The organism is Alteromonas sp. Cnat2-8 (assembly GCF_022348355.1).
Lineage (GTDB): Bacteria > Pseudomonadota > Gammaproteobacteria > Enterobacterales > Alteromonadaceae > Alteromonas > Alteromonas macleodii.
In genome coordinates this window covers 519,045-634,387 of the sequence record NZ_JAKREX010000003.1, presented here as the reverse complement: position 1 = coordinate 634,387, position 115,343 = coordinate 519,045, and the positions used below count along the sequence as shown (strand labels likewise).

General features: G+C 45.7%; 93 protein-coding genes (2 of these 93 cut by a window edge). 49 read left to right on the top strand and 44 right to left on the bottom strand.

What is annotated here, in order from left to right; genetic code table 11:
* A protein-coding gene (locus MHN00_RS10540) for a tandem-95 repeat protein (protein WP_239301120.1) crosses the window boundary here: on the bottom strand, positions 1-13,420 show its 5' portion. 3,842 nt of this gene lie to the left of the window's left edge; 13,420 of the gene's 17,262 nt are visible here — the first part of the coding sequence; it begins with the start codon at positions 13,418-13,420; the stop codon falls past the left edge of the window.
* A gap of 485 nt (positions 13,421-13,905) precedes the next feature.
* On the opposite strand from MHN00_RS10540, the gene MHN00_RS10535 reads away from it, so the two are divergent.
* The 4 genes from MHN00_RS10535 to MHN00_RS10520 all read left to right on the top strand — a co-directional run bounded on the left by MHN00_RS10535 (position 13,906) and on the right by MHN00_RS10520 (position 17,424).
* Complete coding sequence (locus tag MHN00_RS10535; RefSeq protein ID WP_014999724.1) at positions 13,906-14,463, top strand: MarR family transcriptional regulator; 558 nt, start codon at positions 13,906-13,908, stop codon at positions 14,461-14,463.
* Positions 14,464-14,474: 11 nt separating this feature from the next.
* The gene (locus MHN00_RS10530; protein ID WP_014980453.1) at positions 14,475-15,848 is read left to right on the top strand and encodes a cytochrome ubiquinol oxidase subunit I; all 1,374 of its coding nucleotides are present in this window, start codon (positions 14,475-14,477) and stop codon (positions 15,846-15,848) included.
* Between the two features lie 11 nt (positions 15,849-15,859).
* Positions 15,860-16,867, top strand: a complete 1,008-nt coding sequence (locus MHN00_RS10525; protein WP_101566066.1) for a cytochrome d ubiquinol oxidase subunit II — start codon at positions 15,860-15,862, stop codon at positions 16,865-16,867.
* Between the two features lie 392 nt (positions 16,868-17,259).
* A complete protein-coding gene (locus tag MHN00_RS10520; protein ID WP_014950935.1) occupies positions 17,260-17,424 on the top strand; it encodes a hypothetical protein in 165 nt (54 codons plus the stop codon).
* Positions 17,425-17,458: 34 nt separating this feature from the next.
* Here the strand turns inward: MHN00_RS10520 and MHN00_RS10515 are convergent, their stop codons facing one another.
* The 3 genes from MHN00_RS10515 to MHN00_RS10505 all read right to left on the bottom strand — a co-directional run bounded on the left by MHN00_RS10515 (position 17,459) and on the right by MHN00_RS10505 (position 20,506).
* The gene (locus MHN00_RS10515) at positions 17,459-19,054 is read right to left on the bottom strand and encodes a methyl-accepting chemotaxis protein (protein WP_101566068.1); all 1,596 of its coding nucleotides are present in this window, start codon (positions 19,052-19,054) and stop codon (positions 17,459-17,461) included.
* Between the two features lie 245 nt (positions 19,055-19,299).
* Positions 19,300-19,782 carry an Lrp/AsnC family transcriptional regulator gene (locus tag MHN00_RS10510; RefSeq protein ID WP_014950937.1) on the bottom strand — a complete coding sequence of 161 codons (483 nt, stop codon included), beginning with the start codon at positions 19,780-19,782 and terminating at the stop codon, positions 19,300-19,302.
* 79 nt (positions 19,783-19,861) lie between these two features.
* Positions 19,862-20,506 (bottom strand): hypothetical protein, encoded by a 645-nt coding sequence (locus MHN00_RS10505; protein WP_101566070.1) that lies wholly within the window; start codon positions 20,504-20,506, stop codon positions 19,862-19,864.
* Between the two features lie 106 nt (positions 20,507-20,612).
* Between MHN00_RS10505 and MHN00_RS10500 the strand changes: the two genes are divergently transcribed.
* A complete protein-coding gene (locus MHN00_RS10500) occupies positions 20,613-20,753 on the top strand; it encodes a hypothetical protein (RefSeq protein WP_156086993.1) in 141 nt (46 codons plus the stop codon).
* Positions 20,754-20,903: 150 nt separating this feature from the next.
* On the opposite strand, the gene MHN00_RS10495 is transcribed toward MHN00_RS10500, so the two are convergent.
* The 6 genes from MHN00_RS10495 to prlC form a co-directional block, all read right to left on the bottom strand.
* Positions 20,904-21,113 carry a cold-shock protein gene (locus MHN00_RS10495; protein ID WP_012519905.1) on the bottom strand — a complete coding sequence of 70 codons (210 nt, stop codon included), beginning with the start codon at positions 21,111-21,113 and terminating at the stop codon, positions 20,904-20,906.
* Positions 21,114-21,406: 293 nt separating this feature from the next.
* The gene (gene ubiB / locus MHN00_RS10490; protein WP_014950939.1) at positions 21,407-23,035 is read right to left on the bottom strand and encodes a ubiquinone biosynthesis regulatory protein kinase UbiB; all 1,629 of its coding nucleotides are present in this window, start codon (positions 23,033-23,035) and stop codon (positions 21,407-21,409) included.
* Positions 23,036-23,058: 23 nt separating this feature from the next.
* Positions 23,059-23,694 carry an SCP2 sterol-binding domain-containing protein gene (locus MHN00_RS10485; RefSeq protein ID WP_101566073.1) on the bottom strand — a complete coding sequence of 212 codons (636 nt, stop codon included), beginning with the start codon at positions 23,692-23,694 and terminating at the stop codon, positions 23,059-23,061.
* Entirely contained in the window at positions 23,694-24,491 is a 798-nt protein-coding gene (ubiE, locus tag MHN00_RS10480) for a bifunctional demethylmenaquinone methyltransferase/2-methoxy-6-polyprenyl-1,4-benzoquinol methylase UbiE (RefSeq protein ID WP_014950941.1), read from the bottom strand. Before ubiE ends, MHN00_RS10485 begins: the two co-directional genes overlap by 1 nt.
* 172 nt (positions 24,492-24,663) lie before the next feature.
* Positions 24,664-25,365 (bottom strand): DNA-3-methyladenine glycosylase I, encoded by a 702-nt coding sequence (locus MHN00_RS10475; RefSeq protein ID WP_101566075.1) that lies wholly within the window; start codon positions 25,363-25,365, stop codon positions 24,664-24,666.
* Positions 25,366-25,371: 6 nt separating this feature from the next.
* Positions 25,372-27,408, bottom strand: a complete 2,037-nt coding sequence (gene prlC, locus MHN00_RS10470) for an oligopeptidase A (protein WP_239301119.1) — start codon at positions 27,406-27,408, stop codon at positions 25,372-25,374.
* Between the two features lie 316 nt (positions 27,409-27,724).
* Between prlC and MHN00_RS10465 the strand changes: the two genes are divergently transcribed.
* The 5 genes from MHN00_RS10465 (at position 27,725) to gorA (ending at position 33,783) form a co-directional block, all read left to right on the top strand.
* On the top strand, positions 27,725-28,285 hold the full coding sequence (locus tag MHN00_RS10465) for a response regulator (RefSeq protein ID WP_014977552.1): 561 nt from the start codon (positions 27,725-27,727) through the stop codon (positions 28,283-28,285).
* Between the two features lie 23 nt (positions 28,286-28,308).
* Positions 28,309-29,133, top strand: coding sequence for a phosphate/phosphite/phosphonate ABC transporter substrate-binding protein (locus MHN00_RS10460; protein WP_239301118.1), 825 nt, complete (start codon positions 28,309-28,311; stop codon positions 29,131-29,133).
* 10 nt (positions 29,134-29,143) lie between these two features.
* A complete protein-coding gene (locus tag MHN00_RS10455; protein ID WP_014950946.1) occupies positions 29,144-30,811 on the top strand; it encodes an ATP-binding protein in 1,668 nt (555 codons plus the stop codon).
* 70 nt (positions 30,812-30,881) lie between these two features.
* Positions 30,882-32,189: a response regulator gene (locus MHN00_RS10450; protein WP_014977555.1), complete on the top strand. Its 1,308-nt coding sequence runs from the start codon at positions 30,882-30,884 to the stop codon at positions 32,187-32,189.
* Positions 32,190-32,433: 244 nt separating this feature from the next.
* Complete coding sequence (gene gorA, locus MHN00_RS10445) at positions 32,434-33,783, top strand: glutathione-disulfide reductase (protein ID WP_239301117.1); 1,350 nt, start codon at positions 32,434-32,436, stop codon at positions 33,781-33,783.
* Positions 33,784-33,859: 76 nt separating this feature from the next.
* On the opposite strand, the gene MHN00_RS10440 is transcribed toward gorA, so the two are convergent.
* From MHN00_RS10440 to MHN00_RS10430, 3 genes are all read right to left on the bottom strand, one after another.
* Complete coding sequence (locus MHN00_RS10440; protein ID WP_239301116.1) at positions 33,860-36,076, bottom strand: molybdopterin oxidoreductase family protein; 2,217 nt, start codon at positions 36,074-36,076, stop codon at positions 33,860-33,862.
* Positions 36,077-36,206: 130 nt separating this feature from the next.
* Positions 36,207-38,324 carry a TonB-dependent receptor gene (locus MHN00_RS10435; protein WP_239301115.1) on the bottom strand — a complete coding sequence of 706 codons (2,118 nt, stop codon included), beginning with the start codon at positions 38,322-38,324 and terminating at the stop codon, positions 36,207-36,209.
* Between the two features lie 177 nt (positions 38,325-38,501).
* Entirely contained in the window at positions 38,502-39,632 is a 1,131-nt protein-coding gene (locus tag MHN00_RS10430; protein WP_239301114.1) for a PepSY-associated TM helix domain-containing protein, read from the bottom strand.
* Between the two features lie 170 nt (positions 39,633-39,802).
* Between MHN00_RS10430 and MHN00_RS10425 the strand changes: the two genes are divergently transcribed.
* The 8 genes from MHN00_RS10425 (at position 39,803) to MHN00_RS10390 (ending at position 51,640) form a co-directional block, all read left to right on the top strand.
* Entirely contained in the window at positions 39,803-43,138 is a 3,336-nt protein-coding gene (locus MHN00_RS10425) for an amidohydrolase family protein (RefSeq protein WP_239301112.1), read from the top strand.
* Between the two features lie 237 nt (positions 43,139-43,375).
* Positions 43,376-43,921, top strand: a complete 546-nt coding sequence (locus MHN00_RS10420; RefSeq protein ID WP_039233996.1) for a hypothetical protein — start codon at positions 43,376-43,378, stop codon at positions 43,919-43,921.
* Positions 43,922-43,943: 22 nt separating this feature from the next.
* Positions 43,944-45,200 carry a hypothetical protein gene (locus MHN00_RS10415; RefSeq protein ID WP_239301111.1) on the top strand — a complete coding sequence of 419 codons (1,257 nt, stop codon included), beginning with the start codon at positions 43,944-43,946 and terminating at the stop codon, positions 45,198-45,200.
* A gap of 77 nt (positions 45,201-45,277) precedes the next feature.
* Complete coding sequence (locus MHN00_RS10410) at positions 45,278-46,726, top strand: hypothetical protein (protein WP_239301110.1); 1,449 nt, start codon at positions 45,278-45,280, stop codon at positions 46,724-46,726.
* An 11-nt stretch (positions 46,727-46,737) separates the two neighbouring features.
* Positions 46,738-48,720 carry an SUMF1/EgtB/PvdO family nonheme iron enzyme gene (locus MHN00_RS10405; RefSeq protein ID WP_239301109.1) on the top strand — a complete coding sequence of 661 codons (1,983 nt, stop codon included), beginning with the start codon at positions 46,738-46,740 and terminating at the stop codon, positions 48,718-48,720.
* 125 nt (positions 48,721-48,845) lie between these two features.
* Complete coding sequence (locus MHN00_RS10400; RefSeq protein ID WP_239301108.1) at positions 48,846-49,616, top strand: MotA/TolQ/ExbB proton channel family protein; 771 nt, start codon at positions 48,846-48,848, stop codon at positions 49,614-49,616.
* Positions 49,617-49,631: 15 nt separating this feature from the next.
* On the top strand, positions 49,632-50,690 hold the full coding sequence (locus MHN00_RS10395) for a vWA domain-containing protein (RefSeq protein WP_014950958.1): 1,059 nt from the start codon (positions 49,632-49,634) through the stop codon (positions 50,688-50,690).
* The gene (locus MHN00_RS10390; protein WP_014950959.1) at positions 50,690-51,640 is read left to right on the top strand and encodes a VWA domain-containing protein; all 951 of its coding nucleotides are present in this window, start codon (positions 50,690-50,692) and stop codon (positions 51,638-51,640) included. Before MHN00_RS10395 ends, MHN00_RS10390 begins: the two co-directional genes overlap by 1 nt.
* A 38-nt stretch (positions 51,641-51,678) precedes the next feature.
* Here the strand turns inward: MHN00_RS10390 and MHN00_RS10385 are convergent, their stop codons facing one another.
* The gene (locus MHN00_RS10385; protein WP_239301107.1) at positions 51,679-53,223 is read right to left on the bottom strand and encodes a hydroxymethylglutaryl-CoA reductase; all 1,545 of its coding nucleotides are present in this window, start codon (positions 53,221-53,223) and stop codon (positions 51,679-51,681) included.
* Positions 53,224-53,641: 418 nt separating this feature from the next.
* Between MHN00_RS10385 and MHN00_RS10380 the strand changes: the two genes are divergently transcribed.
* From MHN00_RS10380 to MHN00_RS10350, 7 genes are all read left to right on the top strand, one after another.
* Complete coding sequence (locus tag MHN00_RS10380; RefSeq protein WP_239301106.1) at positions 53,642-54,895, top strand: HlyD family efflux transporter periplasmic adaptor subunit; 1,254 nt, start codon at positions 53,642-53,644, stop codon at positions 54,893-54,895.
* A gap of 2 nt (positions 54,896-54,897) precedes the next feature.
* Positions 54,898-57,165: a peptidase domain-containing ABC transporter gene (locus tag MHN00_RS10375; protein WP_239301105.1), complete on the top strand. Its 2,268-nt coding sequence runs from the start codon at positions 54,898-54,900 to the stop codon at positions 57,163-57,165.
* The gene (locus MHN00_RS10370) at positions 57,162-57,473 is read left to right on the top strand and encodes a helix-turn-helix transcriptional regulator (RefSeq protein ID WP_014950963.1); all 312 of its coding nucleotides are present in this window, start codon (positions 57,162-57,164) and stop codon (positions 57,471-57,473) included. Before MHN00_RS10375 ends, MHN00_RS10370 begins: the two co-directional genes overlap by 4 nt.
* Positions 57,474-57,520: 47 nt before the next feature.
* Positions 57,521-57,727, top strand: coding sequence for a hypothetical protein (locus MHN00_RS10365; RefSeq protein ID WP_239301104.1), 207 nt, complete (start codon positions 57,521-57,523; stop codon positions 57,725-57,727).
* Positions 57,728-57,837: 110 nt separating this feature from the next.
* Positions 57,838-58,839 carry a hypothetical protein gene (locus MHN00_RS10360; protein WP_239301102.1) on the top strand — a complete coding sequence of 334 codons (1,002 nt, stop codon included), beginning with the start codon at positions 57,838-57,840 and terminating at the stop codon, positions 58,837-58,839.
* 131 nt (positions 58,840-58,970) lie between these two features.
* Positions 58,971-59,312, top strand: coding sequence for a DUF4258 domain-containing protein (locus tag MHN00_RS10355; RefSeq protein WP_061096005.1), 342 nt, complete (start codon positions 58,971-58,973; stop codon positions 59,310-59,312).
* Between the two features lie 9 nt (positions 59,313-59,321).
* Positions 59,322-59,765 carry a helix-turn-helix domain-containing protein gene (locus MHN00_RS10350; protein ID WP_014950967.1) on the top strand — a complete coding sequence of 148 codons (444 nt, stop codon included), beginning with the start codon at positions 59,322-59,324 and terminating at the stop codon, positions 59,763-59,765.
* Between the two features lie 95 nt (positions 59,766-59,860).
* On the opposite strand, the gene hslU is transcribed toward MHN00_RS10350, so the two are convergent.
* Both hslU and hslV read right to left on the bottom strand, forming a co-directional pair.
* A complete protein-coding gene (hslU, locus tag MHN00_RS10345) occupies positions 59,861-61,189 on the bottom strand; it encodes an HslU--HslV peptidase ATPase subunit (protein WP_014950968.1) in 1,329 nt (442 codons plus the stop codon).
* 82 nt (positions 61,190-61,271) lie between these two features.
* Entirely contained in the window at positions 61,272-61,796 is a 525-nt protein-coding gene (hslV, locus tag MHN00_RS10340; protein WP_014950969.1) for an ATP-dependent protease subunit HslV, read from the bottom strand.
* A 303-nt stretch (positions 61,797-62,099) separates the two neighbouring features.
* Between hslV and MHN00_RS10335 the strand changes: the two genes are divergently transcribed.
* Positions 62,100-62,720: a DUF1294 domain-containing protein gene (locus tag MHN00_RS10335; protein ID WP_239301100.1), complete on the top strand. Its 621-nt coding sequence runs from the start codon at positions 62,100-62,102 to the stop codon at positions 62,718-62,720.
* Here the strand turns inward: MHN00_RS10335 and MHN00_RS10330 are convergent.
* From MHN00_RS10330 to priA, 3 genes are all read right to left on the bottom strand, one after another.
* Positions 62,717-63,457, bottom strand: a complete 741-nt coding sequence (locus MHN00_RS10330) for a hypothetical protein (RefSeq protein ID WP_069945070.1) — start codon at positions 63,455-63,457, stop codon at positions 62,717-62,719. The genes MHN00_RS10335 and MHN00_RS10330 overlap by 4 nt on opposite strands.
* 85 nt (positions 63,458-63,542) lie before the next feature.
* On the bottom strand, positions 63,543-64,133 hold the full coding sequence (locus tag MHN00_RS10325) for a cbb3-type cytochrome oxidase assembly protein (RefSeq protein ID WP_014977575.1): 591 nt from the start codon (positions 64,131-64,133) through the stop codon (positions 63,543-63,545).
* A gap of 131 nt (positions 64,134-64,264) precedes the next feature.
* Entirely contained in the window at positions 64,265-66,454 is a 2,190-nt protein-coding gene (priA, locus tag MHN00_RS10320) for a primosomal protein N' (protein WP_239301097.1), read from the bottom strand.
* 451 nt (positions 66,455-66,905) lie between these two features.
* Here priA and rpmE point away from each other — a divergent pair, with 451 nt between their 5' ends.
* A complete protein-coding gene (gene rpmE, locus MHN00_RS10315) occupies positions 66,906-67,118 on the top strand; it encodes a 50S ribosomal protein L31 (protein ID WP_014977577.1) in 213 nt (70 codons plus the stop codon).
* A 205-nt stretch (positions 67,119-67,323) separates the two neighbouring features.
* Here rpmE and MHN00_RS10310 read toward each other — a convergent pair whose 3' ends face one another.
* The gene (locus MHN00_RS10310; RefSeq protein ID WP_039226843.1) at positions 67,324-67,641 is read right to left on the bottom strand and encodes a hypothetical protein; all 318 of its coding nucleotides are present in this window, start codon (positions 67,639-67,641) and stop codon (positions 67,324-67,326) included.
* 679 nt (positions 67,642-68,320) lie between these two features.
* Between MHN00_RS10310 and MHN00_RS10305 the strand changes: the two genes are divergently transcribed.
* The gene (locus MHN00_RS10305; protein ID WP_239301096.1) at positions 68,321-69,556 is read left to right on the top strand and encodes a malic enzyme-like NAD(P)-binding protein; all 1,236 of its coding nucleotides are present in this window, start codon (positions 68,321-68,323) and stop codon (positions 69,554-69,556) included.
* Between the two features lie 163 nt (positions 69,557-69,719).
* On the opposite strand, the gene metJ is transcribed toward MHN00_RS10305, so the two are convergent.
* Positions 69,720-70,052, bottom strand: coding sequence for a met regulon transcriptional regulator MetJ (gene metJ / locus MHN00_RS10300; protein WP_014950979.1), 333 nt, complete (start codon positions 70,050-70,052; stop codon positions 69,720-69,722).
* A 161-nt stretch (positions 70,053-70,213) separates the two neighbouring features.
* On the opposite strand from metJ, the gene metF reads away from it, so the two are divergent.
* On the top strand, positions 70,214-71,101 hold the full coding sequence (gene metF / locus MHN00_RS10295; RefSeq protein ID WP_014950980.1) for a methylenetetrahydrofolate reductase: 888 nt from the start codon (positions 70,214-70,216) through the stop codon (positions 71,099-71,101).
* A gap of 225 nt (positions 71,102-71,326) precedes the next feature.
* Entirely contained in the window at positions 71,327-72,211 is an 885-nt protein-coding gene (locus tag MHN00_RS10290; protein ID WP_014950981.1) for a virulence factor BrkB family protein, read from the top strand.
* 68 nt (positions 72,212-72,279) lie between these two features.
* Here the strand turns inward: MHN00_RS10290 and MHN00_RS10285 are convergent, their stop codons facing one another.
* Both MHN00_RS10285 and MHN00_RS10280 read right to left on the bottom strand, forming a co-directional pair.
* The gene (locus MHN00_RS10285) at positions 72,280-72,918 is read right to left on the bottom strand and encodes a DUF2959 domain-containing protein (RefSeq protein ID WP_014950982.1); all 639 of its coding nucleotides are present in this window, start codon (positions 72,916-72,918) and stop codon (positions 72,280-72,282) included.
* Positions 72,915-73,157, bottom strand: coding sequence for a hypothetical protein (locus MHN00_RS10280; RefSeq protein WP_014950983.1), 243 nt, complete (start codon positions 73,155-73,157; stop codon positions 72,915-72,917). The genes MHN00_RS10285 and MHN00_RS10280 overlap by 4 nt, the downstream gene beginning before the upstream one ends.
* 188 nt (positions 73,158-73,345) lie before the next feature.
* Between MHN00_RS10280 and pip the strand changes: the two genes are divergently transcribed.
* From pip to MHN00_RS10265, 3 genes are all read left to right on the top strand, one after another.
* Positions 73,346-74,323, top strand: a complete 978-nt coding sequence (gene pip / locus MHN00_RS10275) for a prolyl aminopeptidase (RefSeq protein ID WP_039226790.1) — start codon at positions 73,346-73,348, stop codon at positions 74,321-74,323.
* Positions 74,320-74,757 (top strand): D-aminoacyl-tRNA deacylase, encoded by a 438-nt coding sequence (gene dtd, locus MHN00_RS10270; protein ID WP_239301095.1) that lies wholly within the window; start codon positions 74,320-74,322, stop codon positions 74,755-74,757. The genes pip and dtd overlap by 4 nt, the downstream gene beginning before the upstream one ends.
* Positions 74,758-74,872: 115 nt before the next feature.
* Positions 74,873-75,787 carry a bifunctional GNAT family N-acetyltransferase/hotdog fold thioesterase gene (locus tag MHN00_RS10265; RefSeq protein ID WP_014950986.1) on the top strand — a complete coding sequence of 305 codons (915 nt, stop codon included), beginning with the start codon at positions 74,873-74,875 and terminating at the stop codon, positions 75,785-75,787.
* Between the two features lie 129 nt (positions 75,788-75,916).
* On the opposite strand, the gene rpoH is transcribed toward MHN00_RS10265, so the two are convergent.
* Positions 75,917-76,771: an RNA polymerase sigma factor RpoH gene (gene rpoH, locus MHN00_RS10260; RefSeq protein WP_014950987.1), complete on the bottom strand. Its 855-nt coding sequence runs from the start codon at positions 76,769-76,771 to the stop codon at positions 75,917-75,919.
* Between the two features lie 604 nt (positions 76,772-77,375).
* Here rpoH and MHN00_RS10255 point away from each other — a divergent pair.
* Positions 77,376-78,602: an EAL domain-containing protein gene (locus MHN00_RS10255; protein WP_014950988.1), complete on the top strand. Its 1,227-nt coding sequence runs from the start codon at positions 77,376-77,378 to the stop codon at positions 78,600-78,602.
* A gap of 196 nt (positions 78,603-78,798) precedes the next feature.
* Positions 78,799-80,034: an EAL domain-containing protein gene (locus MHN00_RS10250; protein WP_039226795.1), complete on the top strand. Its 1,236-nt coding sequence runs from the start codon at positions 78,799-78,801 to the stop codon at positions 80,032-80,034.
* Between the two features lie 97 nt (positions 80,035-80,131).
* Here the strand turns inward: MHN00_RS10250 and ftsX are convergent, their stop codons facing one another.
* From ftsX to ftsY, 3 genes are read right to left on the bottom strand one after another with little or no spacing between them, the layout of a single operon-like run.
* Positions 80,132-81,112, bottom strand: a complete 981-nt coding sequence (gene ftsX / locus MHN00_RS10245; RefSeq protein ID WP_014950990.1) for a permease-like cell division protein FtsX — start codon at positions 81,110-81,112, stop codon at positions 80,132-80,134.
* Positions 81,109-81,822 carry a cell division ATP-binding protein FtsE gene (ftsE, locus tag MHN00_RS10240; RefSeq protein ID WP_049589056.1) on the bottom strand — a complete coding sequence of 238 codons (714 nt, stop codon included), beginning with the start codon at positions 81,820-81,822 and terminating at the stop codon, positions 81,109-81,111. The genes ftsX and ftsE overlap by 4 nt, the downstream gene beginning before the upstream one ends.
* 26 nt (positions 81,823-81,848) lie before the next feature.
* Positions 81,849-83,360 carry a signal recognition particle-docking protein FtsY gene (gene ftsY, locus MHN00_RS10235; protein ID WP_239301094.1) on the bottom strand — a complete coding sequence of 504 codons (1,512 nt, stop codon included), beginning with the start codon at positions 83,358-83,360 and terminating at the stop codon, positions 81,849-81,851.
* Between the two features lie 66 nt (positions 83,361-83,426).
* On the opposite strand from ftsY, the gene rsmD reads away from it, so the two are divergent.
* Positions 83,427-84,110, top strand: a complete 684-nt coding sequence (gene rsmD / locus MHN00_RS10230; protein ID WP_156087021.1) for a 16S rRNA (guanine(966)-N(2))-methyltransferase RsmD — start codon at positions 83,427-83,429, stop codon at positions 84,108-84,110.
* 133 nt (positions 84,111-84,243) lie between these two features.
* On the opposite strand, the gene MHN00_RS10225 is transcribed toward rsmD, so the two are convergent.
* Together MHN00_RS10225 and MHN00_RS10220 are read right to left on the bottom strand one after the other, a co-directional pair.
* Entirely contained in the window at positions 84,244-84,822 is a 579-nt protein-coding gene (locus tag MHN00_RS10225; RefSeq protein ID WP_014977586.1) for a YjaG family protein, read from the bottom strand.
* The gene (locus tag MHN00_RS10220; RefSeq protein ID WP_239301093.1) at positions 84,823-85,425 is read right to left on the bottom strand and encodes a YhgN family NAAT transporter; all 603 of its coding nucleotides are present in this window, start codon (positions 85,423-85,425) and stop codon (positions 84,823-84,825) included.
* A gap of 437 nt (positions 85,426-85,862) precedes the next feature.
* Here MHN00_RS10220 and MHN00_RS10215 point away from each other — a divergent pair, with 437 nt between their 5' ends.
* Positions 85,863-86,045: a hypothetical protein gene (locus MHN00_RS10215; RefSeq protein ID WP_014950994.1), complete on the top strand. Its 183-nt coding sequence runs from the start codon at positions 85,863-85,865 to the stop codon at positions 86,043-86,045.
* A gap of 179 nt (positions 86,046-86,224) precedes the next feature.
* On the opposite strand, the gene pepB is transcribed toward MHN00_RS10215, so the two are convergent.
* Entirely contained in the window at positions 86,225-87,508 is a 1,284-nt protein-coding gene (gene pepB, locus MHN00_RS10210; RefSeq protein ID WP_110289375.1) for an aminopeptidase PepB, read from the bottom strand.
* Positions 87,509-87,732: 224 nt separating this feature from the next.
* Here pepB and sfsA point away from each other — a divergent pair, with 224 nt between their 5' ends.
* The 7 genes from sfsA (at position 87,733) to panC (ending at position 93,760) form a co-directional block, all read left to right on the top strand.
* On the top strand, positions 87,733-88,449 hold the full coding sequence (gene sfsA, locus MHN00_RS10205; protein WP_239301092.1) for a DNA/RNA nuclease SfsA: 717 nt from the start codon (positions 87,733-87,735) through the stop codon (positions 88,447-88,449).
* 241 nt (positions 88,450-88,690) lie between these two features.
* Positions 88,691-89,140 (top strand): RNA polymerase-binding protein DksA, encoded by a 450-nt coding sequence (gene dksA, locus MHN00_RS10200; RefSeq protein ID WP_014950997.1) that lies wholly within the window; start codon positions 88,691-88,693, stop codon positions 89,138-89,140.
* A 73-nt stretch (positions 89,141-89,213) separates the two neighbouring features.
* Positions 89,214-90,137 carry a tRNA glutamyl-Q(34) synthetase GluQRS gene (gene gluQRS / locus MHN00_RS10195; RefSeq protein WP_239301091.1) on the top strand — a complete coding sequence of 308 codons (924 nt, stop codon included), beginning with the start codon at positions 89,214-89,216 and terminating at the stop codon, positions 90,135-90,137.
* A gap of 98 nt (positions 90,138-90,235) precedes the next feature.
* The gene (gene pcnB / locus MHN00_RS10190; RefSeq protein WP_014950999.1) at positions 90,236-91,555 is read left to right on the top strand and encodes a polynucleotide adenylyltransferase PcnB; all 1,320 of its coding nucleotides are present in this window, start codon (positions 90,236-90,238) and stop codon (positions 91,553-91,555) included.
* The gene (gene folK / locus MHN00_RS10185; protein ID WP_239301090.1) at positions 91,548-92,045 is read left to right on the top strand and encodes a 2-amino-4-hydroxy-6-hydroxymethyldihydropteridine diphosphokinase; all 498 of its coding nucleotides are present in this window, start codon (positions 91,548-91,550) and stop codon (positions 92,043-92,045) included. Before pcnB ends, folK begins: the two co-directional genes overlap by 8 nt.
* A 57-nt stretch (positions 92,046-92,102) precedes the next feature.
* Positions 92,103-92,897, top strand: a complete 795-nt coding sequence (panB, locus tag MHN00_RS10180; protein ID WP_239301089.1) for a 3-methyl-2-oxobutanoate hydroxymethyltransferase — start codon at positions 92,103-92,105, stop codon at positions 92,895-92,897.
* Positions 92,898-92,908: 11 nt separating this feature from the next.
* Positions 92,909-93,760 carry a pantoate--beta-alanine ligase gene (panC, locus tag MHN00_RS10175; protein WP_110289378.1) on the top strand — a complete coding sequence of 284 codons (852 nt, stop codon included), beginning with the start codon at positions 92,909-92,911 and terminating at the stop codon, positions 93,758-93,760.
* A 112-nt stretch (positions 93,761-93,872) separates the two neighbouring features.
* Here panC and panP read toward each other — a convergent pair whose 3' ends face one another.
* Positions 93,873-95,507 carry a pyridoxal-dependent aspartate 1-decarboxylase PanP gene (gene panP / locus MHN00_RS10170; protein WP_014977595.1) on the bottom strand — a complete coding sequence of 545 codons (1,635 nt, stop codon included), beginning with the start codon at positions 95,505-95,507 and terminating at the stop codon, positions 93,873-93,875.
* Positions 95,508-96,070: 563 nt separating this feature from the next.
* Between panP and MHN00_RS10165 the strand changes: the two genes are divergently transcribed.
* Complete coding sequence (locus tag MHN00_RS10165) at positions 96,071-96,802, top strand: EAL domain-containing protein (RefSeq protein WP_014951004.1); 732 nt, start codon at positions 96,071-96,073, stop codon at positions 96,800-96,802.
* 96 nt (positions 96,803-96,898) lie between these two features.
* Here the strand turns inward: MHN00_RS10165 and MHN00_RS10160 are convergent, their stop codons facing one another.
* The 3 genes from MHN00_RS10160 to MHN00_RS10150 are packed head-to-tail and all read right to left on the bottom strand — an operon-like array spanning position 96,899 to position 99,341.
* Positions 96,899-97,567, bottom strand: coding sequence for a methyltransferase domain-containing protein (locus tag MHN00_RS10160; protein WP_014951005.1), 669 nt, complete (start codon positions 97,565-97,567; stop codon positions 96,899-96,901).
* Positions 97,567-98,382 (bottom strand): ABC transporter permease, encoded by an 816-nt coding sequence (locus MHN00_RS10155; RefSeq protein ID WP_014951006.1) that lies wholly within the window; start codon positions 98,380-98,382, stop codon positions 97,567-97,569. The genes MHN00_RS10160 and MHN00_RS10155 overlap by 1 nt, the downstream gene beginning before the upstream one ends.
* Before the next feature lie 26 nt (positions 98,383-98,408).
* Positions 98,409-99,341 carry an ABC transporter ATP-binding protein gene (locus MHN00_RS10150; protein ID WP_239301088.1) on the bottom strand — a complete coding sequence of 311 codons (933 nt, stop codon included), beginning with the start codon at positions 99,339-99,341 and terminating at the stop codon, positions 98,409-98,411.
* 741 nt (positions 99,342-100,082) lie between these two features.
* Between MHN00_RS10150 and pdsR the strand changes: the two genes are divergently transcribed.
* The 4 genes from pdsR to MHN00_RS10130 all read left to right on the top strand — a co-directional run bounded on the left by pdsR (position 100,083) and on the right by MHN00_RS10130 (position 105,226).
* Entirely contained in the window at positions 100,083-100,772 is a 690-nt protein-coding gene (pdsR, locus tag MHN00_RS10145) for a proteobacterial dedicated sortase system response regulator (protein WP_014951008.1), read from the top strand.
* Positions 100,773-100,833: 61 nt separating this feature from the next.
* Positions 100,834-103,002, top strand: coding sequence for a proteobacterial dedicated sortase system histidine kinase (gene pdsS, locus MHN00_RS10140; RefSeq protein WP_239301087.1), 2,169 nt, complete (start codon positions 100,834-100,836; stop codon positions 103,000-103,002).
* A 227-nt stretch (positions 103,003-103,229) separates the two neighbouring features.
* The gene (locus tag MHN00_RS10135; RefSeq protein ID WP_239301085.1) at positions 103,230-103,997 is read left to right on the top strand and encodes a methylamine utilization protein; all 768 of its coding nucleotides are present in this window, start codon (positions 103,230-103,232) and stop codon (positions 103,995-103,997) included.
* 95 nt (positions 103,998-104,092) lie between these two features.
* Positions 104,093-105,226 (top strand): outer membrane beta-barrel protein, encoded by a 1,134-nt coding sequence (locus tag MHN00_RS10130; protein ID WP_239219324.1) that lies wholly within the window; start codon positions 104,093-104,095, stop codon positions 105,224-105,226.
* Positions 105,227-105,246: 20 nt separating this feature from the next.
* Here the strand turns inward: MHN00_RS10130 and MHN00_RS10125 are convergent, their stop codons facing one another.
* The 10 genes from MHN00_RS10125 to MHN00_RS10080 all read right to left on the bottom strand — a co-directional run.
* On the bottom strand, positions 105,247-106,425 hold the full coding sequence (locus tag MHN00_RS10125) for an energy transducer TonB (protein ID WP_239301083.1): 1,179 nt from the start codon (positions 106,423-106,425) through the stop codon (positions 105,247-105,249).
* A 51-nt stretch (positions 106,426-106,476) separates the two neighbouring features.
* Positions 106,477-107,556: a CNNM domain-containing protein gene (locus tag MHN00_RS10120; protein WP_014951013.1), complete on the bottom strand. Its 1,080-nt coding sequence runs from the start codon at positions 107,554-107,556 to the stop codon at positions 106,477-106,479.
* Positions 107,557-107,703: 147 nt separating this feature from the next.
* Entirely contained in the window at positions 107,704-108,873 is a 1,170-nt protein-coding gene (locus MHN00_RS10115; RefSeq protein ID WP_239301081.1) for an SO_0444 family Cu/Zn efflux transporter, read from the bottom strand.
* Between the two features lie 271 nt (positions 108,874-109,144).
* On the bottom strand, positions 109,145-110,836 hold the full coding sequence (locus tag MHN00_RS10110) for a carbon starvation protein A (protein WP_014951015.1): 1,692 nt from the start codon (positions 110,834-110,836) through the stop codon (positions 109,145-109,147).
* A gap of 370 nt (positions 110,837-111,206) precedes the next feature.
* Positions 111,207-112,604, bottom strand: coding sequence for a flavodoxin domain-containing protein (locus MHN00_RS10105; protein ID WP_239301079.1), 1,398 nt, complete (start codon positions 112,602-112,604; stop codon positions 111,207-111,209).
* A gap of 112 nt (positions 112,605-112,716) precedes the next feature.
* Positions 112,717-113,550 (bottom strand): DUF4198 domain-containing protein, encoded by an 834-nt coding sequence (locus tag MHN00_RS10100; protein WP_239301077.1) that lies wholly within the window; start codon positions 113,548-113,550, stop codon positions 112,717-112,719.
* Between the two features lie 55 nt (positions 113,551-113,605).
* Complete coding sequence (locus tag MHN00_RS10095) at positions 113,606-114,136, bottom strand: DUF2271 domain-containing protein (protein ID WP_014977604.1); 531 nt, start codon at positions 114,134-114,136, stop codon at positions 113,606-113,608.
* Positions 114,137-114,182: 46 nt separating this feature from the next.
* A complete protein-coding gene (locus tag MHN00_RS10090) occupies positions 114,183-114,782 on the bottom strand; it encodes a PepSY-associated TM helix domain-containing protein (RefSeq protein ID WP_039227019.1) in 600 nt (199 codons plus the stop codon).
* A 144-nt stretch (positions 114,783-114,926) separates the two neighbouring features.
* Entirely contained in the window at positions 114,927-115,277 is a 351-nt protein-coding gene (locus tag MHN00_RS10085) for a DUF3325 domain-containing protein (RefSeq protein ID WP_014951019.1), read from the bottom strand.
* A protein-coding gene (locus MHN00_RS10080; RefSeq protein WP_239301075.1) for a PepSY-associated TM helix domain-containing protein crosses the window boundary here: on the bottom strand, positions 115,274-115,343 show its 3' end. It continues 1,547 nt past the right edge of the window; only the last 70 of its 1,617 coding nucleotides appear in the window; its start codon lies off the right edge, out of view; the stop codon is at positions 115,274-115,276. The genes MHN00_RS10085 and MHN00_RS10080 overlap by 4 nt, the downstream gene beginning before the upstream one ends.

The following is a 115,343-nucleotide window of genomic DNA, read 5'->3' as shown; positions in this document are numbered from 1 at the left end:
CACCCATACCGTCTGACACGGTATAGGTAACCGTTACTGTGCCTACGAAACCTTCCGGTGGCGTGTATGACACTAATCCATCAACAATAGTCGCAGTTCCAAAATCAGCCGATACTGAAATAAGCGTAAGTGCATCGCCATCTGCATCTGTGTCATTAGCCAGTACGTCAACCTCTACCGCTTCGTTAAGCTTAATAGCCAGCTGATCGTCTTGAACGTCAGGAAGTGTATTGCCATTAACAAATGTGCCTACTCCACCAACAAAGCTAACCGCTCCATTGGTTGTAGCGTCAGCATCGTAACTTCCGCCATCAATGAGCGTCAGCTTCACACACCAGCTACCTGCAACCAGACCTTCTTGCCATTCGCTACTATTAACGACAGGACAGAAACCTGGTGCGCCTGGTGCTGAGTAAATCACTGCGTCGCCGTCTGCAATAACGTCGAACCAACCTAGCTCAGCAGTCCAGCTACGCATAAATGCGTCTTCTGGTACGGCATTGCGCTGCGGAATAACCACATCAAACTGTGCTTGATTAGACTGACTATTAACAACGTCGAAGTTAAACAACCCACCAACATTGTTAGCTTCCGTATCTGTCGGAATGCGACTTGTTACTGCGCTGTCATCAGCAAGTAGCAATACGCCAGCATTTGAAGTGCCACGGGTGTACTCACCCGCACTTACACATGTACCAGCGTTTGACTCAACAAGATATTGTGCGCTTTCACCTGCAATTTCTGGTGCTAGGGAACATAGCGCAATGCTATCTAAGTAGTTTGGCACACCGTCTAAGTCGGCATCACCTGCGCCTTCAATATTATCTGGCAGGCCGTCACCGTCGGTGTCTGCACCTGTAAGCTCGGGTAAGGTTTGTACCACTTCAATATAAATTGTGCGTGAACTTACAAGCGTGGGGTTTTCACTGTCTGCCACAAGTAGCGTAACCGCATAAACACCTGGCGCTACTAGAGCAGGGTCGAAAGTAAATACGCCATCATCACCTGAAACATTAGTAAGCTCTGATGATGAATTACTCCAGTCGTAGATAAAGTCAGCGGCTGGATTGGTGTGACTGATAGCCGCTAGAACGTCGACTAAACCCTCATTTTGGCCAACAGTTAACGTTGTCGTGTTACCTTGCTCAACTGACAGCGCTACAACTGGGGCCACTGGTGCTTCTGCAATTGTTGTGGTCTGCGACGCTTTTTCTCCGACATTTACGTTCTCGTTTAGCGTTACGATTACCGTTTCGCCGTCATCGATAATCGTGTCGGGGATAATATTGAATTTAACTGTGGCCTGTGTACCGCTCTCAATAGTGACAGTGCCAGAGATAAGGTCGTGATCACTCGTATCTGCAGTACCTGAAACCGTGTAGCTCACTGTTACTGGGTAACTAGGTGCATCGCCGCTTAACAGTACATCAAAACTTGCTGCACCACCCTCGGTTACAACCACATCATCACTTAATGACACTTGAGGGTTTACGCGGATAGTTTGACTAACCGTTGTCGTATTGCCTTCATCGTCAGTTGCCTGCCAGTAAACAGTATGTAGCCCTGGCGTAAAGCGGGTTTGACCGTTCAATAAGGTCACTGGTAATGATTGACCGCGAGATGTGGTAGCCGTTGCAACGCCCAAGTCTACAAGCGTAAGGTATCCGTTCGCGTCAACTTCAATATCAGCTGGCGCAATTACTCTCGGGTTTGCATCGTTGCGGGTTACGGTGCGCACTACGTTCACCACAACATAGGATGTTGATGTTGCACCTGAAGGATCGACAATCGTGTACTCTATCTGTACCTCTCCTGAAGTGCCTTCACCTGGCGTAAACACCAATGCATTATCGATAATTTCTACGCTACCAAAATCAGAGTTTGCACCAACGATACTTAGCAGGTCGCCTTCGATATCGCTATCGTTTGCTAGTACATCAATAGTTACACTGTTCTGATCTGTCGCTTCAGCTAAATCAGCAACGGCGACAGGCGCGTCGTTCACGGCCACCACATTCACTGTGATATTGGCAGTGTTCGAATCTTCTTGACCGTCGTTCGCTTTATAGCTGAACAGTACCGTACCGTTGTAATCTTCTGGAGTAACGTACAGCAAAGAAGGAGCAGAACCTAACACTTCACCTGTTGGCAACGTTACCAATTCAAACGTTAAAACGTCTTCGTCTGCGTCGGTACCCGTTAGCGTGATGGGTAGGCTATCCCCTTCGTAAATGGTGAACTCGAGATCTTCAACGACTGGACCAATGTTTGTATACACCACTGTAGCGGTAATACGCGCACAAGCCTCTTCGCCCTCAGCATCTTGAATACAAACATCGATGGTTACTTCACCGGAATAATCTTCAGACGGCGTATAAACCAGTTTGCCGTCAACAATTTCAACCGTGCCGTCTGAAGATGTGGCGCTAACGATAGTATGCGTATCATCTGTATCTACATCTTCAACATTGGCGATAACATCGATCGTTAATGCTTCATTTTGGTTTGTTGCAGCAGTGAAATCAGCAAGTGTAGGTGCATCGTTAACTGCGGTAACCGTTACAACAAGCGTACCTGTTGCTGTTGCTCCATTGCCATCAGAAACCGTGTAGGTAATGGTTGCTGTACCATTGAAGTTCTCATCTGGTGTGTAGTTTACTTGGCCACCTTGAATAGCTACTGAACCTTCGTCAACGGTTACGTCTGAAATAGTCAGTACGTCTTCGTCAATGTCAGAGTCATTCGCGAGCACGTCGGTAACAACAGAGCCATCTTCCTCGACTGTGGCCGTATCATCCACCGTTACCGGTGTATCATTAACCGGGTTAACAGTAACAGTGATCGTTGCTGTATCAGTGGCACCATTACCATCGCTTACCGTATATGACACTGTCGCTTCGCCATTAAAATCAGCATTTGGCGAGAAAGTAACCTGGCTATCTGCCGTGATCACTGCACTACCCTGCGCTGACGAGGCCACCGAGACTGAAAGCACATCTTCATCTATATCAGAGTCATTGGCGAGAACAGCTACTGTTACTGAAGCGTCCTCATCAACAATAGCGGTGTCGTCCAAAGCGATAGGAGCATCGTTCACCCCTTCTACCGTAAAGCTAATGCTGGCAGTGGCGGTTCCACCATTTCCGTCTGAAACAGTGTAGGTGGCCGTTGCTGCCCCATCAAAATCAGCAGGTGGTGTATACGTCACACTGTTATTTGCATTAACTGTAATAGTCCCCTCAGATGCGCTAGCAGATGACACGCTTAATTCATCGTTGTCAACATCTGTATCATTGTCTAATACAGCAAGCGTAGTGCTTGAATCTTCGGTAACTCTTCCAGCGTCATCATTGGCTACTGGTGCGTCGTTAACAGGCGCCACCGTAACGGTGACTGTCGATGAGGCGCTACCACCAGCGCCATCAGATACACTGTAAGTAATCGCGGCTGTACCGTTGAAGTCGGCACTTGGCGTAAAGCTAAGCGTATTATCGCCGGTAATAGTTGCAGTGCCTTGACTGCTGCTTGCAGCCGACAGTTGCAACGTGTCGCCGTCAATATCACTGTCGTTCGAAAGCGCATTAATAATTACCGTTTCGTCTTCCTGTACACTCGCCGTATCTGCCACAGCCACCGGATTGTCATTTACTGGGTTTACCGTAATTGACACTGTTGCTGAATCAGAGCCGCTGTTTCCATCAGAAACGGTATACGTCACTGTTGCAGCACCGTTATAGTCGGCATCCGGCGTATACAAAAGATTACCATCGCTATTAATGGTTGCCGTACCAGTACTAGCATTAACCGCAGTTAACTCAAGGGTATCGTTGTCTACATCTGTATCGTTAGCAATAACGTTAACCACAACGCTGCTGTCTTCATCAACGCTAGCTGTATCATTATTCGCAACGGGGGCATCGTTAACGTTTACAACCGTCACTGCCACCGTTGAATTAGCGCTGCCGCCCGCACCATCTTCGATGGTGTAAGTAATAGTGGCGCTGCCGTTGAAGTCAGCGTCTGGCGTGTAGTTCACCTGGTTACCTACAACCTGCACACTACCTGTTGTCACAGAGGCGCTCGCCACACTTAAGGTGTCGCCGTCAACATCGGTATCGTTAGCAAGTACATTAATGCTAACCGACTCGTCTTCATTGACACTTGCGGTATCTGGATTAGCGATTGGGTTGTCGTTAACCGCTGCAATAGCTACAGACACCGACGCATTGTCACTGCCGCCGTTACCGTCTGTTACCGTATAGGCTACTGTGGCACTGCCGTTGTAATCTGCCGCAGGCGTAAACACCACATTGCCATCGCCATTAACTACTGCACTACCATTGGTTGCCGATACACTTGATACGCTTAATGCATCGTTATCAATGTCGGTGTCGTTAGCCAATACATTAATAACTACCGCTGTGTCTTCGTTCGTGCTGGCCGTGTCGTCGCTTGCCACTGGTGCATCGTTGACGTTAGTAACATTAATAGTCACCGTACCTGATGCCGTTCCACCTGCACCGTCACTAATGGTATAAGTTACGGTTGTTGCGCCATTAAAGTCGGCCGTAGGTGTAAAGGTAATATTGTTTCCGCTAAAGGTTACTGAACCATTTGGCGATGCTGCATTGGTGATCGACAACGCATCGCCATCTACGTCAGTATCGTTAGTCAAAACATCAATAATTACGCTGCTGTCTTCGTTCACCGTCTCTGAATCAGGGTTAGCTATTGGCGCGTCATTTACCGCATTAACCGTTACCGATACAGAAGCTGAATCGGTTCCGCCATTTCCATCAGAAACCGTGTAATTAAGTGTAACAGGGCCATTGAAATCGGCCGGCGGCGTATAAAGAACATCGCCATTTGAATTTACGGAGGCCGCACCAGCGCCTGCCGACACCGCAGTAACACTTAGGGCATCGCCATCTACGTCACTGTCGTTAGCTAACACATCAATAATTACGTCATTATCTTCGTTAGTATTCGCACTGTCGTTTGTGGCAACCGGTGCATCGTTATCTGCTTGCACGTCTACCGTTAGATTCGCGCTATCAATGTTCCCATTTCCATCAGAAATGGTATAGGTCACGAGTGCTGGACCGTTAAAGTCTTGTGCAGGCGTGAAGGTGATGTTGCTTCCCGCAAACGAAACCGCACCGTTGCTAGAATTAGCCGCTGTGATAGACAGTGTATCGCCATCCACATCGGAATCATTTGCCAAGACATTTACTACCACTTGTGTGTCTTCAGTGGTATTGGCTGAGTCGGCCTGTGCTACAGGCGCATCTTGAACATTGTTTACCGTAAATGTTGCTGTGGCGGTGTCGCTACCGCCTGCGCTATCGGTAAGGGTGTATTGCACGGTTTCGGTGCCGAAGAAATCAGCTGCCGGCGTATAAATCAAGTTCGCGCCATCTGTAGTTACCGTACCGCCGTTACTTGGCGTAGCTACAGAGGTAATGATGATACTTTGACCGCTGTCTGCGTCGCTATCATTGCTACGGGCCGCTAACGTATTGCTGGTTGTATCTTCATCTACAGTGAAACTATCATCATTCGCTGATGGTATACGGTTAAGTAAGGTTACCGTCACGTCGTTAGCATTTAATGACTGAGGCTGAGCTGCGCCATCAACGTAGCTAAGCGCAGAAGAAATAGTTAAATCTTGGGTAGCCGCACTGGGCACTAGGGCGCTGGTGTCTAGCTCAACGCTAAACACATAGGTTTCAGTGTCACCATCATTATCGCTATTTACAATACTGCCTAAATCAAGCGTTAGCGTATTGTTAGACACACTAATATTGCCGTTCACGTTAACCGCTGTGCCGCTAGCAGCACTGTTAATACTTGCTGGATTGACACCTGAAGAAAGGCCAGTATTAAAGGTACGAGCAAGTTCCCCCGCCCCTGCGAGCAATGAAACATTAGCAGGTAAGGTAACGCTTAAGCTTAAATCGTCTGTTGTCCCCTTTGGCACAGTAACAGTTTGTGTAAGGGTTAGTGTTTCGCCCTGCACAAAATTGTTACCAGATGTACCACCATCACTGGTATCGGTAAGGGTAAAGGTTGGCGCAGATACGGTTTGCGCTTGTGAAGTAACCGGAATAAGCAGAGCATTCTCGCCATCAGAAGCGTTACTGTCGTTGTCGCTTAACTGGTTGGCACCGAGGTTGTCACCGCTAAACAGCGCTTGAACTGAAAATACGGTGTTGTCAGCTGCATTAGCATCTAGCGTTAGCACCACAGAAGCGGTTACCGTTTCACTTGGGGCAATTCCGCCCACGTTTACGTCAAATGGCGTTTCGCTTACTACAACACCTTGGCTGGTAACAGCTGTATTAGCTACCACGCTTAAGCCTGCATTGACCGGCTGAGTAAATGAAACGTTTTCTGCAGTCGCTGAACCTTGATTGGTTGCCACGGTGTAAATGCGTACGCTGTCACCTGGGTCAACAACCCCATCACCGTCTACATCGTTAACAAGTTCATAGTATTGAATAATCTCTAGTTCTGGCGTGCCCGCGCCCGTCGATGCACTGAACGTGAGCGGCTGGAAACCATCGCTATCTGCACGGTTATTATCTGCATAGATAGTATTAGTTTCGTCACTGGTTGCTTCACCTTGTAGCGAGAAGCTTTCGTTTGCGGCATTGCCATTGAAATCAACCAGCGGTGAATCGATGGTGACATCAAAAGAAACCGTTTCACTGGCGCCAGCTGCTAGCGTGATAAAATCTGCGCTTAGTGAACTACCTATTACACTAACCGTATGTCCACCGCTTACCTGCGCCGAATTAGCGACGTAAGTAAGACCTGCGGGTATAGCGTCACTTAGGGCAATGTTTGATAGCGCTTGGCTACCCGTATTTTCAAGTAAATACGTAATGGTTAACGTATCATTAGGGCTAATGACGTCATTGGTATCAGCATCGGTTGATAGACGTACCAGTTGAGTAATATCTAAATCTGCTGTGTTTGCTGGTGTGCCCACTCTGAAGGTGTTTGCCTGGTCGCCGTTTACATCGTTACCATCGGCGTCAGTTGGCTCTGCTACTGTGTCAGATGAATCCACGCTACCTTGTAGCGAGACTAACGTGTTGTTAGCCACATTGGCATCAACAAGCAACTCGAATGTAATGGTTTCAGATTCACCAAATGCCATATCGCCAACATTTACCGTGATGCCGGCACTATCATCAAGGGTACCTTTCGTCGTTGTCGCGGACCCTGCTACATAGTTTGTATTTGCAGGAATCCCATGAGTAAATACAACGTCAGTGGCTGTGGCACTATCGCTTTCATTAGTTAGCGTTGCAGTGACTAATACGGTGTCACCAGCATCAATGAACCCATTACCATTGACATCATCAGATAGCACAACTGATTGCGTTGCGCCGATGAATGCGGCGATATCACCTGTTACGTTAATTGAATCGGCAAAGCTGTAGTCTCGCTCGTCAGCAGTGTCGCCGCTCATTGAGCTATATGCACCATTAGTCAACCCAATAGATAGCGCATTACCCACATCAGCATCACTATCTACAGTGAACTGCATTGTCACTTGTTTGCTGCCTTCGACCAGCGTGATACTGCCCATATCTACGACAAGTAGCGTAGGCGACGTGTCATCAATCGTACCTTGCCCCATGAAGCTATTTGCTACATAAGTTAGACCGCTAGGAACTGAAACGTTAAACGTGGTTTCAAACGCGTCGGCAAAACTAGAGTTGTGGCCTACGTTAATAGTTAGGGTAAAGGTATCCTCCAACGATACCGAGGTTTTATCGAGCGTCATTGTTGAGTCTAAATTTGGCTCAACGATATCGATCTCGAGAGTAGATGGACCTGCGCTTTCGCCGCCACCTGATGCATTCACACTATTAGTAAGTGTTGTACCCTGCGCGTTGCCTACTTCGTTTTCTACAACACCGGTAAACGTAACCGTTATGTAATCATTTGCGCTATTGCCATCTGCGGTGTTGCTCACAGTTCCAAAGTCAACCGTGACATCATTGCCAGACACCGAAGCGGTTGCAGCGCCGTCATAGCTAATTTGCGCTGGGCTGTTAATACTAATACTGTCAAAGCGAATGTCCGCTGGCAGCGTATTTACAATAGAAACACCGCTAATTGTGCCTTCCACTAAATCGATACGCGCATCAATAGAAACCGACTCACCCACTGCGAAATCATTATCGCTATGTGTAGCATTAAGTGCAGATTGAATAGCCAGTGTGTTATCTACCGTTACATTACTACTAGCTGTTTCACGGTAGTTATTTAACGTAGCGTTATTGTCGTCATCTCCACCATCGGCGCTGCTACGTCCGCTGCCGTCTAGCTGACTGTTATAGATTGCTTCAACTGAATTAGTTAGCGTTTCACCAGCGCTTGCTTCGTTGGCCATTATAACGCTGTATTCGACGGTAACGCTTGCAAGTGCTGGTAGGTCGAATGCTGCAACCGACAGCGTATCGCCAGTGTTAGTCGTAGTAGTCTCACTGACATCACTTGCGGTCAGTGCTGTGTTCGTGCCGGTTAGTACTGCCTCATCACTCGGGTTAGTTAGCGTTATTGCTGAGAAGGTAACACCAGAACCGCTGCCGTCAGGCCCTCCAAGTAATTCTGCAGGCATCACATCTTCAAAGGTAACGGCGTACGCGGTTGCAGTATTCCCCGTGTTGGTTACCACTGTGCGATACGTTACCGTATCACCGCTATCACTTGATGTCGCACCTGCAATGATGGTTTGCGTAATAGATAAATTCGGTTCGATAACATCCACGTCAACATTCGCAGAAGGTGCTGGCGTGCTCACGTCTTGGTAGCTAAGTGAACCGGCACTAGTTAGCGTTGTTCCAGCTTGGTTACTTAAAATATTGGCGACTTCAACAGGCACAGCAATGGTAACTTGTTGAGACGTTGAAGCGCTGTTGGTGATGGTACCAAAATCTAATATTACTGGGTCGGTTCCTTCACCAGGAGTGGTATTAGGTGTATTTGTGCTGGTGAAATCTGACACTGGTGTTGTAATGGTAATGGCGTCGCCGGTATACGTTAAGCCTGAAGGAAGATCTAACGTATAAACAAAGTTGTCTGTTGTACCCGTTGGTATAGAGAAACTTGCCGTTAAATCAACCACAGTTCCGATTGCAGCATCTGATGCAGTAGTCGTTAACGTAAGCGTGGGCGCATTGGCGGTCACTGATGCCATAGCAGAATCAGCGATATCGTTAACGTTTTGGCCTGAGTCGTTATTCGCGCCGCTACCAGTACGTTCACCGGTATCTGAACCGGCTGCGCCTGGCGTCGCATTTCCAGTACCTGATGCGCCTGGCAAAGACGTTGCCGAAGTTGAAACGGTATTGGTTACGGTTTCTTCAAATGCGATATCAAAATTGACGTTAGCAGTGTACACAACGGTGACGCTTTCACCCGCTGCTAGGTAATCAATATTGCTGGCCGGGCAACTAACGTTATTTGACTCAACCGTTAGCTCGTTACCACTGATGCTTGCACAGGCTGATACATCAATGCCTGCCCCTCGTGAATGTATTGCGCTAACCAGTGCCACACTGTTAAAACGCGCTGGCACGTTGTCGTTGATGTACCAGTCATGCGCACGCGATACGGCAGTTCCCGACGTATTTGTTAACGTAACGGTGAATGTTACTTCGCTGCCACCATCTACAGTTGATGGCGAAGCTGTTTTTGTAACAGTTAGGTTTGGCTCAGCAATACGAATATTCTGAGTCGTGTTGTTACTTTGATTTGTGCTGCTTTGGTTAAGGTAGTTTACTTCCCCCGTTACCGTCTTGTTGTTAGTACGGTTGTTGTCACTCGTGTTTTGGGTAAGTACATCAAGGGTTACCGTAATACTTTCATCACCCGCATCGTTGTCATTATTTGTAACATCACCTAAATCGAAAACAACCGACTGCCCATTGATAACAGGGGTAACGGAAGTATTTGAAGCAGTGATCGACACGCCGTTTGCAGTCGTAAAGCCCGTATCAAATGTTCCGCGAATTAAGGCAGTGCCCGCTTGATAGGCCATTCCAGCAGGCAGAATAACTTCGATAATGTCCTGATTAGCAGTTTCTAGCGTCTGTCCCTCTGGTACGACAGTTGTAAACGCGTAGGTAAGCACTTCCCCTATAGCCGATTCACGAGTACCTGAATCACTCGTAAAAGTTTCTGAAGAAGCTATCAACGTAATATTGTCAGCTGAGATTGCTCTTGTGGCCGTGGTACCTGTGCTACTGGACTGAGAGTCACGCTCAACGGCTTGATCGCCTGTTTGGCTATCACCTGTAGCTTGCGCGGTAATATCAAAAGAGGAACCAGTCTGTGCACCTGCTTTTACTTCAGCAGTATAAGTGAACTGCACGCTATCACCAGCGGCTAGCTCCGTACCTGAATACGTTACTCTTTCTGGTGTATTTTGAAGTGCATAAGTAAATCCAATTGGGGTTGTCCCTTCGGTTACATTTGTGAAAATATCAGTATTAACATTGCTGACCACTTCAACATCATAAGCGGTAGCTGTACCTGTATTTTCAACGTTAATGGTTACAGTTACCGTATCACCTGCTTCTACGCCAGAGCTAGGCGACACGCTTGTTGTTGCACTTAACACATGTTCAGCAAACTGATTAGTTGACGTAGCTGACGCATTGTTGGTGGTATTGTTGGTTCCCGCATTTACCTGCAGCTGCTTGCTTTGCGTTGACGTTGTAGCTGCATTTTGCGCGATATCTTGCACCAAGGCTTCAAGCGTGATTGAAAATGTATTATCGCTTGGATCGTTATCATTATTAGTGGTTGTACTGCCGTTAAACACGGCTCTAACCGTTTGCCCACTAGCGACAGTGCCAGACGATGTCACGGTTGGGCTGGCACTTACGGTTCCGTCAAAACCTGTTGAATTTACCGTTAACGTATTGCTGTATTCAAAGCCAGCAGGGAGCGTCATATCTACCGTTAAGTCATTCGTTGTGCCCTCTGGCAAAGTCACGTCTACCCGATAATGTACGGTATCACCTACCACAACATTCCCCGTGGGGCTTACTATTGTTGAAGCAATAGCAATATCTGAAACGGTGACAAATGCGTCATCTGACTGCGGATCAAAGGTCGCAGCCTGCCCCTGTGCAGAAGCCCAATCAATCGTCGCTTCAGACGTGATGACATCGTTAGGCTCTGCAGTTTGTGCAATATCTTGAGTGAAAGTAAGCACGTAAACTTCACCTGCGGCGAGGTTCTGTATGCTGTAAGTACCATCTGCTAGTGAGCCGCTGCCCAAGGCTACACCATTCCCATCGACTGTTGCAGATACAAGGCTCTGCGAAGCCACGCCAGAAACGATAGGAACACTGGCGGTGGTGTCAAATGATGTAGCACCACCTTCGTTAGTTACTGTTAAGGTGTACTGAATCGTATCTCCGGCATCTACATTTCCTGCAGAAGTAGCAAGTGAAACGGTCAATTCTGGAGCACGAACAAGAATTTTAGCTGACTTAAGATCGGCAGTGATTGCATCAGGCGTATTGGTCGAAGTACCTTGGAATAAGTTCGCCAATTCCAACCCATCAGCATAGGGCTTATCGGTTACCTCAACGGTAAAATCAACTTCTAGTACTTCAGCTTGGGTTGTTGAGATACTGCCCCAGTCTATTGTTACGCTGTTTTCAGCAGATGATACCGTGATTGTAGGTGTGAGGGTTGTTACCGTATTTTCAGCGGTATAAGAAAAGCTGGTGTTGCTCGCAATATTTGAATTTGTATCGACAGTCGTTTCTGGGATTAAGAAAACGGGCAAAGGAAGAAAATCTACAAATACAATGTCGTTAGTATCGCCAGAAGGAATATCCATGCGCAAACGATAGGTAACGCTTTCACCCGGTGCGTACTGTAATAGTTGTGTGGTTGTATCGCCGTTACCGTCAACAAGAAATTTAAAGGTACGAATACCCTCAATAGAGACCGAAGCACTTGAGCCTTCCAAGCAGCTCGACGCACCACTTGCTACGTTATATTGTGCACTTTGAGAAAACGACAGTGAATCGTTAGCAACGACAGGGGCATTACTATCAACCCCTGTGTAACCACCAACGTAATTTTGCTGAATATCTACGGTGTAAGAAACCGTCAAAACGCTTCCCCCCGGAAGCGTGCCTGTTGCGTTAGTAACGTTGTAAGTGATGGCCTCATTTTGACTGGCATCAGTACTTGAAGCAGGCCTCGTTATGTTAAACGTACTTCCACCATAGTTAACCGTGATATCAGATGAAAAATCGACGCCATCGGCTATGGTGTCGTTAAGAATTAAAGAGTCTACCGATACGTAATCAGAAATTTGGATTGAGTTAGTAACGGTAAGTGTGTTGCCGGGACTTGACTCTCCTGTATTTACACCTTGCTGTATTGCAACATGCTTTGCCGTAACCGTGTCACTGCTAGAAACCTGGGTAAGCCCATTGCCGTTAAAACTCGCATTAAAGTCAAGCGGATGCACAATACTTGACGCACTGCACTGCTGCGCATTCAGGACATTAATAAAATGCATGGGGTAGCTCACGCGCACATCATTTGCACTGCTTGTTCCCGTAGCAGAAGCACACGAAACATCTAAAATGCCACCAGTACTGGATGTAGAAGGTTCACTATCTATAGCGCACCCAGTTCCACCAGTTATCGTAGCTTGAGCGCTATACTGAACACCATTGTCTAAAACATCTGTGAACTGCAAGCTGTCTATCGTTGGGCCATTTGCAACATCTACCGTATGTGTAACGGTTGCTGAAAAACTAGGGCCCGCAGCAAGCTCGTTTTCCGCAGCAGAGCTTTGCGTAGTTACTTGGTAGAGGGCTGCCTCAACCGACGCACTTTGCGTTGTTCCTACTATTGGGCCGTTATCACCTGTTGCTGTGTCACCAAACTCATAAACAGGCGTTACCTCGATAGCAAACGCTTCCGCTGGCGTTGCATTGCTGTCTATAGTGAAACAAACATTTGTAGTTAAATCAGGGCCATTGGTTACAACCGAGCCCACTGGGATATCTACCGTTGAAAAACTGAACCCTTCGGTGCCCGCAACGGTTTGCGCAATGATAGGATCTTCGAGCTCATTGTTGTTCGCAACGGTGTCAAACGTGCCTACATTAACCGTAGCGCTGTTACTTCCTATAAACGTCGCACCGTTAAATGTTAAGTCAGCATCATGAATAACGCGAAGATAAGGGCCATACCCTGTTGTACCTGAGTTAATTAACGGTATGTCGTAACAAAATGACTCCCCTATAAACGCACTTTGCGGCGGTGAGTTTGTGATAATCGGTGTTGCAGCAAAGACAACTTGAGCTGTGCTTAGAAATAGCGATGCGGTAATGAGGGCTTTGGACAATGTGCGGATCATGTCTTTCCTTTCATTCAATTTATTGAGGCCGAGCAAAACCTCTACTCACTGTTACTTTTCCAATTACCTCTGCTAGAAACGTTAAAATAATGTAAACAACTTCCAAACAAAGACTTTGAAACCTAGTTCATGAAATTCAAATTCGCCAACTAACAAAACGATTTTTTGAATAATAAAAACCTAATATCTTTTTATAAGTTAGTAGGTTACGAACGTATTTCGAAGGACAGTACAGGCTCTGTTATAAGAAAAATAGTAGACATAAGGTTAAGGAAAGGTAATGAGGGTAAACCCCTATTTCATTTTCAAAACGCTTTAAATTTGCAGGCTAGCGACACGTTTTGTGCGAAAAACAAGCTCGCAGTCTGGGTATAGAGAAACATTAAATTTTCAAAAATTCGTACGTGATATCACGAATAAAACTTGTGTTTCTTGATCCTACGCAATAAACTTTCAGTAATTTCTGAAACTTCTGGAAGGTAAAAATGAAAATGACGCCTTTAATTACATCTGCGGTTATGCACTTTGGCGAAATGGGAAGTCGTTGGGGTTTCAACAGAACAGTTGGGCAAATTCTAGCGCTTATTGTTTTAAACGAAGAGCCCATTTCAGCGCAGGAAATTGCGGATGCGCTCAACATATCCAGAGGCAATACCAGCATGGGTTTAAAAGAGCTTCAGTCATGGCGCTTAGTCAAACAGCATCTTGTTCCTGGTGAGAGAAAAGAGTTCTTTATTCCGGCTGGCGATATTTGGACATTGGCCAATAGAGTATTTGAAGAACGAAGAAAGCGCGAGATAGACCCAACCATGAGCCTACTGCGTGATTTGTTGCTTGACGCACCTGCCAATGAAAAAGAGGCAAATGCACAACATAAACTGAACGAAATTCACGATTTACTCGAATCAATTACGGCATGGTCTGAAGAGCTTCAAAATCTTGGGCCTGAAAAGTTAAACACGTTGATGAAGTTGGGTTCTGGCGTGGGCCGTATGCTTGAGCTTAAGGACAAGCTACTTCCGGGGAAAAACAGCGTTAACTAAGGGGGCCTTCTGTGGATGCATTCTTGCTGTCTCGTTTACAATTTGCGTTAAATATTAGTTTTCATATTTTGTTTCCAACCATCACCATGGCGATGGGCTGGTTTCTATTTTACTTCAAGCTGCGCTCTAATATTTCAGGTCACCCTGTGTGGATGCGTATGTATCGCTTTTGGGTACGTGTCTTTGCCCTAAGCTTCGCCTTGGGTGTAGTAAGCGGCGTCACCATGTCATTTCAGTTTGGTACTAACTGGCCTGGATTTATGGAGAAAGTAGGTAATGTGGCGGGGCCACTGTTAGGTTATGAGGTACTTACCGCCTTTTTCTTAGAAGCCACGTTTTTAGGCATCATGCTGTTTGGCATACGCCGTGTTCCGAACTGGCTGCATACGGCTTCAACCCTTATTGTTGCACTTGGCACCACTACTTCTGCGTTCTGGATACTAGCTTTAAATAGCTGGATGCAAACCCCACAGGGTTTTGAAGTGGTCGACGGCGTTGTGTATGCCACAAACTGGAAAGAAATTATCTTTAACCCATCTTTCCCTTACCGCTTTGTACATATGATGTTAGCGTCTGGACTGACGGCCAGCTTCCTGATAGCTGGGCTTTCGGCCTACCGCATGCTTAAAGGCGACGACAAGCTTGCGCCTAAGCTCGCGCTTAAAACCGCCACCTATACGGCGGCAGTGTTAATACCGCTACAAATTTTTGCTGGCGACATGCATGGTTTAAATACGCTTGAGCATCAGCCTCAGAAAGTAGCGGCGATGGAAGGACTTTGGGAGACCACTGAAGGTGCACCTTTGTTACTTTTTGCAATTCCTGACGAAGAAAGCAAAGAGAATCATTTTGAAATTCCCATTCCCTATGGTGCAAGTTTAATTCTTACTCACGAACTTAAGGGCGAGATTAAGGGGTTAAATGAGTTTGAAGGAGAGCATCCGCCCGTTGCTCCTGTTTTCTTCGGTTTTAGGGTTATGGTGGGTATGGGCATGTTGATGCTCGCTGTGTCATGGCTTGGCAGTCTTTATCTTATGCGTAACAAAGACTTCCCAATTTGGCTTAAACGCACGTTTGCAGGCATGGCGTTTAGCGGCTGGATTGCTACGTTAGCAGGCTGGTACGTAACGGAAATAGGCCGTCAGCCCTATTTGGTAAGTGGTGTATTAAGAACCGCTGATGCCGTTACCCAGTTACCACCGGCGAATATTGCTCTGTCGTTCACGCTCTATCTTGTTATCTATACGGTGCTTCTAATCGCATACATGGGAACACTTATGTTGATGTGCAGAAGAGCCGTTGAAATTGAAGAGATAACGACGGAAGAGCGCGAAGTTGCCAAGGCAAAAATGCAACCTACTGACCCAGACCCAAGCACGGTTTAAGGAGAGCAAACATGTTTGAAAGTGTATCAGCAGAAATGCTCGGAAATATTTATGTGGGTTTACTTGGTTTATCTGTATTGCTGTACGCCATTTTAGATGGCTACGACTTGGGTGTGGGTGTACTTATTCCGCCAAGAACAGAAGCGTTTCGCGATGACATGATAGCCTCCATAGGCCCTTACTGGGATGCTAATGAGACGTGGCTTGTGCTCGCCATAGGTCTACTGCTTATTGCTTTCCCTGAAGCCCATAGTGAGTTTTTACAAACCTTGTACTTGCCTGCAACCTTCATGTTATTAGGGCTTATTTTGCGCGGCGTAGCGTTCGATTTTCGCGCCAAGGTTGTGCAGGTGAAAAAGCGTAAGTGGGACATGGTATTCAAATACGGTTCGCTTTTAACCACATTAGCTCAAGGGTATATGTTAGGTATATACGTGACGGGGCTTCGCACAGATATTTGGGCGCAAGGCTTTGCACTTCTCGCTGCATTTGGTGTTACGGCTGCTTATGCGTTTATTGGCTCGTGCTGGTTAATACTTAAAGGCGAAGGTGAGCTTCAACAAAAAGCGTATTACTGGGCCAGAAGAGGTTTAGGGGTACTGGCAGTAGGGATTGTCGCGGTAAGTATCGCAAACCTAACCTTACACGATGACGTGCGAGATTTATGGTTGTCTGCTCCTTGGGGCTATGTGCTTTTCGCTATTCCAGTAGCGTGTTTTGCGCTCTTAGCACTATGTGGTGTGTTGCTTAAAAAACTGCCTGATGCACAAGGGAAAGGCGAATGGCTTCCGTTCTTTATTGCCCTTCTAGTATTTTTACTTTGTTTCACCGCATTTGGCATAAGCTACTATCCGTTTATCATCCCTGGACAGATGACGGTGATGGATGCGCTTAGTGATGCAAGCTCTCTGCGCTTCTTGCTTGTTGGCGTAGTTATTGTAGTACCTATTATTTTGGCTTATACGGCCATGGTATATAAGATATTCTCCGGTAAATCAGAGAAGCTTTCTTACTACTAGCCTTTGTTAATGGGATCGCAGCAGATCCCAATTACTTGAAACAATAGTGAACATCATTGAAATTCAATGGTGTTCACTTTCTATTCAGCGCTATACTAAACGCTGTACATTGCGAGTTTCTTGCGGTTCCCGACGCCTTTCCTGTGCTTGGGGCATTTGCGGCGACCAGTATCCCCAATCCACGAACTCGATCTGAAAACCTGCGATCAAAATATGATCCTTTCCCTCGAACAATGTATACCAATGACTAGAGGATGTTTAGCGTTAGCTAGTCTACCCTTAAGGTGTGATCAAAATTTAAACGTTACTTACCGTTAAATATTTTGTTGACATCAAACTGTAATATTACTATATTTTATTTGGGGCAATTTTTAATAGAAGGAGCCAATACCATGGAAAATGTATTCCATTCGTTCTCACGGTTCTTCAAGCGCGCGCACCCCTACACAGTCGCTCACTATATCGGCCGTAAAAATGCGCAGCGTATCTTAGGATGTAAAATCAAAAAGAAATCCAAGATATTTGCCGACCAGCACGTTGAAGACCAAAATCATTAATTTATATGGGGCCCGTCAAACCGGCCCCATTTTTTTAGCTCAATTTAAATCTATTAACGTTTTCCTGAAGGTTCTCAGCCAGGCTGAATAAGCTTTTCGCTTCACTATTCACATTGGTATTCGCGGCTTTTACTTGATCGCCCAGCATTTGAAAATCTAGTGCCCCTTCGCGTGCAACTTGCACCTGATCTTTAGCGAGTTGTACAAGAGCAGAAGCCTCATTGCTCACCTCAACTAACGATAAAACACTTTTGCGTCCGTCTTCCAACGTAATCACCAGCTCATTGGCAAGCCCCAATGCGTTGTGTGCCTTGTCTTTATTCGAAGTCATAGTTTGTACAGAATCACGAATTGACTGCACTATTTTTTCTAACATGGCATTAATTTCAACTGTCGATTGATGAGTTCTTGATGCTAGCGTACGCACTTCATCCGCCACCACCGCGAAACCTCTACCCGACTCTCCTGCTCTTGCCGCTTCTATTGCAGCATTAAGTGCCAATAAGTTAGTTTGATCAGCAATCTCAGCAATGGTTTTCACCACACTCGATACGTTTTTTCCATCGCTTTGCAGCTTATCTAACGTAGTAGCAGTTTTATCAATGTTCAGGGTTAAATCAGAGATGGCGCGCGCTGTGGTTTCCACATCCACCTTACCTTGCGCTATCTGGTGGGCACTACCTTTCGCTTGTTCCGCAGCTTTTATAGATAGAGTAAGGCTTTGTTCCATTTCATCAGACAGATTATCCATGACTGACACTAGCTGCTTGATGTCTCCTTGAAAGCTTAGAATAGCGGTTGAAGAGTGTGATGTTGCACTGTTAAGTGTTTGTGATGAGTGGTTCAGGTCATTCACTGCATGTTGAAGGTCAGTCATTCCCTTGTGAAATACGGCTAGTAGACCTTGAACGCTATGCGTTATCGCGTGGAGTTCTTGTAAATTTTGAGTAGGTAGACGTGACTGTAAATTGCGTGTTTTTGCAATATCGTCAAGCCTCTTAGCCATCTCTTCGATAGGACTTGCGATATTCCGCTTAGCAAGTATGTAGCCCATTATGGATACAGCCAGTAGCAATATGATTAGGCTGTAGATAGTGAACTGGCTCACACTGAGTTCAGCAGAAATAGCCATGGTTCGAGAGTTCGCAGCACGCTCAACACCCGAGCGTACCCCAGTTAAAAGTGCATTTAGTTCAGATGCTGCTTGGGTAATAACTTGAAGATTTTCCCGTGCAATATCCCAATCTATAGATGTTGCTGACATCGTTTGCTGTAAAGACGCAGCTGACGCAACCAGTACATCAAATTTTTCTTGAGCGGCGTCGCTTCCCATATAGCTGAATTGGGAAAATTTGGCGTTGGTCTCGTCGACGAGCCGGTCTTTCTGTCCGTTATATTCGCGACTATTTATTGTGGTTCCGTATAAGGAATACGCGATAAGCACCAACTCTTTGCTTTGAGTTTGTATATCATCGATAGCGCTTAACGAGGGTAATGTTTCATCCACGTAGGCTTCTACTAAGTTTTCGACATTGGCGTTGTTCTTTGTCAATACAATTGCCGCGATGAGCGACACAATTACAACGAGAAGATAACCGAGCAAGATTCTTTGCTTGATGGTTTTAAACATATAACCCCCATATTATTTAGGGGCACGCCTATACTTGTCGCACGTCTCTGCACCCTTTTCTATTCGTGGTAGGACAAAATATATACTTCTCCTACAATTGAACAAAAATAGACCGCTACGGTTGCTTTTTTCTTTCAGATTTTTAATCGTGAAGTTATCGAATTTATGTTATTTGGTGTCTTCAACTGCAAGTTGCCTCATCTATCACCGAAGGTATTGAGAAAACCAACGCTAATTATGAGGGGTTAAATATGGTTAAGCGGTACCGAGGTTGTGTACTTAATCTGCTCCATTGCAAAGCTTGAAGTGACGTCGGAAAACTCTATACCGTTAACCAATCGCTTATAAAAATGATCAAAGCAATCCATATCGGTAACGAGGACTTTTAGCAGGTAATCGTATTCGCCAGACATACGATAGCATTCAACAACTTCATCAAACGACGCGGCGTGCTTGGCGAAACTTGCCAGCCACTTTCCATCATGTCTGCCCGCTTTTACTTGCACGAAAACGGTCATGGCCAGCCCCAGGTGTTTTGCTTGCAACAGCGCTACTCGCCTAGAGATTATGCCCTTCTCTTCTAGCTTTTGAATACGCCGCCAGCAGGGCGTTACCGTAAGCCCAACTTGCTCAGCGATTTCTGCGACAGGCGTGTCAGCGTTATTCTGTAGCATGGCCAAAATGGCTTTATCTATTGTGTCTATACCGCTTGTTTTTTCACTACGCATAGTGAGATGTTGCCCTTTATTTCCATGTTCTCAGTTTTTCAGCGAATTACGTCAGGCGCTTTACTTTTATGGAGGCTATTTACAGCCACCAAGGCTGACTAAAGTCGACATTTTCTGGTGCAATTTCGTATTGAAAGGGGGGCGTAAATACATCCCAAAATGCATCCCGCAAGTCCTCGTCTATTATGCTAAGTTTACCTGCATCGCGATAGCGAGATAGCAGCGTATTGTAAGCGTCAATCGGCATTTGCGGGTTAGACTGGCGAAAGATAACACGCCCTCCAAACTCTTCATACATCGCTTTTTCTGTTTGAAACTGTATAACCTGCTTGGCCGCTATCTCTTTAATGGGTTTCGCGGCCGTTTCACTTGAAACCTGACCTTCAAACTTCTCGATAAACTTGCTTACCAGTGTTTGATTAACAGTTATGCCTTTTTGTTTTGCATAGTCCTCTAAAACAAGCTCATAAATTCTGTTAGACGCATTTACACGGACCACATAATCAAGCATACCTGCGTAATTGTCTTTCGCTTGCTGCTTCAAGTTTTTACGTTCTTCTTCACTAGGCACGACGTCTGCCATACGGATTTCGGTATTAAGCACCATTGCTAAAACACCCTGTTCATCGACTTGTCCATTTGCCTGAGCAACATAGGCAAGGTTTGAACTGAGAATAAGTAGCGCGGTGGCCAATGAAGATCGAATAGTTGATGTCATGCGCATTAAGCACTCCCTGTAGACGTATTTATCGCCGCGATTATGAACACTTTGAGTCTCGCTGAATGGGTAATTAACTGTGCGGACTGGTATTACCCAAATGGGCGTTGTAATGAGTAAAGCATTAAACGCTATGACTACGCAATACCGTGGCGTACTGATATTAGGAATATGCTGCGAGCTTCAAATTTATTGGGGTGAACGAGTGCTTATGTGGTGTAGCCGAGAGAGGATGGCGATAGCGACGCAGTAGACTAGCTATTGATGAAAAACGTTATTCGTTAGAAATGATATATACCAAAAGCGGTATGGACTAAAAGCTTTGTCGCGCGTTTAGCGTGAGTGTGGAAATGCAGACAATAGAAAGAAAAACGGCGGTCAAATGACCGCCGTTTTTGAATTCTTAGATAGCTTGCACGTTAGCAGCTTGAAGACCTTTTTGACCTTCTTCAACTTCAAATTCTACTCGCTGACCTTCTGGAAGCGTTTTGTAACCGTCAGAGATGATCGCACGGAAATGAACGAATACGTCCTTACCGCCGTTATCTTGAGTTAGAAAACCGTAACCTTTATCAGCGTTGAACCACTTAACTGTGCCTGTAACTTTAGACATGTCGTATAGACCTCAAATATCGTATTAAATTGCGCATAAGCGCGTGTAACTAAGTTCTTTAGAGTCTTTAAATTGGCGGAGTATTGGGTCTTACTTACGAATGGACAAACAACTTACAACAAATTACCGGGTAACTCGAGTGGTTTAACATATAGCAAATAATACAAAATCGCGTCTCTTTAAAGACTTTGGCTTAAAGCCAAAGCCACTATAACACTCTTCGGGACGATTAATATACAAATTAATTGATAAACTACGGATTTCATAAATATTTCACCGCAGCGTAACAAAAATTAATGCCCTTTCCGCCAGGCTAAATACCAGCAAATTGCGCCAATTACGCCTGTACTTGCAGGGAAATACCATGATAAATCGTACATTGGCAGTATTGCTGTCATTAACACAAAAGTGGCGCCCACTACGCTTAAATGAGTGGTCTGAGTTGTTTTCTTTTGCTCTTGGAGCAGTGCCAAATGGGCCCTTTGTTGTTGCAATGGCAAGCGCTTCATTTGCTGTAAACTGTCGTACAGCAGGTCTGGCATTTCAGGTAGTTTTTCAGACCAGAAAGGTAAATTGTCTTTCACCTTCCCCATCATGGCGGTAAAGCCAATCTGCTCTTTCATCCAATTTTCAAGAAACGGCTTAGCGGTTTTCCAAAGGTCGAGCTGAGGATACAACTGACGGCCTAAGCCTTCGATATACAGCAATGTTTTTTGCAGTAGCACAAGCTGTGGCTGCACAACCATATTGAAACGTCGTGCCGTATTAAATAGCTGCAGCAGCACGTTACCAAAGGATATTTCAGCTAGTGGCTTTTGGAATATAGGTTCACATACCGTGCGGATGGCCATCTCGAACTCATCGATATTGGTATCCTGCGGTACCCAGCCTGAGTCGGCGTGAAGCTGCGCGACTTTGCGATAGTCGCGGTTGAAGAAGGCAATAAAGTTCTCAGCCAAATAGCGCTTGTCTTCACGGTTGAGCGTACCCACAATGCCAAAATCGATGGCGATATATTTGGGGTTTTCAGGGTGTTCGGTAGATACAAAGATATTGCCCGGGTGCATGTCTGCATGGAAAAAACTGTCGCGAAATACCTGAGTGAAGAATACTTCCACACCGCGCTCGGCCAATTTTTTCATATTGGTATTTTGGGTAAGTAATGCGTCTATATTTGAGATTGGAAGACCGTAAATACGCTCCATAACCAACACATTACTGCGGCAATAGTCACTGTAAATTTTAGGTACATAAAGCGCGTCTGAACCTTCAAAATTACGCCCTAACTGAATACCGTTTGCAGATTCACGCAGTAAATCAAGTTCATCAACAATGGTCTTGCGGTATTCCACAACCACTTCGACAGGACGCAGCCGTTTGCCATCAGGAAGCCAGCGTTGAAGCACGTTAGCCAAGCTAAACAATAGCTCCATGTCTGCCACGATGGTATCGCGAATATCTGGGCGCAACACCTTTACCACAACGTCTTCATTGTTATGCTTTAACTTTGCCGCATGAACTTGGGCGATAGAGGCAGACGCCAGTGGCGCCTTTTCAAATTCACTGAATAATTCGCTTAAGTCAGAAAGCCCCAACGCTTGCTTGATAATGTCTTGTGCAGCGTCAGATGAAAACGGCGGAACTTTGTCTTGTAAACGGGCAAGTTCGTTAGCAATGGCAGGGGGAAGCAAGTCTCGGCGGGTAGAGAGCATCTGGCCGAATTTAATAAAAACAGGCCCAAGGTTTTGTAGTGCAAGGGTAATACGCTCGCCGGCTGACTTGCCCTTGTGCTTGTTTCGCACCCAAAAAATGGTATGACGCATAGCCCGCGCGTACCAGGGTAACCACTTTGCTGGAATAAGTTCGTCTAAGCCGTGTTCCAACAATACCTTGTTAATTCGGTATAACCTAACAATACGCATTTATGAGCCTGTTTCTCTCAATCTTACTTAAATTTTTCTTCTAGGCGGCGCAGTCTCGCATCGGCACTTTCTGCTCGATCGCGAAGCGCATTAACTTCGTCACTAAAGTGCATAACCGCCAGCTTGTGTGCAGCAAGCTGCTTTTCTTCTACTACGGCGTTGCCGAATACCTTCGCCATGGACGCTAGCGCTGACATCGACTTCTCATGCACGGTTTTCACCGTTTTCACGGTCTGATGGGCAATAACATCGTTGGTCTTTTGTGCCAGCAACTCTTCAATGTCGATATCGAGTTGCTGAAACAAGGCACTGACCTGCTGAGCAACATTGAGCTCTCCTTCCAAAAAGAGGGCTTTTTGCTGAATAAGTCGAGTCAACTGGCTGGTTTCTTTTAACTCTGGCAAGGTTTGTAGCGACGTTTTAATACAACAGTCTTTCGGCCCAAGAGACGCGACGGCGTCTTCAAACGAGCCTTGTTCGCTGAGTACGTCAATACGGTCAGAAAACGAAAGCGTAATACCATAAGGAAGCGGCGAAATGAACGCGGTAAGCCTGGCGCCAGCAAGCGCTTTTAGCCTTACTTCGCTGTCTTCGTCTAAAGACAGCAACTTGTTTAAAACCGATTCAGCCGTTGCGGTAACCAGCGCAGAAGTAGGCATTAAAACTTATAACCTCTATGTAACGCTACAATACCGCCAGTCAGGTTTTGGTAATCACATTGCTCAAAGCCAGCCTGCTCGAACATCCCCTTCAAGGTTTCTTGATCTGGGTGCATACGTATGCTTTCCGCAAGGTATTGGTAGCTTTCTGCATCGTTCGCCACTAGCTGACCCATTTTTGGCAAAATGTGAAACGAGTACATATCGTAAAGTTTGCTGAGCTGCTCTGACGTAGGCTTAGAAAATTCTAATACCAGTAAACGGCCGCCTGGTTTTAACACGCGAAAAATAGAATTAAGCGCGTTTTGCTTTTCCGTTACGTTGCGAAGGCCGAATGCCATGGTCACCACATCAAAATGGTTGTCGGGGAAAGGCAGTGCTTCCGCGTCAGCTTGCACATAATCGATGTTGCTTACCAAGCCGCGATCGCGAAGCTTATCACGGCCTACTTTCAGCATAGACAAGTTGATATCGGCAAGGGTTACGCGCCCTGTAGGACCTACCAAGCGAGAGAACTTAGCGGTTAGATCGCCAGTACCACCGGCAATATCCAATACTTTATTGCCAGCGCGAACACCGCTGCAGTCTATTGTGAAACGCTTCCATAAACGATGCACTCCCATCGACATAAGATCGTTCATTACGTCGTACTTTGCTGCAACAGAGTCAAAAACATTAGCAACTAAAGAGGCTTTTTGCCCTTTATCCACCTGTTTGAAACCAAAGTGCGTTGTATGCTCAGTAGCATTGTCGATTGCAGAGTCTGCTTGCGTAGCGGGAGTTTGATTGTCGCTCATGACAGTCCTGTAATTTGAATATTTTTATTAATGCCGAAGTGTATAGGATTGTGTGCTCAAGCAAAAGCTTTATGCCTGACTGTCTCCTGATGTAAATCAAGCCTTTGACCTTTACAAAAGCGGAGCCTGCAAGGCACAAGCTCGCTTGTTTAGAAGACTAGATCAGCTTGCTCTACGCTACCTGATTGTTTGTGCCCCAACTATAGGCAACAATGGCACTGATCTCTTGCAAAGAACGGCCGCTTTCCTCATGCCATTGCGCAAATGCCGCATTGGCCGCCGACAGCGACTTTTTCGAGGTTAAGCCACCGTCGATAATTTCATTCTTTCGCAAGTAATCTTCCACGTCACGTGAGAATAAAAACGTGTCTATGCCTAGTGCACGAAGCATGTAGGGGCCGGTGTTACCGCCTAATCGCGCACCGCGTTTTTTCAAAAACGCCCAAAGCTCAGTGATATTGTCTTTTTCAAAGCCTGCTACGAACTTACCAAAGCTGCCGTGCTCCAGGGCTACGTCTTTGATCATCATGGCATTGTCACGCACTGTCATCACTTTTTTATAGTTGCGAACAATGCGCTTATCTGACGCTTTTTGCTCTAGCATTTCATCGGGCATCAACAACACTTTATCAATGTCGAACCCGAAAAATACGGTTTCAAAGTCGGGCCATTTTTGCTCGATAACTCGCCACACGAAGCCCGACTGGAACACTTTTTTGGTCATCGCCGCTAAAAAACGGTCGTCAGGAATTGTTTCAATTTGCGCTTTAGAAAGTGGTGCTTGGAGCATGGCTTCAAGCACCCTTTCACCGCCTTTGCGCTCGCACGCTCGGCGGTAGATAGATTGAAAAGACTCTAACTTAGACTCTTTCATGTGTGCCTAGCCTTTAATACCGCTGTGACGAAGCAAAGCGTCAACTTGCGGCTCGCGCCCTCTAAAAGCAACAAACAAGTCCATAGGAGGCTTACTGCCGCCCATTTCTAAAATGTTTTCTAAGAACGCTTTGCCCGTATCGCGGTTAAAAATGCCATCCTCTTCAAACTTGCTGTACGCGTCGGCAGAAAGCACCTCTGCCCACTTATAGCTGTAATAGCCCGCTGCGTATCCACCAGCAAATATGTGACCAAAGCCGTTTTGGAAACGGTTAAACGATGGAGGAATGACCACGGCCACCTCTTCACGCACTTTATCCAATGTGCCCTGTACGTCTACCTCACTGCCTTTTTCGCTATGCAGTAAGAAGTCGAAAAGACTGAATTCAAGCTGGCGTACCATCTGCATCGCTGACAGGTAATCCCGTGCAGCAAGCATACGCTCCAGTAAATCAGCAGGAAGCGGTTCGCCAGTTTCATAGTGACCAGAGATAAAGTTAAGTGCGTCTTCTTCCCAGCACCAGTTTTCTAAAAACTGACTTGGCAGTTCAACCGCATCCCATGGCACACCGTTAATACCGGATACACCCGCTACGCGCATTTTAGTAAGCATGTGATGGATTCCATGACCAAACTCATGGAACATGGTCACCACTTCATCATGAGTAAATAGCGCTGGCTTATCCCCTACAGGTGCGTTGAAGTTACAGGTAAGGTACGCAACGGGTAGCTGCAATTCGCCATTCATTTTTTCACGACGTACGCGACATTCATCCATCCACGCGCCGCCACGCTTTTTAGCTCGTGCGTACAAGTCGAGGTAAAAGCTGCCGCGCATCACATCGGCATCGTCAGTAATGGTGAAGTAACGTACATCTTTATGCCACGTATCAATGCCAGGCTGCTCAATAATTTTTAAGCCATACAGGCGATGTACAACTTCGAATAAACCAGACAGCACTTTATCTTCGGGGAAATAAGGGCGAAGCATTTCATCAGAAATCGTGTACTTTTCCTGTTTCAGTTTCTCGCTGTAATACGGTAAATCCCATGCCGCTAGCTCGCTGACACCATGCTTGTCTTTCGCGTACGCTCGTACTTCTTCAAGCTCTTTCTCTGCCTGAGGCTTAGACTTAGCCGCCAAATCACGCAAGAAACCGATGACCTGATCGGTAGAATCCGCCATTTTAGTCGCTAGTGAACGCTCTGCATAACTTGAAAAACCTAACAATTCAGCCAGTTCAGTACGCAGCGTTAAGGTTTCTTTGATTATATCGGTGTTATCCCACTTACCCGCATTAGGGCCTTGATCAGACGCTTTTGTTGCATAGGCGCGATACATTTCTTCGCGAAGTTCGCGATTATCGGCGTAAAGCATGACTGGCAAATAAGACGGAATGTCTAACGTAAACAACCAGCCTTGTAAGTCTTTTTGGTGCGCAGCTTGCGCCGCTGCTTCAAGGGCTGACTCTGGCATACCGGCAAGTTCAGCTTCATCGGTAATGTGTTTAGTCCAGCCCATAGTGGCGTCCATCACATTATTGGAAAAGGTTGATGATAGCTCGCTAAGCTTTGCCTGAATCTCTGCAAAACGCTTCTTTTGCTCTGCGGGAAGCGCTACACCTGACAATGTGAAATCGCGAACGGCGTTTTCAATCACTTTCTGCTGCTCTTCGCTTAAGGTCGCAAATTCGTCAGACGCTTTGAGGGAAGCGTAAGCATTGTAAAGGCCTTCGTGCTGGCCTACCCAAGTTCCATATTCAGATAGTAATGGCAAACACGCATCGTGAGCTTCACGCAATTCATCGCTGCTCACCACGCTATTCATATGAGAAACGGGTGAAAATATTTTACTTAAACGATCATCGGCCTCTTCAAGGCGCAGCACTAAATTCTGGTAAGAGTAATCTTTCGACGCCACGACCTCTTCTATTTCGCTTTTGCACGCCGCAATGGCTTTTTCAATTGCAGGCTTGATAGAGGCAGGTTCAATAGCAGAAAAAATTGGTAGACCATCTACCATTTCAATTGCAGGGGTTGTCATAATCTTTTTCACTCTTAACACGTTGATAGAATAATGATGGGGCTTCGCTGATTAAAAGCAAGCTATTGTTTTAGCCACTGTTGACCTATTTTGAACTTACTTGCCGTCAACGTGCATGGATCATGATTATTGCCTATATTTACGAATTCAATGAATGCCGCTGCACCATTTTTCTTAATGCCCCTCATAAAAACTGAACAACACAGTCAGCTCCGCCAAGCGCTGTCACAAATGTCACATTTCATCCTTTTGTCTACTTTGTCCCTTCGCTGTTCAGCGTCTATAATTTCGATTAATAAATCTACAAGGCATAGATATGAAAACGTTGACCTCAGGCGAAATAGCCTCGTATTGCGATGTAAATCTGCGCACCGTAATTCGATGGATCGAAAGCGGTAAGCTGAAAGGCTTCAAACTTCCTGGGCGTGGAAACAACAGAGTATTAGTAGAAGATTTTGTCGCCTTTCTTGAACGACACGACATGCCAATTCCCGATTCATTGAAAGGCATTGCCACGCCCTCAATATTAATTGTTGACGATGAAATGCCAGTTGCCAAGTCTATTCAGCGCGTGGCCAGACGGGCGGGTTATGAGTCGTATATCGCTACAGGCGGCTTCCAAGCGGGGATTATGCTGAGCCAATACGAGCCCAAAGTCATGACCCTTGATTTAAGTATGCCAGGCATGGACGGTTACAGCGTTATCGAATTCACGCGAGATCAAAGTAAATATAAAGATCTCAAAATTGTGGTCATATCGGCACTCGATGAAATTAGCCTGGAGCGCGCGCTTGAGATAGGGGCTGATGCCACCTTACAAAAGCCGTTCTCAAATCATGACTTAACAATGGTCCTTGAGCAGTTTATGTCGATGTAAATCGATTTAAAGGGAGTGACATTATGGCTTGGTTATCGCGATTCGCTCTTTTAAGTTTGCTTGTAGGTGTTTGCGCATTACCGACAAATGCTAAACCCCTTACTTTTGCTGTTGTACCTCAGCAGTCTGCCAAGAAAATGGCTGAAACATGGCAACCCTTAATCGACTATGTGAGCAATTACACCGGTTTTGAGATTGATTTTAAAACTGCAAAAGACATTCCCACCTTCGAGGCTAATCTCGCCGACGGCAAATATGATATTGCCTACATGAACCCCTACCACTTTGTGGTCTTTAATGAATCTGCGGGATACCGCGCGCTTGCGCGCCAACGCGATAAAGAAATTCGCGGCTTACTTGTTGTACATAAAGACAGCTCCATACGCTCTCTGGATGACTTAAGCGGTACCGAAGTAGCCTTCCCAGCACCAGCTGCGTTTGCTGCCACAATTATCACAAGCGCTCACTTGCGGATGAAAAGCATTGCTTTTGTACCGCGCTACGTCAATTCTCATGACTCTGTGTACCTCGCAGTACAAAGGGGCTTTTTCAATGCTGGGGGTGGCATTGTCCGTACGCTTAACAGTTCACCTGACGACGTTAAACAAGAATTACGTGTCCTTTGGAAGAGCAAAGGTTATACGCCTCATGCTATCGCAACCCATCCAAATATGGCACTCGCTGACAGACAAGCTATTCTTAATGCATTACTTGCTTTGTCGAATGACACAAGTAAGTCTTGGATTTTAAAAGGTATTGGATTTAACGGCTTTATAGCGTCAAACGACAGTGATTGGGACGACGTGAGAGCATTGGGAATAGCGTCGCTATCGAGGCCGCATTTATGAGTAGACTCGTATGAAACTGTCGTTGCGTATAAAAACAATAACAGGCATCGCATCAATAGCAGCGCTTTTGCTGCTAGTGCTCATTGTGACGGTGTTTCAGCTACTTAATGACCTTGTCGATAGTAACATAAAGAAGTCAGCCGACACCACGGTTGCCCTTTTTGTTTCGACGACAAAAAATGCCTTTTTAAGCTACGACCTTGCAGCTCTTGATGCCGACGTCTCAGAAATTCTTACCAACCCCAATATTGCTTACGTCAAAGTTAAAGACAAATTAGGTAGAGTTTTCGTAGAAAAGGGTAACACCAACGCACTAAATCGGCCTTTTACTGCCGACACAAGTGTTTCAGACGCTGATGATGGTATTTACGACACCCGAGCCCCCATCATGGTAAACAGGACTTTGTACGGCTATGTAGAGATTGGGCTTAACATTGCTTCAGTAACTGAATCAGTATCGAGGGTGAGAAACTGGACAGTTACACTGGCTTTTCTAGAATTTATTTTGGTCGGATTGTGCTCTTACTTACTTGGTTCTTACCTGATGTCGCAACTTCATCAATTACACGAAGGCGCTAAACGTTTGGGTGATGCAGTAAAAAACAACAGCTATCAAGATGTTTTTGTTCCCGTGCGCGGCACTGATGAGTTAAGCGAACTGGCAGAGGCATTTAATCAACTGGTTGAGCGTTTAAAAGAAGAACATGCGCAGCGTCAATACGCGCAAGATGAGCTTAAAGAGCTTAACACGCTACTTGAAGAAAAGGTTCAGGATAGAACCGCATTGCTGCATCAGAAAAACTATCAACTCCAAGAGGCCAATAAAGATCTAAAAGAGACCCAGGTACAACTACTTCAAGCTGAGAAAATGGCGTCAGTTGGCCAGCTAGCAGCGGGGGTCGCCCATGAAATTAACAATCCTGTCGGTTTTGTCAGCAGCAACATATCCACCTTAAGCGAGTACGTTGCTACCTACCAAATGATATTCTCACAAATTAACGCGGTGCTTAATGAACAAGACGAGGGTAAGCGTGCTTCTGCCTTATCAGAACTAGAAAAAATGTTAGCTAATCAGGATATGGCGTTTATCAATGAAGATATCACCGACCTCCTCAGCGATTCGAGAGACGGTTTAAGTCGGGTTGCTGAAATTGTAAAAGGGTTAAAGCTATTCTCTCGTGTAGACAGTGACCACATGCAGCAGCACAACATTAATGATTGTGTACGCACTACCCTTGCAATGGTGAACAACCAATTAAAGTATATTTGTACTGTCGAAACGCATTTAGGCAAAGTCCCTGACGTTGCCATGAATGTAGGCAAGGTTTCTCAGGTTGTTACCAACTTACTCATTAACGCGGGTCAAGCGATAGAGAGCACGGGTAAGAACGGTAAGATAACTATTACCACCTGTACTGCGGGCAAGTTTGTCGAGCTTCGTGTAGAAGACACTGGCTGCGGTATTCCATCAAGTCATTTAGACAAACTCTTCAATCCATTTTTTACAACTAAACCTGAAGGGCAAGGCACTGGCTTAGGTCTTTCAATTTCGTTTGGCATTGCTCAAGAGCATGGCGGCACGCTCTCAGCCACCAGTAAAGAGGGAGAAGGAAGCATATTTACATTAGCGCTCCCCCTTGTTTCACACTCAGATAAAACATTAGAGAGCGAAGGATGAATCAACTAATAGTGTTATCAAGCAGCATTGCGTGTAATAGTTGTAACGTCGCTTATAAGGATAATAATTTATGACAGAGCCTACTACAGAACAAGCCACGACCTACACGGTTCTATTTGTCGACGACGAGCCGAATATCCTTCGCGCTATCAAGCGTGCGCTGTTCACTATGGACATCACCTTACTGCTTGCTGATAGTGGTGCCAAAGCGTTAGATTTAATGAGTAAACACGATGTTCACGTAGTTATTTCTGACATGAAAATGCCGCAGATGTCAGGTGCGGAATTACTCGAACAGGTCGCTATCAATTATCCCGAGACATTTAGAGTTGTGCTTACTGGCTATGCCGACATTGAGTCAACAATTAAAGCCGTAAACCAAGGCAAGATACACCGTTACCTGCAAAAGCCATGGGACAACCAAGAGCTTATCGCTGTTGTAGAAGAAGGCTTAGAACGCGTTAAGTTAAAGGCGGAAAACCTTCGTCTACAAAAACTAACACGACTGCAAAATAAAAAGCTACGCGACGTAAATGCCTCACTAGAACAAGTGGTTCAAAAGCGCACGCGCCAGATAAAAGCGGCGCTAAATAAAATCGAAAAACACAACCTTGCAATGGAGCAGGTGCTGTTCAACGTGATAAGCATTAACCCTGACATTAATGGTAAGTTTGCCATTGAGGTTAGCGAGTTGGCATCAAAACTGGCGCGTATCGCTCGGTTGGAGAAAGAAGAAATCAAACAGGTGCGTTATGCGGGCCTTATCTGCGAGCTTGGGTTACTAGGGCTTGAAAGCGAAGATTTTAAGGCGCCATTTTCAAAGCTTAAATATCAACAGCAGCAAAACTATCTATCGCAAACCAAGCAGGCTGCGTTAATACTTGCTCCGGCTCACGAACTACATCAAGTTTCTGACATTATTGAATTTCAGTTCGAGCACTATAATGGCTCAGGCTTGTATAACAAAGTTGCAAAAGAAATTCCTGCTGGCGCACGGATCTTGGCCATAGCCCGAGATTACTGGCGCTTAGTAACCGGCAGAATGAGCGGTATCGAAATGAGCCCTCGCGATGCCAAACTAGAAATGAAAAAGCACAGAAACACCCGCTATGACGGTGAGTTTTTGGACCTGTTGCTCGAAGCAGAAGATGTAACGACATCTAAACTGCTTTCTACATCATTGAAAGCCTCGCAGCTCAAAGCAGGCATGGTCCTCGCCCAAAATTTGTATAACGATAGTCACATCCTTATCCTTCCCGAGGGACATGTGTTTAGTGATGCCACCATTCAAAAACTCGTACACTTTGAAGAAGAACGTGGAAAAGCGTTTAGTATTCAAATAGAACCAGAAGAGCTTTCTGCTACTATAAGTGAATAAGCTTTAAAGATTACGTGCTGAAAGCAGGATGAGCGATGCATGAATATGCTTCGCTTTGTCTTAGCCTTTTAATTAGGCTGCACTGTCCCCATTGATAAACTAAATGAAATTCCCTAAAGCAAATCTCGGTCTTTTGATTACTCTTTATGACAAGACCGATAGAGAATGATTTGCTGTGCGAACCTTCCGAAGGCATTTATGCTTATCGTTTACGTTCGCCTAACCGACAAAGAAGGCTTTTTGAATGACACATTTTGATTATATATGTATTGGCGGTGGCAGCGGTGGTATCGCATCTGCAAACCGTGCAGCTAAACATGGAAAGAAGGCCGCCATCATTGAAGCGAAAGATATTGGCGGTACTTGCGTGAACGTTGGCTGCGTGCCTAAAAAAGCCATGTGGTACGGAGCGCAGGTTGCTGAAGCCATCCACCGCTATGCGCCTGAGTACGGGTTCGATTTGTCGGTAAATCACTTTAGCTGGGACAGTCTTATTGCTAGCCGCCAGGCTTATATTGAGCGTATTCATGCCTCGTACGACCGCGTTCTTACTGCAAACGACGTTACCTTAATTCGCGGTTTTGCGAAGTTTATTGATAACAACACGGTTGAAGTAAACGGCGAAAAGTACACGGCTGATCATATTACGATTGCTGTAGGCGGCCGCCCAATCATCCCAGATATCGAAGGTGCAGAGTACGGTATTGATTCTGATGGTTTCTTTGCCCTAAAAGAGCAGCCGAAGCGCGCTGTCGTGGTTGGCGCAGGCTACATTGGGGTTGAACTGGCAGGCGTACTTCACGCTCTTGGCACAGAATCGCACCTGGTAGTTCGCAAACACGCCCCACTTAGAAATTTCGACCCTATTATTCATGAAACCCTGGTTGACATGATCCACGCTGAAGGCTGCAAATTGCACGACCATACTAGCGTAGAGAAAGTGGAAAAAGCTGACGATGGCGAGCTATCAGTACACTTAACCAATGGCGAAGTGCTAAAAGCTGACTGCTTGATTTGGGCGATTGGCCGTAAACCCTCTACCGATAAAATTGATATTGAAAATACCGACGTTGAACTGAACGACAATGGCACGGTGAAAGTGGATAAGTACCAAAACACCACTGCAAAGAACGTTTATGCGGTTGGTGATATTACCGGTGAAGCAGAGCTTACTCCGGTGGCAGTTAAAGCGGGTCGCTTGCTAAGCGAACGCTTATTCAACGGCCAAAAAGACGCTCACATGGATTACTCGCTTATTCCAACCGTTGTGTTTAGTCATCCACCCATTGGCACTATTGGCTTAACCGAGCCAGAAGCCATTGAAGAATACGGTGAAGATAACGTTAAAGTGTACACCTCTAGTTTTGCGTCTATGTACACCGCGGTAACCCGCCACCGTCAAATGACCAAGATGAAGCTGGTATGCGCGGGTAAAGACCAAAAAGTGGTAGGCCTTCACGGTATTGGGCACGGCATGGACGAAATTCTGCAAGGCTTCGCCGTTGCCATAAAGATGGGCGCGACTAAAGCTGACTTTGATGCGTGTGTAGCTATTCACCCTACCAGTGCAGAAGAGTTTGTTACGATGACCTAGGAATATGCGCTTAATTGAGTGCTTTCTTTTAAAAACCGGCATTAGCTTACTAGTTAATGCCGGCTTTTTTATGTGCTTAACTTACCTTTTCTAGCTCGACAGGCACACCATTTAGCACCGCATTTCCCGATAGCTCGTCTACCTGTAAATCGTCTGTAAGAATGTTAGTGTTAACCCCAGGGTGCTGACTTGCCACAGACAGCTTTATGCCTTTCTTGTTGTGTCCCCATCCATGCGGGATAGACACCACGCCGGGCATAATTGCATCTGTGATTTCAGCCTCTATGGTTAGTTGGCCAACTCGCGATTTCACACTTACCTCGTCACCATCTGTAATGCCATATTTAGCCCCGTCATCAGGATGAAGCTGCAGCGTACAGCGGTTATTACCTTTCACCATTCGAGGGCTGTTATGCAGCCACGAGTTATTGGTTTTAATATGCCGGCGCCCTATTAAAACAACGGACTGATTTTGCGGCGCAACATGGTTCGCTTTTCCAAAGAAATGCGTGTTAACCCTGTCTAAATCAGCCATGAAGTACTCAAAATCTAAGTGAATTTTCTTATCTTCATGGAACAAGGCGTGAGGCAAAGACGGTTGTAGCGGCCCTAAGTCGATACCGTGTGGGTGTGCTTTAAGCGTATCAATCGATAACCCGCCTTCCGGAATAGCGGTTGGAGTTTCGTTTAAGTTAGCGTCGGTGACTTCTTTTTTACTTGCTGCCCGACCATAAAGACCTGCTTGCAACAAATCGTCGACCACACCTTTAGGTTGCTTGTCCCAAAGCGCAGCATAGTGTGCGGTGCTTTTTCCATTTAGCGCATCGAGCCTTTCGGCTAACGAAAGGTATATTTGCCAGTCGCTAAGCTGGTCTTCGTCAATGTCTACCACCGCTTCGGAGTACTTAGCAAAATTTCGCACGGCAAAGTTGTGAAAAACAATATCGTAATGGTCGCGTTCTAGCGCGGTTACCGGAGGAAGGATCACATCAGCATGACGGGAGGTTTCGGTAACGTAAAAGTCTACCGCAACCATAAAGTCGAGTTCTTCAAATGCCTTATCAAGCTGCTCTGCATTTGGCGTAGTGACCACGGGATTACCTGCACCAATTACCATGGCCTTAATTTGCCCTTCTCCCGGGGTTAAAATTTCCTCGGCTAAACACGCTACCGGATACTCACCAGCAAACGCCGGAAGCCCTCTTACGCGAGAAGTAAATCCGCCCATGCTGCCCTTGCCTGATACAGGTAGTACGTCAGCGGCTGGCTGAGTAAACATCATGCCACCCCGCTTATCTAGGTTTCCGGTGAGCATATTAAACAGCATGATTAGATACTGAGTGAGCGTACCAAACGCTTGTACGCTAGCCCCCATCCTTCCATAACAAACTGCAGACTCAGCATTGCAGAAGTCCAAAACAAGCTGAGTGATTTGTGAAGCTGTAATACCGGTAAGCTCGCTCACCTTTTGTGGTGAATAATCGCGAACGTATTTTTCGACCGCTTTTATATCCTCGGCATAAGGTAAAATTTCATCCGCCTCGTATAACTGCTTTTCAAACAATACATGCAGCATAGCTAGCAGTAACAGCGCGTCACTGCCTGGACGAATAAAGTGATGTTCACAGCTAATATCGGCAGTTTCGCTGCGTTTAGGGTCGATAACGACGACCTTCCCTCCACGTTTTTGAATGCCCTTTAAACGCTTTTTCACGTTTGGCACGGTCATAATGCTGCCATTAGAGGCCAGCGGATTCCCGCCGATGATCATAAAGTGCTGCGTGTGATCAATGTCAGGAATGGGAATTTGGGAGATATGACCAAACAGTCGTCGACTAACAATATGATGGGGCAACTGGTCAACGGAGGTAGCGGAATAGCGGTTGTGCGACTTGAGGGCACGATAGAAATACGGTCCGAATAATATTGAGCCCATATTGTGCGCATTAGGATTTCCTAAATACACACCTACCGCATTATTGCCGTGGGCCTGCTGGATGTGGTGTAACTTGCTTGCGACCAAATCAAAGGCTTCATCCCACGTAATCTCTTCCCAGGCGCTGTCTTCGCCGTCAATTCGTACCCTTTTTACCGGGCGCTTCAAGCGGTCAGGATCGTCGTACAAGTCTTTTAACGCACTCGCTTTCGGGCAAATATGACCTTGGCTAAAGGGGTTATCTTTATCCCCTTTTATTGACAGTATTTGACGGTCTTTCGTCGCTACCTCAATACCACACATTGCTTCACAAAGCGTACAAGTAGAATAATGCAATTGTTGTTCAGCGTTGCTCACGGTAATTCCTACACAATTCATTGTTAATGAGTTGTTACGAAATTAGCGATTATTGCTGTAATAGACAAGCATCACTGAAAGTGATGATAAAGAGAAGGCACCTCGCCACAATTAGACGAGGTGCTATTGGTTAGAAAGAGTAAGTCACACCAAGGGTTGCTGTGGTGCCTAATCCTTTAATATTGTAGCCACCGTAGGTATACGACTGAGCGCGCGCAGGATAGTAGTCGCTGTTAAACAGGTTTTCGACACCCATAAACGCGTTCCAGTTTTCAGCGAACTGGTACTGTCCACTTAGGTTAACAATATTATAGCTCGATATAGGTCCTTGATCGCCCACATAGTCGCCGTCAGCATTTGGCGAGAAGCGTTTACGATCACCCACATACAGATAGCTAACTGTTAGCGATAAAGTGTCTGATGGCTTCCAGTTTACGTTTGCCGTTGCTTTGGGTGGACTAATTTGGCGAGAGCCAAGGTACACATCAGCTTCGGTATTTTTCCCTTCAACGTAACTATATGTGGCTATCACATTGAGCGTTTCAGAGATTCGATAGTCTACTAAGCCTTCATAGCCCCAAATTTCCTGCGGTGCGCGAACTGGCTCATACACACCTGTCACCTCGTTGAAACTATTGGTCGTACCGAGTTCAGATGTACTTCTGTAAGCCGCAACTTCAAGGCGTACTTGGTCGAAAAGAGAGGTGAAGCCCACTTCGTAGTTATCGATGATAGAAGCCTCCGTTTGAATAAGACCAATATCATCTACCGTTGCAGCGCGCAGTAGACGGCCAATGTCAGCGATGTCTGAACCTTGCGAGTAATTGAAAAACGGGCTAAAGCTGTCGCTCCAGTTGTACTTTATCGCAATGTTATAAGTGGTTGCGTCGTAATCTATAGTGTCCCCCTTAACTTGAAGAGGAACAGAGCATTGAGTTTCAGAGCGACACAGCTTCAGTGTTTCGTAGTCATCAACCGATAAATCGATACTTTCCCTTCTCACACCTGCCTTTACAATAAGGTCGTCGTGAATTACCCACTTTGTTTGTAAAAAGCCAGCTAAGCTGTCCATTTCCATTTCAGGTACCCACACGCGCCCATCAACCAGCGGCTGTGAGGTAGTGTCTTTTAGCGCGTCGATACCATAGATAAACGTGGCTTCTACGCCATCGAAATCAATGGCAGTATTAAACGTCGCGCGAGCGCCGCGCTTTTCAGAGCGAATAATAGACTGGCCGCCGTCGTAGCCTTCATCAGGATTAGCTAAGTTAGGTGAAAAGAAAAATACGTTCTCAATATCTTGCGAGTACACATCAAGCGTCATTTCACTGTTTGCAAAGATATTGCTGTCTGTGTATTTCAGGGTGATGTTCTCATTTCCGTCAGGCCCCTGAGGTTTCCCGCGTTTTTGCAACGCTTCAGGTACGTGAATAGCGTAGGTTTTCACGCCTTCGTTGATGTCTCCGGGAACATCTCCCAAATCAGTTTTTTGTTGAGAGCTAAAGTAGTTGTAGCTAAATTGAAGACGCTTTTCTTGGTCGAAGTCGTAACCTAATTTGGTAAAGTAATTCTGTGTTTCAGCGTCTGACAGGCCGTACTGCAAACCTAAGATGTCGCCTTCAGCATCGCGCTGAACGCCGTTTTCCTCGTAACTGGCGGTAACAAGGTAATCGAAATTCTCCACCTTGCCGTTAATCGCAGCTGAAATACGCGCACCGGCTGACTCTTCAAGCTTCACTGCGCTGAAACGTGAAGACAAACTTACTTGGCCCTCATGCGTTTCTTGCGCTGTTGCTTGTTTGGTAATGTAGTTGATAATACCGCCTGACGCTCCATTGCCATAAACAGACGTAGCGCCCTTAATTACCTCAATTCTAGCAAGCGCGCTAGGGTCAATCGTTTTCACACCTAACGAGCCATTTCTAAGCGGCGTGGACTGAGGCACACCGTCAATCATCACAAGCGGAGCTCGTCCGCGCAAAGACTGGCCAGTATTGCTCGAACTACCTGTATCTGGAGCTAAGCCCGGCACCATCTGAGCTAACAAGCTCTGTAACTCGGGATTTACCTTCAGGTGATCTTCAATCTGCTTTCTTGAAATAACGGTGATTGACGCTGGTACTTCATCAATACTTTCAATAACACGGCTTCCAGAAACGATAATACGTTCCATATCCTTTTGGGCATCATTAGCAAAAGAAGGCGCACTAACGGCTAAGGCAATGAGCGTAAGCGATGGTCTAAACATGAAAACTCTTTTAAGAAAATAAGGTTACGAAAGGCGCGTTATACTAAAGGTGTAGAAGAGCAATGTAAAGATAATGAAAACAATTCTCATTATCTTGGGTAATTTTAATAATAAGTGTTAAGTAATGAAATCTAGATAAGATGAATTTGAAGCACTTCGCTCAGCCATAAAAGCGCGTCATTTGTAATGGCGTTTATACCAAAAATAAAACCCTGTAATTGTAAAAAACGCAGGGAGTAATGCGATAAATAACCAGATAAATTCAAGGAATGGGCCCGCGAAATCACCAATGTGAAACTTGTATTTGAAGTTCCAAACCTGCGTCGCTACGTTCGCTTTTGATGCATCGTAATAACCCGTTATTTCTCCATTTTGAGGGTTTGTCCAAACCCAACTGTAGGCGTGAGACTCGCCGGGGTTTTGCATTCTGAAACCTATGTGTTCGCCTGAATTTTTTGGGAAGTAAATGCGAAATAGTGACGCATTGGGAAACACCGCTATGGCGTTTTGATAAGATGTATCGATAGCCACTGAAGCACTACTAGCATCGTGGGATAACGGTTCAGGTACTGGCCTTTTCTCAACTTTTGAAAAAGTAACGGTTTCCACCACCTGCTGCGTAGCGCTTTTCCAATTAAACGCCATGCCACTAAAAGCGATGAGTATTAGTGGTATAGCCAAATAAACGCCCAGCACTGTATGAAGTTGATACATGAGAATTCGAAACTTGGCGCGGCGTTTAATCGCAAGGCGTTTTATTCTATTTTTTGGCTTTACCCAAAGGTAAAAACCCACAATTACTTCAAGAAGTAGAACTAAGGCACTAACAGACACCCAATTTCCAAGTGGCCTTTCGTTGTCACCATCTTGATACAACAGCCATCGATGGATAGCCATGGTGAACCCATAAAACGTGCTGTAATAATCGTATCTATGAAGTATTTCGGCAGAGTTGGGGTTTACGCTTACGTATTCGCCATTGTTGAGCTTCCCTTGCCAAGCGAGTTCAGGGTCTGACTCGGGCATTAAAAGCTCGACTTTCTGACCCGTCTCGTCTTCCAGCGCATTCACTATGTAAGAAAGGGGTAAGGGCGATTCGTGAGATTCTATGGTCCACTTCTCTGGTTGGACAAAGGTTTGGATATCTTTTGCATAAATTAGCAATGCACCGGTGATGCTAAGGCAAATAATAAATAACCCACATACCAGCGCTAATAGAAGGTGCAGTCGTCGTACCCAAAGTTTCAAAACAGCGCTCACAAATTGCGAAATAAACGCGAATAGTAACGATTCTCGAAAATTGGTCAATGAAAGTTAAACGCTAAAATCGTGCTTACAATCGCATAAGCTAAATGAATCTATCCTACTTTGCAGTAAGATTAACCTTAGTTTTACAATTCAAGAGTACGTATCTTCATGTTAAGTCATGTACTCTGATGTAGACAGAAAATAAATAACAAGCGGTTGGAAACACAATTATGATAACGACAAAGAAAAGTTTACTGGCCATCACGCTAGTAAGCGCCCTGGGCTTGGGCGTCGCACCTACTTTATACGCCCAAAACGACAGTGAAGAAAAAACAGAATCCGAGCTTGAAACGTGGGAAGTCAGCAACCCACCTTATGCATTAAACGAAGTCACTATCAAAACAAACGAAACCACGTGGTCTAGCTTAGACGTTGCACCAAACGGCGAGTTTATGGTTTTTGACATGCTGGGTGACTTGTACAAAGTGAGCATGAGTGGTGGCGATGCGACCCCGCTGACCCAAGACTTCGCATGGAATATTCACCCTTCAATTTCTCCAGACGGTAAACAGATCGCATTTATCTCGGATAAAGATGGGTTAAGTAACGTATGGGTTATGGACATTGACGGTAGTAATCTTCGTCAGGTAACCAAAGAGAAAAGCAATCTTATCCACTCTCCTAAATGGAGCCCTGACGGCGAATACCTAGTGGTAACCAAAGGCATCATGTCTAGCCGTAGTATTCCTGCGGGCGAGATTTGGATGTACCACAAATCAGGTGGTGACGGCCTACAAATTAAAGCTCGTAACAGCGGAAAGCTCGACCAACAAAACATTGCTGACCCTGTATTCTCTCATGACGGCAAGTATATTTACTTTACCGAAAATACGGTTCCGGGCGCCCGCTTTGAATATAACCGCGACCCGTTAGAAGGCATTTTTGCTATCACTCGCTACGACCGCGAAACCGGCGAAGAGAGCCGCTATATTAGCGGTACGGGCGGCGCTGTGGTTCCTGCGCCTTCACCTGACGGTAAATACATCGCTTTTGTGCGTCGCGTTAAAGATAGAACCGCGCTTTTCATTAAAGACATCAAGACAGGTGTAGAAACACCACTGACGTTAGAACTAGAGCGAGATATGCAGGAAGGCTTTGGTTCGGAAGGTTACTTTGCCTACTTCGACTGGATGCCAGACAGCAGCGAAATCGTATATTGGACAGGCGGTAAGTTCCACACTATCAACGTGAAAGATAAAACCACCAGCACCATGGACGTGACCGTTGAAGGCACGGTGAAATTTGCCGATGCGTTACGCTTTGACGTAGATGTCGCACCTGATGAATTTGACGTTCGCATGATCCGCTGGTCTCAAATATCGCCCAACGGTAAATCCGTACTCTTCCAAGCGTTAGGTAAACTTTATGTGCGCGACGTTAAATCTGGCAAAATTAAGCGTTTAACGAAACAAAACGACCATGACGAATACTATCCGCGCTTCTCTAACGACGGAAAGTCGATTGTTTATACGACATGGAATGACCAAGACCTAGGCACCGTTCGCGTGGTTTCTGCTCGTGGCGGGAAAGGAAAGGTTGTTAGCCAGCAGCCAGGTCACTACATTGAGCCATCGTTCTCTGCCGATGGCGAGAAAGTCGTCTTCCGCAAGTTTACGGGCGGCTACTTATTAGACCCCAAATACTCGGTTGAGCCAGGAATTTACGTAGCAGATCTTGAAGAAGACACCGTAGAAAAAGTCTCTGAGGGCGGCTACAACGCGCATTTCGCGGGTAACGACGACCGAGTGTATTTCACCGAATCAGCGGGCGGCGAAGCTTACTACGAAACCCAGCTTTCAAGCGTTAACCTTAAGGGTAACGACAAGCGAACTCACCTTTACGGTGCAGATAAAGTAAGTGAGTACAAACTTTCACACGATAAGAAATGGGTTGCGTTTGTTTACCAGTTCAAAACGTACGTGGCGCCGTTTGTCGAAAATGGCAAGCGCATCACCATAGGCCCGAACATGACCTCACTGCCGGTAACGCAGCTCTCAAGCCGTGCAGGTGAATACTTAACGTGGTCGCCTGACAATAGAACCCTTAGCTGGTTTAACGGCCCTACGCTATTTAGCCGTTCACTCGATGAAGCCTTTGCCTTTGTTGATGGCGCAGCGGAAACGCTGCCTGAGCCGGTAGCTGAAGGTATGGATTTGTCGTTTACCACTAAAGCTGACAAGCCATCTGGCTACAAAGCCTTGGTTGGCGGTAAAGTGGTAACCATGCGCGATGCCGACAACACCCAAGAGGTGATTGAAGATGGCGTTGTGCTGATTAAAGACAACCGCATTGAAGCAGTGGGTAAACGTGGCGATGTGACCATTCCTGATGATGCAATGCAAATAGACACAACGGGTAAAACCATTATCCCAGGGCTTGTTGATGCGCACGCTCACGGCTCGCAGGGCCGCAATGAGATTATCCCTCAGCAAAACTGGAGTCAGTACTCAAATGTGTCGTTCGGCGTAACAACTATTCATGACCCTTCAAACGACACGACAGAAATTTTTGCTGCGGCAGAATTACAGCGTAAAGGCGATATTGTTGCGCCACGTATCTACTCCACCGGCACGATTTTATACGGTGCAGAAGGACTAGGTTACAAAGCGATTATCAACAATTATGAAGATGCCTATTTCCACGTAGAGCGCTTGAAAGAAGCCGGTGCTATTTCAGTGAAAAGCTACAACCAGCCCCGTCGTGACCAGCGTCAGCAAGTGCTGTGGGCAGCAAAAAATCAAGAGATGATGGTAGTGCCTGAAGGGGGCGGTAAGCTTCAGCAGAATCTGACTATGTTGGTAGATGGCCATACGGGTCTTGAGCACAGCATTCCTGTGGAAAAAGGCTATAGCGACGTCACTCAACTGTGGAAAGCCACGGAGTTCGGCTATACGCCGACCTTTGTTGTGTCGTACGGCGGCATGATGGGTGAAGAATACTGGTACGATAAAACTGAAGTGTGGAAGAACCCGCGTCTTCTTCGCTATACCCCGTCGACTATTCTAGATAGCCGTGCGATCCGCAGACCTACTGCGCCAGAAAATCAGTACAACCACCAAAACGTAGCAAGCTACGCCAAAGAGCTCCGAGATAATGGGGTCAGTGTACATATTGGCGCTCACGGACAGCGTGAAGGCTTAGCTGCTCACTGGGAGCTGTGGATCATGGAGCAAGGCGGCTTCACGCCTTGGGAAGCGCTACGCGGCGGTACTATTGATGGCGCGAAACACCTAGGTATGGGCAAAGATCTTGGCAGTATCGAAAAAGGTAAACTTGCTGACCTAGTGGTGATTGATGGCGACGTATTAAGCGACATTAGAAAGAGTGAATTCGTAGAATACACTGTACTAAATGGACGCGTATACGAGTCGGCCACCATGAACGAAGTGGGCAGTAAGAAAAAACGCAAACCGTTCTTCTTTGAGCAAGACAATGCCACCTTTATGCCGCAACAAACGGCAGATGATGTAGAAGCGAAAGCGCACCACTATCATTGGGAGCATTAATTCTGCGTCCAAAGGCCTGTAGTAATAAATAACATAAACTAGTAGGCCTTAATTAACCCAACGCTAAAGCCGACGAAAGCTTCCTGTTTCGTCGGCTTTTTATTTTCTGAATATGAAAACTTACCTGTGCATGTTTAAAACTGAGTTTAGTCTTAAGTAAAAGAGTGGTATAACTGCTTTAAGGATGGAGGGTAATATATGAACCACCCCAAATCAGATTAAAAGGACTTATTCGCCATGCAGTATTATTTGCCACTAGCATTACTGCTTAACGCACTCATTTTTGCTTCAGCTGGCGCTCAAACGAGCGAAGCCCCTACCTATTATCAAGATTGCGCCGTTCTCGATTTTGGCGAACAAGACCTGTCTACGATGACAGAAGCGGAGAAAATACAAGCGTTAGACGACTCCTTATTTGGCGCACTAAACCAAAGCGAAGAATGCATGAACGCAGCGGCGCAATCGAGCGCACAAAGCGTAGCTAGCGCGGCGGGTCAAGGTACAGGGCAAGGCGCTGGTGCGGGTAATACCTCGAGCACATCATCTTCGGGGGCAGGCGCTGGGCAGTCTAGCTCACAAAGCAGCACTGAGTCTCAAGAATCATCGACGAATACACAAACAACCACTTCAAGTTCAGATCCTTCAAAACAGTCTGTTGGAGGACAAGCGAAAGGTGGAAGTTCAGCGGTATGTGACGCCGTAATTGCCGGCTTGCAAGGAGCAACAACTGAGTCTGAAAAGGCGCATTTCCAAGCATTAAAAGAGCAATACGGTTGTAAATAAAAAATCAGAGGAAGGAAAGGATATGTCTTCATTTAAACCCAAGGCCCTGTTTACCGTGGTCGCAACAGCATCGTTTATACTCTTGAGCGGATGTGGCTCAACGCAGACTAATGTCACCAGTGTAGGACCATCTATGGTAGGCCCAGGAGGCGGTCAGGCGTTAGGCGCACAAAAAAATACCTACAACTACAACTCCGAAATTTACATGGATGTTGCCATACCTGTATTTGACCCGGGCTTTCCAACAGAACGTGATGGCACTATCGATTACGATGAAATAGAAGAGGAAGGGATTTGGCCTCAAGTGCGTCGCTTAGAAGCTAACCGCTTTGCGATAGCAACCAAAGAAGCCCTAGGTGAAACCAAATCTTTCGGCAGCATTAACGTAACGCCAGATGCTTCTGCACTTGCCGATGTTTACGTGCTGGGCAAAATTAATTACTCAGATACTGAAACTGTAGAAATTGGCGTGAAAGTGATGGACGCTAAAAACACAGTGTGGGGTGAAGAAGAATTTGAATACCGCGTAAGTGAAGGCTGGTATCGCGATGCCATGTCTCGCGGCGAAAACCCTAACGGCCCAGTTTTCGAGCAAATTGCAAAATTCGTTTATGATTTGCTTATAAAGAAATCCGATGCCTACAAGCAAGAAGTGCAAATGGTGTCAGACCTGCGCTACGCACAAATGTATAGCCCTGAGTCGTTTAGCCAATACCTTACTCAAGGCAGAAGAGGTGAGATTGAGCTAATAAGTGCGCCTTCAGATAGCGATCCAATGCTTCGTCGCGTGCGCGCCATACAGGCAAAAGATGAACAATTTATAGATAGCCTTCAAGAAACCTATGATTCTTTTTGGGTAACCACTGAAGAGCCATACCGTAAGTACCAGAAAGAGACACTTCCTGAAGCCAAGAAAATCAGAGAACTTGAAGCAGAACGCACCACACAACAAGTCACGGCAGGGTTATTCGCAGTCGCGTCAGTGCTTTTAGGCTCTAACTCTAGCTCAACGGCTGGTCAAGTAGCCGCTGCAGGTGCTGGTATTGCCGCAATTGGCACACTGAGTGAAGCAATCAAAACTAACAAAGAGCTTCACGCCCAACGGGATCTATTCGATGAAATGGGGCAAAACCTTGATATTCAGGTAGCCGATCAAATTGTTGAAATAGACAATCAACGAATTGAGCTTCAAGGCACAGCAAGCGAACAATACTACCAGCTTCGCGCTCGCCTTAAAGATATCTATGACATGGAATCCACACCAATGACTGCGCTATAAGCCCAGTCGTTGGTGTTATCAAAACCATTAAATAAGATATCTATTCTATTGTTAAGTTAGAGAGTAAAGGGTTACGCATGCCAAGCGTTGAGCAACAAATAGAGCAAAGCAGAGCGAAGAAAAAGGCTCTCATAAAAAAGTCACTGCTCGGTTTTTCACTGGTCATGTTGATAGGCGTCGCAGGCGTGCTCCTTATCTCATATATGCCTACTGTCAGATCGAACGTTACGGACGCCACGGATGACACAACAGCAGTACCCCAAACCGCAAATTCCACACCCGTTGTGGAAGTTAATGAAGAAGAACGAAAAGCCCTTCAAATGGCGCTTAGCGAGTCAAAACAAAGTGTAAACGACTTGGTTAGTCGCGTTTCACACTCCCAGATGTTCCTAGAAAAAGCGAGTGAAGTTGAGCGCAAGTTGAATAGCGCGTTTAATGAATATGGCGCGTCCAACTACAGCGCAGTTATGAATGCACTGGATGATATAAAGAGCTCAGTTGACACAATAAATACTGACTACGAAAACGCCTACACTCAACCTTATGAAGACGCCCTCCTTGCCTTCAATAATGGGAATATTTCAAGCGCGTTTAACCTAAACAAAACGTCGTTAACGATTAACCCTGATTTCGAAAAAGCGAACATTTTGCAGCAACGCATTGATGTATTTGACGAGGTGCAAGACGCCTACGAGCAGGCACGCATTGGTAAGGTCGAAAACAACATCAGCAAACAGCGCGAAGCGTACGCAAAAATAGTACAGTTAGATCCTGCCCGTAAGGACGCACAGCAAGCACTTGATGCTATTAACCGGCAATTGCAAGACAGCCGATTTGATACGCTGCTAGCTCAGGCAAATCGAGCTATTGAGCGAGGTGACTTCCCTGCTGCCGCAGAATTCCTAAATGACGCCAAGAGCCTAAAAGCTTCAAGCAGTGAGCTTGCCACCATTAGTAAAAAGCTCGCGTCTTTAATTGCTTTACAAGAGCAGCAGAAAATTGAAAATCAAGTCGCCTTGTTTGTCAGCGCAGATGAATGGCAAACCGTAAAGCTGCTAGCTAATAAAGGCCTCGCTAGCTTTCCAGCCAGCCCTGCTTTACTTGAGGCAAAGCAAAATGCCGAAGCCATACTCGATGCAGAAAAAAGCTTGAGCGCTTACCAAAGGCGGCCAGAGCGTTTATCGGATAACAACGTCAGAAATCTAGCCCTTAAAGACATTGCGCGAGCAGGTTCACATGCAGAAAAAAGCGCAAAACTTCGTGCCCAAATATCTTCACTTGAGCAAGTGATCGACAATATCAATCAGCCCCGCTCCGTAACAATAACGTCGGATAACGATACCTACATTAAAGTACTTGGAGTAGGTCTCGTGGGGGAAGTAAAAACAAAAACCATTCAGCTGAAACCTGGTACATATCGCATTGAAGGGAGCCGCGAAGGTTATCGCTCAACCATTCAAGAGATTGTTGTTTCACCGTCAGACACCAACCTATCAGTACATGTTGTATGTACTGAAAAAGTATAAGGACCTATCTAGTGAGCAGTATTGATGACGCCATTGCCAAAGGAAAGAAGCGAAGAAAGGGCGTTGCTATAGCTTCATTAATAGGACTGGCCGCCGTTCTCGTTGTTTATTTTGGCTGGCTGTTTCTAACCAAAGGTTATGCCTTTGCAGTTTCTCCAGAACGTGCAGCACAAAATCCGCAATTTGCTGTTTTAAGTGGTAGTGCGATGTTCATTAGTGACAAGCTTTACGTGTTTGGTAGCCATGCCAAAGTCCATGTTTCGGCCCCAAAATATCAAGACGCCACGGTTGTTATTAACGACAACTCGCCAAGCACTATTAATGTTACGCTCGTTCCTTTACCCGCAAAAGTCACCCTATCAACCTCCCCTTCCTTGAGTGAAATAACCTGGCATTTAAACGCTGAGAAAGTAGCGGTATCGAGAACCTACGTAACGGAATTAAAAAAGGGCAGCTACAGAGCGAGCGCCAGTCATCCGCATTATGAAACGGGTGAGATCCAATTTGATGCAGATATCGCGCAGGAAATTGAACAAGTTATTTCACTTTCTCCAGTTAAGGGCGCAATTAGCATAAACTCAAGCCCTTCTGGTGCCAATGTCTCCCTTGACGGTAAAGATATGGGTGTCACGCCACTTTCTATTAATATGAATGGCGGTAAGTACGAAATTGTCGTGACGAAGTCAGGGCTAGAGCCATTGGAAGACACCATTGAAGTCACTAGCCACCGCCCTAACCCGACAAGAAACTATAACCTTCAACCCCTTCAAGCACAGATAACAGTTTCGACAGACCCTCAGGGCGGCGTACTTACAGTAAATAATAAACCGACTGATACAAGATCTCGTGTGGATGCGAATACGCCACATATCGTCAAGTATGAAAAAACCGGATTTATTTCACAAAGCCAGCGGATCACGCTAGCTCCCGGCGAGAACAAAGCGCTTACGTTCAACCTTCAAGAAGAGCGAGGACAAGTGAATATAAGCGCGTCGTTAAGTGCAAAAGTTTTGATCGACGGTTCGTCTAAAGGTCAAACGCCGCTTAATTTAACGCTTCAAGCTTTACCGCACACAGTAACATTCGAACGTGAAGGATATCGCAGTGTTACCAAGACTATTACACCTAGTGCAAACAAGCCGGTGAAAGTACACGCTGATATGCTTACAGAGTTTGAAGCAAGACGGCGTGAAGGTAAGCCGCTCTTTGCAAATACACTGGGTATTCAACTTTCGCTTGTTACACCCAAGGCCTTCACTATGGGCTCTCCTGCAAACGAAAAGGATCGCCAGCGCAATGAAACACAAAGAGACGTATCTTTTTCGCGTAAATTCTGGATGTCTAATCACGAGATTACTCAGGCGCAGTTCGCCGCGTTCGCAGGGAAAGGCGCTAGCAGCAAGCTACCGATCACGAATGTTTCGTGGAGTGATGCGGTTGCGTTTACAAATTGGCTAAGCGAGAAGGAAGGTTTAACACCGTTTTATGTTGTTCAAAATGGCAGAGTAACGGGTATTGATAAAACCTCGAAAGGCTATCGTTTACCTACGGAAGCCGAGTGGGAATTCGTTGCAAAAATGAATCGCCGAGCATCACCAACAATCTTTGTTTGGGGTAATCAGTTTAGGCTTCGCGATAAGCAAGGTAACTTCGCTGATGCATCGCTAAGTGGGAAACAGACCTTCATTTTAAAAGACTACGATGACGGATTTGTCGACAAAGCCCCTGTTGGTTCGTTCAAAGCTGAACGTGGTGGATTCTACGATTTAGATGGCAATGTGCGTGAGTGGGTCCACGATGTTTACCAGAATTCACCATCAAACCAGTCTGGTACTTTTGCCGACTACCTAGGCCCTGTTGGACAAGGTAAACACGTAGTAAAAGGCGCGTCGTTTCAAACGGGTCGGCTTAAAAATATTCGCGCAAGCGTGCGCAGCGGTGAGACTGAACCTGCTGACGATATAGGCTTTCGCATAGCGAGGTACGAGAATTAACATGAAAAAGAAACTGATCATTGCTGCAGTATTGTTGGCCATTGCGGGCACGGCAAGTGCGTACTTTGTATCGTTAGATTCGCCGCAAGACTTTCCAACTAACATTTAACTATCAAGGAATGATGATGAATAAAGAGAATACGTTGTCAATGAACCCCAGCTTTCTTGTAAGTGGCGGGGTCTTTCTATTTATATTTGCCTTGGTACATTTCCTATTTGCCGGTGTCATTCGCCCCTCGGCCGAAAAAGTCATGGCAACGGCTGGCACAGCGTCCCTATCCTCTTTCTGGGTTATTCTTAAAGATATCGAGCAACAGGTTTGTATCTCACTGATGCTGTTTTGCATTTTCCTAATGGTTTACAAGCTTTGGAAGCTGCTGGACGAAGAAGAGATTTACTCACGAGATTTACTGCCTGAGCACAACAAAGATACGCCACTAAATGTAGATAAAGCGTTATATGAGCTTTCGTCTTCATCTTATAGCGACACCCCCGCATACAGCACGTGGATAAACTGCATTAGACGCTTTAAAAACACACAGAACGTGCAGCATGCTGCCGATGCAATCCACGCTTCGGTAGAAAATATTGCTGCCCAGCTTGAAAGTGGTAATAACGTGATTCGCTACATAATCTGGGCTATTCCTTCGATTGGTTTCGTTGGCACTGTTCGCGGTATTGGCGCAGCCCTTGCGCAAGCAGACGCAGCCCTAGATGGTGATATAGCGGGAATGACGGCTTCGCTGGGCGTTGCGTTCAACTCTACTCTCGTGGCGCTTTTTATATCGCTTATATTAATGTTGTTAATGCACCTGTTAAATGGTCGCCAAGACACTATGGTAATTCGCACACAAGAGTCTTGTGAACACCACCTCCTGTCACACCTTCACAACTAATTAGGCGAGACAGTAATGCCTAAAGTGCGTAAAGCCGAAGACGGATTTAACCTGGCGTTTTTAGACGTTATGGCCTGTGGCCTTGGCGCGGTTATTCTTATTTTCATTCTGGTCGACTTTAAAGCGTTTACACCTACACCAACTGAAGAGAAAGAAAAATTAGAGCAAGAACTCGCCGCCGCAGAGCAAGAACAACAAAAACTCAAAAAGTCGATTGACGAGTTAAACGATAAAATTGCCCTTGAGTCAGCGAAGCAAGACGATGCTCAGCAAGCGCAAGCAGATACAACGCAAGACCAGTCAAAACTACTGCAAGATATGTCTACTGAAATGGCAGTAGTGGCTGATCTTGAAAACCAGCTAGCCGCATTGTCTAAAGAAGTAGAAAAGTCAGCCAACATTCAAATGCAAGGTACCGGCGAACAGAACTACATCACTGGCATGAAAATAGAAGGCCCAGAAATAGGTCTGCTAATTGACAAAAGTGCGTCAATGATGGGCGATAACTTGGTGGATATTTTAGGCAAGTTAGCGTTGAGTGATAGCCAGAAAGTCTCTACGCCGAAGTGGATACGCACCAAGCGGGTAGCCCAATGGATGCTCGCGCGTGTTCCTTTAGAATCAAGAGTCACCGTAGTGACTTTTTCAGACACCGCTACCACACTAGGCCTTCGTGATGTAAATAGTGCCAAAGTCAGCGGTTCGATGAACGCAATAGTTAAAGACCTCGGTGCTGTCGTCCCCAATGGAGGAACAAACCTTCAAGAAGGTTTAAGCATTTTATTTAAGGCTAACCCAAACATCACCGATGTGTATATTGTCACCGATGGCCTTCCTACCTTGGGTGACGGACTACCCATGAGCTGCAAAAGCTTCATTAGTAGTAAAAAGTCAATTTCATCAGATTGCCGTAAGACCTTATTTGTTGAAACCGTTAAGCGCGCTAAGAAAGGCGTGCATTACAATGTGATTTTGCTGCCCATTGAGGGCGATCCTTTTGCTTCACCTATGTACTGGGAATGGACCCGCGCAACAAGCGGCACTTTCCTATCACCTGCTCCGGAGTGGCCTTAATGCGCAAAATTCAACGAGCCCCCGTTGAGGTATTCAACATTGCCTTTCTCGACATAATTTCCTGTGCTTTCGGCGCCGTAGTCATGCTAGTGCTTCTGGCCAAAAACGGTACTGAAGACACCGAGCGAGGCCCTAGTAACGTAAGCGTTCTTATTGACCAGGTATTACAGGCTCAAGTTGACGTTGAAACGCTCAAAGGCGCACTGTCAGATAAGCTACAAGAACTGAAAGCAGCACAAAGCAAAACCGCTTCCGTCACGGAACAGAAAGACAATTTAGACTCATCGATACCACGCGCACAACAAACCATTAATCAACTAAAAGACAAAGCTTCGTCGCTGCGTAACGAAATACGCCAAGCAACCGCTATGTTAAATACGCCGAATCCGACAGATACGCCTGACGATGATGTTGGTGGAATTCCCACCGATGCTGAGTACGTTATTTTTGCTATCGATAACTCGGGTTCCATGTCCTCTGGCAGTGGTTGGAATCGCGTGATCACCGTCGTAAACGACATTTTAAAAAACCATCCTAAAATGAAAGGTTTTCAGATTATGTCTGCTGACGGAAGCTTTATGTTTTCCAGTAGAGCTGGGCAATGGCTAGATGACAGACAAACAATGAGAGATACCGCAATGAGCCAAATGAAGAGCTTTAAAGGAGGGGCGAGTCAGCCTGAAGCGGGGATCCTTAAAGCCATCAAGCTGTATAAAAACACCAAAGGGCGTGTGAGTCTTTATGTGTTTGGCGATGATTATCAAAGGCCGAATTTAGATCAGATTGTAAGTCAGATTACCCAAGCTAACCAAGGTGCCAATGGACAGCCTGTTATTCGTATACACGGCGTAGGCTTTAGCCGAAGTAATGGAAACGCACAGCGCTTTAGTGCATTTATGCAGGCGGTAGCGAAGCGAAACCGCGGCGCTTTCATCGGCCAATATTTTTAGTCTCTATTGGCCGATGAATCGCCTCGTTGGCCAAGGTTTTATCTGTTTCGGCCATACTGTTCGTGTGACGACACCCAGTCTGACGAACTAATGGCTGATGCTAGTGATATCTCTCCAGCCAACACCACAGACGCCACAATTTCTGCAAATTTATACACGCGATCTCGCCCGTAGCAATCCAGCAACTCTAAGCACTCGCGCTGTGTACCTATTCCTGTACCACCGCCATACGTCGCTACGATGAGCGATGGAATGGTAATAGACACGTACAGGTCACCGTCGTCTGTTAATTCTGAATACATCATTGCCGCCGACGATTCAGATACGTTTGCAACATCCTGCCCTGTGGCGATAAACATAGCAGTAATACCGTTTGGTGAATGCAGACCCGTGTTATTCACACCAGACAAGAAAGATCCTACGCCAGCTACACGGCCGTGATAATCTATCTGTTTGGGGTCTACGCGCATTACTTCTAATAAATGTTCGCGTTTAATAGTGGCTTCAGCTGTCACCCGTTTACCACGGGTACGCATAATATTTATTTGAGAGGCCTTTTTGTCTGTAGCAAAGTTAGACTCAAGGTAGAAATTCTCTATCCCCTCATAATGATCGAGTATCCACCCGCATGCTGCGAAGGTAGCACGGCCAACCATGTTTTGACCCGCTGCATCACCGGTCTTAAAGTTAAAACGCAAAAACGCAAATTTGTTCGATAGGAAATGGTCGATATACGTCAGCTTAGCAATACTTGAGGTCGCTTCTGCTTCTTCCTTAATCTTTTCAAAGTTTGCTTTAATCCATTTAACGAAATCTCTGGCACCTCGTGCATTTTCAAAAATAAATACAGGGGCTCGCTGCATAGCGTCGTCGACGACCGTTGCCGTTACGCCACCGCTCATGTTAAGCAGCTTCATGCCTCGGTTATACGATGCCACCAGCGTACCTTCGGTAGTCGCTAACGGCACGACAAACTCCCCTTGTGCATGCTCTCCGTTTATCTTCAACGGCCCTGCAATACCGATAGGAACCTGCGCCACGCCAATAAAATGCTCAATATTCCCCTTAAGCGCTTGTGGGTCGATTGAGTACTTACCTACGTGATCAATTTTCTTTCCGGTGGCGCTTTCGAAATATTCTTGGCGTGTTTTTATAATATTTTCGCCGTAGTCATCCATGTCGTCACGAGGAATAAAAGCGCTGCGTTGTCCTGGCGCAGTAATATTGTCTTCCACTTCAAATTTAAGCTTTCCAAAAGGCGAAGCAGAAAAGCAAATACCCAGTTTTCGCTTTTCTGGGCACGGCGCTTCATCAATATCTAAATGCACGGTAATGGTTTGACGCAAGCCAAAGGGCTCTCCGTCTGATTTATTTAATGCTTCTACGGAAATAATGGAGTCGGGAGTTAACTGGAGTGAAATTTTATGCTCTGGAATTTTTTCGCCATCAAGAGATATCCACTTTACTTCTTTAATGGTTGCGTCTTTCAATCTGTTTTTCAGAGAAAAAGATAAGCCTTTATCTGTCTTCGTAAGACTTGCGCGTGTATAGAGTTGCTTTAAAAGTATGCTGGGCACAAACATGAGGCTTCCTTCTGTGTGTTCTTACCGTGTTATTTTCATATTCCTTTGTTTTTTATAGCACATTCTTTATACAGTTCTATGACTTCTTTGTCTTTTACTGGCAATTATTTGTTTCTGAATCACTTCTAAATTTGAGCCAGCCGCTTTCAAAAATGCGCCAACACCAGTGAAACCGTGTGCTACTGAAATATAGACCTTAGCAGTAATTCATCAAGTTCCCAACCCACCTAAAGTGAACACCGTCACCGCAGTAATGTTGACCACAAGGTATCTGGTAGTAACAAAACGGAGGCGTCAAGGACTGTGATGCCAAGGAGAAAAAGCCTAAACGGAAGTGGCGGCCAGATACCTTTAACTTGACCCAAACAAAGTTAGATAAGCACTGCAACGTAAATACGTAAACAAAAAAGGAATGGAGATGAGAACAGGACTGTTTAGAAAGGAAGTCATTGATGAGCAATCAAATGCTGTTGATGGACGTTTTTTAATGACCCCAAAACCTGTTTATTCTGCAATAGCTGGCCTGCTTGTGGTCTGGATTTTGGCAGTGATTATTTATCTAAATACGGGAAGCTACGCACGAAAGGCATCAGTGAGTGGATGGCTGGAACCCAGTCATGGCGTTTTTAAGCTCTATGCCGATGCAAGGCGCGGCAAAGTACTTGACGTATTGGTCAGTGAAGGTCAATTAGTGAGTAAGGGCGCGCCGCTAATTAAGATCAACTACAGTAGCGATGATGCATCAGGCAATAAAGTTAGCACGCAGTTGCTCGCTGAGCTTGAAGCAAAGCAGCATCGAACACGTCAAAATATTCAACGTCTTGATGTGTTGCATAGAGCGCAGCGACAAGGCTTAGAAGAGCAACTAAGCCAAGCCAAACGGGCATTAACGGCTTTAGACGCCATCGTTGAATTGTCGCAAACCCAGTGGGCACTAGCACTAAAGCAGTGGGAGAAAGCGCAAACCTTACTTAATCAAGGGCACATTAGCCAAGCAGACTATGAAAACCATACGCTACAAAGATTGACCGCCGAACAACAGCTTACGTTGGCCAAAAAAGACCAAAATGACGAAAAGGCGAATATCGCTGCTCTCCACCATGAACTTGCCACTTTGCCTCAACAGCAGGCCAATGAAATGGCAAACGTGGAGAACACCTTGAGCGATCTCACGCAGCAAATAGTAAGTCACAAGAGTAACGCAGAAGAAACGATTTATGCGCCTCACAATGGCGTGATATCCGGCCTTCAAGTAAAGGCGGGATATACCATCGATAGCTCTCGCCCGCTTCTTACCTTACTGCCTAAAAATGCCGACATTCAAGCGCGTATTGCAGTTCCCGTGCGGTCTGCTGGATTTTTACGCAAAGGCCAAGCCCTGCATATTCGATACGACGCATTTCCTTATCAAAAATTTGGTGTGCAGTCAGGGGAGATAGTGAACATTTCACCTTCGTTGGTGCTACCTGGTGAGCTTACCGACATCCCTATTTCTATTAGTGAACCCGCTTATCTTGTTACTGCAACGCTAAATACAAAAGAAATATTGGCTTATGGAAACAATATTTCACTGAAAGCTGGGATGACATTTTCTGCAGACGTAGATTTAAGTCAACGTACGTTGATGGAGTGGTTAATGGAACCACTGTATAGCATTACTGGGAAGCTGTAATCATGATGAACATTACACACCCACTTTCAACGCAAATCCTTTATACAAAAAAGCGTGTGCCCGTTGTACTGCAAAGCGAAGCAGCTGAGTGTGGACTTGCTTGTATGACTATGATTGCGCAGTACTATTCTGATAAACGTGATCTAAATGCTCTACGTCAGACTGTGTCTGTGTCGCTACGAGGCACTACGTTAAAAGACGTAATGCGCATTGCCAGTGATTTGGGTTTCCAAACCCGCGCCATCAAGATAGAAATGGAGCACTTGGCGCAATTATCTTGCCCTGCAATTCTACATTGGAACATGAATCACTTTGTTGTGTTAACTAAAGTGAAGGGAAAAACTCTTACCATTCACGACCCCGCGCTTGGAGAAAGAAAACTCACTTATTCTGAGGCGTCGAAGTATATTACCGGTATTGCACTTGAAGTCACGCCTAGCGACACATTTAGTCCCAAGAAGTCCGCGCCACGTTTGGGTCTTAGTCAATTCTTCACTAGAACAACAGGGTTTAAGCGAAATCTTCTAACCCTTTTTGCGTTATCGATTGTGTTGCAGTTATTTGCACTTGCTTCACCCTATTACATGCAAACAGTCGTAGATGATGTATTGATTTATAACAACGATGCATTACTGAAAGCGCTGGCAATAGGGTTTGCCCTGCTACTAATAATAGAAACTTTTACTAGCGGGATAAGAAAGTTCGTTATTCTGTCGGTGTCGTCTCGCCTTCAGCTTCAAATGTCGGCGTCGGTATTTAAGCACTTATTATCGCTTCCGTTGGACTACTTCGACAAGCGACATATTGGCGATGTGGTATCCCGCTTTGGCTCACTGGCGAGTATTCGTGAGTTCCTAACCACTGGCCTGGTTACTGCGCTGTTAGACGGGCTTATGGCAGTGATCACGCTAGCAGTAATGATTTTATATTCGCCCAAACTCACGCTGGTTGTAGTGGCAATCATGCTTGCCTACCTCGCCGTTCGTCTTGGACTGCTGCCGTTTATTAAACGTCTTACCACTGAACGCATTGCGCTTGCAGCATTAGAACAAAGTCACTTTATGGAAAGCGTACGCGCTATCCTACCTATTCGCGTATACAGCCAAGAAGTACAGCGCCACGGGCAGTGGCAAAACAAGCTTGTCGCCACGCTAAACAAAGACATCACTCTTGGAAAGATCAACATAGGCAGCGCACTGACCAATCAGCTATTGTTTGGCGCTGAAAATTTGGTCGTTGTGTATATTGGTGCCAGCCTGGTTATGGAAGGAACCCTTTCGATAGGGATGCTGCTGGCATTTATGGCGTACAAAGCTCGCTTTGTCAGCGCATTAGATGGCGTAGTTAACAAGCTGATTGAGCTTAGTATGTTAGGTGTTCATTTCAACCGCTTAAGCGACATTTTACTCACACCATCACAGCAGAAGCCTCTGTCGTTAAAAACTAAGGACGATACATTTGAAAAACAAAACGTTCATTTTAGTAATGCAGACGTCCCCAACTCATCCACGTCCAACTCACTTGCACCTAACGTTTTAACGCCTGATGGCGCAAGTACGCCCTCGCTTCTTGATGCCAAAACTCGCCCTGTAGCGCTTAAAGCGACGGCGCTCAGTTATCGTTACAGTGAGACCAATGCGTGGGTGTTTAAAAATCTAATGTTCTCGGTACATAGCGGAGAGATCGTCGCAATCACAGGCGATAGCGGCTGTGGAAAAAGCACAATGCTTAAGTGCCTGATGGGACTGTACCCTGTTTCAGAAGGCAATATTGAACACCCAAGCTCTACAAACCCAGTCATCGCGTCAGTGCTTCAGGAGGATACCTGTTTAAGCGGCACCATCGCGCAAAATATCTGTTGTTTTGAAGAAGCTCCCGACCTCAAGAAAATGGTTTACGTCGCTCAGCTTGCCTGTATCCATGAAGACATCATGCAGATGCCTATGCAATACCACTCCTTGGTCGGTGATATGGGTAGCAGCTTAAGTGGTGGTCAAAAACAGCGTCTGCTTCTTGCAAGAGCGCTTTACCAAGAGCCAGACATTTTATTTTTAGACGAAGCAAGCAGTCACCTAGATATGGAAAACGAGGCTCAGATAAATCATCACCTTAAGTCTCTAAATATGACGCGAATTATTGTGGCACATCGCCCTCAATCAATTGCCATGGCAGACAAGGTTTATCGTCTGGAAGACGGCAACTTACATCTATGCCCTCCCACTGAAGTAACAGGAAGCGCAACATCAGGTAAACACGGAGAAACACTATGAAAACACATGAAATCAGAGAACCCGCAGTATTGATGACAGCAGCTGAACGCATGCAAATAGATGCGAACGGCATTACCGCTCGGAACAGCGTTATCCCCATTGACTGTTTATCAAAGCGCGAACTACAAGTTGCACACAAAATAATGGAAGGACGCTCAAATAAGGTTATTGCCTCAGAGCTATTCATCAGTGAAAGGACCGTCAAATTTCACTGCGCCAACATTTACAAAAAGCTCAACATTAGCAACCGTTCTGTGCTTATTGCCTGCTGTTTTAGAACCCTTTACCAAGAAGTGGCTTCGCTGTAAGCGTGTCCACTTCATTACTCACCACGCCACTACAAGGAGCGTACATTATGAAAAACCATCCATTAACTCAGAACCAACCAGCAAATTTTAAGCTTGCTACCGTTGCTGAATCTCAGCTATTTGAGGTATCCGGCGGACTACGAGCTCGCCTAAGTGAAAGTGTGCCGGTAGTCGGTCCAACACCTAAAGAGCCCGTTTACATAACCATGGCTATTGGTGAAGGCGGCGGCAAACTACCTGATATTTTGTCGTAACTTACCGCCTATCAAAGTCAACACATGGATACGGTTTAGGCAGTATCCCATGTGTTGCTTTAAGGGCTACTAGATTCTTTGAACACTTAAAACGCTAGCAAGGAACGCAAATGCACGTCGCACTACTAGGCAGTGAACAAGACCCACAAATTCAACATATAGCCAAAGCACTTCACCAAAATAACACGCCCTTTTATTTCGCCAATACGCAACATTTTGGTTCTACGTGGAAGATCAGCTACGACCCTGACTTCGATGACGGGCTAATTCATTTCAATTCGCCTTCACTTTGCGACCAACCTAGAGTTACGTTCTCGAATACCCAGGCCGCTTATTGGCATGAGTACCTACCTGGCATACCGCTAAAAGCCCCTCGTGATAATGCTAAAAACGATGCCAGTGCAGATGCTCAAACACAAGGTGATAGACCTCATGATGGTGAATCTACTTTGCTAGAAAACGCAGGGTGGGTTGAGCAAGAGCGAGCAAGTACGCTACTTTGCTGGTTCAGCTATAGCGACATTAAATGGGTGAACTCTATCGACGCTGTTCGAAGCCACCAGTGTAAACCTTATCAATCGCGTATTGCTGGCAAACTAGGAGCACATATTCCCTACACCTTTGTTGGCAATGCACCCGAGGTTGCTTCGCAGTTTTGTAACAATATGCGAGACGTTATTTACAAGCCTGTACGCGGCGGTCGAACTGCGCAGTTTGTGAATAAACAACCAAACATGCGCCCGTTACTCTATGCGCTTTTAGGTGAACGCCCTGTTACCTTTCAAAAATATATTGCAGGCGTGAATGTACGAAGCTATGTGCTTGGCAATGACGTACTCAGCGTACAAATCGACTCAAGTGAATTAGATTACAGGAATGACGACAATGCGAGCGTATCGGTGACCCTAGTCCCCAGCGACGTTAAGCAGTTAGCTATCAAAATATGCAAAGCATTAGGTATGCACTGGTGTGCTATCGACTGGCGTAAAAGTGCGAAAGGAAAATACTTTTTTCTAGAGGCAAACCCCAGCCCTTACTTCCTAAAAGTAGAGAACGATACCGGTCTAGATATAACAGAAAAATTGGTAGCGCTGCTGGTGAAGACTTCGTAGTAGCAAGCAGGACGTTTAGAGGCTAATTGGGTTTCCAAAACAAATTTGCGATTGTTTAGAAGCCTTTACGCAATCATTGACAATACCCCAACAACCTATCAATATGATAGGATGAATTTCAAAAGGCATTCATGGCTAATCACAATCCCCAAGGAATTAATGAATTCCCTCTTACAGAGGAAACTGCCAGAAAAATAATGAATGACCTCGCAGAAAACTATACTCACCGGATTCGGTGGACTAAACATGTTAAACAGCGCATGCATGAGCGAGGAATCACTACAGGTCAGGTGATCACTTTATTAAAAAGTAAGCACTCAGTATTTAGAGAGGGGCCATATCTTGATATTTCTGGAGACTGGAAATTTAATTTGAAAGGTTTAGCTGCGGGCAAAGTTATCGAACTCACTGTTGCACTTAAAAATCATCATGATAGTCCAATGTCATTTCTAATTACTGTATGGATAAGTTGAGAGGGTAAAATGTACCATTACACTGAAAGCGGGTTATCAAATGTATACCTGAAAAACGGTGTTACCGTTGAAGTTGTAGACGGTGAAGAATATACAAGCATTGACGATATGAACGGTCTTCATAGTGCGATAGCACAGACAATTGTTAATACCAACAAGCCTCTTGCTCATGATGAGTTTAAATTCTTACGTGTAGAACTAAATGTTTCTCAAAAAATGCTGGCGAATCGTTTTGGTGTTGATGAACAGACCATTGCGCGTTATGAGAAAGGTCAAACAAAAATTCCACGGACAACAGATGCTGCCTTAAGAGCCTTATACATGGAAAGCCAAGAGAAGAATAATCCCGTAAGTTACTTTCTTGATTTACTAGCAAATACCCAAGCGGAAGAAGCTGCAAAAATAATTCGTCTTGAAGAAGTCGAAGACCATTGGGAAAAAGTAGAATGGTAAAAAAGCCGACTTAACGTCGGCTTTTTAATTCTTGTTCATGTAGAAGGGTTAGTTGAACATATCAACTAACGGGAAAACTTCTACTTAGCGCTAAATTACAAGATAAAGCGCGACAGATCTTCGTTATCTACCAAGGTTTCTAGGTGGCTGTTAACGTAGTCTGCATCAATCACGAATGACTCACCGCTCTTTTCAGAGGCGTCAAACGAGATGTCTTCCATAAGGCGCTCTAGGACGGTGTGCAAACGGCGGGCACCAATGTTTTCAGTGCGTTCATTCACCTGCCACGCCGCTTCGGCTATACGCTGAATACCAGAATCGTCGAAACTAATATCCACGCCTTCTGTCTTCATTAGCGCAATGTACTGGTGCGTTAATGAAGCATTCGGCTCGGTAAGAATGCGCTTAAAGTCACCGACTTTAAGGGCAGATAGCTCAACGCGAATTGGAAGACGCCCCTGAAGCTCTGGAATAAGGTCAGACGGCTTGCTCATTTGGAATGCGCCCGAAGCAATAAACAAGATATGGTCAGTTTTAACCATGCCGTGTTTTGTCGATACCGTTGAACCTTCCACAAGTGGAAGCAAGTCACGCTGAACACCTTCGCGAGATACATCAGCCGATGAGTTACCCTCGCGCTTACAAATTTTGTCAATTTCGTCGATAAACACAATACCGTGCTGCTCTACCGACTCAATGGCTTTTTCTTTCAAATCTTCTTGATTCACAAGGCGTGCAGCCTCTTCTTCAATTAGTAGTTTGAACGCTTCTTTAATTTTCAGCTTCTTCTTTTTCTTTTGCGAACCCGACAAGTTCTGGAACATGCCCTGAAGCTGATTGGTCATTTCTTCCATACCTGGAGGCGCCATAATTTCTACGCCCACCTGCGGAAGTGCCACATCAATTTCAATTTCTTTGTCGTCTAAGTCGCCCTGACGAAGCTTTTTACGAAATGCTTGGCGCGTACCGCGATCTTCAACGTTTTCCTTATTACCCCATGCATCTTCTGGTGGAGGCAGCAAAACGTCTAAAATGCGCTCTTCCGCAGCTTCTTCTGCGCGGAATTTCACCTTTTTCATTTCATTTTCTTTCGTCATCTTCACCGCAATATCAGCAAGATCACGAATGATGGTCTCAACTTCTTTACCTACGTAGCCCACTTCAGTGAACTTAGTAGCTTCAACTTTAATGAACGGCGCGTTAGCAAGTTTTGCTAAACGGCGGGCTATTTCAGTTTTACCCACACCCGTAGGGCCAATCATCAAAATATTTTTTGGCGTAACTTCTTGGCGCAGCTCAGGTTCAAGCTGCATACGACGCCAGCGATTTCGAAGTGCAATAGATACAGCGCGCTTGGCATCTTGTTGACCAATAATATGTCGGTCTAACTCGTGAACAATTTCTCTTGGTGTCATTTCAGACATGAATAAACCCTTTTCTAACAGCGCTTGCTGTACTCAAATTCATACGAGCGACAGCAAGCCGATAACAGCACTCAGCTATTACTTAGTAATCTAGTACATCAACCGTTTGGCTATGGTTAGTGAATACGCAAATATCACCCGCTATGGTCAACGCTTTTTCGGCAATTTCTTTTGCGCTTAGCTCTGTATTTTCAAGTAGTGCAGTAGCTGCGGCTTGCGCGTAGTTACCACCAGAGCCAATCGCGATAAGATCTTGTTCTGGCTGCACCACATCACCGTTACCGGTAATAATAAACGATGCGGTTTCGTCTGCTACGGCAAGCAGTGCCTCTAGTTTGCGAAGCGCCCTGTCAGTCCGCCAATCTTTGGCGAGCTCTACTGCCGCTTTGGTCAAATGGCCTTGGTGGGCTTCAAGCTTTGCTTCAAAGCGCTCAAACAGCGTAAATGCGTCGGCCGTGCCACCAGCAAAGCCCGCTAAAATCTTGTCGTGGTATAAACGGCGCACTTTGCGCGCATTACCTTTCATTACGGTATTGCCCAGTGATACCTGTCCGTCACCGGCCATTACCACTTGATTCCCACGTCGTACAGATACAATCGTTGTCACGTTAATTCCCCGTTTGGCTGGGCGCTGCTGCGTTTTTCGTCTAGCAAAGGCAGCAGCGTTCAAATTCAATAACAAATAAGTGGGGGAAGGCTTTTTAATTTCAAGGGTAATACAAAAGAATGTGCGCTCTGAGCTGCCTACTATATGGGCTTAGCGTGTTCGCTAGTGTATTGAATACACCATTTATTGAGTGCATACTCTCGCCAACACACTCTATGGCCAAGTGAAATAATGCCTAGGTGATAGAGCACAAATAAAGTAGCAACAATGAAGACGCTACATAATGGTTTTAAAGGAGTGGTAGTGAAGTATCAGGGAAGAATTCAACAGTGGGACGATGCTAAAGGTTATGGTTTTGTAGAGCCTAACGGCGGAGGCACGCGCGCGTTTACTCATATCAAAGCGTTTAAACAACGCTCTAGGCGCCCGGTTAATGGCGACATTATTGTTTATGAAGTTGAGCAGGATAGAAATGGTAATCATCGCGCCTGCAACATCAGCTTACTCAAGGATCACAAAGCAAAACGTTTACGCGCCAATAAGCCAACCTCGCAAAGAAAACGTAATGTTATCGTACTGAGTATTTTCTCCGGTGCACTTGCGTTATTTACATTGTCAGGTCGGCTACCGTTTATAGTACCTATCGTTTATGGCGCGGTAAGTTTGCTTACCATACTGTTTTACGGCATAGACAAATCGGCTGCAAAAAAGGAAAAACGGCGAGTTTCAGAGGCAAAACTGCATATATTAAGCTTATTGGGAGGTTGGCCTGGTGCATTGCTAGCCCAACAGATTTTTAAACATAAGCGTAGTAAATCGTCATTTATGAGGGTTTATTGGGTAACGGTTTTGGTTAATCTCATTTTGCTTGGGCTAATTGCATTTGAAGTGATTAGTACGCAGGCATTCATGGTTGAAATTTAGCGAAATCGATACCCTTCAATGTCAAAACCAAAACCACTTTCGGAGCCCTTAACATACACCCATCCTTTATTTGGTAAGCGTTTGTGCTCACTTTGATTTAAGCATAATCGCCCATCTGACAAGGTACCGCTCTCTTTTAACAACAGTGAGTGTCGACAGTGTTTAGAGCCGCTGCCTTTTTCATAAGCAAATTTCAGTTCCGTTTCTTGTTTTCCGGACGCCAAGTGAAGCGTGTAGGGCAATGCCCTATCAATAAAATTCCAAGTAAAAATAAGCCCCAAAAACGGCATGGTGAAAATTGTTACTTTTCCACGCCAATCTTTCATCACAAATTGCGCTTGTCGTTTATCGATGGAAATAGACAGGTAATAAAAGGCACAATAAACAAAAGTAAATAAAACAATGGCCCATGTTGAATTATTTAGCCATGCGTTAATCACGATAAAGTTGGTGAATGCCGATACAATCAAAGCGCCAATGAGTACTAAAAAAGCGCCGTTACTGATACGTGTTATTGGATGAAGCTCAGACCACTTAGGTCGAGTAAAATGCTCATCTTGATGCGCGCTATCCGTATCATTCTCAGGTGGCAGCGTTGCCCGCTTTGCAGCGAGCTCATTTTTTGCTGCCTGATAGCGTTCTGGAAAGGCCTGCTTATCAATATTTTCCAGAACGTCCTCAAGCTCTTCTACGCTATAAGCGGCGTAATTTGGTTGTTCGGTGATGGCAATACTCATTGATACTTCCTTGTAAACGCATCCTTTCTCTACGCGCTATTTCAGCGCCGTATGCACCGCATTAAGTGTTACCTAAAATAAACTGCTACAAATTCCAGTACCAAATTTGGCATGTCGCAATGTTCACTTTACGCAGACTGTGCTTGGCTTTTTCTGCATCACGCTTAGACTCGTAAGGGCCCAGAATAACGCGGAACCAATCGCCGTTGCTGCCAGTGCTGTGTCTGATAAGCGCCTCTAAACCTTGGAATGCAATTTTGGCTTTCATCTCTTCAGCCTGCGCGCGGGTTCTAAACGAGGCGCACTGCATTAAATAGCGTTTGTCAGATTTTTCTTGCTCTTTGACCTCAACTTCTACTTCATATCCTGGAAGGGTCTTAATGTACTCCCATTCTTCTTCAGGAAGCTCAGGTAACGTCTCTTCTGTAGGAGCCACAGGTCGTGAAGCTTGTGTATCCACGTCGTCTTCTACATTGTCTTTTATTGACCACAAAAATGCACCAAAGCCAATCACCAATGCGAATACGCCAACAAGGCGCACAATAGGAAGTTTTCCAGAAACCGGGGCGTTAGATTGCGCATTTGATTGTGCGCTTCTGGCTGGTTTTCTACCTTTACCAGCAGGCTTCTTTTTTTGAGGAGAGCGTCCACGAGAGACATAATCGCGTTGAGCCATAGTCGGCAATATTCCTACTTGTTATCGTTGTTTGTATGCGTAAGAAAACGTCATATACCAAATCTTTATGAAGCAGCAGCTTTCCTGCACTTCAATCCTGCAGAAATTTTAACGTATTGCTACCCAACAAGCTAACTGAAATCGGTAGGATCAATATCTATCGACCACCTTACCTTCATTGCCTGTGGCAACGCCTGTAAAAATGGCAGCGCCAAACGCAGCGCATTGTGAAGCGGCGCACGCTTTTCATGGCTGCATACCAGCATAAACCGAAACCTGCCTTGCCGCTTTTCAATCAAACAAGGAAACGGGCCATTTAGCTCAATTGCATGCTGCTGGAGAAATACTTGCTTACTGTCTTGTAAAAAGCGATAGGCCAAACTGCTGTCGGTCGCTTCTGCGCGAATGACAAACTGGCTAATAAAAGGGGGAAGCCCTGCCGCTTTTCGCTCCATTAAAGCGTGTCTGGCGAAATGCCCATAGCCGTTATGTACTAAATCTTGTAGCAAAGGATGGTGGGGATTGTGAGTTTGCAGCCACATCTCACCAGGTTTACTGGCGCGCCCTGCTCTTCCAGCAAGTTGAGTTACAAGCTGAGCGAGCTTTTCTGGTGCTCTAAAATCGGCACTAAAAAGTGCACCATCACAATCTAGCACCGCCACTAAGGTTACATGCGGAAAATGGTGACCTTTTGATAGTATTTGGGTACCGACCAGAAGCTGGTACTCTTGGCGGTTTATTGCATCCAGTGTTTGGTGCAGTTTATCTTTGCCCCGCACGGTGTCGCTGTCTATTCGTACCTGTTTAACACCGGGAAATAAACTTGCAAGCCCTTGCTCGACTTGCTCGGTGCCCGTACCCGCCGTAACTAATTCATTGTGATGGCACGCTTCGCAGTTTGATGGCATTGAGCGCATGCCGCCGCAGTGATGACACTGTAAACGGTTCTGCGCTTTATGCACCGTATACGGGCGGTCACAACGCTTACACATGACGGTTTCGCCACAGTGATGGCAAAGCAGCGCTGGCGCATAGCCTCTGCGATTCACAAACACCAATACCTGATTTCCCGCGTTGATATGCTGGCGCATTATCGTTAGCAAGCCTTGCGAAATACCGTAGTGAATGGGTTGGTCACGCGCGTCCAACACATGCTGATGCGTGCTTTTCGCACCTCCCGCTCGCTTAGTTAACTGCAAATGGGCATAGCGACCGCTTAGCGCATTATTAAGTGTTTCGAGTGCGGGCGTGGCGCTGCCTAATAAAAGAGGAATATTGTGCTGCTTAGCCCGCATGGCTGCTAGGTCACGGGCGTGATAGCGAAGCCCATCTTGTTGTTTAAAAGACTCGTCGTGCTCTTCATCCACAATCAGCATGCCGGGGTTGTGCAGCGGAGTGAAAATAGCTGAACGGGTACCGATGATTATCCCGAGTTCACCAGCTCTTGCTCGCTGCCACACCTGTAGCCGTTCTTTATCAGAAAGCTGAGAGTGTAAAACGCCCACTGCAATACCAAAGCGCTTTTCAAAGCGTGACACCGTTTGCGGCGTAAGCCCAATTTCTGGCACAAGTATAAGCACTTGTTTTCCGTCGCGCAGTAAGGGTTCGATGGCTTGAAGGTACACTTCCGTTTTACCGCTACCGGTAACCCCTTCAAGCAAACTTACAGCGAAATTGCCCTGCTGATGATTAAGTGCGGCAATGGCAACCGACTGCTCAGTATCTGGAATTGGCTTTTCAGACACCGATAACGAGGCAAGCCAACTGCCTGACTTAAATTCAGGCGCGACTTCTTCAATGCTTATCAATGACTTTTCGACGAGCGCTTTGACCGCAGGTGCGCCATACTGCTTGCGCGCTTGGGATGCTAATAAGGCACCACCAGCCAGTGCAGTAAAACAGGCTTGTTGTTTAGGCGCCCGCGATAACGTGTCTGCAGTCGTTTGCTTACCTTCTTCGGTAAGCATTAGCATGTCTTGAGGTGTTGGCGCTGCTGACTCGCCTTTGCGCAATAAAACAGGCAGCATGGCGTGTAGCACTTCACCCGGCGCATGATGATAGTACTGCCACAGCCATTGGGCCATTTTCAGCAACACCTCGTCTATAATGGGGGTATCGTCCAGTACCGACTCAATGGCTTTTAGCTTGTTGGAGTTTTCAATGTCGCTTTCAGGTTTGTGTAGGGTTTCAACAACTACACCCACAAGTTTGCGCGGACCGAAAGGCACAACCACTCTTACACCCGCACTTAGTGCGTTATCGTGGGTATACGTGAAAAGTTGGCGCAGCGGCACTGGCACGGCAACTTGGATAAAGGCCATTGCGAAGGTTCTACCTTATTTGACGATTGTTACAGCGCGTAATGCGCTTACTAAGCTTCTTATGTTGAAACTAATTATACTGAGGCTTCTTGCAGACCTATACGTTACAGCAGTTTGCGCTGCTAACAGCTAGCTACACATTTTGCTATTGGCGCTTGATTTTGCCACTAGAGCATCTGGCCCAGCCTTGAAAGACAAATATTTAAACATACTTTACAGGTAAGCATAAAAGGAATGTTTTTTGTTTGGCCTTTTTATACGGCTACCTTGTCTAGCTCTCTTGTTTAGCATTTGGCCAAAAACCGCTTGATCAAGGCCCTGCCATCCTTTATTATGCGCCGCTCTTTTGCGATAGGCTGTTCTTTGAACGACTTATCATTTGAATTAAGTAACGTATGGTGTGCGACTTCGGGTTGTATAGCGATACGGCCTTATTATGTGAGGTAACCCAATGAAACAAGATATCCACCCAAAATACGAAGCAATCACAGCAACTTGCTCATGTGGTAACGTAATGAACATTCGCTCTACGCTTGGTAAAGACATCAACCTAGACGTATGTTCTTCGTGTCACCCATTCTACACTGGTAAGCAACGTAACGTTGACACTGGTGGTCGTGTTGATCGCTTCAAGAAGCGTTTCGGTGCATTGGGCAAAAAGTAAGCCTGATATCGAGTTCGAAAAAAGCGCCTTTATGGCGCTTTTTTATTGCTTAAAATTCACGCTTCACACAAACAAGGTGTGCCAAACAGCGCTTTACCGCCGTTATCCTACGTCAGGCCAGAACCTAGCCAGTGTAACAAGCCCTGCAACTCGCCTTTCTGAAAACGTTTTTAGCTTAATTTACAACATTCAGCGTAACCTGAACTCAGTGAAGGTTTTTAACATTAGATAAATGCCTATCCCAATTGCCGCCACTCACTTTCTTACACTCTTCTTCGCTATCAAAATAAATACCAACGGGTGCTGACTTAATTGACGCTAAAGCAATATTCACTTGGTTTATGAAGTCTATATCCCAACCATTAGTTAACGCCCGCTGCTTCTCCTGCTCAGTATTAAACACGGCAATCACTTGCGGCGCTCTCCAATGCCCTACGTGAGTTAGCCAAACAAATCCATTATTGGTAGATTTTACGCTTTCGCACACATCGGTTAGCACGGTTATTAGTTTTCTTTCTGTCATATCCTCGCCTTCAGCGCGAATTTTGAGTGGGCTTTCACAGGATTTTATCAGAAATATTGGATGGAGAATTAACGAGGTGTCTCCCTTCGTTCTATTTTCCTGATTTGGGTTTCTGTCCAATGCATTTATGAGAACGTAGATCCCTTTGATAGCTTTGTTTTTATCCTCCACACAATAGACCTACAGAATGTTATGACAAGTCAAAATAAATAGCATGAATGGCAATTATAGCCCCATTTTACTGGTCTAATTAGTACGCCTAACCTACATTGGTATATGAGAATTCTGATCAGATATGTACACAGTGATTGGCTGTGTTAGAGTTGCTATCGGCACTTTGATAGTGAGCATTAATTCTGTGAATAATGCATTGCTTTCAAGACTTATGGCGCTTTTGGGTACATAAACCAGAGGCTTGTATCCATTAAGGTATGTGAACAAAATCAGTAAAGGTTAACGCCTAGTCTGCTTTTCCACATGCCACCTTGGGGCCTATTGATGATTGCTGTAAAACAAAGATCAACAAGCCCTAGTGCTAACAACTATTTATAATCACTTTTGTCATTACTTGGTTGTAACGCGCTTACGTTTATCTACCTATAACTATAACGACAATAAAATAGCTACAGAGCGTGAACGAAAACACCGATGAACCCTACATCTAAGGATACCTTTTTACATGTCAGATTTTAGACAACGCGCACTCGACTATCACGCCAAACCCACACCTGGAAAAATCCGCGTAGAGTTATCTAAGCCAGCAGACAGCGTCGATGACCTTGCTCTTGCCTACAGCCCAGGCGTTGCCGAGCCGGTCAGAGAAATTGCTGAAGATGCAGATAACGCCTATAAGTACACGGGTAAAGGAAACCTGGTTGCCGTTATCAGTAACGGAACCGCAATTTTAGGGTTGGGTAACCTAGGCCCACTGGCATCGAAACCTGTTATGGAAGGTAAAGCCCTTCTGTTTAAACGCTTTGCTGGCCTGGATGCCATTGACATTGAAGTGAAGCATCGTACAACCGAAGAGTTCATTAATACAGTAGCGAATATCGCTGACACATTTGGCGGCATTAACTTAGAAGACATTAAAGCGCCTGAATGCTTTGAGATTGAACAAGAGCTAATTAAGCGCTGTAAGATTCCGGTATTTCATGATGATCAGCACGGTACCGCTATTGTAACTGCAGCGGGCATGCTTAATGCTCTGGAAATTCAGGGTAAAAGCATAGAGAGCGCTAAAATTGTGTGTATGGGTGCCGGTGCAGCAGCGGTCGCTTGTATGGAACTGCTTATTAAGTGTGGTGCCCAGCGTGAGCGTATTTATATGCTAGACAGAAAAGGCGTTATCCATACTCGTCGCGAAGACTTAACTGAGCACAAAAAGCTATTTGCTAACAATACTGACAAGCGTACGCTTGAAGACGTAATGGAAGGTGCGGATATTTTTGTTGGTGTGTCTGGACCGGATGTTTTACCACCAGAAACACTGGCCTTGATGGCTGAAAACCCAATTGTATTTGCATGTTCTAACCCAGACCCTGAGATAAAGCCTGAACTTGCTCACGAAGTACGTAAAGATCTTGTTATGGCTACCGGACGCTCGGACTACCCTAACCAGGTTAACAACGTACTGTGTTTCCCGTTTATTTTCCGTGGCGCACTAGATGTTCGTGCAACGGCCATTAACGATGAAATGAAAGTAGCGGCAGTAGAAGCCCTTCGTGCTATCACGAAGGAGCCTGTACCAGAAGAAGTACTAGCTGCCAGTAAGAGTACTAGTCTGACATTTGGTAAGGAGTACATTATTCCTAAACCTATGGACCCGCGTTTATGCGAGCGTATTGCTACCGCCGTATCTAAGGCTGCGATTGAATCTGGTGTTGCACGCGTGCCTGAAAGCCCAGAAGAATAAAATTCTGGCGCATTAGGCAAAAAAATGGAGGGGCTAGTGCTCAACCTTTATTTGCTAAAAAGTGCGCTTAGAGAATACAAGTACATAAAAAACGGCGCCGTGTTGTAGGTTATCAACTAGCAATAACTTACAACAAAGCGCCGTTTCTCTTTAATACCAAATATCAGTCGTCTTCCGACACATCGTTTTCGAAGCTTGGATCAATGCCCATTTCTTCCATAATGCGTCTTGCTTCAGCCGGTACGCGATTAGGATTGTCTTTGCGCAGGTCATCATCGTTAGGCAATGGTTGACCGGTAAACGCATGCAAAAATGCTTCGCACAACAATTCTGAATTAGTGGCGTGACGCAGATTATTGATTTGGCGGCGAGTACGCTCATCAGTAAGCGCCTTAAGCACATTAATAGGTATAGAGACAGTGACTTTCTTTACCTGTTCGCTCTTCTTGCCATGCTCTGCGTAGGGGTGAATATATTTACCGTTCCATTCTGCCATTGTACTAACTCGGTCTACTCTTTTTTATGTTATGAAGAGAAATTCTAAACAAGTTCACGAAAAGGTCAATTGAGCAGTGTAAACCTCTTGACGTCTAGACATATATTCTTTAATTTAGACGTCTAAACGTCTATAAGAATACATTTTTGAGAGAAAAAGCCATGGTTTCTTACGCACAAGGTATCGATGCATTAAACCAGTCCCTGTCGGAACTGCGTGATATTGATGTATCTTTTGAATTCTTTCCGCCTAAAACGGAAGCCATGGAACAGACCCTGTGGAAGTCAGTTGAACGTCTAGCGCCACTAAAGCCAAGCTACATGTCGGTAACCTACGGCGCGAATAGCGGTGAGCGTGACAGAACCCACGACGTAGTAAAACGCATTCAGCAGCAAACCGGTGTCGCGGCGGTTCCTCACTTGACCTGTGTTGATGCTAGCCGTGATGAGCTTAAGCAAATTGCAAAAGACTACTGGGACTCAGGTATTCGCCGTATTGTTGCGCTTCGTGGCGATTTACCGCCAGGAGTAGAAAAGACAGAGATGTATGCCTCTGATCTTGTTGCCTTGCTAAAAGACGTTGCCGATTTTGATATTTCTGTTGCTGCCTATCCAGAGAAGCACCCTGAAGCACCAAATGCGCAGTTTGATTTACTAAACCTTAAGCGCAAAGCAGAAGCAGGTGCCACAGAAGCGATAACCCAGTTCTTTTTCGATACGAGTGTGTACCTTCGATTTAGAGACCGTGCAGCCGCAGCGGGTGTCGACTTAGATATCGTTCCGGGTATTTTGCCGGTAACCAACTACCAAACACTGGTGAAATTTGCGGGGTTCACAAATGTTCATGTGCCGGGATGGTTACACAAAATGTTCGACGGCCTTGATGCCGACGACCAAGCTACCCGTAATCTTATAGGCGCTAACATTGCTATGGACCAAGTTAAAGTACTCGCTAAAGAAGGGGTAAAACACTTCCATTTCTATACGTTGAACCGTAGTGAATTAAGCTACGCCATCTGCCACATGCTCGGCGTGCGTTCAGGCGCTTAATACATACGACAATCAGGACCGTGCTTACGTTTTTTAACGAAGTACTCCACAAAAGGCGCAGTCAATGCGCCTTTATTGTATAAAGCCTGCATTAAACTTTGCCACCAAGGCCGCCCGCAGTTACCATCTGATATAACATGTAATGAACTATCGATGCTTTATAACAGTCCGCATAGATAAGACCGCGCTGTTTACCATTTACACGGTATCGTCAGGAGAAATTGAGTGGATTTAGACAAGGTTAAAGCCTTATATGACAATGTTACTCCTCAGGTTAGAGATCTCTTTAGCATCTTCATAAAGCGCTGTAGAGAAGACAATATTACTATCTCTGCTGGGCACTTAGCTTATGTAACGTTGTTATCTTTAGTACCATTTATCATGGTGACCTTTACCATTATGTCGGCTTTTCCTGCCTTTGCATCTGTGAGAAGCAAGCTCGAACATTTTGTTTTTAGCAACTTTGTTCCTACCGCCAGTGATGTGGTGCATAAATACATGACCGATTTCGTAGGCAATGCCTCACAAATGAGTGCTATTGGTATTTTGTCGCTGCTGGTCGTTGCGTTAATGCTTATATCAAACGTAGATAAAACCCTGAATAGAATTTGGCGTACGCAAAGTGACAGACCGATTGTGTATACCTTTGCTATTTACTGGATGGTGATCACTCTTGGTCCTATGTTAATCGGCTCCAGTGTGGTGGTCAGTTCTTATTTGACTGGATTAGCGGCATTCACCGAAGAATACACACCAGGTCTTGGCACCTTCTTACTCAGCCTTGTACCAAGCGGCGCAGCCATGCTTGCTTTCACCATTTTATACATGGTGGTTCCTAATAGAAGGGTCTTTGCTCGTCACGCACTGGTGGGCGCTATCGTGGCTACTATCGCTTTTGAAATTACCAAGTCAGGCTTTGCGCTATATGTTACGAACTTTCCTTCGTACGAACTTATTTACGGCGCGCTTGCAGTGGTACCTATTCTGTTTTTATGGGTATATTTGTCGTGGATAATTGTGCTGTTTGGTGCTGAATTTACCTGCAGCCTGGGTGAAGCGTTTGAAAACCGAAAAGCAGAAAACGAACCCCGCAAGGTACCTCAAGAATAACCAGCCCTTCAGGTTTAAAATAAAAAAGGGAGCTTCTCGCTCCCTCTCTATATATTACTGCTTAAAAGCTAGTTTTTCATTGAAGAAATAAACGCATCAGACTCTGCAATAGCAGAATTCATTTGTCTGATAAGCTGAGCGACGTTGTTCTCGATAGTAGAGAGCTCGCCCTGCAGCGCGCCTATCGCGCTGGCATTTAAATTGTGCTTCAAGTACAGCACATTATCTTGAAGCGCGCTTAATACCGGCGGCATTTTACTTTCCGCTTTGCGCATAGCCGTCATTAGTGAAGCGTAACGACGTTTAGTTTCGCGAAGCTTCGCCGCACTATCTCGCTTCAGCGATGCGTTCTCATACTTCTCTAGCTCTTCAGACCATTCATCGAATAAAGCCTCAGCTACACTTTCCACCTTGTCTATACGTGAACTCACTTCTTCCGAGGCGGCAACACTATCTTCGTACTGACCGTTTAATCGATTGTAAACATCTTCAAGCTCACCGCCATCAAATGCAACGGCCGCGCTGAATGCCTCCAGCGCCGAATTAAACTGCTCTTGAGCGTCTTCTTGTGATTCTTTCGCGTTTTCAACGCGGTCTACTAAGATATCACGCTTTTCAACGCCCACCTTTTCCCATGCTGCGTAATATGCAGACTGACACCCACTAAGGGCAAGCATAGCAACAAATGCTGATGCAAGTAGCTTCATGCGGTTACTCCACCTCTAAAGCGCGCTGCGCTTATAATACTGATTAGATGCAAAATGGCACCTAATGGCCAGAATACGATAGCAAGAACGACGGTCGCAGCCAGGGCATAGCACACGCCTACGGTAATGAAATAGAACAGCGCGCCCAGTATTCTGCCTTGAACCAAATGACCTAAACCAGGAATAAAGAAGTTACAAATTGCGGCGATTACATTACCGCCCGATCCTTGACCTGCCATATAAACATCCTCGCATTTATGACTATAATATGATTAGCTAGCACGTAATGACACTTGTTCTATAGTATACACTTAAGATTTATCGCTTATTTTACAAGCATAAACAGCGTTGAAGCAGTCAGCACGCAACCGTTTGTATAACAATAAACTAAACTAAAACAGGCACTCACACAACGCGCAGAAACAAAATGAAACGACTTTACCCCGATGTTACCTACTATGAAAATGGATTTATCGAAGTGGGAAGTGGGCATTCGCTTTACTTCGAGCAAAGTGGTAATCCAAACGGCATCCCCGTACTCTTTATTCACGGAGGTCCAGGTGCAGGCTTACCCCCTAATTACAAATGCTTTTTTGACAGCAATAAGTATCGCATTATCGGCTATGAGCAACGTGGTTGCGGCCGCTCTACGCCTATAGCTGACACGCTAAATAACGACACGTGGTCGAATGTTGAAGATATCGAAGCATTACGTACACACCTTTCAATTCCAAAATTTCTCTTGTTTGGCGGTTCGTGGGGTTCGACACTCGCCCTGCTCTACGCGTTAAAGTACACACCGCGAGTGACAGGACTCATTCTACGTGGCGTATTTTTAGCTCGACAGGAAGACAGGGATTGGTTTTTATCGCCAAATGGCTGTGCAGCTCAGTTATTTCCCGAGTATTACCGGAAATTTACAAAAGATGTGCCTAAGCCTGTGACCTCTAATTCAGTGTGTGATTTCTATAGCGCAATGGTGCGTTCTAGCAATGATGTACTAAGACATTCAGCGCTTAAAAGATGGTACCAATGGGAAGAGAGACTTTCTCGTATAACTCTACCACCTGGTGTGGGTGATTCGACAACTAATTACCCTATGCAGCTGGTCACCTGTCTAGCCACATTGGAATGCCATTTCCTATCTAACCAATGCTTCCTAGATGAAAACTATATTCTTGAAAACATTAGTAAAATAAGTCATATTCCTGGAACAATTGTACATGGTCGTTACGACATGATCTGCAAAACAGAAGCGGCGGAGGCACTTCACAAAGCGTGGCCTCAAAGTCAGCTACAAATTATCCCCGACGCGGGGCACAGTACTTCCGAGCCTAGTATAGGTTACGCGCTCTGCCGTGCTACCCGCGACATGTCTCGCTTTATTCAGGAGTCGTCAAAGTGATAGGACTAATTCAACGCGTATCGGAAGCCAATGTCACCGTTGCCGGTAATGTTATCGGCGAAATTGGTAAAGGCATGCTGGTGCTCTTGGGTGTAGAGAAAGAAGACGGTGACGCGGAGATTGAGAAACTAGCAAATAAGCTCTGTCGATATCGCATGTTCAGTGACGAAGACGGAAAAATGAATCTAAATGTTGAGCAAGTGGGAGGCGAAATACTGGTGGTCTCTCAGTTCACACTCGTAGCCGATACGCAGAAAGGTAATCGTCCTGGTTTTTCACGCGGTGCATCGCCAGAACACGGCCAAGCCATTTATGAAAAGTTCGTTCAGTCTCTAAAAGATAAAGGTATGGTGGTGGCCACCGGCGAGTTCGGCGCTGATATGCAAGTAGGCCTAATTAATGACGGCCCCGTCACCTTTCAATTTAGCGTTTAGCGGGTAAAATCGTACGCTTCGTCAGCATCCCAAACTTGCTTACATAATTAAGCTTGTACCTCATGTATTCTTACGTTTAAATACTCGTTCATTCATTTAAGAAGGCCGGTTTATTGTGTACAAGGTAGTCACACCAAAAAGCGATGCCGAGTTTGAAGCCTATTTTCATTTTCGGTGGGAACACTTACGCCAGCCATGGAATTTCCCTCCAGGTTCTGAAAAAGACGAATATGAGCAAGTCGCAGAGCACCGTATTATTACTAACCGAAATGGCGAAATTGTAGCTTGCGGCCGTGTTCATTTGAACACAGCCGAAGAGGCACAAATTCGTCACATTGCGGTTCACCCAGGCCATCAACGCAAGGGCTTAGGCCAAATGATCATGGCCGCACTAGAAAACGTTGCGAAAGACTTGGGCGCCGAGCGCGCTGTAACGAACAGCCGCGAAATATCTATCGACTTTTTTAGCGCATGTGGCTTTGAAGTTGAGCGTGAAGCGCCTAACGAGCTAGGCATGCTTAAACGTCAACAAATGGTCAAGAAGTTCACTGAAAACAACACATTGGTACTTCACCCTAAGTGGTGTAAATCGCTGCAAGAGACATGGTCTGAGACCATTCCCATTACCGAGCACATGGGAATTAAGCTTTACCAGTACACAGGCCGCACGCTTGAAACCCGTGCATCATTAAACAAAAACATCAATATTCACGGCACTATGTTTGCTGGCAGTATTTTTTCTCTAGCTACACTAACTGGCTGGGGCATGATTTACTTGCAGCTTAAAGAGCGTGGATTAGACGGTGACATTGTATTGGGCGATGGTGATATCCATTACCACAAACCCATCACGATGAAACCAAGGGCAATCTGTAATATTGAAACCTTGTCTGGAAAATTCAAGCCGCTAGAGAACGACAACAAGGCAAGGTTTGAGCTGAGTGTGGCAATTTTAGATGGCGACACCCCTGTGGCGGAATTTGAAGGGGTATTCTACGTGCTTCCTCCCTCTAAAAATGAAGAAGAGTAGCGTTACGGATTAGCGATCATCACTAATTCGTACGAGCCGTCACTAAGAACAAAAATCCACTCATAAAAAAAGCGCCGTTAAGGCGCTTTTTTCGTCGTTAAGCTATTTGTAAGCTATGCACTGCGTGTACTACGCGACCATAGCTGCTTGAAGCTTTTTCATCGCGTTCTTTTCAATTTGACGAACACGCTCTGCAGAAACCTGATATTTATCAGCTAAGTCTTGCAGAGTAATCTTGTTGTCTGCTAACCAACGAGTTTCGATGATATCTTGGCTACGCTCGTCTAGCGTTTTAATCGCTGAGTACAAGCGCTTGCTCGCCGCTGTATCCCAGTCGTTGTTGATTACGTCAGTTTCAACATCTGAAGATTTGTCTTCTAAATACTGAACTGGCGCAAAATTGCCTGTTTCATCTTCGTCCGCAGTTAAATCGAACGCTTGGTCTTGAGAACTCATACGCGCTTCCATTTGAAGCACTTCTTTTGTACTCACACCCAATTCGTTCGCTACTGTTTGCACTTCGTCATGAGTAAACCAACCAAGACGCTTCTTCGCCTTACGAAGGTTAAAGAACAGTTTGCGCTGCGCTTTGGTTGTCGCAACTTTCACTATTCGCCAGTTTTTAAGTACAAACTCATGAATTTCTGCTTTGATCCAATGTACCGCGAAAGAAACCAAACGTACGCCCACTGTTGGGTCGAAACGCTTAACGGCTTTCATCAGACCGATGTTACCTTCTTGAATTAAGTCGGCTTGTGGTAAGCCATAACCTGAGTAAGATTTTGCAATGTGCACTACAAAACGAAGATGTGACATTACTAGCTTACGAGCGGCTTGTAAGTCTTCGTCTTCGCGAAGGCGCACTGCCAACTCGCGCTCTTCCTCAGCGCTAAGCATATCAATGCTGCTTACAGCTTGGATGTAGCCTTCAATGCTACCGCTGTGTGGCACTGACAGGGCCATAGATTGCAAATTGTTGCTCATTGTTCACCTCATTTATTGCCGCTTCATATTAGCAAAGTAACCGAAGCTGCGCGAGACCTAATTAAGATATGAAGTCTAACCGATATGTAGGTATAGTGACTATTTCTACAATATCAAGACCTAAATTAAGAAAAAAAGTTCAACTCTTAAGCTTGCGGTCCATTTACGAATGCATTCACCGCAAACACTAAGTCTAGACTATCGACTTCACATCGAATGACACGCTGCACTTTCTGGCGTCGTGCCTTTGGGTCGGTCATTCAACCACTACATCATTATACTTTAATTACACATACCAAAGTGAAGGCTAATCTCACTGGTATGAAATCCAACGCTTATTTATTACACGCTAGTTACCCGAAACATAAGATTTCCACTATCTCTAAGATAAGTCAGCAAGGTGCCTACGCGTCACTACAGTATATAAACCTTGTATATGTCATCTTATACCTTGCTTTTCTGGGTGGAAACTGAAAATAATAGATTGAATTAATCGATTTTGCACTACAACCGCTGTACAGCATTTTCCAGACAACAATTATAAAAGACTGGAAGGGAAATACTTAAGGAAAGGAGTAAGGCAAGTGAAGCAAAGAGGATCTTGATGTTTGCTTACGTCGCTAGACAGCCCATATTTAATGTAAACAGAGAAGTTTACGCCTACGAACTACTTTTTCGTGTTGGAGAAGATAACTGCTTTCCCGATATACCTCCTGACGAGGCTACCTCGAAAATTCTTACCTCTACCCATTTAAGCTTAGGTATTGAGGAGATAACCGGAGATAAGAAAGCCTTCATCAACTTTCACCGCGACACACTTATGTTTCGTTTTCCGACCTCTCTGGATGCAAGCAAAGTGGTCATTGAGATTGTAGAAACCGTTGACGTTGATGATGCGCTGGTAGCCGCTTGCAAACATATTCGAGGTCTTGGCTATCCTATTGCTCTTGACGACTACGACATGAAAGGGAAGTGGGAAGCATTCATTCCATTTACCAGCATAGTCAAAATTGACATTACAGAGATCCCCCACGAAAAAATTCCCGCCCTTGTCGAACGCTTCAAATCGAACAAAATACAGTTGGTTGCAGAAAAAATTGAGACCTATGAAGAATTCAATAAATTCAAAGATATGGGTTTCGACTATTTCCAAGGATACTTTCTAGCTAAACCCGAAATTGTAAGGCACAGAAAGTTAGGGCCCAGCAGCCTAACCATGATGGAGTTACTTACGCTAAGTAGCCAAGCAAAACTTAATTTCGATGAAGTAAACAAAATCATTGAACGAGATCCCTCGCTTACTTACTTGCTGCTGCGGTTTATCAACAATCCTCTGGTCAACAAGCGACATAAAATAACGTCACTTAAACACGCGTTAACCTTTATGGGCGAAGTAGAAGTGAAGAAGTTCATATCACTGCTGGCTCTTGCAAACCTAAGCGATGGTCAGCCTACTGAGCTAATGCAAATGGCGCTTGTTCGCGCAAAGTTCTGTGAACTGGTCTACACCCAGCTTAAAGGTGCCGATGACCCGTTAAAAGGTTTTCTTACTGGCCTGCTTTCTTTGCTTGATGCCATGATGGAACAGCGAATTGACGATTTGGTCAGCAAGGTTCCAATTAGTGACGACGTTAAAGATGCCCTGTGCGGAAGCCCTGGTGTGCTTCGCAACTGCCTGACGCTGTCACAATTCTTTGAAAGAGCTAAATGGACGGGCATTCAGCAATTCGCAACAAAGTATGGTGTTAAACAGAGTCTTCTGCATAGTTATTACAACGAAGCGATAAAGTGGGCTAAACACATTCATAAGGCCGCTTTGAACGACAACTAAGCCTACGATTACGCCAGTTGATGTGAAATTAATCGTTGAATAGTTGTTAGATTGCGCTTACATATCATAGACTAGGGTCAGTTCTTTTGGATGACACATTAAAGAACACCTAACCTTAGCGTGTGACGTAGCGCTAGCTAAGCCTCTAAATATAACAATAAAAATAACCTTAACCGTGTTGTATCAGGAATAGATTATGTTCGCGTTTATAGCTCGCCAGCCTATTTTAGATAAAAGCAAAAGTGTTTTCGCCTATGAGCTTCTGTTCAGAGATGGCAAGTCTGGTGCTTATCCGGAACATAACGAAGAGAAAGCTAAGTATATTTCTGAGCACTTCCATCCACTTGGGCTTGATGATATCAGCGGCGAAAAAACGTCTTTTATCACGTTCTCGTCAGATACAATTATTTCGCGCTTTCCTACATCGCTTAACCCTGAGTCGGTAGTGGTTGAACTGGCTGATCCATCCGACAACACCAGCGGACTATTCGAAGCATGCCAGCACATAAAGCAACTTGGCTTTAAGCTAGCTATCGATGATCCCATGATGGTGGGTTCAAAACACGACATATTTCCTCTTATCGATATTGTGAAAGTCGATGTGACAAAAACCCGCTTTGAAACCATTGAAAAGCACATTCCGCGCTATCACGATGCGAACGTGCAATTAGTGGCGGAACAGGTTGATACGCAAGATAATTTTTCAACGTGCGTAGATTTGGGTTTCGACTTCTTCCAGGGTTATTTTTTCTCGCAACCGGAAGCACGTATTCTACGACAGCTTCCTGCGTCTAAAATGAACATTGTTGATTTGATGGGCGAAAGCTCTAGCAGCGACTTTGACATAGACCGTATCAGCCAAATTATAGAGCGAGACGCCACCTTAAGCTTCTTATTGCTGAAGTTTATCAATAACCCCACTATTAATAAGCGTTACAAAATTACATCACTAAAGCACGCGCTTAATTACATGGGTGAAGTAGAGATTAAGAAATTCATCGCTTTGTTAAGTTTAACGAACTTAGGCGATGAAAAGCCCCTTGAAATCATTCATATGTCGTTAGTTCGCGCTAAGTTTTTCGACTTACTTGCTGAGCGTAGAGGTCTTAGAAATAATCCGCCCATCTCCTTTTTGGTTGGTTTATTTTCGCTTCTTGAAGGGTTACTTGATCAGTCTATGACAGACATTGTAAAGCAGCTGCCGCTTTCCGATGAGGTTAACGATGCACTACTTGGCAAGAACTTAGAAATGAACAGCTATATGACTTTGGTTCGCGCCTTTGAAAGCGCCCTTTGGATGAATGTCATAAAACAAGCTAAAGTGCTCAATATTGACCAGAAGCAGCTGCATATGCTGTATAACCAAGCCATCATTTGGGGCAATGGAGTACGCAGCGCTATCTCCTCACACTACCCCCGTGCGATAGCTTAAGTACAAAACTAAGAACACGCCTACTTACCGCCAATAACGTCATACAGTGACTTATATATTTCGCACTGTAGGCGTGTAAGTATACTCACGTCTACGATTACTTGGGCTCTATTTCCCTTACATGACGCTGCACAGAGATAAGTGAGCCCAGTAAACCGAGCAGCACAGATAGTCCCAGCATTGTCAGCAATGCAGAACCGGTTAATCCGGTAATGTTGAAATCCTTCTGATACATAGCGGCAAACGTAGTGATGCTGCTATCCATCCACCATAGTATGATAATAACGGCAAACCATGCCATTAGTCCGCCCAATAGGCCATACCAGAAGCCTGTATATAAGAACGGACGATGGATAAACGCATCTGTTGCGCCAACCAGCTTCATCACTACGATTTCGTCATACTTGTTCAAAATATTCAGACGAATGGTGTTACCAATAATTAGTACAACGGCGATGAAAAGTAGTAATCCTATTAGCGTAACCAAGTCTCTAGCAATATCGATAACGGCATATAGTCGCTCTAACCATTCGATATCCAGTTTGCCAATATCAACTTCACGTTGCTGTCGCAGCTTATCTAGCAGTGCTTTGGCTGCCGTCGGTGACGCGTGTTTTTCGTTTGGCGTTACTAGCACTACATCAGGCAGTGGGTTTTTCTCTAGATAGGCGATGGCATCGCCCAATCCTGACAAGTGCTGAAATTCTTTAAGCGCATCATCCGCTGGAATATAAACAACGCTGTCTATTTCAGACCAGCTGTTTAATCGTGCCACCAGCTGTTGCGAACTTGCCGCGTTGATATCTGGCTTTAAAAACAGAGATATTTCTGACGCCTGATCCCAGCCTGCTGTAATTTTCTCAGTATTTTTCACCATGATATAAAGCGTACTAGGTAGCGTAATACTCAGGCCTAGTACCCCAATAGTCATTAAAGATGCCAGCGGCTGACGCCACAGCTCTCCAAGACTCGCCAGCGCTTGGCGCACATGGCTGACAAAGAACATCACAATAGATTGAATAAAGCCCACTTTGGCAGAAGACGCCCCTTTTGCACGCCCTTTAAACAAAATACTCATGACCAGTCTCCTTCACTGCTGGCTGAACTTGTGCCATCAAGATCATCAGTAAGGCCATCGGTGATCATTTGACCATTTTTGAGGGTCAGCGTGCGATAACGCATGCGAGCAATCAGCCCTAAATCATGGGTTGCAATAAGTACTGACACGCCCGCTTGATTGAAGTCTTCGAAAAGACGAATAATTTCCATAGAAAGCTTGGGGTCGAGGTTACCGGTCGGTTCGTCTGCCAGCAGTAACGGGGGTTTATTTACTACTGCTCGCGCGATCCCCACTCGCTGCTGCTCACCACCAGACAACGTAATAGGCAGGCAACGCGCTTTATCTCTTAGCCCTACCATTTCAAGCGCAGCTTCTACGCGCTTGCGAATTTCTTTGTGGGTGTAACCCTCAATGACTAGCGGTAATGCCACGTTGTCAAAAACCGACTTGTCCATCAGCAGCTGGTGACTTTGGAAGATCATGCCGATATCGCGGCGTATATAGGCAATATCTCGACGGGTAATGGCGTTAAGGTCGTGGCCATTAATAAGAACGCGCCCTACTGTTGGGCGCTCCATTAGGCTGATAAGTTTAAGTAGCGTGCTTTTTCCTGCGCCAGAATGCCCTGTTAAAAAGGCCATTTCACCCGGCGCAATATGAAAATTCACCTTGCTTAGCGCACGTTGTCCGCCCGGATAGGTTTTGCTTACCTGCTCAAACTTTATCATTATTTTTCCCTACCGCTTTGCTGGTTTTAGCTTTCAGGTGTGTCCATTTCGCTAAACAACGCATCAATAAATTCTTGTCCGTCAAACTGGCGTAAATCATCAATGCTTTCGCCAACACCTATATACCTTATAGGAATTTTAAACTTATCGGCAATAGAGAATATAACGCCGCCTTTCGCTGTACCGTCTAACTTGGTAAGCGTGATGCCTGTTAAGCCCACGGCTTCATTAAACAACTTGGCTTGGCTAATAGCGTTTTGCCCTGTACCTGCATCCAATGTAAGCATAACTTCGTGAGGCGCATTCGGATTAATTTTCTTCATTACGCGAACCACTTTCTTAAGCTCTTCCATCAAGTTGTTCTTATTCTGCAGGCGCCCTGCCGTGTCGGCAATAAGGATATCTGTGCCGCGCGACTTCGCTGCTTCTAGTGCATCGTAAAGTACCGATGCACTGTCAGCGCCAGTGTGCTGTGCGATAACCGGAATATCGTTGCGCTCGCCCCATACTTGAAGCTGTTCAACCGCCGCCGCTCTGAAGGTATCACCCGCAGCAAGCATCACTTTCTTACCTTCTTGCTGGAACTGCTTAGCTAGCTTACCAATAGTTGTAGTTTTACCTACGCCATTTACGCCAACCATTAAGATAACGAATGGACCTTCACTGGAATCATGAGCCTGCATCACTTCTGACAGAGGCTGATTCACTTGAGACAACATGCCCGACATTTGTTGCTTCATGATGTCCAGCAAAGCTTCGGCATCTTTTAGATCTTTTCGAGAAGCACTGTCGGTTAGGTGATCGATGATTTTTTGCGTAGTATCCATGCCCACGTCAGCAACTAACAGTTGTGTTTCAAGATCTTCGTACAGCTCATCATCGATGGTTTTGCCTTTAAACAGGCTAACAATACCACTGCCTAGGTTTTCTTTTGTACGAGATAGGCTTTCTTTTAAACGTGCAAATAACGACCTTTTCTCTTTAGGCTTTTCTTCGGCTTTGGCTTTAGCCTGTGCTTCTGCTTTAGCGCGAGCCTCTTCTTCCGCTTTAGCCTTCGCCTGTGCTTCAGCTTCTGCCTTTGCGCGAGCCTCTTCTTCCGCTTGGGCTTTCGCCTGTGCTTCAGCCTCTGCCTTTGCGCGGGCCTCTTCTTCCGCTTTAGCCTTCGCCTGCGCTTCAGCCTCTGCCTTTGCGCGGGCCTCTTCTTCCGCTTTAGCCTTCGCCTGTGCTTCAGCTTCTGCCTTAGCGCGGGCCTCTTCTTCCGCTTGTGCCTTCGCCTGTGCTTCAGCCTCTGCCTCAGCGCGGGCCTCTTCTTCCGCTTTAGCCTTCGCCTGTGCTTCAGCTTCTGCCTTAGCGCGCGCTTCTTCTTCCGCTTTAGCCTTCGCCTGCGCTTCAGCCTCCGCCTTTGCGCGGGCCTCTTCTTCCGCTTTGGCTTTCGCCTCTGCTTCAGCCTCTGCCTTTAAGCGAGCTTCTTCTTCCGCTTGGGCTTTTTGTTTCTCTGCTTTTTTGTTCTTACTGAACCAGCCAAAAAGTTTCGACATCGTTAGGACAAATCCTTATAAATTCTTAGCAATTTCGGCTACACTTGCCGCCTAATGTATGAACGCATGATACCATTGTCAGCCACTATGAAGCGAGTTTCTCGCCCTACTCGGGCACCATCTTCTGCAAAAAAACCTTATTCATCCCAAAAAGGGAAAAAATCAGGGAAAACCCAAAGCACAAATAGTCCTGGGCAAATACGCATTATCGGTGGCCAATGGCGTGGTAGAAAGTTACCCGTACTAAATGCAGAAGGGTTAAGGCCGACTACAGACAGAAACAAAGAAACCTTGTTTAACTGGTTAATGCCGTACATAAACGATGCACGCTGCTTGGATGTATTTGCGGGTTCTGGTGGACTAGGTTTAGAAGCTCTGTCTCGCTATGCAGCACATTGTGATTTTATAGAGCTGGATAAACAGGCAGCAAGCCAGCTTAAAAGTAATCTTACCTTATTAAAAGCAAATGAACTGGCGTCAGCAACCGTTCATCAAGGGGACGCACTAGGTATTTTAAAAGGCATCAGCCAAGCGCCTTACGATATTATTTTTGTCGATCCGCCTTTTGCGAAATCATTGGTAGCACCTACGCTGGCTGCGCTAGAAGATAACAAACTTGTTCATAGTGGTAGCGTGGTGTATTTAGAGCACGAAAGTGCGCTAACAACGCCCGCTCTCCCCGCCCATTGGCAAATTATTAAAGACAAACAAACTAGCGCGCTGCGCTATATGCTAATTGAGATATGTTGATTGATAACGATTGAAGTGCCTCAATTGAGGAGAGATAAGCCGTGACCTTTAACTAAGTACACGGCTTTTATTGAGCATAAGAGCTAAGGATCTGTTGCTCGTTTTACCTAAGCAAGATCAAGTTGCGTTATCATTAAAGCTCAAGACCAATATTGGAGATTCCAGCTTCCAAGGCAAGTGCTTTCATTTCATCTGCCGCTTTCGCTGGGTATTTGGCTTGCTCTACATAATCAAGCAATTCGTTTTGTACCTCAACTTCAAACTCCATCAGCGGATGCCCTTTTACAGTCTCGTCATCGGCTTCTTCGCTTTCTAGCAAATAGGCTTCTACGCTGCCTTGCGATAACTTGCTGATGACCACTGCGCCTTGCGGATCGTCGCCTGCCATCAAATTTAGCAAACCAGCTAGACCAATAGCTGCATCAATTGCTGGATAAACGCCATAGTTGTCATGCTCACTGGTATCAGGTGTAGCCACTTCAACTTTCTCAAGCTGTACCGCAATGTTGAATTTGCTCTTGGGTGATTTCAACGTTTCCCACACCAAATTCAAACAGTTGCGCAATGCGCTTGCATCACCACTTTCCGTTAATTCACAGAAAAGCGTGTAGTTGGGTAGCATACGCTCAAGTAATGCAGCACCGAATGCAACGGCTTTCCAGCCTTCCAAGGCGCGAACGCGCCCAAAGGTATTAAGTTTTTGCTTTGCCATTTAAAGGGCTCCAGTGGCATGCATGAAATATTGGGTAACGCCATCCAGCAACATTTGGATAGCAATCATAACTAGGATCATACCCATTAATCGCTCCATCGCAACTAGACCGCGCTCCCCCAGAATTTTATGGAACACATTTGAAAATAGTAAGATCATTGCGCTTATCGACCATGAAGCCGCAAGCGCAATCGACCAGTCAGCCATTCTGTCTGGCGCTTGGTTGGCAAGAAGAATAAGCGCAGCCAGCGTTGAAGGGCCCGCTATCATAGGAATAGCTAGAGGTACTAGAAAAGGTTCTTCACCTACAGCTAATCCACTGGGGTTACCAGATGATGGAAAAATCATTTTAAGCGCAATAAGGAACAGAATAATTCCCCCAGCGATACTTACTGTCTCTTGTTCCACGTTCAGAAAATTGAGAACCGATTGGCCACTGAACAAAAAGAGAAACAGGATGCCAAGAGCAAATAATAATTCTCGAATTAGGATGACTTGACGACGCTTTGGTTCTATCGATTTGAGTACCGACATGAACACAGGGAGGTTACCTAAGGGATCCATGATCAAAAAGAGCATGATGGCAGCAGACCAAGTATCCATTTTTTTACTGTCTCCGGTTGTGAGGCTAAGCCCGTTTGCGCGTAAACCATTGAGTATAACTCAAAGTTCTTACAGATGGTCGTTTTAGGCGCGCAATGGTAAACCAAGCTGACTTAGTTAAAAACACCTTTTAAGGCATGATTGTTTTTCATTTATCTAGAGCCTGCAAAAAATACTCGAAAAATAACGAAAGTGCGCTTTACTAAAGCGTAGGGAGAAGTGTTTGTCATTTCTAAGCGGTGTTTTCGCCTTATTCACGGTCAGAATTCAAACAGCCCAATTGGCTTTTTCTACACCTTTTGGATAATGTCTTATCTCCAGAGCTTTTGATGTAATAGTGGGTAACATCATTTTGTTTAACGTTTTGTTCTGCGCATTGTTCGGCGTTGGAACCTGTTAATCCTCAATAAGAACAACCAAAAATAGGAAATATTGCAATGAGTTTGATGACTGTTAAAGAAGTGGCTGCTTTTCTTGGCGTACAAGAAGTGCGCGTAGAGCGCCTTGAGCGTGAAAGCCTTTTGGTTTCGAAAGATAAAGACACCGACGGTAACCCACTTTTCGACAGTGGCGACGTTGAACGCTATAAAACGCTAGCTGAGCGTTTAGGCGGGATCTAATTTACAGAATAAGGGCGTGATTTTTTGCAAAGTCACGCCCTTTTTATTTTTTTGCGCGAAGCGACGTTAGTTCAAGTAACGTTATTCGCTTTGCCTCTACACATCCACGTGGCACAACGTGCGACGTTTAAAAATAGAGCAGCGTTCGACAGCCGTTAGGGCGTCGAACGCTATTTTATTTATGCACTGAAGTCTTTCAGCATTCTCGCAATTGAGCGAATACCTTTCGCTGTTGCCCCTACCGGCATTTCAGATGTTGCCCCGCCATGGTAAGCAGCGGCTAAATCCAAATGTACCCAGCCTTCTGGCTTAACAAAGCGTGATAAGAAGCCCGCAGCGTTTGATGCACCGCCACCACCGCCACCTTTCATCGGGCGACTGTTTGCTGTATCTGCGAACGCCGATGGACAGCGCTCTGCGTGGAAATCTTCAAGTGGTAGCGGCCAAAAACGTTCGTTTTCTGCCTTTGCTGCTTTAAGCATTTGTTCGCGGGCATTATCATCTAACGAGAATACGCCATGGTAATCAGAACCCAGTGCAACCACTGCAGCACCGGTTAGTGTTGCTGCATCAATAATCAGCGGTGCGCCCGTCTCTGTTGCCGCCATAAGGCCATCAGCCAACACTAAACGTCCTTCAGCATCGGTATTAACCACTTCAACGGTTACCCCATTTTTATAGGTAAGCACATCACCTAACTTATAAGCGTGACCGCTAATAAGGTTTTCGGCACAGCACAAAATAAGCTGAATACGCTTTTCACTGCCTTGAGAAATAGATAGCCCTAATGCCCCTGTTACCGTCGCTGCGCCGCCCATGTCACATTTCATATCTAACATGCCTTCGCTTGATTTAATGCTGTAGCCACCGCTGTCGAAGGTGATGCCTTTTCCAACTAGCACGGCATCAACTGGCGCATCCGTATTACCTGTTGGGTTGTAATCAAGTACCAGCATTGCAGGCGGACGTTCACTACCGCGGCCCACATTATAAATGCCAATCCAGCCCTGCTCTTTAAGATCTTCACCTACCGTCATTGAGTAGGTTACCTTGTCACCACCCAGTGACTTAAGCCACTGTGCTGCTCGGGTTGCTAAGGTTTCAGGGCTTAAGTCTTCAGGTGTTTCGTTTACCAGCTGACGGGTAAATAGTAACGCCGCATATTCTTGCTCTAGCGCTTCTTTGTCAGCCGTTTCGGCCCATTTTATTGACGCTGGTTTGCGGGCACGCGTGAAGCTAAGTGCAAAAGCCCACTGCTGCTCTTTGTGCCAATCACCGCTTAGCGTAACTGCTGGCAGGCTTAAGCCATCTAGCTTTCTTGCCGCTTGCTGAATTAAACGCTCATTAAGCTTGTCGTCAGGCAGGTGAATAACTGCACCTGATTCAGTGAAAGAAAGCTTAGCACTCTCGCCCCACACTGCTTCAGCACTGTTTCTAGAAAGGCTAACGGTAAATTCTGCCATCGCGTTTTATTCCTTATTACATCGTTATATTATTGCAAAGCGCTTTTTGCGCTTGCACAAATGTTTGTTACTCTTTGGCGCCTTGTTTACTGCGCTTGTTGTTCGCTAACCACATACGCTTTGTTCGCTAAGCGCATACGCTATACGTGCTCGTTCAAAAGCACACATATCAATTAGCGAAACACACTAACGTGTTTTCACCTACATTCTAAAAAAGGCGTCACATGAAGTTTTCACCTTCCTTATTACGCGGCACCCTTATAAAAAGGTACAAGCGATTTCTTGCCGATGTTGAGTTAGACGACGGCACTATTGTAACTGCACATTGCCCAAATACTGGCGCTATGACTGGCTGCGCTGTTCCTGGATACACTGTCTTTTTAAGTGAATCCACCAACCCAAATCGAAAACTCAAGTATACATGGGAGCTAGCCCAAACATTTGATGGTCACTTCATCGGCATTAATACGCACAATGCTAATAAACTGGTGGCGGAAGCGCTAGATAACAAGGTGCTAAGCGAATTTTCAGACATCACAGATTGGAAAGCAGAAGTAACACCGCCAACTGCCAATAGCCGGTTCGACTTTGCATTAACCCGAAAAAATGTTGAACATCAGAGTGTTACTGAGTATATGGAAGTTAAATCCGTCACCTTAGCGGATGAAAACAAAGGGTTCTTCCCCGACGCAGTCACTCAACGCGGCGCGAAGCACTGTTTAGAACTTGCGCGTTTATCTGACAATGGTATAAAAACCAATCTATTATTCTGCGTACAACACACCGCCATCGAAAGTGTACAAGTGGCCGAGCATATTGATCCAACTTATGCAGAAAGCGTAAAGATTGCCGCAAACGCTGGCGTAACGGTTTTGGCGGCAAGCTGTATAATAGACGAACAAAAAATCCTATTAAATCAAACACTCCCTTTGATTTTATAAAAAATAGGTTGATTTTTTTCATTTCGCCTTCATATTTGCGCCTTGTTTTAGTGGGAGAACGCACTAATGCGTTTGCTGGTAGCCAGCGGGCTAAATGAAAAAACACCTGGCTAATTTATGAAAGCAATACACCAGCATAATAATTACATAGACACGATTGATTGCCTGAAGTTGTCGAGTCTGATATAGATATCGGTCCAATCAGGACAAGATGGATGTCGTAGTGTAGGAGATGTGGCAGATGCCAACAGGAAAAGAAACAAAATCCCTAGGACTATTAGCGCTGGCAGGTTTACAGCCGTACGAGCCAAAAGCTGACGAAGAGTACATGGGCGAGCCCCAAATGGAGCACTTCCGTCTATTGCTTAAAGCATGGCGCAATCAACTTCGTGAAGAAGTTGACCGTACAGTAACGCACATGAAGGATGAAGCAGCAAACTTCCCTGATCCTGTAGACCGTGCAGCTCAAGAAGAAGAGTTCAGCCTTGAGTTACGTACACGTGACCGTGAGCGTAAGCTAATAAAGAAAATTGAAAAAACGCTTAAGCGAATTGAAGAAGACGATTTCGGCTTCTGTGATCAATGTGGTATCGAAATTGGTATTCGTCGCTTAGAAGCTCGTCCTACAGCAGATTTATGTATCGACTGTAAGACCATGGCTGAAATTAAAGAAAAACAACTTCAAGGTTAAGTTACTAGCCTCGATTACGTTGATATAGAAAGCCTCATCCCGAAAAGATGGGGCTTTTTGTTAAGCCTTTATTATGCATAACCACTATGTAGGGCGCTTTGCTCCCTCTCCATCCGGCCAACTTCACTTCGGTTCGTTAGTTACCGCTGTTGCCAGCTACCTAGATGCTAAAAGCCATAACGGAAAATGGCTGCTACGCATGGAAGATATAGACGAGCCGCGCTGTATTGAAGGTGTAGATAAAGACATACTCACTACCCTAGAAGCACACGGCCTGTATTGGGACGGCGACGTCATCTATCAAAGCCAACAACATGCCCGTTATCAAGGGGTTCTCGATGACTTACTTACACAACAAAAAGCCTATTTTTGTACCTGCACACGTAAGCAAATTAAAGCCATGGGCGGTGTTTATAACGGCCACTGTCGAACTGAGCCAGTGCACTCCACCACACAGGATTGTGCAGTCCGTTTAAAAGTAGATACGCAACTTGAAGCCTTTGATGACGTGCTTATGGGCAAAGTTATGCCCTCTAATTCAAGTACTGATTTAATAGCGGAAGACGTAGTGCTGAAACGACGAGATGGCTTATTTTCGTATAACCTTGTCGTGATTTTAGATGACGTATTTCAGCAAGTTAACCATATCATTAGAGGGTGTGATTTAATTGATGTCACGCCTTTACAGCGCGCCGTATATCACACGCTGGGCTATTCTACTCCTGAATACGGTCACGTGCCGGTCGCTGCCGTGGCACCAGGCAGAAAACTAAGTAAACAAAACCGTGCAGCGCCAGTTAAAAACGAAACAGCTTTAGATAATCTCGTGCGTGTGATGCACTTTTTAGGCTTTTCCTTTCCAAATGCGTCAGAATTTGGTGATATTGATTCGGCGCTTAAGACGGCTATTTCAATGTGGGATAGGAAAAAAGTAGTGAAAACACCCGAAATTATTGTTCCACAGCATGAATCCACTTATTATAGCGAACCTTTATAGTCTGCGGAGATACCATCATCATTCATCGTGTTTTTAAATCTGTTAAGCGCGCTTTTTCAAAAGAGAGTTCGTCTCCTAACGCTTTAAAGCCAAGGACTATGACCCGTGGAGAACACGGTATATCTCGCGAAGACGTAAGCGCAAATGCATTGAAAGTAATGTATCGCCTTAATGGAGCTGGCTTCGAATCCTATTTGGTAGGAGGCTGTGTACGCGACATTTTGATGGGTCACGAACCAAAAGATTTCGACGTTGTGACGAACGCCACACCTGAACAAATTAAAGGCTTGTTCAGAAACTGCCGCCTTATCGGCAGGCGCTTTCGTTTGGCCCACATTGTGTTTGGCCGTGAAATCATTGAAGTTGCCACGTTCCGTGGGCACCACCAAGAGACTGACGAAGACGAAAACCTTCCCAAGGGCAAGGCTGTCGCAAAGCGCGACGCTCACGGTCAATTAGTACGCGATAACGTATTTGGCACCATTGAAGAAGATGCTGAACGCCGTGACTTTACCTTTAACGCCATGTATTACAGCGTGGCAGACTTTACGGTAAAAGACTTCGCTAATGGCTTAGCCGCCATAGAAAAAAGAGAAGTTGAGCTTATTGGCGACCCGGAAACACGCTACCGTGAAGATCCGGTACGCATGTTACGTGCGGTGCGCTTTGCCGTTAAGCTTGGCATGCGCATTGAAGCAAAAACTGCTGCACCGATTAAATCTCTGGCAAACCTTTTACAGAACATTCCACCTGCGCGCTTGTTTGAAGAAACCCTTAAACTGTTTTTATCGGGTAAGGGAGAAGAAACTTTCTTAATGCTGCACGAATACGGCTTAATCGAGCCTTTGTTCCCTCAGCTAACGCCGTTTTTGAAAGATGAAAACAGCCGTGAAATGCAGTTTGTACGTCGTGTACTTGCCAATACCGACGAGCGCATTAATAGCGACCAGCGTGTTACGCCAGCGTTCCTTTATGCCGCACTACTCTGGTATCCGGTTGAAGAAGAGTCACAACGCTTACAAAGCGAGTCTGGCTTAAATGCTCATGATGCATTTAATATTGCGTCAGGCGAGGTCATCGCGCGTCAAACACAACGTATTATGATCCCTAAACGCTTCTCTACCGTGGTTCGGGACATCTGGATTTTACAGCAACGCCTACCTAAGCGCTTTGGCCGTCGCGCTTTCCAATTGCTCACGCACCCTAAATTTAGAGCTGGCTATGACTTTTTACTTGCCCGCGGCCAAATTGAAGGTGGCGATCTATTAGAGCTAGCTCAGTGGTGGACGCACTTCCAGCACGCTGACAACGGTAAGCAGAAAGGCATGCTTAACGCCCTTCGCAAAAGCGAAGGCGGCGCAAAAGGTGCCCCGCGTAAGCGCAAGCGTAAACCAGCGAAGCGAGGTCCTGATGCATAAAGAGCACGTGTACATTGGTGTAGGTAGCAACCTCGGCGATAGCCAAGGAAAAGCCCAGCGCGCGTTTGATGCGATAGGTCAAATCGAAGACACCCGCGTACTTAAAACCTCTTCACTTTATTCTAGTAAACCGATGGGGCCGCAAGACCAACCTGACTATATTAACGCGGTGTGCTTAATTGAGACCTTGTTAAAGCCGCACGGCTTATTGAAGCAGCTGCAACGCATTGAGCTGGAAGAAGGCCGTGAGCGCAAAGGTGAGCGCTGGGGACCACGCACGTTGGATTTGGATATTTTGTTGTACGGCAGCGAAACTATCGACACCGCAGACTTAATCATTCCCCATTACGGCATGGCAGAACGCGAGTTCGTTATGGTGCCGCTGTTTGAAATTGCGCCCAATATGGTTATGCACGATGGCAAACCCATCTCGGCATGGGTCGCTAACTGCTCGCTGGATGGACTTCGTCGCCTGCGCTCTTCCAATTAGCGGCAAAATCCGTATAGTTCGCCACACGATACCAACAATATCAATCTGAGACATGTCATGAAGAAAGTAACTGTATCGGGCTTGCTTAAGAAAAAGCAGGCCGGGGAAAAGATCACCTCTTTAACCGCTTACGACGCCAGCTTCGCCAAAATGTTCGACGAACAAGGCGTTGACGCCCTTCTTATCGGCGACTCTTTAGGCATGGTCCTTCAAGGTGAAGACGACACCCTACCGGTAACCATCGATGACATTGCCTACCACACGAAAAGTGTGCGTCGCGGCACTGAACGCGCCTTCGTATTAGCCGATATGCCGTTTATGTCTTACGCCACTCCTGAGCAAACCTACGCCAATGCAGCAAAGCTTATGGCTGCAGGTGCAAGTATGGTTAAGATGGAAGGTGGAAGCTGGTTGTGCGACACCATCAAAGGCTTAAACCTGCGCGGCGTCCCTGTGTGTGGCCATTTAGGCTTAACGCCTCAGTCAGTGCACGTATTCGGTGGTTTTAAAGTACAAGGCCGCGAAGCGAGCCAGGCTGAAAAACTGCTTAGCGAAGCGAAAGCGTTGGAAGAAGCCGGTATTCAGTTATTAGTGCTTGAGTGCGTGCCTTCATCGCTAGGCAAAGCGGTTAGCGAAGCCCTAACCATACCGGTAATCGGTATAGGCGCAGGCAATGATACCGACGGTCAAATTCTGGTGATGCACGACATGTTTGGCATCAGCGCAAACTATATGCCGAAGTTCTCAAAGAACTACCTTGTAGAAACCGGCGATATGCGCAAAGCCGTATCAAAATATATTGAAGATGTGCAAAGCGGTGCGTTCCCATCGGCTGAACACAGCTTCGAGTAACGAGGTAAATTATGAAGGTGGTTGATAGTATTTCAGCATTACGCAGCACGGTAAACGCGTGGCGACGTAATGGTGAAACCGTAGGTTTTGTACCCACTATGGGCAACCTGCACGATGGTCATCTTAAACTAGTTAAAAAAGCGAAAGCGCACAACGACAAAGTGGTGGTAAGCATTTTTGTTAACCCCATGCAGTTTGGCGCGAACGAAGATTTAGACGCCTATCCACGCACTATCGAAGAAGATAAAGCTAAGCTTATTTCTGTGGGTGCAGACGCGGTGTTTTTACCTAGCGTAGCGGAAATGTATCCGGCAGGTCTGGATGCGCAGACGTTCGTTGAAGTGCCCGGTATTTCAGACTCGCACTGTGGCGCCAGTCGCCCTGGCCATTTTCGCGGCGTCGCTACCGTGGTGACCAAGCTTTTCAACATGGTACAGCCCGACGATGCGTTTTTTGGTGAAAAAGACTTCCAGCAGCTACAAGTTATTCGCGCGTTAGCTCGCGATTTATCAATGGCAGTGAAGGTTCACGGAGTTTCTACTGAACGCGAGACGTCAGGCCTAGCAATGAGCTCTAGAAATGGCTACCTGACAGACACTGAAAAAGCGACGGCGAGTGCTATTTTTGCAGAAATGCAGCGCTTAAAAGCGGGCATAGAAAGTGGTAACACCGACTTTGTTCAGCTTGAAAATGCCATGGTCAGTAACCTTGAAGCGAAAGGCTTTAAGAAGGACTACTGTCAGGTAGTTAACGCCGCCACCTTTGAACCAGCTAACGATAGCGACAAAGAATTAGTTCTGCTTGTTGCTATGTTTATGGGCAAGACGCGCTTAATTGATAATATGCAAATTACGCGAGATTAAGCGTAATACCAATCCTCGCGGATAGTCTCGAACTACAAAAGAAAACGCCCGATGCATGACTCCTAAACAGAGCCTGTATCGGGCGTTTTTTTATTTGTTGCTGCTGAAGTCTTTAAGACGCAACGGTTTCTGTTTCGCGAACGAAATCCATTAGCTCTTTCCAAGCCTGAGTCTCTTTCGCAATTAAGTGTTGCTCAGCCAAAATTGCGGCCAAGTCGTTATGGCTAGTAAGCGGATTCGCTAACACTACGCGAAACACGGTAATACACTGGGAAGGGTAATCCGGCGCTTCCAGGCGAGTACGAGACACAAAAGACTTACCTGCTTCACGCTGCTGCTTTTGTACCGCAACAACAAGGGCGTCAACCTTCTCATTAATAGCGTTGCGGGTTTTAGCATTCACATGCTTCAGCTTTTCCTGCACTTCAGCGGGACAAACGCGATAGGTCAACAGTGATAGAATAGGTGTGGTCGTCAATTCAAAGTCTTGGGCTTTATCAATCATCTGCGCAAAGTCTTTGGCTTTATCAATGCTGCGATCAATAAGTAGCTCGTACCCTTTGCGACCGAATATATGCAGCGCCGAGTACACCATCATGGCCATACCGTTTCGGGAGCCTTCAAGCGTGGTAGCACCTAAGTCTTTAGAGCCTGCACGCAAAATATATTGCGCGTGATGCCTTACCGCATTGGCATTTTGTGGGTCTTTGAAAAGCGCCATTCCTGCGCCCATTGGCACGTACATTTGCTTATGCGCATCAATAGTCACTGAGTCTGCGCGTTCAATACCTTTTAGTCTGTCGCGATAGCGCGCCGAGAACAGCGTAGCGCCGCCCCAGGCTGCGTCTACATGGAACCAGCAGCCTAACTCTTTGGCTACGTCAGCAAGCTCGTCTAGCGGGTCTACGTGCCCTGTTTCGGTGGTGCCGCCTACCCCAACGATAGCAAGAAGCTTATTGCCTTCCTCTTGATAACGTTTACCAATGCGAAGGGCTTTTGCTGGATCTAGGGTTTGCTTTGGCGCGGGCACAGTTAATAATTGTTCGCGACCTAACCCCAATACATCCACTGCCTTTGACAGCGAGTAATGCCCACGTTTACTGCACATCACGCCTAAATTGTTAATGTCGTAGTGACGATAGGCAGCGGCTAGACCTGCTTTTGCCACGCCAGAAAACCCTTTTTGTGGGCCAAGTAATTTGTTGCGTGCCACCCATAAGGCGGTGATATTGGCAATGGTTCCGCCAGAGCAAAATGCCCCCAAAGAATGGGCGGCACTGTGTAGATGGTTGTCGTAAAAGCTTTGAGGCTGATCGTACACAAGGTTGTGCATCATACCCAATACTTGACGCTCTAGCGGCGTGAAAGCTTTAGACGTTTCTATCTTAACCAGGTTCTGGTTAAGCCCGACCATTAACTTAGAAAGCGGCAGGTGAAAATAGGGCAACGCTGAGGTCATGTGACCAATAAAGGTAGGCGAGTAAGTATTAACTGAATGCGCAACAAGCTTATCTAACAAGCTTTCAGCATGAGTAGACACAAACTCGGGTGACTCAGGCACCTTGGAGTCTGAAAAGTCTTTTTCAATTTCTTCTAACGACGTCTTTTTTGTCACTACGTGCTGCGACAAAAAATCTAAGATATTGTCAGATAAATGCTGCTCTATTTGAGCCAGCTTTGAGTCTTTGTGTTCAGGCTTGGTAAAGACCCTAAACAGGTGCTCTAAACTAACTTGCGCTTCACCCACTCAACACACCTCATACTTAAAACAATCACACATTTCGCTTACATTTATTGGGCGAAATCAACAGGCGGTTTTGTAGGACACCGGCCTGACACTTACTTTTCCTTTTAGCCAACTAGCATTCGACACAATTACTTTGCGACTGGTGCAGCTATTTATCCAACATATCCCTTAACGGTACATCGGCTGGGCTAATGCGCGTTGACGCGGTCCATTCGTTGCCAAACCTGAAAACTTATCACAATACTTTCAGGGTGTCGCACTTTACATCAGATTGCAATGCTCGCCAAGGGTTAGCGCACGGCATTTAAGCGACTATTAACGTTTTATTACATGCAAAAAACTTATGAAGCGGTTAACTCTGCACACGTATTTAAACGAATTCCCCCGAATTTTGTACCGCAAATTTTATCAGTCTCTACTATATTTAATTTATGAATAGTACCAACACGAGTCTCTCGTATTGGTTTTCCATCTTCTAATTGCGAGCCTAAGTAGCCATTGAACTCACATTCAAGCATTCATCGCTGCGATAAAGTACTGCTTCAAAGCAAGGGGGTCTGTTTATGCCCATTCGTGAAATTTCCGAGGATTTCTCTATCGATGATATCGTGCCTTATTTTCAACCCATCGTTGACTTACAAAGCCAAGGAGTATGGCGCTACGAGTGCCTGGCACGCTTGATAACCCGAGGTGATAAGACTTTTTTACCTAGCGAATTTCTCTACCTTATAGAGCGCGAACAACACGTAAATACGCTTGCAGCGAGCATGTTTGTGCAATGTGCCAGCTATTTTCACGACGTTAATATCCCTTGGAACATCAATATAACTGCCAATGACCTTCACAATGTAGAGCTTACTAATACCCTCATCACCCATTTAGCAAGCTATCCCACGCCGGAGCGTGTAAGTATAGAAGTGAGTGCTTCTACTGCCCTATCCAATCCGAAAAGCCTTACCGCATTTATCGAAAAAAGCATGCATGTGGGGCTGGGCGTTTTCATCGACAACGTTGGATCATGCCCAGGTAACATACGAGCGCTTATGAACTTGCCGGTTCGGGGGATTAAGCTCGCTGGCGGGCTAATTAAACACTATGACGAACAAGAGGCAGTGAGGGAATATGTAGACTATCTGCTGTCGCTATGTGAACGCCATGGAGTAAGCACTATTGCCGAGCACGTAGAAGATGAGGCGCATCTAGAACGCGTAAAACGCCTGCCCATTCGTTATGCACAGGGATATGTGTTTAGTCCGCCTATGGCGAATGTGCGAAGTGCCACTGCGCGCCATTAACAAGCGAATTATACGAATTTGAATAACAAACGGGGCGAGATTTTCATCTCACCCCACTTTTATCAGCTTTCAGTATTTCTTGCTGCTATAGCAGACTCAGCCTTCTTCGCTACGGCAGTTAAGCTGCCAGCACGATTGACCGCTCCCTCGGTACTTTCGCTCAAACGGCGTCATGTGATCATCGCCAGTGACTTCAGATAAATCAGATACCATGCCGTAATGTTTAGCCGCTTGCGCAAATTCCATTAGATAAATAAGCCAGTTGCTACGCACTTCAATATTTGGAGTGATCGCCATCAGGTCCACCATGGCCGCACTACCGTGCCAGCGCTTTTGAACCTGCGTCTTTTTAGGATAGGGGTTGGGATACAGCAGAAAGTGCTGAGTCACGTTCCAATTAGACTGCTTTACTAAGCGCCAAAAGTCGTTCACATCGGCACGAATAACCCGATAGTTGTCTTGCTGTGCGCTGTAATGTTCATGTTTATCCACCCGCAGCGCCGACTTATCGATACCGATAACACGCGCATCGGGGTTTGCTCTTGCAATATTCGCCGTACTTTCGCCAACGCCGCAGCATGAATCTAAAATGATCTCGCCGCTAAAGCCATCAAGCCACGCGCTGACATCATCAAACGCAGCTTGTGTATGGTCGCTAATCGGTCGCTTATTTTCACTCGCTTGGTACTTTTTCACTAAGTCGTCTAACTTATCGTGAATACCTACCTGCGATGTTGTGATTTCTCTAGAATTACCGCTGGCCATTAGCTACGAATACCTTTACCCGTTTTAAGTAGGTAGTACGCCACACCAAATAGCAGTGCATTAAAGCCCACTAACAAGGCAAGCGACAAGGTTACATTTACGTCAGAGACCCCTAAGAATCCATAACGAAACCCGTTGACCATATACACAACAGGGTTCGCCTTACTCACCCACTGCCAGAATTCAGGCAATAGGGTAAGTGAATAAAACACACCACCTAAGTAAGTTAACGGTGTTAATACAAACGTTGGAACCACGCTAATATCATCAAAGGTCTTCGCAAATACCGCATTAATTAAACCCGCAGTCGCAAACAAGGTAGAAGTGAGTAACAACGTGAGCGCAATAATGCCCAAATTGTGTATTTGAACATCAACGAAAAACAGCGACACTAAGGTAACGATAATACCTATCAGTATGGCGCGGGCCACGCCGCCGCCCACATACCCAAGAATGATGACCGAAGTGGGTACTGGTGACACCAACAGCTCTTCAATATTGCGCTGAAATTTAGCACTAAAAAATGAAGAGGACACGTTGGCGTAGGAGTTTGTGATCACCGACATCATAATAAGGCCGGGCACAATAAACTCCATGTAAGTAAAGCCGCCCATTTCGCCAATACGGTTGCCGATGAGGCTACCGAATATCACGAAGTACAAACTCATTGTAATAGCTGGCGGCACAAGGGTTTGTACCCATATGCGCAAAAAGCGCGTACATTCTTTTATCCAAATAGTGGTTAGCGCCACATAGTTTTGCTTAAACCAACCCACGTTTTCTTCTGTGTTCATTTGTGTACTTTCAGTTTTCATGTTTTTCACCTTTACCTGCTGTGGGTTTAGCCAGCTTGCTTCGCTGATTCAACTAAACGCACAAATAGCTCTTCAAGGCGATTTGATTTATTGCGCATGCTCATTACTTGAATACCCTTTTCACTTAGCTGGGTGAAAACCGGATTCAATCCTTCCGTTTTCTCAACATCAACTTCAAGGGTATGGTCGTCAATCAAACGGTGTTCAAAGCCCGTTAGTAGGTCATCTGTCGTCGTCATGCCCTCTGGAATTTTGATATCCAACACAAAGGTTTCTAGGCTTAATTTAGACAATAAAGCTTTCATGCTGGTGTTCTCGACAATGGTGCCCTTGTTAATAATGGCGATATTGCGACACAGCATTTCTGCTTCTTCAAGATAGTGAGTAGTGAGGATGATGGTAATCCCCTGACGATTAATCTCTTCTAAGAAGCCCCACATAGAGCGGCGAATTTCAATATCTACGCCCGCGGTTGGCTCATCTAAAATAAGCAATTTCGGCTCATGCATGAGTGCTCGAGCAATCATCAGTCTTCGCTTCATACCACCCGATAGCTCACGCGCGCGGGCATCGCGTTTTTCCCACAGGTCAAGCTGAGTAAGGTATTTTTTAGCACGCTCTTTCGCAATACTGCGAGGTACGCCGTAGTAACCTGCCTGATTCAATACAATTTGCAGTACAGTTTCAAACTGGTTGAAATTGAACTCTTGTGGCACCAGACCAATGCAGGCTTTGGCTTGCTCTTTTTGCGTTGTGAGGTCATAACCAAACACCGACACACTGCCATTGGTTTGGTTTACAAGTGAACTGATAATACCAATAGTGGTAGATTTACCCGCCCCATTTGGGCCAAGTAATGCAAAGAAGTCTCTTTCTTGTACTGTAAGGTCGACGCCTTTTAGTGCCTGTACGCCACCTTTGTAGGTTTTGGTTAACCCTTTAATGTCCAACGCTTTCATGATTTGCCCGTAGTGAGAGTGTGATCACTAAGACGTATTGACCTTTGATGCAAACCAAAGGTCAGCACGCCCTAATTAACTTTAGTGAGATGCAGTTATCTGTCGCTAACAACTTACAACCAACGAAGTGTAACCTAGTTCATGCTATTAAATGAATACACTCGCGTTTAGTGGTTGCTTTAAACAGTTTAAGCTTTCGTCTTCTAAATGAGAGCGAAAACGCCTTTTTTCAACCCCAATAAAAAAGCGCCGCGTACCGTTGGGGTAGTACGCAGCGCAAAGGGTAGCTTAATACCAGTCTGAATAGATAATTAAGACTTTTACGTAGAAGTTCAGCCTTACCGCTTCCACGGCACTGTTTCCCCTCTCCTAGTCTTTGAAGAGGCTTCTACAGTGCAATCCGTCTATCTTGCTTGGCACTTAAAAAAAGCAGTGCACTAAACTCGACGGACAAATACTATTAAACCCGTTATTCATGGCAAAAAAAGCGCGTAATTGTGGAAATGTGGTGGTGATTTAGTTTTCCTGTAGATTTAGCACGTGAAGCTGCACGCCAAGCGTTTTATTAATCCGCGCTTCGGGACGTTGTGTGGGGCTGCCGCCAAAGATAAAGTTCACGATAAGCCCCTCAAATATGGCGTAAATGAGGCAGGCTTGAGGATTTTATGCCGAACTTAGGCAATAGCTGTCATTCATAGGTATAGTGTGCGCTCTATCAGAATTATATTTGCGGGTTAATGTATGCCAAAGACAATTGCATTAGTGGAAGATGACGCGGCCATTCGCGAAAATTACATTATGGCGCTTAAAGCGCAGGGCTATAGCGTGAATGCCTATGAGGACAGGCCTTCTGCTGCTGAAGCGTTTAACCACACCTTACCCGACTTAGCCATTATCGATATTGGTTTGAAAGATGAAATTGAAGGGGGCTTTATGCTGTGTCAGCAACTGCGAGGCCTATCACAAACCCTACCTATCATCTTTTTTACTGCACGAGATAACGATGTAGATACTATCAGCGGCCTAAGAATGGGCGCGGACGACTACCTGACTAAAGATATCAGCATGGCTCACCTGCTAGCACGCATTGCAGCCTTGTTCAGACGTACAGATTTACTTGCCGCTCCAACAGAGCAAAAAGATGAACTAAAAGTTGGCGACTTAAAAGTAGACGTGTCGAGAATGACGGTAAGCTGGCAAAACCAGCCCGTTTTGTTGACGGTAACAGAGTTTTGGATGCTGCATGCGCTCATTAAGCGCCCTGGTCATGTGAAAAGCCGCCAACAGCTAATGGATGAGTCCAGAATGGTGGTAGACGACACCACCATTACTTCGCATATAAAACGTATGCGTAAAAAGTTTGTGCAGCTTGACCCAAACTTCGATCATATCGACACCGTGTACGGCATGGGATATCGCTGGCAGCTGTAGCGGGCTTTCGACTAAAACTGCGTTTCGTCTGATTAAAAGATAAGGGCAACCGACTAAAAACATGGGATTTCGCTTTTCAATACGCCTTCAGCTTATGGTGCTGTCGCTGTTCTTATTCACCATACCCTACTTAGGTTATAACTATGTGTGGGAGCTTGAGCAGTATCTGCGAAACGGTCAAGAACAAACCATGATTGGCACGGCGCGAGCTGTTGCCACTGCCCTTCACGAGCGTCCCGCTTTATTTGATAGCCAATCGGCGTATCTTCAAGACGTGCGCCCTGGAACAGATCTTTACGCGCCACCTATCCCGTCCCCCATTCGACTGGATGGCGAACTTAACGACTGGCAGCAAGTCAGCGAGTTAATGAGTGAGTATGGCAGTGGCGAAGTTATTGAGTATTACAATGGCTATGCGGGAGAACCCACTAGCTTGTCGTTTAAGCATATGGTGGGGCGCTACGGTCAATTTCTGTATGCCATGTTTGAAGTCAGTGATGACGTACTGCTGTGGCGGCAACCCAATAGTTTAAGCGTGGAGACTGGCGACCACTTACTTGTGGGCATGGAAACTCCACAGGGAGAATTAGCAAGGTATGTTGTCGCCCCTTATGAAAGTGGCTGGGTAAATGCGTACAAACTGGCAGATAACACAACGACAACTCGGGCGGTAGAGAACGCGCTCTCTATTCAAGGCCGATGGCAAGAGACTGCCACGGGCTACAACATTGAACTGCGCTTTCCGCTATCTATGACCACAGGCGGCTTGGCATTTTCAATTGTCGATGTGGACGACAGGGCAAGTCGATTGAAGCAGTACGCGTTAGGTACGGCGAATACAAAAGAGCTCGCTGAATTAGGTACTGTTATCACTCCTTCCCCTGAAATTGAGCGCATTCTGGCAGGTTTAAAATATGCCGATTCACGGGTTTGGGTTGTAGATAAGCACAAGCGGGTACTCGCCCGCGCTGGTGACATTCAATCGGCCACAGGCATTGAAGTAGATGAAAAAGAAACCTCTTCAAATGCAATTTGGCACTGGGTTGAGAGTGAGTGGTTACTTCCACTTTATTATCAGATTCTTACGCGGCCACCTGCCGACTTTATTGACGAGCTAGACGATGCTTATGCATTGGTAGGGCAGGATTTAGGCACTGCGCTGAATGGCCAACCCGACTCACTATGGCGTTTGTCACCCGATAACAAAGCCATAGTACTCTCCGCTGCCTACCCAATTTTTATTGAAGGCAACGTAATGGGGGCAGTTATTGTAGAGCAAACCACCAATGGTATTCGTACGTTGCGGAACCGGGCGTTAGAACAACTCTTTCACGTGATTTTAGCAGTGATGACCATAGGTACATTAGGGTTACTGCTGTTCGCTACGCGAATTTCAAACCGCATTCGCTCCCTTCGCGATAACACCGAAGCGGTGATAGATGATAATGGCAAAATCATTGGCACCCTGCCGGTTTCAAATCAGCGTGATGAAATTGGTGATTTATCCCGTTCATTTGCGGATGTGCTTTCACGGTTACAGCAGTACAACTCCTATTTAGAAAACATGGCATCTCGCTTGTCTCACGAACTTAGAACGCCCATTGCCGTGGTAAGATCGTCGCTGGATATGCTGACTCAGGTTAATGACGCCGACCAACAAGCCGTTTTTGTTGAAAGGGCGCAATCAGGGGTGAACCGCCTAAGCACAATATTAAACAGTATGAGTGAAGCCACCCGATTAGAGCAGGCCATTCAACAAGAAGATTTAGAACCATTCGACTTAGTTAAGGTGATATCTGGGTGTATTGCTGGTTATGAACATGCCTATAGCCATCGACGCTTTAGTTTTACCCACAATGCTGATACTGCGCGCATACTTGGCTCCCCTGAACTTACGGCTCAAATGTTCGATAAAGTTATCGCTAACGCCGTAGATTTCAGTGAAAAAGAAAGTGAAATCCAAGTCAGTATTACGGTTAAGGACAAGCAAGCTGAGTTAACCATTAGTAATACCGGGCCGCTTCTTCCTGAAGGAATGAGGTCTCAGTTGCTTCAGTCTATGGTGTCGGTGAGAAAAGAAAACGATGTGCAAAATGCCTCTTCACCGCACTTGGGGCTGGGACTTTATATTGCCAACATCATAATGACCTTCCACAAAGGTCAGTTATCTTTATCCAATCGGAAGGATAGTACAGGTGTAGTCGTCAGCGCACGCTTTCCTTTGATGTAAATGAATGAAAAAAACGTCCAACTCGGTCTATAGTTAAAGTCTAATAAACTTTGCTACATAGATAGCGAAAGCCGAGCACATACCTCATACCAGTCCACATAGGTTGTTATCTATACGGATTGGTATTGAATAGGCTATACGTAGTCATATGCTTTCGTGTCAACAATGGACGCACAGCGCTTTGTCTTTCTGTCTAAGGCTAAAGCCATTATAAAGAATGAATCACAATGCAAAAAAACAACACGTTATTGATTAAATCCATGTCATTTGCGCTTTCTATTTTCTTTACTTCTCATCGAAGGGCGAGCACGTTCAACATAACTAGTTTTATCACAGGTACATTCACATCGAGCGCTCTCTTACTAGCCGGCGCTACCCTTTCATGGGCACATGCCGCTGAGACATCCTTATCAGCAACGCCAAGCATTTCGATATACGTTAGCGACGCCAATGGGGAGCCTGTGAAAGATATGGTGTTAACCCTAACGCCTAACTTTACGCTTGCATCAACGCCACAGCGTGAAGAAGAGCCCGCCATAATGAATCAAATCGATAAACAATTTGCGCCTCACGTGCTTGTTGTTCAATCAGGCACAGATATTTCGTTTCCAAACGCAGATAATCTTTTTCATCACGTGTATTCTTTTTCCCCTACAAAACAGTTTGAGCTAAAACTCTATAAAGAGTTTACCGCTGAACCGCTTCGCTTTGAGCAAGCTGGTATTGTAGATATTGGCTGCAATATTCACGACTGGATGCTGGGCTATATTGTGGTAACCGACAGTCCATTTTTCGCAAAAACCGATGAAGAAGGCGTAATGAATGTTTCACTTCCGGTAGGCGAGTACAGTGTTATGACCTGGCACCCGCAGCAACCTGATGTGAAACTATTTAACAGCGCAACATTGCATATCACCAACTCACAAGAATACAAATTTGTTCTTGATGTAGTTTTCAGTGACGATGACTTCGACGAAGGATTTGGCGATTATTAATGCGTAATGTCTTTGCCTTAACCGTCTGTTTGCTTTGCACGAGTTTAACACTTCAGGTTCACGGAGAAACCAAGGCCCTAGTAAGAACAAGCTTTGTGGCAAAAGATGATTCGCGGAGCTTTCAGCAAATGGGGGCCGGTCATCAGCGTTATGAAAGTAACGGCATACAGCTTTCTCATGCTGTAGTGATAGCTGACTTTATGTTAGCGGATAGTTGGTCGGCAGTTGGCGTCATCAATGGTTATAGCGATGGGGAACAAAAGGTTGGATTTTCCGAGCTTTATTTAAAATATCGCCCGTTAGTCGCATCCAGCATAAAGCCTGAAGTAAAAATAGGGGCATTTTTTCCCGCTCTCTCAGCGGAAAATACCGACGCGGGTTGGTTATCGCCTCATTTTCTGAGTAACTCAGCAATTAATAGTTGGGTGGGTGAAGAACTAAGAACGGGCGGCATCGAAGTAAGTCTACGACAAAATGGCAGGCAAATAAGAAGCCACTGGTCATGGAAAGTATTAGGCAGCGTATTCAAAGGTAACGATTCCACCGGCACTCTGCTTTCTTGGCGAGGGTTTGCCCTTCACGACAGGCAGTCCGTTTATAATGATCGCGTAAACTTCCTCCCCATTCCCGGCGTCGTCGATGAAGATAAGTTAAACGCACCGGCATGGACTGAACCCTTCAGGGAAATTGACAATCGGTTTGGGTACTACGTAGGAGCTCACTTAGCCTATGCTAGAAAGGCCGAGTTGCGTTATTACTATTACGACAATAATGCAGACCCGAACATTGTTGACCCAGACCGCATTTATGCCTGGCATACGCGCTTTCATTCATTAACACTGCGATATTTACCACGACCTGAGTTAACGGTGTTTTCTCAAGTGCTACTAGGTGACACTTTGATGGGGGAGCATATCGTAGACAACGATTTTTCCAGTGCGTATATCGGTGCAGCATACAACCTAAAGCAATTAGGCTGGGAAGATTTAACTTTAGCCATGCGTGGGGACTGGTATCAGGTGGTAGATAACGATGATGTTATGTATGACCCGAATGGAAGCAGAGGTAACGCCTTTACCGTTAGCGTAAGGTACGACATTACCGCTTATTTATCCGTTAGCACAGAGTGGCAATTAAATTCAGGGCATCAGGAGAATTTGCGTTTCTTCCAATCCGACGAGGACTATAGAGAGCAACTATTTCAACTGGCGTTCACTGTAACTCTCTAGCGAAGCGACTGGTGTTCGTCCTACCCTTTCGCCACTTCAATTAAATCAAATTTTGTTTCGCTGTCACCTTTCACCATCACCTGACACTGTCCCCAAGAGTTTGGAATTTGCCAGACATGCGCTTCGGCAACCGTGAATTTTTCTCGATGAGTATCACAACGGACTTCAACGGTATCAAGCTCGCCTTGGATGTTGCCAAAAGCAAACTTACTTCGCACAAGAGTATGGAACCAATTCCCATCACTTCCTATCGTTACGGGCACGGTTAAGTTTTGCTCAGATGCAATAGATTCTTCAATCTGACTAATTAGCGGCGCGATCTCGCCAATACGCGTTTCTTGCGCTTCCATGTCTTGAAGTGTGGTGTAGGATTTTAATGCTTCTGCATAATACCCGCGCTGAGCATCGAGTATGATTTTTCTTTGAAGGGCGTATGCCACATAATCTTCATCAAACACCATGTTATTGAAGCGCTTACTACCGTTGCTGGCAAGTAATCGCGTTAGGCTTTGCGCTTCCCTCTCTACGTCGCCTTGTTTGCTCGCTATATGCGACTCCAAGTTTAGCAACCACGTATTTTCATAGCGGTTTAACGTATCCCAGCCTAAAAGCTCTTTAAGTGCTTCATCAGCCGCGTCAACATCACCCGCATTAAAGCGCTCGTCTGCGTCTTTATAAGCTTTAATAAATTTGCGTGTGGCACCGCTTTTTCCGCTTATAGCGAAATCCATTTGGACTGCTTGATGACACTGCTGGGTAGGTTCGCCATCTTTGATCGCGGGGTTATATTGCCATTTCTTAACCGCTGACAGTGCACTGCGTTTGAAAGAAGGGCTTCCAAAGAAGTCTTCTACAACAGGGTCTTTCACTCTGCCTTCTTCGTCGATAACGTAGCTTAGCCTAACCCAACCTTCTCGGCCTTTTCTAATGGCTTGAGATGGGTATTTAGGATCGACACGTTTCAAAGGCGTCGCTGGTGTAAATGCGCTTATGCGCTCTACTTCATCAGCTTTCGATTCTGCGAGCGCTTTTTCTTCCAGATCATCACATGGGATACTCAGTTCCTGTGCAGCTGCACTTGCTGTGAAACCTGTCGCCAGCAAAGCCGCTAAAACGAGCGACGATTGGGTTTGCTTAACAATACTTTCCTGGGCTGAATATTCTGTTCTTAGTGCTTTTTTCCATAAAACCTGTTTCATATTTATCATCCTTAATAATGGCTAAACATTACGAGTGAATTAGCGCTAATTCTATTTTTTAGACGAACTCTCAAGTGACGCATCGGGTACGTTTTTGATCATCATTTGTTCCTTGCGTTTCATCATCATCTTGGCAAGTCTACGCATGCTCACCGTGGTGTCTTTTTCATCTACGATATCGACACCTAGCAAGCGTTCGAGCAGGTCTTCTAGCGTAAGCACCCCTTCTAAACCGCCGTACTCGTCAACCACCAGTAACATATGCACGTGCTTATTGATGAAGTGCTCGAAGGTGACTGACAGCGGCATAGTGTTTAACACGGTAACCATATCTTTTGCGTATTCAGAAAGCGGCTTATCAGTGTTACCTCTGGCTTGTGCCACCAATAAATCAGAACGCATAACAAAGCCGGTAATGTTTTCTGAGTCGCTGTCTTCAAACACAGGGATACGAGAAAATTCTATATTGGCGTGTTTGTGGAAAAAGCCTTCTACCGTCATCGACTCCGACACTTTAAATAGCGCCGTGCGGTGGGTAATCGCATCTTTCACTTTCAGCTCGTGCAAACTTAACAAGCTTTGCAGAAACGCCGCTTCGTGATTCGCTAGCTGACCTTCTTGCCCCGACAACTCTGCCATGGCGTGTAGCTCACTGCGGCTTAACCCGCGAAGTGGACTGTCTTCTTTAAAGCCTTTCGTCATTAGCTCAGACATTTTAACGAACGGCATAAGTACAATTGAAAGGTATTTAAGAAAATATGCGGTTACTGGCGCTAGTGTTCGCCAATAGGTTGCACCAAGTGTTTTAGGGATAATCTCAGAAAAAATAAGAATAAGGAGTGTAAGGACTGCTGAAATAACGCCTAGATAGGCGTCACCAAATACTGCTGCCGCTTGCGCACCTGCCCCGGCAGCCCCCATAGTATGAGCAATAGTGTTCAGCGTTAATATTGCTGATAAAGGCGTATTTATATTATCGGTTTGCTTACGTAGTAGCGCACCACTGGCTTTGCCCTCTTTCTCTAACACAGAGATATAAGCGGACGAAACACTCAGAATCACAGCCTCTGCAATGGAGCACAAAAAAGAAAAGCCCAGTGCAATGAAGACGTACACAATAAGTAAAAGCATGTAGTTATTCCAAGCGTCCTTGTAGGTTTAAACGCGTTTTAATTTTAATAAGTTGAACGACTATTATGGATAATAGAGCGGGATATACAAGCGCTCTATGAATATCATTTGAGCGCTTTATTATGAAAGGCATCCGCTGGGCTACTGTTAGCCGCAGCACGCCGAATGTTGCTCTTGGTTATGACGGTGTTGCTGCAGCTTTTTCAGACCCAGCCTTAACATTAACCCCGCCAATAAAATCGCGCATAGCCCATAAATCACCTGAACGTCTGCACCGTGCTCATGAACATGGCTTTGGGTTTTGATCATAGAGGCTAACGAAAACGAAGATACTAGGTAGTTCAGTGCGTAACCAAAACCAATACTCGCAGAGATAACACTGAAAAGGTAAAGCACTAACGTTCGCGTGCCCATTTCTTGTTTGATCATTCCCATCGTTGATACGTTGGTGGCGGGTCCCGCCATTAAAAACACTAAAACAGCACCTGGCGATAACCCCGCCGCAAGAAACCCAACCGCGAGTGGCGTTGATGCTGTAGCACATATGTACATAGGAATGCCGATTAGCGCCATCACTAGCATGGCGACCACGCCATCACCCCATTGCGTTAAAAAGTCGGTGGGTACCCACGTTTTAATTGCCGCGGCAAGTGCTAATCCAATTAATAACCATATCACAATGTCTTCAAGTAACTTGCCACTGGCATATGAAAGCACGCTTGTAATTTTCGAAGGCGAAGACTCGTGTTTAGGCTTATCTGCGCTTTCGTGGTTATGAGCATGTGTTTTTTCGCTTGCACAACAGGACGTGCTGGCCTGTATTTGCGGCTCTGGTTTAGGTGCTTGCTTTGAACCACAGCACGATGACTGCGTCGCCTCAGATTGTCGTTGTTGAGCCTCTTCCGCTTCTGCGAAAAAACGCACCATCAATCCAGCATAAATAGCGCTTGTAATGGCCGCGATGGGTCTAACAATGGCATACAACGGTCCAAGCAATGCGTAGGACACAGAAACACTGTCTACGCCAGTCTCGGGCGTAGACACTAAAAACGAGATAGTGGAAGATTTAGATGCACCGCTACGCCTAAGCCCAAGTGCCGCTGGGATAACGCCGCAAGAGCACAGAGGTAAAGGCGCACCAATAACCGCGGCCTTTGTAATTGAGCCAAATGATGAGCTGCCCATGTGCTTTTCCAAAAACGAAACGGGTACCAATTCGTGCATGATACCCGCCACCAGCAAACCGAGAAGTAACCAAGGCGCGGATTCAACGAAAAGTGCTAGGAAATTTTGTCCAAGTAAAATGATATCTGACACAAAGCCTCACAGGTTATTTTATTGAAAGGTCATGTTGAAGAACGTGCCTTTTGACAACAAAAATAACGGTGTTTTAGAACGGTAAGTATAATAACAGATATGCTGTATGACAGAAAATCAGCAAAACTGATTAACCTGATTTATGCGAGTGCGTTTTGCTTTTAAAGGAAAGAAAAATGGCCAGCACAAATGCACTGGCCGAATGTTGACTGTCTCGAAAGTGTGATTTTAAACCACGAGGTCAACCATGAAAGTTTTTGTCGCTAGTGACTTATCCGTTGGCTTGCTCTTTTTTAAGCTTCGATTCCTTTTTGAGTTTTGACACCACAGAAAAAGCTTCAAGCATAACAAGCACAGACACAATAAGTACTACTGCATCTAAGAACACCAATAGATAGTTACCTTCAACGTAGTATTCTTTAAGTTTAATAAGCCCAGCAAAGAAGGCCATAATCAGTACAAACACCATTGGAATCAGCGTATATTTCGCTGGTCGGCCTAATTTAATCAGCATAACCGAGATTACTAACAGGGTTAAACTGGCTAGTATCTGGTTAGTAGAACCGAATAAAGGCCAAATAATCATACCGCCACTGCCTGACGCACCACCTGCACCGAAAGCCAGCAATAGACAACATCCAACAGCTACGAGCGTTGCAACCACGCCGTTCTTAAGTGCACCAATTGAATAGATATCGCCCCATTCTTGGATTATGTAGCGCTGCAGACGCACGCCCGAATCCATGGTGGTGCCAGCAAATAGAACAACCATTACCGCAAGGATCGTTGACGAGAAATCTACCGGTAACCCCCAACCCTGCTGAATTAGGTTCGCACCACCAGTGATAAATGCACCCACGCTACCCGCACCCAAATGGCTGTATACTTCGTGCCATTCTTCTGGAGAAGCTGCAAACGCAACGCCGCTCACAGCGACAATGGTGATAAGTGCCAGTGAACCTTCACCGACCGCGCCTAGGTAACCAACAAAGCGTGCATCGGTCTCTTTGTCTAGCTGCTTAGAGCTGGTACCTGAAGACACAATACCGTGGAAACCAGAAACAGCGCCACACGCTATAGTAACGAACAACAGCGGGATAAGACTTGGAGAATCGACCGCGGTTTGAGCGTTAAACGCTGGCGCCGTGATATCCGGCATAGCAAAGAACACTGCACCATAAAGCAGGAACAAGCCAACAAGTAACTGCATACCGTTAATGAAATCACGAGGCTGTAACAGCATCCAAACTGGTAACAGCGATGCAATAGCGGCGTAAATAAATAAGATAATGATCCAGTTTGCTTTATCTGCTAAACCAAACATGGTTTCCGGTAGACTTAGTGGGATATAACTGCCCGCATACACCGATGCGTAAAGCACAATAATCCCCACAATACACAAGGGTATGAGGCTGAAATTACGTTTAAGCAATTGACCTATGACTAACGCAACTGCGATTGCCATCCAAGCTGGGAATACCGCATTGGGTTGGGAGACAAAAGAGTTCGCGATAACCACGCCAAATACCGCGTTAACCATTAAGAGTACTAGGAAGATCACTATCATAAATAGTGAACGAGAGCGTTTTCCGATGACGGTCTCAGACAGCGCGCCCATTGATTTGCCTTTGTGGCGTGCGCTAGCCCATAAAGCGCCCATATCGTGCACACCGGCAAACAATATCGTACCGAACACAACCCAAAGTACCGCAGGAACCCATCCCCAGTAGACAGCAATAGCTGGACCTACGATGGGTGCTGCCCCCGCCACGGAAGTGAAATGGTGCCCCCACAATACAACTTTATTGGTGGGAACATAGTCCACCCCATCTTTCATTGTATGGGCTGGTGTTACAAAACTATCATCCAACTTAAATATACGGCTCGCAATAAACTTCGAATATACGAACCAGCCGAGCAACATTCCGATGATGCCCAGTATAACAATGGCAATAGACTGCATACTGTCGTCCTAATTTGTTTTATCGACAGGCCCTGGGGCCTATTGTTCTTTGGTGTACGAATTTTGGTTTAAACGTACAACAAAGGTCAGCAGCCCCTAGCCTGTTGATTTTCTTATTTTCAGTTCAAACATTACACCAATTATCGGTGGCGAAAGGTCATACCTGAATAAGAAAACACCTATTTAAGGTATGCCCAACGTACTGTTGCGCATATTTAAACATGCGACAAGGCAAGGGCCTGACACATTAGACTAAAGTCTAACTTAAAGTTTGGGATTTAGCTGTAAGGCTTTTGAGGTTTATTAGCGATGATTAAGCGGTGAAACAGGAAAGCGTAAAACAGACATTAATTGCCTGCTGTTCTCCACATTAGTAAAGGTCGCGGTGATAACGTCCTTCGTCAGCTAGCGCATTGTAGGCTTGCGCTTCAAGTATGGACTGCAAAGCCATGTCAACGCCTTGGCCCATTCCCTCAAAATGCCCACAAACGTATACTTGTCCGGTATCGCCTAAGAAGGATTTGACCTTACCTCCCTGCTCAACAAGACGCTGTTGAACATAGCCACCACCTTTTTGTCGGGAGAAAATCACTGACTTTTTGAAAATACAGTCACTATTCTGGAAAGGCGATAGCGTTTTATCAAGCACATCATCTTGCATGGGATGACGTTCGCCAAAAAATATCCAAACTGGCCCAGCGTTCTCAAGCAATGCGCGTTTTGCAAGCTGAGCTCGTACCCCCGCAATGCCGCTACCCGCAGCAATTAATAACAATGGGCACTGAGTATTAGTAATAATTGCGCTGGTATTTTTTCGAATGTAGGCCTGTACTGGCTGAGATACAGGTAAAGAACGGGTAAGTAATCCAGAACCTAGCCCAAGTTGGCCGTTGTCTTTAACCAGCTGTCGAACTACAAGCTTTACGTCGTGTTCTTGTGGTACCGACGCAATGGTGTAGCTTCGGCTTACAATCGGTGACTGCCCTTGCTGAGGAATAAGGACTTCCAACACGTCTCCCGCTTCCCATTGTTCATGTAACTCTTGTGTATGATTAGAATGGTCAACGTTCAAAGACAAGCCGAACAGGCCTGGCGACGCTGGGTTTGAAGGTTTGCCCTCAGAGTGGTCAGAGGGTTCCTTTGAAGCCTCGCCAGAAGCTAGACTTATTTCATTTAATTGAACCCGATTTTTCAGTGTGAAAGCATGGGTGGGGTGCTGTTCATCCTGTGGCAACGAACCAAGCAAAGACAAATGCTCACCTTTCCCTGAATCTAATGTCGTTAGCGGAGAAAGCGCACGTGCTCCTAGTGCACTGATATTATCAAACAACGTGACTGCGAATTGGCAAAACGCGGCGTATTGCTTATCGCCTAACCCCACCACTTCAAAAGACAGGTGGGACAGGTAATCAGATTGATTCGACGACGCTTTTTTTAGCGCTTTACTAAAGGTTCTACCCGCATCAGGGGGTTCGCCTTCACCGTAAGTACTCACAACAAAAATGACTTTTGACACACTACTTAACGTGTTGAGTTTCAAAGATGCCATGGATACTACCGACGTTTGCTCTTGCTGTGATAGCGCGGCGGCCTTTGCGCGGGCAATTTTTTCGGCCGTACCGGTTTGGCTTGCGTATACGACAAGGGTCTCCTCGCCTGATACTGCATAGCAGTTTTTCTTTCGATGTTTAAAAAATAACACCGCTACCCACAGCATATACAGGCCAATGCTTACTATTGCTATGAGTAGACGGTGTGTTTCTGTCATGTGCTTAACTTTTATGCCGTTGTATTGAAATGGCTAGAGACATAAGAGGCTGTTGCTCTGTGAGTATTCAAAGAACGTTTACAGCCCCTAGCTGCGCAATAACGTACGGTTATTACAGCGGAAGTACTTCAAATGTGCCTGAGTAGCTACCGTTACGAGACGTTGCAGGCTTTTGCGCTTTATCGTCTTCATAGCCAATTTCTACAAAGTACATACCGGCTTGCGGCCATGTAATTTCAATCTGACCATTTTCGTCAGACGTGACTTTAATCGTTTCCTGATCATTTCTGTAGCGCATACCACCGCGCACAACTTCCACCTCGGCGCCAACCGCTGGCTCACCGTCAATAAGTAACTTGAACGTTGCCGTTTCGGTGGCGAATAAATCATTAGGGTGAGTCACTGGCACTAGCTCCAAACCCACGTTATCAGGCGTGAACACCTTGTTCGATGGCGCACCAAGAGTAACAAACGTTTCTACGCGGCGAGAGCTTTGCATTACGCGAAGATCTTTTGCTTTCTTAGGCACGGCTGTTGCGAACTCTTCCGGCTTATATTCTTCACCACGGCCGGGCCACATCTTGCGCTTGCCTTCTTCATCTCGCCAAAATGCGCGAATACCATTGCTGGCAGACGTCAGTTTGTATGTACCTTCTTTGTTTAATTTCAAATCAAACGTGGTTCGGTACTTACCGCGTGCCATATTTTCTACGTCTACGGCTTCACCTTCTGGCGATTGAACCACTAAGTTACTGGCGTTCATTGCGAAGTGGTCAGGGTGAAAAATAGTATTTGAAATAGCAGCATCAAACGTCACGTAAGCTTCTTCACCTGATAGTACGGTAGAGCTAGGAAGTAACCACGCGCGATGCGCACTGGCTGAAAATGACACGGCAAGTGTTGCTGCTAGCGCAATGGCTGAAGCTTTTACTGATAGTTTTTTCATAATGTCCTCTTATTGGATCTCTACTGAGTGAGCGTTGAATTAGCGCCTCAGCAGATTAGTCTTCCAGACGCAGTACTACACGCCCAAGTTCTGAATTTCCTTTCACCTCTACCGGTAGTGACGCAGCAGATAGCGGTAATGAAAATGGCAGAGACAGTACTTCTCTTCCGCCTACTTCTCGTGATGCCTCAACGCGAAGCGTGTAATCGCCCTCTGGCAGTTCTGCTAACGCTTTATTTAGCTGCGAATCAAGACTGTAATCGCCTGGGCCTTTTGTTGCACTGGTAAGTCCGTCATAAGGCAAATCAAGGCTTCGCCCACCACGACGCCACCATTGGCGCAAGTCTTTAAGCCACTCTTTCCCTTTGTCTTCACGCATTTCAACGTCGTACCATACGGCGACTTGAGTAGCCTTGCGTTTACTGTCTTCAATCCACACGGCAAGATAAGGTTTGTGATATTCAGCCACATCAAGTTGCGGTAAGGCCACGTCAAGTTTGGCTTGGCTTGCAGCGTGAATAGCGCCAGAGGCAAATGTCATACTTAATAAAGTCGATGCGATCACTGCGCCTTTTCGCATTTTCATGTAAACACTCCTTAAAATTGTGTAGGTAAGTGCCACTAGCGTCGCGCTAGTGCACAAACAGTAAAATAATGACAAACGGGATGAGCACACCGAGCGTAGTAATGGGCCAAGTAGACGCGCGCGTTTTCGAGTGACGCATTAATAGTTGCAGCCCAGTTACGCTAAAAATAATGCAGGCAACAGCGAAGATATCGATAAACCAGCGCCAGGCATTTCCCGTGTTCCGCCCTTTATGCAGGTCATTGAAATAAGATATCCATCCTCTATCAACGTTTTCATAAGTCACTGTGCCAAGTTCAGCATCTACTGCTATCCAACTGTCAGCACCGGGTCCAGGCCAAGCGGCATAAAATTCAATACCATCCCACTCTCCCGTCACCGATGAAGGTAGTGAAATGCCCTCTTGCGACTGCATAAACGCGACGAGTTCGCTTGGAATGGCTATGTCACCGGTGTCCAGAGAAACCAATTGTTCGACAACCAACGGTGGTAAGCTTGATTCAGCTGACGTTACAGTTCTGTTCGCTGGAATGTCTGCAGCGTGATTTAGCGTAATCCCCGTTAGGGCAAATAACATCATCCCGACCAGACAGACTGCGCCACTAATCCAGTGCCATTGGCGGATGCCGCCTAAAGAAAAACTCATAATTTCGTTGCTAACTCTCTGTACTACTCGGTGATATTGATTAATTCAACGGGCTAGATAATACAGATATTTCCACCCTTTTCAATGTAAATGAGATTTATTCTCATTATTGTGTTTTTTGCTCAACAACCTTTAAGTATTGCTTCACTTTTCGCGTAAACGAGGCCCCCAAAAAGCGACAAGCAATAGGTAATTACACACCACGGTGTAAAGGGTAGGTAAATAGGTAAACGTTGCTGAAACCATCACGCTTGCAAGCTGTAAAAGCCCTATCCATACCACCACGCCAATTTCGGTCTTCCACACGTCTATGCAGTTCATGAGGCTTATTGCCATAAGCAAATACGCCAAACTATGAAGCACAATTAAAAGTAGTGGTGAAGGTGTACTGGTTAGTCGAGTGATACCTGCATGCTTCTTGTTGCCAAGCGAGAGTAGTAAGAAACTCAAATAAGTAAGCACAAATGCGAACACCACATCCAGAATGATACTCATATTAATGCCTCGCTGTTGTCACCTTGCGGCTTATCTTGGCGAGTTCTGTCTTTTCGCTTAGGTGAC

Coding starts and splice junctions, on each gene's coding strand:
- dksA (WP_014950997.1), top strand. CDS start 88,691: ATGCCAACAGGAAAAGAAACAAAATCCCTAGGACTATTAGCGCTGGCA.
- prlC (WP_239301119.1), bottom strand. CDS start 27,408: ATGACAACCCCTGCAATTGAAATGGTAGATGGTCTACCAATTTTTTCT.
- panC (WP_110289378.1), top strand. CDS start 92,909: ATGAAGGTGGTTGATAGTATTTCAGCATTACGCAGCACGGTAAACGCG.
- MHN00_RS10135 (WP_239301085.1), top strand. CDS start 103,230: ATGCAAAAAAACAACACGTTATTGATTAAATCCATGTCATTTGCGCTT.
- MHN00_RS10460 (WP_239301118.1), top strand. CDS start 28,309: ATGGCTTGGTTATCGCGATTCGCTCTTTTAAGTTTGCTTGTAGGTGTT.
- MHN00_RS10475 (WP_101566075.1), bottom strand. CDS start 25,365: ATGAAAGAGTCTAAGTTAGAGTCTTTTCAATCTATCTACCGCCGAGCG.
- metF (WP_014950980.1), top strand. CDS start 70,214: ATGGTTTCTTACGCACAAGGTATCGATGCATTAAACCAGTCCCTGTCG.
- MHN00_RS10465 (WP_014977552.1), top strand. CDS start 27,725: ATGAAAACGTTGACCTCAGGCGAAATAGCCTCGTATTGCGATGTAAAT.
- ftsE (WP_049589056.1), bottom strand. CDS start 81,822: ATGATAAAGTTTGAGCAGGTAAGCAAAACCTATCCGGGCGGACAACGT.
- MHN00_RS10510 (WP_014950937.1), bottom strand. CDS start 19,782: ATGCGTAGTGAAAAAACAAGCGGTATAGACACAATAGATAAAGCCATT.
- MHN00_RS10435 (WP_239301115.1), bottom strand. CDS start 38,324: ATGTTTAGACCATCGCTTACGCTCATTGCCTTAGCCGTTAGTGCGCCT.
- pdsS (WP_239301087.1), top strand. CDS start 100,834: ATGGGATTTCGCTTTTCAATACGCCTTCAGCTTATGGTGCTGTCGCTG.
- MHN00_RS10390 (WP_014950959.1), top strand. CDS start 50,690: ATGCGCAAAATTCAACGAGCCCCCGTTGAGGTATTCAACATTGCCTTT.
- MHN00_RS10380 (WP_239301106.1), top strand. CDS start 53,642: ATGAGAACAGGACTGTTTAGAAAGGAAGTCATTGATGAGCAATCAAAT.
- MHN00_RS10105 (WP_239301079.1), bottom strand. CDS start 112,604: ATGACAGAAACACACCGTCTACTCATAGCAATAGTAAGCATTGGCCTG.
- MHN00_RS10125 (WP_239301083.1), bottom strand. CDS start 106,425: ATGAAACAGGTTTTATGGAAAAAAGCACTAAGAACAGAATATTCAGCC.
- MHN00_RS10255 (WP_014950988.1), top strand. CDS start 77,376: ATGTTTGCTTACGTCGCTAGACAGCCCATATTTAATGTAAACAGAGAA.
- metJ (WP_014950979.1), bottom strand. CDS start 70,052: ATGGCAGAATGGAACGGTAAATATATTCACCCCTACGCAGAGCATGGC.
- ubiB (WP_014950939.1), bottom strand. CDS start 23,035: ATGCGTATTGTTAGGTTATACCGAATTAACAAGGTATTGTTGGAACAC.
- MHN00_RS10285 (WP_014950982.1), bottom strand. CDS start 72,918: ATGAAGCTACTTGCATCAGCATTTGTTGCTATGCTTGCCCTTAGTGGG.
- MHN00_RS10305 (WP_239301096.1), top strand. CDS start 68,321: ATGTCAGATTTTAGACAACGCGCACTCGACTATCACGCCAAACCCACA.
- MHN00_RS10120 (WP_014951013.1), bottom strand. CDS start 107,556: ATGCTTTTACTTATTGTGTACGTCTTCATTGCACTGGGCTTTTCTTTT.
- MHN00_RS10160 (WP_014951005.1), bottom strand. CDS start 97,567: ATGGCCAGCGGTAATTCTAGAGAAATCACAACATCGCAGGTAGGTATT.
- MHN00_RS10110 (WP_014951015.1), bottom strand. CDS start 110,836: ATGCAGTCTATTGCCATTGTTATACTGGGCATCATCGGAATGTTGCTC.
- pdsR (WP_014951008.1), top strand. CDS start 100,083: ATGCCAAAGACAATTGCATTAGTGGAAGATGACGCGGCCATTCGCGAA.
- MHN00_RS10085 (WP_014951019.1), bottom strand. CDS start 115,277: ATGAGTATCATTCTGGATGTGGTGTTCGCATTTGTGCTTACTTATTTG.
- MHN00_RS10095 (WP_014977604.1), bottom strand. CDS start 114,136: ATGAAAATGCGAAAAGGCGCAGTGATCGCATCGACTTTATTAAGTATG.
- MHN00_RS10410 (WP_239301110.1), top strand. CDS start 45,278: ATGCCAAGCGTTGAGCAACAAATAGAGCAAAGCAGAGCGAAGAAAAAG.
- MHN00_RS10525 (WP_101566066.1), top strand. CDS start 15,860: ATGTTTGAAAGTGTATCAGCAGAAATGCTCGGAAATATTTATGTGGGT.
- MHN00_RS10485 (WP_101566073.1), bottom strand. CDS start 23,694: ATGCCTACTTCTGCGCTGGTTACCGCAACGGCTGAATCGGTTTTAAAC.
- pip (WP_039226790.1), top strand. CDS start 73,346: ATGAAACGACTTTACCCCGATGTTACCTACTATGAAAATGGATTTATC.
- MHN00_RS10400 (WP_239301108.1), top strand. CDS start 48,846: ATGAATAAAGAGAATACGTTGTCAATGAACCCCAGCTTTCTTGTAAGT.
- MHN00_RS10150 (WP_239301088.1), bottom strand. CDS start 99,341: ATGAAAGCGTTGGACATTAAAGGGTTAACCAAAACCTACAAAGGTGGC.
- MHN00_RS10365 (WP_239301104.1), top strand. CDS start 57,521: ATGAAAAACCATCCATTAACTCAGAACCAACCAGCAAATTTTAAGCTT.
- gorA (WP_239301117.1), top strand. CDS start 32,434: ATGACACATTTTGATTATATATGTATTGGCGGTGGCAGCGGTGGTATC.
- rpoH (WP_014950987.1), bottom strand. CDS start 76,771: ATGAGCAACAATTTGCAATCTATGGCCCTGTCAGTGCCACACAGCGGT.
- MHN00_RS10520 (WP_014950935.1), top strand. CDS start 17,260: ATGGAAAATGTATTCCATTCGTTCTCACGGTTCTTCAAGCGCGCGCAC.
- panB (WP_239301089.1), top strand. CDS start 92,103: ATGAAGAAAGTAACTGTATCGGGCTTGCTTAAGAAAAAGCAGGCCGGG.
- rpmE (WP_014977577.1), top strand. CDS start 66,906: ATGAAACAAGATATCCACCCAAAATACGAAGCAATCACAGCAACTTGC.
- priA (WP_239301097.1), bottom strand. CDS start 66,454: ATGGCCTTTATCCAAGTTGCCGTGCCAGTGCCGCTGCGCCAACTTTTC.
- ubiE (WP_014950941.1), bottom strand. CDS start 24,491: ATGAGCGACAATCAAACTCCCGCTACGCAAGCAGACTCTGCAATCGAC.
- MHN00_RS10370 (WP_014950963.1), top strand. CDS start 57,162: ATGAAAACACATGAAATCAGAGAACCCGCAGTATTGATGACAGCAGCT.
- ftsX (WP_014950990.1), bottom strand. CDS start 81,112: ATGAGTATTTTGTTTAAAGGGCGTGCAAAAGGGGCGTCTTCTGCCAAA.
- MHN00_RS10330 (WP_069945070.1), bottom strand. CDS start 63,457: ATGAGTATTGCCATCACCGAACAACCAAATTACGCCGCTTATAGCGTA.
- gluQRS (WP_239301091.1), top strand. CDS start 89,214: ATGCATAACCACTATGTAGGGCGCTTTGCTCCCTCTCCATCCGGCCAA.
- MHN00_RS10535 (WP_014999724.1), top strand. CDS start 13,906: ATGAAAATGACGCCTTTAATTACATCTGCGGTTATGCACTTTGGCGAA.
- MHN00_RS10355 (WP_061096005.1), top strand. CDS start 58,971: ATGGCTAATCACAATCCCCAAGGAATTAATGAATTCCCTCTTACAGAG.
- rsmD (WP_156087021.1), top strand. CDS start 83,427: ATGATACCATTGTCAGCCACTATGAAGCGAGTTTCTCGCCCTACTCGG.
- MHN00_RS10090 (WP_039227019.1), bottom strand. CDS start 114,782: ATGAGTTTTTCTTTAGGCGGCATCCGCCAATGGCACTGGATTAGTGGC.
- MHN00_RS10155 (WP_014951006.1), bottom strand. CDS start 98,382: ATGAAAACTGAAAGTACACAAATGAACACAGAAGAAAACGTGGGTTGG.
- pepB (WP_110289375.1), bottom strand. CDS start 87,508: ATGGCAGAATTTACCGTTAGCCTTTCTAGAAACAGTGCTGAAGCAGTG.
- MHN00_RS10420 (WP_039233996.1), top strand. CDS start 43,376: ATGCAGTATTATTTGCCACTAGCATTACTGCTTAACGCACTCATTTTT.
- MHN00_RS10225 (WP_014977586.1), bottom strand. CDS start 84,822: ATGGCAAAGCAAAAACTTAATACCTTTGGGCGCGTTCGCGCCTTGGAA.
- MHN00_RS10350 (WP_014950967.1), top strand. CDS start 59,322: ATGTACCATTACACTGAAAGCGGGTTATCAAATGTATACCTGAAAAAC.
- MHN00_RS10455 (WP_014950946.1), top strand. CDS start 29,144: ATGAAACTGTCGTTGCGTATAAAAACAATAACAGGCATCGCATCAATA.
- ftsY (WP_239301094.1), bottom strand. CDS start 83,360: ATGTCGAAACTTTTTGGCTGGTTCAGTAAGAACAAAAAAGCAGAGAAA.
- MHN00_RS10395 (WP_014950958.1), top strand. CDS start 49,632: ATGCCTAAAGTGCGTAAAGCCGAAGACGGATTTAACCTGGCGTTTTTA.
- MHN00_RS10250 (WP_039226795.1), top strand. CDS start 78,799: ATGTTCGCGTTTATAGCTCGCCAGCCTATTTTAGATAAAAGCAAAAGT.
- MHN00_RS10310 (WP_039226843.1), bottom strand. CDS start 67,641: ATGACAGAAAGAAAACTAATAACCGTGCTAACCGATGTGTGCGAAAGC.
- MHN00_RS10100 (WP_239301077.1), bottom strand. CDS start 113,550: ATGAAAAAACTATCAGTAAAAGCTTCAGCCATTGCGCTAGCAGCAACA.
- MHN00_RS10495 (WP_012519905.1), bottom strand. CDS start 21,113: ATGTCTAAAGTTACAGGCACAGTTAAGTGGTTCAACGCTGATAAAGGT.
- MHN00_RS10220 (WP_239301093.1), bottom strand. CDS start 85,425: ATGGATACTTGGTCTGCTGCCATCATGCTCTTTTTGATCATGGATCCC.
- MHN00_RS10385 (WP_239301107.1), bottom strand. CDS start 53,223: ATGTTTGTGCCCAGCATACTTTTAAAGCAACTCTATACACGCGCAAGT.
- MHN00_RS10165 (WP_014951004.1), top strand. CDS start 96,071: ATGCCCATTCGTGAAATTTCCGAGGATTTCTCTATCGATGATATCGTG.
- MHN00_RS10515 (WP_101566068.1), bottom strand. CDS start 19,054: ATGTTTAAAACCATCAAGCAAAGAATCTTGCTCGGTTATCTTCTCGTT.
- MHN00_RS10215 (WP_014950994.1), top strand. CDS start 85,863: ATGAGTTTGATGACTGTTAAAGAAGTGGCTGCTTTTCTTGGCGTACAA.
- hslU (WP_014950968.1), bottom strand. CDS start 61,189: ATGTCTGAAATGACACCAAGAGAAATTGTTCACGAGTTAGACCGACAT.
- MHN00_RS10415 (WP_239301111.1), top strand. CDS start 43,944: ATGTCTTCATTTAAACCCAAGGCCCTGTTTACCGTGGTCGCAACAGCA.
- sfsA (WP_239301092.1), top strand. CDS start 87,733: ATGAAGTTTTCACCTTCCTTATTACGCGGCACCCTTATAAAAAGGTAC.
- pcnB (WP_014950999.1), top strand. CDS start 90,236: ATGACCCGTGGAGAACACGGTATATCTCGCGAAGACGTAAGCGCAAAT.
- MHN00_RS10500 (WP_156086993.1), top strand. CDS start 20,613: ATGAGTAAAGCATTAAACGCTATGACTACGCAATACCGTGGCGTACTG.
- folK (WP_239301090.1), top strand. CDS start 91,548: ATGCATAAAGAGCACGTGTACATTGGTGTAGGTAGCAACCTCGGCGAT.
- MHN00_RS10425 (WP_239301112.1), top strand. CDS start 39,803: ATGATAACGACAAAGAAAAGTTTACTGGCCATCACGCTAGTAAGCGCC.
- MHN00_RS10360 (WP_239301102.1), top strand. CDS start 57,838: ATGCACGTCGCACTACTAGGCAGTGAACAAGACCCACAAATTCAACAT.
- MHN00_RS10280 (WP_014950983.1), bottom strand. CDS start 73,157: ATGGCAGGTCAAGGATCGGGCGGTAATGTAATCGCCGCAATTTGTAAC.
- MHN00_RS10450 (WP_014977555.1), top strand. CDS start 30,882: ATGACAGAGCCTACTACAGAACAAGCCACGACCTACACGGTTCTATTT.
- MHN00_RS10325 (WP_014977575.1), bottom strand. CDS start 64,133: ATGGCTCAACGCGATTATGTCTCTCGTGGACGCTCTCCTCAAAAAAAG.
- MHN00_RS10375 (WP_239301105.1), top strand. CDS start 54,898: ATGATGAACATTACACACCCACTTTCAACGCAAATCCTTTATACAAAA.
- MHN00_RS10505 (WP_101566070.1), bottom strand. CDS start 20,506: ATGCGCATGACATCAACTATTCGATCTTCATTGGCCACCGCGCTACTT.